102 protein-coding genes and 3 tRNA genes (1 of these 105 cut by a window edge) are annotated in these 104,566 nt (G+C 61.6%); 47 read left to right on the top strand and 58 right to left on the bottom strand.

The window, feature by feature from the left end:
• Nucleotides 1-151 precede the first annotated feature (151 nt).
• Together NKK51_RS11340 and NKK51_RS11335 are read right to left on the bottom strand one after the other, a co-directional pair.
• Complete coding sequence (locus tag NKK51_RS11340; protein WP_352552847.1) at nucleotides 152-343, bottom strand: hypothetical protein; 192 nt, start codon at nucleotides 341-343, stop codon at nucleotides 152-154.
• Nucleotides 344-540: 197 nt separating this feature from the next.
• The gene (locus NKK51_RS11335) at nucleotides 541-1,155 is read right to left on the bottom strand and encodes a hypothetical protein (RefSeq protein ID WP_352552845.1); all 615 of its coding nucleotides are present in this window, start codon (nucleotides 1,153-1,155) and stop codon (nucleotides 541-543) included.
• A 71-nt stretch (nucleotides 1,156-1,226) separates the two neighbouring features.
• Between NKK51_RS11335 and NKK51_RS32415 the strand changes: the two genes are divergently transcribed.
• Together NKK51_RS32415 and NKK51_RS11325 are read left to right on the top strand one after the other, a co-directional pair.
• Complete coding sequence (locus NKK51_RS32415) at nucleotides 1,227-1,724, top strand: helix-turn-helix domain-containing protein (protein ID WP_502902456.1); 498 nt, start codon at nucleotides 1,227-1,229, stop codon at nucleotides 1,722-1,724.
• A gap of 186 nt (nucleotides 1,725-1,910) precedes the next feature.
• Nucleotides 1,911-2,372, top strand: coding sequence for a YbaK/EbsC family protein (locus NKK51_RS11325; RefSeq protein ID WP_352552844.1), 462 nt, complete (start codon nucleotides 1,911-1,913; stop codon nucleotides 2,370-2,372).
• 20 nt (nucleotides 2,373-2,392) lie between these two features.
• Here the strand turns inward: NKK51_RS11325 and NKK51_RS11320 are convergent, their stop codons facing one another.
• The 9 genes from NKK51_RS11320 to NKK51_RS11280 all read right to left on the bottom strand — a co-directional run bounded on the left by NKK51_RS11320 (nucleotide 2,393) and on the right by NKK51_RS11280 (nucleotide 10,211).
• Entirely contained in the window at nucleotides 2,393-3,277 is an 885-nt protein-coding gene (locus NKK51_RS11320; protein ID WP_352552843.1) for a hypothetical protein, read from the bottom strand.
• A 244-nt stretch (nucleotides 3,278-3,521) separates the two neighbouring features.
• Nucleotides 3,522-4,115, bottom strand: a complete 594-nt coding sequence (locus tag NKK51_RS11315; protein ID WP_352552841.1) for a hypothetical protein — start codon at nucleotides 4,113-4,115, stop codon at nucleotides 3,522-3,524.
• A 39-nt stretch (nucleotides 4,116-4,154) separates the two neighbouring features.
• The gene (locus NKK51_RS11310; RefSeq protein WP_352552839.1) at nucleotides 4,155-4,481 is read right to left on the bottom strand and encodes a hypothetical protein; all 327 of its coding nucleotides are present in this window, start codon (nucleotides 4,479-4,481) and stop codon (nucleotides 4,155-4,157) included.
• A gap of 7 nt (nucleotides 4,482-4,488) precedes the next feature.
• The gene (locus NKK51_RS11305) at nucleotides 4,489-5,244 is read right to left on the bottom strand and encodes a TIGR04255 family protein (protein ID WP_352552837.1); all 756 of its coding nucleotides are present in this window, start codon (nucleotides 5,242-5,244) and stop codon (nucleotides 4,489-4,491) included.
• Between the two features lie 234 nt (nucleotides 5,245-5,478).
• Nucleotides 5,479-5,555 (bottom strand) — tRNA-Pro (locus NKK51_RS11300).
• Nucleotides 5,556-5,611: 56 nt separating this feature from the next.
• Complete coding sequence (locus tag NKK51_RS11295; protein ID WP_352552835.1) at nucleotides 5,612-6,880, bottom strand: O-antigen ligase family protein; 1,269 nt, start codon at nucleotides 6,878-6,880, stop codon at nucleotides 5,612-5,614.
• Nucleotides 6,877-8,412 (bottom strand): undecaprenyl-phosphate glucose phosphotransferase, encoded by a 1,536-nt coding sequence (locus NKK51_RS11290; protein ID WP_352552833.1) that lies wholly within the window; start codon nucleotides 8,410-8,412, stop codon nucleotides 6,877-6,879. The genes NKK51_RS11295 and NKK51_RS11290 overlap by 4 nt, the downstream gene beginning before the upstream one ends.
• A gap of 94 nt (nucleotides 8,413-8,506) precedes the next feature.
• The gene (locus NKK51_RS11285; protein WP_352552831.1) at nucleotides 8,507-9,637 is read right to left on the bottom strand and encodes a glycosyltransferase family 4 protein; all 1,131 of its coding nucleotides are present in this window, start codon (nucleotides 9,635-9,637) and stop codon (nucleotides 8,507-8,509) included.
• 10 nt (nucleotides 9,638-9,647) lie between these two features.
• Nucleotides 9,648-10,211, bottom strand: coding sequence for a polysaccharide biosynthesis/export family protein (locus NKK51_RS11280; RefSeq protein ID WP_013532220.1), 564 nt, complete (start codon nucleotides 10,209-10,211; stop codon nucleotides 9,648-9,650).
• Nucleotides 10,212-10,469: 258 nt separating this feature from the next.
• Between NKK51_RS11280 and NKK51_RS11275 the strand changes: the two genes are divergently transcribed.
• Entirely contained in the window at nucleotides 10,470-12,740 is a 2,271-nt protein-coding gene (locus NKK51_RS11275) for a GumC family protein (protein ID WP_352552829.1), read from the top strand.
• A 46-nt stretch (nucleotides 12,741-12,786) separates the two neighbouring features.
• On the opposite strand, the gene NKK51_RS11270 is transcribed toward NKK51_RS11275, so the two are convergent.
• Entirely contained in the window at nucleotides 12,787-13,623 is an 837-nt protein-coding gene (locus NKK51_RS11270; protein WP_023810260.1) for a GNAT family N-acetyltransferase, read from the bottom strand.
• Between the two features lie 4 nt (nucleotides 13,624-13,627).
• Nucleotides 13,628-14,851: a GNAT family N-acetyltransferase gene (locus NKK51_RS11265; RefSeq protein WP_352552827.1), complete on the bottom strand. Its 1,224-nt coding sequence runs from the start codon at nucleotides 14,849-14,851 to the stop codon at nucleotides 13,628-13,630.
• A 91-nt stretch (nucleotides 14,852-14,942) separates the two neighbouring features.
• Here NKK51_RS11265 and NKK51_RS11260 point away from each other — a divergent pair, with 91 nt between their 5' ends.
• The gene (locus NKK51_RS11260; RefSeq protein ID WP_352552825.1) at nucleotides 14,943-16,001 is read left to right on the top strand and encodes a polysaccharide deacetylase family protein; all 1,059 of its coding nucleotides are present in this window, start codon (nucleotides 14,943-14,945) and stop codon (nucleotides 15,999-16,001) included.
• A gap of 15 nt (nucleotides 16,002-16,016) precedes the next feature.
• Here NKK51_RS11260 and NKK51_RS11255 read toward each other — a convergent pair whose 3' ends face one another.
• The gene (locus NKK51_RS11255; protein WP_352552823.1) at nucleotides 16,017-16,232 is read right to left on the bottom strand and encodes a DUF2842 domain-containing protein; all 216 of its coding nucleotides are present in this window, start codon (nucleotides 16,230-16,232) and stop codon (nucleotides 16,017-16,019) included.
• A 156-nt stretch (nucleotides 16,233-16,388) separates the two neighbouring features.
• Between NKK51_RS11255 and NKK51_RS11250 the strand changes: the two genes are divergently transcribed.
• Nucleotides 16,389-17,519, top strand: coding sequence for a COX15/CtaA family protein (locus NKK51_RS11250; protein ID WP_502902455.1), 1,131 nt, complete (start codon nucleotides 16,389-16,391; stop codon nucleotides 17,517-17,519).
• Nucleotides 17,520-17,558: 39 nt separating this feature from the next.
• Here the strand turns inward: NKK51_RS11250 and NKK51_RS11245 are convergent, their stop codons facing one another.
• The 4 genes from NKK51_RS11245 to speB all read right to left on the bottom strand — a co-directional run bounded on the left by NKK51_RS11245 (nucleotide 17,559) and on the right by speB (nucleotide 20,762).
• On the bottom strand, nucleotides 17,559-17,876 hold the full coding sequence (locus NKK51_RS11245) for a hypothetical protein (RefSeq protein WP_352552821.1): 318 nt from the start codon (nucleotides 17,874-17,876) through the stop codon (nucleotides 17,559-17,561).
• Between the two features lie 82 nt (nucleotides 17,877-17,958).
• Nucleotides 17,959-18,801: an aminoglycoside phosphotransferase family protein gene (locus tag NKK51_RS11240; protein ID WP_352552859.1), complete on the bottom strand. Its 843-nt coding sequence runs from the start codon at nucleotides 18,799-18,801 to the stop codon at nucleotides 17,959-17,961.
• Nucleotides 18,798-19,724, bottom strand: a complete 927-nt coding sequence (gene argC, locus NKK51_RS11235) for an N-acetyl-gamma-glutamyl-phosphate reductase (RefSeq protein WP_352552819.1) — start codon at nucleotides 19,722-19,724, stop codon at nucleotides 18,798-18,800. Before argC ends, NKK51_RS11240 begins: the two co-directional genes overlap by 4 nt.
• 30 nt (nucleotides 19,725-19,754) lie before the next feature.
• Complete coding sequence (gene speB, locus NKK51_RS11230; RefSeq protein ID WP_352552817.1) at nucleotides 19,755-20,762, bottom strand: agmatinase; 1,008 nt, start codon at nucleotides 20,760-20,762, stop codon at nucleotides 19,755-19,757.
• Nucleotides 20,763-20,885: 123 nt separating this feature from the next.
• Between speB and NKK51_RS11225 the strand changes: the two genes are divergently transcribed.
• Together NKK51_RS11225 and NKK51_RS11220 are read left to right on the top strand one after the other, a co-directional pair.
• Nucleotides 20,886-22,094, top strand: a complete 1,209-nt coding sequence (locus NKK51_RS11225) for an acyltransferase family protein (protein WP_352552815.1) — start codon at nucleotides 20,886-20,888, stop codon at nucleotides 22,092-22,094.
• Nucleotides 22,095-22,190: 96 nt separating this feature from the next.
• Nucleotides 22,191-23,249, top strand: a complete 1,059-nt coding sequence (locus NKK51_RS11220) for a glycerophosphodiester phosphodiesterase family protein (RefSeq protein WP_352552814.1) — start codon at nucleotides 22,191-22,193, stop codon at nucleotides 23,247-23,249.
• A gap of 177 nt (nucleotides 23,250-23,426) precedes the next feature.
• On the opposite strand, the gene NKK51_RS11215 is transcribed toward NKK51_RS11220, so the two are convergent.
• The gene (locus tag NKK51_RS11215) at nucleotides 23,427-24,314 is read right to left on the bottom strand and encodes an aldo/keto reductase family oxidoreductase (protein WP_352552813.1); all 888 of its coding nucleotides are present in this window, start codon (nucleotides 24,312-24,314) and stop codon (nucleotides 23,427-23,429) included.
• Nucleotides 24,315-24,405: 91 nt separating this feature from the next.
• On the opposite strand from NKK51_RS11215, the gene NKK51_RS11210 reads away from it, so the two are divergent.
• Nucleotides 24,406-25,305 carry a LysR family transcriptional regulator gene (locus tag NKK51_RS11210; RefSeq protein WP_027038412.1) on the top strand — a complete coding sequence of 300 codons (900 nt, stop codon included), beginning with the start codon at nucleotides 24,406-24,408 and terminating at the stop codon, nucleotides 25,303-25,305.
• A gap of 199 nt (nucleotides 25,306-25,504) precedes the next feature.
• Here NKK51_RS11210 and rpsI read toward each other — a convergent pair whose 3' ends face one another.
• From rpsI to NKK51_RS11195, 3 genes are all read right to left on the bottom strand, one after another.
• Nucleotides 25,505-25,987: a 30S ribosomal protein S9 gene (rpsI, locus tag NKK51_RS11205; protein ID WP_023810272.1), complete on the bottom strand. Its 483-nt coding sequence runs from the start codon at nucleotides 25,985-25,987 to the stop codon at nucleotides 25,505-25,507.
• A gap of 1 nt (nucleotide 25,988) precedes the next feature.
• Nucleotides 25,989-26,453, bottom strand: coding sequence for a 50S ribosomal protein L13 (rplM, locus tag NKK51_RS11200; protein WP_013532205.1), 465 nt, complete (start codon nucleotides 26,451-26,453; stop codon nucleotides 25,989-25,991).
• Between the two features lie 282 nt (nucleotides 26,454-26,735).
• Complete coding sequence (locus NKK51_RS11195; protein ID WP_352552810.1) at nucleotides 26,736-27,116, bottom strand: SRPBCC family protein; 381 nt, start codon at nucleotides 27,114-27,116, stop codon at nucleotides 26,736-26,738.
• Nucleotides 27,117-27,229: 113 nt separating this feature from the next.
• Here NKK51_RS11195 and NKK51_RS11190 point away from each other — a divergent pair, with 113 nt between their 5' ends.
• Nucleotides 27,230-27,814: a TetR/AcrR family transcriptional regulator gene (locus NKK51_RS11190; protein WP_352552808.1), complete on the top strand. Its 585-nt coding sequence runs from the start codon at nucleotides 27,230-27,232 to the stop codon at nucleotides 27,812-27,814.
• Between the two features lie 18 nt (nucleotides 27,815-27,832).
• On the opposite strand, the gene NKK51_RS11185 is transcribed toward NKK51_RS11190, so the two are convergent.
• Nucleotides 27,833-28,279, bottom strand: coding sequence for a PaaI family thioesterase (locus tag NKK51_RS11185; RefSeq protein WP_352552807.1), 447 nt, complete (start codon nucleotides 28,277-28,279; stop codon nucleotides 27,833-27,835).
• Nucleotides 28,280-28,430: 151 nt separating this feature from the next.
• Between NKK51_RS11185 and NKK51_RS11180 the strand changes: the two genes are divergently transcribed.
• The 6 genes from NKK51_RS11180 to NKK51_RS11155 all read left to right on the top strand — a co-directional run bounded on the left by NKK51_RS11180 (nucleotide 28,431) and on the right by NKK51_RS11155 (nucleotide 32,930).
• Nucleotides 28,431-29,252: an enoyl-CoA hydratase gene (locus tag NKK51_RS11180; protein WP_352552805.1), complete on the top strand. Its 822-nt coding sequence runs from the start codon at nucleotides 28,431-28,433 to the stop codon at nucleotides 29,250-29,252.
• Between the two features lie 10 nt (nucleotides 29,253-29,262).
• On the top strand, nucleotides 29,263-29,685 hold the full coding sequence (locus NKK51_RS11175) for a VOC family protein (protein ID WP_027037038.1): 423 nt from the start codon (nucleotides 29,263-29,265) through the stop codon (nucleotides 29,683-29,685).
• Nucleotides 29,685-30,467, top strand: coding sequence for an AAA family ATPase (locus tag NKK51_RS11170; protein ID WP_352552803.1), 783 nt, complete (start codon nucleotides 29,685-29,687; stop codon nucleotides 30,465-30,467). Before NKK51_RS11175 ends, NKK51_RS11170 begins: the two co-directional genes overlap by 1 nt.
• A complete protein-coding gene (locus tag NKK51_RS11165; protein ID WP_352552801.1) occupies nucleotides 30,464-30,985 on the top strand; it encodes a CoA-binding protein in 522 nt (173 codons plus the stop codon). Before NKK51_RS11170 ends, NKK51_RS11165 begins: the two co-directional genes overlap by 4 nt.
• 224 nt (nucleotides 30,986-31,209) lie before the next feature.
• Nucleotides 31,210-32,490, top strand: a complete 1,281-nt coding sequence (locus tag NKK51_RS11160) for an O-acetylhomoserine aminocarboxypropyltransferase (RefSeq protein WP_024504598.1) — start codon at nucleotides 31,210-31,212, stop codon at nucleotides 32,488-32,490.
• Between the two features lie 92 nt (nucleotides 32,491-32,582).
• On the top strand, nucleotides 32,583-32,930 hold the full coding sequence (locus NKK51_RS11155) for a cupin domain-containing protein (RefSeq protein WP_352552800.1): 348 nt from the start codon (nucleotides 32,583-32,585) through the stop codon (nucleotides 32,928-32,930).
• Between the two features lie 69 nt (nucleotides 32,931-32,999).
• Here NKK51_RS11155 and NKK51_RS11150 read toward each other — a convergent pair whose 3' ends face one another.
• Together NKK51_RS11150 and NKK51_RS11145 are read right to left on the bottom strand one after the other, a co-directional pair.
• Entirely contained in the window at nucleotides 33,000-33,716 is a 717-nt protein-coding gene (locus tag NKK51_RS11150) for a transporter substrate-binding domain-containing protein (protein WP_352552858.1), read from the bottom strand.
• Between the two features lie 66 nt (nucleotides 33,717-33,782).
• Nucleotides 33,783-35,033 carry a cytochrome P450 gene (locus tag NKK51_RS11145; RefSeq protein WP_352552799.1) on the bottom strand — a complete coding sequence of 417 codons (1,251 nt, stop codon included), beginning with the start codon at nucleotides 35,031-35,033 and terminating at the stop codon, nucleotides 33,783-33,785.
• A 102-nt stretch (nucleotides 35,034-35,135) separates the two neighbouring features.
• Here NKK51_RS11145 and NKK51_RS11140 point away from each other — a divergent pair, with 102 nt between their 5' ends.
• The gene (locus NKK51_RS11140; RefSeq protein ID WP_352552797.1) at nucleotides 35,136-36,239 is read left to right on the top strand and encodes an NAD(P)/FAD-dependent oxidoreductase; all 1,104 of its coding nucleotides are present in this window, start codon (nucleotides 35,136-35,138) and stop codon (nucleotides 36,237-36,239) included.
• A gap of 23 nt (nucleotides 36,240-36,262) precedes the next feature.
• Here the strand turns inward: NKK51_RS11140 and NKK51_RS11135 are convergent, their stop codons facing one another.
• Both NKK51_RS11135 and NKK51_RS11130 read right to left on the bottom strand, forming a co-directional pair.
• Nucleotides 36,263-37,642 carry a pyridoxal phosphate-dependent decarboxylase family protein gene (locus NKK51_RS11135; RefSeq protein ID WP_352552795.1) on the bottom strand — a complete coding sequence of 460 codons (1,380 nt, stop codon included), beginning with the start codon at nucleotides 37,640-37,642 and terminating at the stop codon, nucleotides 36,263-36,265.
• Between the two features lie 49 nt (nucleotides 37,643-37,691).
• Entirely contained in the window at nucleotides 37,692-38,282 is a 591-nt protein-coding gene (locus NKK51_RS11130) for a hypothetical protein (RefSeq protein WP_023810284.1), read from the bottom strand.
• A 338-nt stretch (nucleotides 38,283-38,620) separates the two neighbouring features.
• Here NKK51_RS11130 and NKK51_RS11125 point away from each other — a divergent pair, with 338 nt between their 5' ends.
• From NKK51_RS11125 to hupB, 4 genes are all read left to right on the top strand, one after another.
• Nucleotides 38,621-39,250: an ATP-dependent Clp protease proteolytic subunit gene (locus tag NKK51_RS11125; RefSeq protein WP_023810285.1), complete on the top strand. Its 630-nt coding sequence runs from the start codon at nucleotides 38,621-38,623 to the stop codon at nucleotides 39,248-39,250.
• Nucleotides 39,251-39,547: 297 nt separating this feature from the next.
• Entirely contained in the window at nucleotides 39,548-40,822 is a 1,275-nt protein-coding gene (gene clpX / locus NKK51_RS11120) for an ATP-dependent Clp protease ATP-binding subunit ClpX (protein ID WP_013532190.1), read from the top strand.
• Between the two features lie 305 nt (nucleotides 40,823-41,127).
• Nucleotides 41,128-43,539, top strand: coding sequence for an endopeptidase La (gene lon, locus NKK51_RS11115; protein ID WP_352552793.1), 2,412 nt, complete (start codon nucleotides 41,128-41,130; stop codon nucleotides 43,537-43,539).
• 298 nt (nucleotides 43,540-43,837) lie between these two features.
• Nucleotides 43,838-44,110: a DNA-binding protein HupB gene (gene hupB / locus NKK51_RS11110; RefSeq protein WP_023810287.1), complete on the top strand. Its 273-nt coding sequence runs from the start codon at nucleotides 43,838-43,840 to the stop codon at nucleotides 44,108-44,110.
• 138 nt (nucleotides 44,111-44,248) lie between these two features.
• On the opposite strand, the gene NKK51_RS11105 is transcribed toward hupB, so the two are convergent.
• The gene (locus tag NKK51_RS11105) at nucleotides 44,249-45,271 is read right to left on the bottom strand and encodes an aldo/keto reductase (RefSeq protein WP_352552791.1); all 1,023 of its coding nucleotides are present in this window, start codon (nucleotides 45,269-45,271) and stop codon (nucleotides 44,249-44,251) included.
• A 105-nt stretch (nucleotides 45,272-45,376) separates the two neighbouring features.
• On the opposite strand from NKK51_RS11105, the gene NKK51_RS11100 reads away from it, so the two are divergent.
• Nucleotides 45,377-46,015, top strand: a complete 639-nt coding sequence (locus tag NKK51_RS11100) for an SIS domain-containing protein (protein ID WP_502902454.1) — start codon at nucleotides 45,377-45,379, stop codon at nucleotides 46,013-46,015.
• A gap of 3 nt (nucleotides 46,016-46,018) precedes the next feature.
• Nucleotides 46,019-46,762, top strand: coding sequence for a creatininase family protein (locus NKK51_RS11095; RefSeq protein ID WP_352552789.1), 744 nt, complete (start codon nucleotides 46,019-46,021; stop codon nucleotides 46,760-46,762).
• Nucleotides 46,763-47,041: 279 nt separating this feature from the next.
• On the opposite strand, the gene NKK51_RS11090 is transcribed toward NKK51_RS11095, so the two are convergent.
• The 3 genes from NKK51_RS11090 to NKK51_RS11080 form a co-directional block, all read right to left on the bottom strand.
• Nucleotides 47,042-47,959, bottom strand: coding sequence for a carbohydrate ABC transporter permease (locus NKK51_RS11090; RefSeq protein WP_126069360.1), 918 nt, complete (start codon nucleotides 47,957-47,959; stop codon nucleotides 47,042-47,044).
• 6 nt (nucleotides 47,960-47,965) lie between these two features.
• Entirely contained in the window at nucleotides 47,966-49,087 is a 1,122-nt protein-coding gene (locus NKK51_RS11085) for a carbohydrate ABC transporter permease (protein WP_127288686.1), read from the bottom strand.
• Between the two features lie 88 nt (nucleotides 49,088-49,175).
• Nucleotides 49,176-50,840 carry an ABC transporter substrate-binding protein gene (locus tag NKK51_RS11080; protein ID WP_127288684.1) on the bottom strand — a complete coding sequence of 555 codons (1,665 nt, stop codon included), beginning with the start codon at nucleotides 50,838-50,840 and terminating at the stop codon, nucleotides 49,176-49,178.
• Between the two features lie 288 nt (nucleotides 50,841-51,128).
• Here NKK51_RS11080 and NKK51_RS11075 point away from each other — a divergent pair, with 288 nt between their 5' ends.
• From NKK51_RS11075 to rbsK, 3 genes are read left to right on the top strand one after another with little or no spacing between them, the layout of a single operon-like run.
• On the top strand, nucleotides 51,129-52,187 hold the full coding sequence (locus NKK51_RS11075) for an ABC transporter ATP-binding protein (RefSeq protein ID WP_127288682.1): 1,059 nt from the start codon (nucleotides 51,129-51,131) through the stop codon (nucleotides 52,185-52,187).
• A gap of 21 nt (nucleotides 52,188-52,208) precedes the next feature.
• On the top strand, nucleotides 52,209-52,661 hold the full coding sequence (locus NKK51_RS11070) for an RbsD/FucU family protein (RefSeq protein ID WP_352552787.1): 453 nt from the start codon (nucleotides 52,209-52,211) through the stop codon (nucleotides 52,659-52,661).
• Nucleotides 52,662-52,665: 4 nt separating this feature from the next.
• A complete protein-coding gene (gene rbsK, locus NKK51_RS11065) occupies nucleotides 52,666-53,595 on the top strand; it encodes a ribokinase (protein ID WP_352552786.1) in 930 nt (309 codons plus the stop codon).
• 53 nt (nucleotides 53,596-53,648) lie between these two features.
• On the opposite strand, the gene NKK51_RS11060 is transcribed toward rbsK, so the two are convergent.
• Nucleotides 53,649-54,770, bottom strand: a complete 1,122-nt coding sequence (locus tag NKK51_RS11060) for a glycosyltransferase family 2 protein (RefSeq protein WP_352552784.1) — start codon at nucleotides 54,768-54,770, stop codon at nucleotides 53,649-53,651.
• Nucleotides 54,764-55,324 carry a polysaccharide biosynthesis C-terminal domain-containing protein gene (locus NKK51_RS11055; RefSeq protein ID WP_352552782.1) on the bottom strand — a complete coding sequence of 187 codons (561 nt, stop codon included), beginning with the start codon at nucleotides 55,322-55,324 and terminating at the stop codon, nucleotides 54,764-54,766. Before NKK51_RS11055 ends, NKK51_RS11060 begins: the two co-directional genes overlap by 7 nt.
• Between NKK51_RS11055 and NKK51_RS11050 the strand changes: the two genes are divergently transcribed.
• The gene (locus NKK51_RS11050) at nucleotides 55,323-55,520 is read left to right on the top strand and encodes a hypothetical protein (RefSeq protein ID WP_352552781.1); all 198 of its coding nucleotides are present in this window, start codon (nucleotides 55,323-55,325) and stop codon (nucleotides 55,518-55,520) included. The genes NKK51_RS11055 and NKK51_RS11050 overlap by 2 nt on opposite strands.
• 165 nt (nucleotides 55,521-55,685) lie before the next feature.
• Here the strand turns inward: NKK51_RS11050 and NKK51_RS11045 are convergent.
• Nucleotides 55,686-55,762: transfer RNA gene (locus tag NKK51_RS11045), tRNA-Asp, on the bottom strand.
• A gap of 216 nt (nucleotides 55,763-55,978) precedes the next feature.
• Here NKK51_RS11045 and NKK51_RS11040 point away from each other — a divergent pair.
• Nucleotides 55,979-56,054 (top strand) — tRNA-Val (locus NKK51_RS11040).
• 676 nt (nucleotides 56,055-56,730) lie between these two features.
• Here the strand turns inward: NKK51_RS11040 and NKK51_RS11035 are convergent.
• From NKK51_RS11035 to NKK51_RS10980, 12 genes are all read right to left on the bottom strand, one after another.
• Complete coding sequence (locus NKK51_RS11035) at nucleotides 56,731-58,665, bottom strand: hypothetical protein (protein ID WP_352552779.1); 1,935 nt, start codon at nucleotides 58,663-58,665, stop codon at nucleotides 56,731-56,733.
• Nucleotides 58,646-58,945: a hypothetical protein gene (locus NKK51_RS11030; RefSeq protein WP_352552777.1), complete on the bottom strand. Its 300-nt coding sequence runs from the start codon at nucleotides 58,943-58,945 to the stop codon at nucleotides 58,646-58,648. The genes NKK51_RS11035 and NKK51_RS11030 overlap by 20 nt, the downstream gene beginning before the upstream one ends.
• Before the next feature lie 477 nt (nucleotides 58,946-59,422).
• Complete coding sequence (locus NKK51_RS11025) at nucleotides 59,423-59,929, bottom strand: hypothetical protein (RefSeq protein ID WP_352552776.1); 507 nt, start codon at nucleotides 59,927-59,929, stop codon at nucleotides 59,423-59,425.
• On the bottom strand, nucleotides 59,929-60,219 hold the full coding sequence (locus tag NKK51_RS11020) for a hypothetical protein (protein WP_352552774.1): 291 nt from the start codon (nucleotides 60,217-60,219) through the stop codon (nucleotides 59,929-59,931). The genes NKK51_RS11025 and NKK51_RS11020 overlap by 1 nt, the downstream gene beginning before the upstream one ends.
• Before the next feature lie 52 nt (nucleotides 60,220-60,271).
• Nucleotides 60,272-60,601 carry a hypothetical protein gene (locus tag NKK51_RS11015; RefSeq protein ID WP_352552772.1) on the bottom strand — a complete coding sequence of 110 codons (330 nt, stop codon included), beginning with the start codon at nucleotides 60,599-60,601 and terminating at the stop codon, nucleotides 60,272-60,274.
• A 627-nt stretch (nucleotides 60,602-61,228) separates the two neighbouring features.
• Nucleotides 61,229-62,845, bottom strand: coding sequence for an AAA family ATPase (locus NKK51_RS11010; RefSeq protein ID WP_352552771.1), 1,617 nt, complete (start codon nucleotides 62,843-62,845; stop codon nucleotides 61,229-61,231).
• A 181-nt stretch (nucleotides 62,846-63,026) separates the two neighbouring features.
• A complete protein-coding gene (locus tag NKK51_RS11005) occupies nucleotides 63,027-64,139 on the bottom strand; it encodes a tyrosine-type recombinase/integrase (RefSeq protein WP_352552769.1) in 1,113 nt (370 codons plus the stop codon).
• 241 nt (nucleotides 64,140-64,380) lie between these two features.
• The gene (locus tag NKK51_RS11000) at nucleotides 64,381-65,151 is read right to left on the bottom strand and encodes an SDR family oxidoreductase (RefSeq protein WP_352552767.1); all 771 of its coding nucleotides are present in this window, start codon (nucleotides 65,149-65,151) and stop codon (nucleotides 64,381-64,383) included.
• Between the two features lie 13 nt (nucleotides 65,152-65,164).
• Complete coding sequence (locus NKK51_RS10995) at nucleotides 65,165-66,160, bottom strand: ABC transporter permease (protein ID WP_128305439.1); 996 nt, start codon at nucleotides 66,158-66,160, stop codon at nucleotides 65,165-65,167.
• 145 nt (nucleotides 66,161-66,305) lie between these two features.
• Nucleotides 66,306-67,346: a sugar ABC transporter substrate-binding protein gene (locus NKK51_RS10990; RefSeq protein ID WP_013532176.1), complete on the bottom strand. Its 1,041-nt coding sequence runs from the start codon at nucleotides 67,344-67,346 to the stop codon at nucleotides 66,306-66,308.
• 38 nt (nucleotides 67,347-67,384) lie between these two features.
• Entirely contained in the window at nucleotides 67,385-68,149 is a 765-nt protein-coding gene (locus NKK51_RS10985; RefSeq protein ID WP_128305438.1) for an ATP-binding cassette domain-containing protein, read from the bottom strand.
• Nucleotides 68,146-69,312 carry an ROK family transcriptional regulator gene (locus NKK51_RS10980; RefSeq protein ID WP_352552764.1) on the bottom strand — a complete coding sequence of 389 codons (1,167 nt, stop codon included), beginning with the start codon at nucleotides 69,310-69,312 and terminating at the stop codon, nucleotides 68,146-68,148. The genes NKK51_RS10985 and NKK51_RS10980 overlap by 4 nt, the downstream gene beginning before the upstream one ends.
• A gap of 225 nt (nucleotides 69,313-69,537) precedes the next feature.
• Between NKK51_RS10980 and NKK51_RS10975 the strand changes: the two genes are divergently transcribed.
• Both NKK51_RS10975 and NKK51_RS10970 read left to right on the top strand, forming a co-directional pair.
• On the top strand, nucleotides 69,538-70,716 hold the full coding sequence (locus NKK51_RS10975; RefSeq protein ID WP_352552763.1) for a M24 family metallopeptidase: 1,179 nt from the start codon (nucleotides 69,538-69,540) through the stop codon (nucleotides 70,714-70,716).
• Entirely contained in the window at nucleotides 70,703-71,932 is a 1,230-nt protein-coding gene (locus NKK51_RS10970; RefSeq protein ID WP_352552761.1) for a M20 metallopeptidase family protein, read from the top strand. Before NKK51_RS10975 ends, NKK51_RS10970 begins: the two co-directional genes overlap by 14 nt.
• A gap of 49 nt (nucleotides 71,933-71,981) precedes the next feature.
• On the opposite strand, the gene NKK51_RS10965 is transcribed toward NKK51_RS10970, so the two are convergent.
• Nucleotides 71,982-73,286, bottom strand: coding sequence for a M23 family metallopeptidase (locus NKK51_RS10965; RefSeq protein ID WP_352552760.1), 1,305 nt, complete (start codon nucleotides 73,284-73,286; stop codon nucleotides 71,982-71,984).
• A gap of 151 nt (nucleotides 73,287-73,437) precedes the next feature.
• Nucleotides 73,438-73,905, bottom strand: a complete 468-nt coding sequence (locus tag NKK51_RS10960) for a peroxiredoxin (RefSeq protein ID WP_352552758.1) — start codon at nucleotides 73,903-73,905, stop codon at nucleotides 73,438-73,440.
• A 95-nt stretch (nucleotides 73,906-74,000) separates the two neighbouring features.
• Between NKK51_RS10960 and NKK51_RS10955 the strand changes: the two genes are divergently transcribed.
• Nucleotides 74,001-77,381, top strand: a complete 3,381-nt coding sequence (locus NKK51_RS10955) for a hypothetical protein (protein WP_352552756.1) — start codon at nucleotides 74,001-74,003, stop codon at nucleotides 77,379-77,381.
• 6 nt (nucleotides 77,382-77,387) lie between these two features.
• On the opposite strand, the gene tyrS is transcribed toward NKK51_RS10955, so the two are convergent.
• A complete protein-coding gene (gene tyrS / locus NKK51_RS10950) occupies nucleotides 77,388-78,641 on the bottom strand; it encodes a tyrosine--tRNA ligase (protein ID WP_352552754.1) in 1,254 nt (417 codons plus the stop codon).
• A 230-nt stretch (nucleotides 78,642-78,871) separates the two neighbouring features.
• Here tyrS and NKK51_RS10945 point away from each other — a divergent pair, with 230 nt between their 5' ends.
• Nucleotides 78,872-80,515 carry an ArnT family glycosyltransferase gene (locus tag NKK51_RS10945; protein WP_352552752.1) on the top strand — a complete coding sequence of 548 codons (1,644 nt, stop codon included), beginning with the start codon at nucleotides 78,872-78,874 and terminating at the stop codon, nucleotides 80,513-80,515.
• A 45-nt stretch (nucleotides 80,516-80,560) separates the two neighbouring features.
• Nucleotides 80,561-81,391, top strand: coding sequence for a phosphatase PAP2 family protein (locus NKK51_RS10940; RefSeq protein ID WP_352552750.1), 831 nt, complete (start codon nucleotides 80,561-80,563; stop codon nucleotides 81,389-81,391).
• 11 nt (nucleotides 81,392-81,402) lie between these two features.
• On the opposite strand, the gene NKK51_RS10935 is transcribed toward NKK51_RS10940, so the two are convergent.
• Nucleotides 81,403-82,053 (bottom strand): FMN-binding negative transcriptional regulator, encoded by a 651-nt coding sequence (locus NKK51_RS10935; protein WP_352440138.1) that lies wholly within the window; start codon nucleotides 82,051-82,053, stop codon nucleotides 81,403-81,405.
• Nucleotides 82,054-82,074: 21 nt separating this feature from the next.
• Nucleotides 82,075-82,749 carry an alpha/beta hydrolase gene (locus NKK51_RS10930; RefSeq protein ID WP_023669128.1) on the bottom strand — a complete coding sequence of 225 codons (675 nt, stop codon included), beginning with the start codon at nucleotides 82,747-82,749 and terminating at the stop codon, nucleotides 82,075-82,077.
• A gap of 236 nt (nucleotides 82,750-82,985) precedes the next feature.
• On the opposite strand from NKK51_RS10930, the gene NKK51_RS10925 reads away from it, so the two are divergent.
• The 7 genes from NKK51_RS10925 (at nucleotide 82,986) to sufA (ending at nucleotide 90,077) form a co-directional block, all read left to right on the top strand.
• The gene (locus NKK51_RS10925; RefSeq protein WP_352552748.1) at nucleotides 82,986-84,149 is read left to right on the top strand and encodes a cysteine desulfurase family protein; all 1,164 of its coding nucleotides are present in this window, start codon (nucleotides 82,986-82,988) and stop codon (nucleotides 84,147-84,149) included.
• Nucleotides 84,150-84,335: 186 nt separating this feature from the next.
• Entirely contained in the window at nucleotides 84,336-85,853 is a 1,518-nt protein-coding gene (gene sufB, locus NKK51_RS10920) for a Fe-S cluster assembly protein SufB (protein WP_352552746.1), read from the top strand.
• Nucleotides 85,854-85,880: 27 nt separating this feature from the next.
• A complete protein-coding gene (gene sufC / locus NKK51_RS10915; protein ID WP_027037001.1) occupies nucleotides 85,881-86,636 on the top strand; it encodes a Fe-S cluster assembly ATPase SufC in 756 nt (251 codons plus the stop codon).
• 25 nt (nucleotides 86,637-86,661) lie between these two features.
• The gene (gene sufD / locus NKK51_RS10910; RefSeq protein ID WP_352552744.1) at nucleotides 86,662-87,930 is read left to right on the top strand and encodes a Fe-S cluster assembly protein SufD; all 1,269 of its coding nucleotides are present in this window, start codon (nucleotides 86,662-86,664) and stop codon (nucleotides 87,928-87,930) included.
• A 4-nt stretch (nucleotides 87,931-87,934) separates the two neighbouring features.
• Complete coding sequence (locus tag NKK51_RS10905; RefSeq protein WP_352552742.1) at nucleotides 87,935-89,179, top strand: cysteine desulfurase; 1,245 nt, start codon at nucleotides 87,935-87,937, stop codon at nucleotides 89,177-89,179.
• Nucleotides 89,180-89,200: 21 nt separating this feature from the next.
• Nucleotides 89,201-89,593, top strand: coding sequence for an SUF system Fe-S cluster assembly protein (locus tag NKK51_RS10900; RefSeq protein WP_023810315.1), 393 nt, complete (start codon nucleotides 89,201-89,203; stop codon nucleotides 89,591-89,593).
• A 103-nt stretch (nucleotides 89,594-89,696) separates the two neighbouring features.
• Complete coding sequence (sufA, locus tag NKK51_RS10895; RefSeq protein WP_023810316.1) at nucleotides 89,697-90,077, top strand: Fe-S cluster assembly scaffold SufA; 381 nt, start codon at nucleotides 89,697-89,699, stop codon at nucleotides 90,075-90,077.
• A gap of 249 nt (nucleotides 90,078-90,326) precedes the next feature.
• Here sufA and NKK51_RS10890 read toward each other — a convergent pair whose 3' ends face one another.
• Nucleotides 90,327-90,824, bottom strand: a complete 498-nt coding sequence (locus tag NKK51_RS10890) for a GFA family protein (RefSeq protein ID WP_352552740.1) — start codon at nucleotides 90,822-90,824, stop codon at nucleotides 90,327-90,329.
• A 91-nt stretch (nucleotides 90,825-90,915) separates the two neighbouring features.
• Between NKK51_RS10890 and NKK51_RS10885 the strand changes: the two genes are divergently transcribed.
• Nucleotides 90,916-91,239: a TfoX/Sxy family protein gene (locus NKK51_RS10885; RefSeq protein ID WP_128303267.1), complete on the top strand. Its 324-nt coding sequence runs from the start codon at nucleotides 90,916-90,918 to the stop codon at nucleotides 91,237-91,239.
• A 207-nt stretch (nucleotides 91,240-91,446) separates the two neighbouring features.
• Here the strand turns inward: NKK51_RS10885 and NKK51_RS10880 are convergent, their stop codons facing one another.
• Nucleotides 91,447-92,364: a pseudouridine-5'-phosphate glycosidase gene (locus NKK51_RS10880; RefSeq protein ID WP_128303268.1), complete on the bottom strand. Its 918-nt coding sequence runs from the start codon at nucleotides 92,362-92,364 to the stop codon at nucleotides 91,447-91,449.
• Between the two features lie 75 nt (nucleotides 92,365-92,439).
• Nucleotides 92,440-93,384, bottom strand: a complete 945-nt coding sequence (locus tag NKK51_RS10875; RefSeq protein ID WP_352552738.1) for a carbohydrate kinase family protein — start codon at nucleotides 93,382-93,384, stop codon at nucleotides 92,440-92,442.
• 280 nt (nucleotides 93,385-93,664) lie between these two features.
• Here NKK51_RS10875 and recA point away from each other — a divergent pair, with 280 nt between their 5' ends.
• On the top strand, nucleotides 93,665-94,765 hold the full coding sequence (gene recA / locus NKK51_RS10870) for a recombinase RecA (RefSeq protein WP_023810321.1): 1,101 nt from the start codon (nucleotides 93,665-93,667) through the stop codon (nucleotides 94,763-94,765).
• 297 nt (nucleotides 94,766-95,062) lie between these two features.
• Nucleotides 95,063-97,729 carry an alanine--tRNA ligase gene (gene alaS / locus NKK51_RS10865; RefSeq protein WP_352552736.1) on the top strand — a complete coding sequence of 889 codons (2,667 nt, stop codon included), beginning with the start codon at nucleotides 95,063-95,065 and terminating at the stop codon, nucleotides 97,727-97,729.
• A gap of 6 nt (nucleotides 97,730-97,735) precedes the next feature.
• Here the strand turns inward: alaS and NKK51_RS10860 are convergent, their stop codons facing one another.
• The 3 genes from NKK51_RS10860 to NKK51_RS10850 are packed head-to-tail and all read right to left on the bottom strand — an operon-like array spanning nucleotide 97,736 to nucleotide 100,175.
• On the bottom strand, nucleotides 97,736-98,317 hold the full coding sequence (locus tag NKK51_RS10860) for a demethoxyubiquinone hydroxylase family protein (protein WP_352552734.1): 582 nt from the start codon (nucleotides 98,315-98,317) through the stop codon (nucleotides 97,736-97,738).
• 15 nt (nucleotides 98,318-98,332) lie between these two features.
• Nucleotides 98,333-98,953, bottom strand: coding sequence for a glutathione S-transferase family protein (locus NKK51_RS10855; protein WP_352552732.1), 621 nt, complete (start codon nucleotides 98,951-98,953; stop codon nucleotides 98,333-98,335).
• Between the two features lie 10 nt (nucleotides 98,954-98,963).
• Nucleotides 98,964-100,175 carry an NADP-dependent isocitrate dehydrogenase gene (locus NKK51_RS10850; RefSeq protein WP_352552730.1) on the bottom strand — a complete coding sequence of 404 codons (1,212 nt, stop codon included), beginning with the start codon at nucleotides 100,173-100,175 and terminating at the stop codon, nucleotides 98,964-98,966.
• A 215-nt stretch (nucleotides 100,176-100,390) separates the two neighbouring features.
• Between NKK51_RS10850 and NKK51_RS10845 the strand changes: the two genes are divergently transcribed.
• From NKK51_RS10845 to NKK51_RS10835, 3 genes are all read left to right on the top strand, one after another.
• A complete protein-coding gene (locus NKK51_RS10845) occupies nucleotides 100,391-101,311 on the top strand; it encodes an RNA methyltransferase (RefSeq protein WP_352552728.1) in 921 nt (306 codons plus the stop codon).
• Nucleotides 101,304-102,104 (top strand): glutamate racemase, encoded by an 801-nt coding sequence (gene murI, locus NKK51_RS10840; protein ID WP_023810327.1) that lies wholly within the window; start codon nucleotides 101,304-101,306, stop codon nucleotides 102,102-102,104. Before NKK51_RS10845 ends, murI begins: the two co-directional genes overlap by 8 nt.
• A 64-nt stretch (nucleotides 102,105-102,168) precedes the next feature.
• Complete coding sequence (locus NKK51_RS10835; protein ID WP_023810328.1) at nucleotides 102,169-102,357, top strand: DUF3008 family protein; 189 nt, start codon at nucleotides 102,169-102,171, stop codon at nucleotides 102,355-102,357.
• Between the two features lie 84 nt (nucleotides 102,358-102,441).
• Here NKK51_RS10835 and NKK51_RS10830 read toward each other — a convergent pair whose 3' ends face one another.
• The gene (locus NKK51_RS10830) at nucleotides 102,442-102,651 is read right to left on the bottom strand and encodes a hypothetical protein (RefSeq protein ID WP_023810329.1); all 210 of its coding nucleotides are present in this window, start codon (nucleotides 102,649-102,651) and stop codon (nucleotides 102,442-102,444) included.
• A gap of 374 nt (nucleotides 102,652-103,025) precedes the next feature.
• On the opposite strand from NKK51_RS10830, the gene rpsD reads away from it, so the two are divergent.
• Both rpsD and ttcA read left to right on the top strand, forming a co-directional pair.
• Nucleotides 103,026-103,643 (top strand): 30S ribosomal protein S4, encoded by a 618-nt coding sequence (gene rpsD / locus NKK51_RS10825; protein ID WP_023759539.1) that lies wholly within the window; start codon nucleotides 103,026-103,028, stop codon nucleotides 103,641-103,643.
• A gap of 107 nt (nucleotides 103,644-103,750) precedes the next feature.
• Nucleotides 103,751-104,566: the 5' portion of a tRNA 2-thiocytidine(32) synthetase TtcA gene (gene ttcA / locus NKK51_RS10820; RefSeq protein WP_352552726.1), read on the top strand. Its footprint extends 69 nt past the window's final position; 816 of the gene's 885 nt are visible here — the first part of the coding sequence; it begins with the start codon at nucleotides 103,751-103,753; the stop codon falls past the right edge of the window.

Raw genomic sequence — 104,566 nt, 5'->3', positions numbered from 1 at the left:
CCCCCCCCCCGCGCGCCCCTCCCCCCCCCCCCCCCCCGGCGGCCGGCGCGTTAGCCCTTACCCCCCCCCCCCCCCCCCCCCGCCCCCCCCCCCCCCCCCCCCCCCCCCCCCCACCCCCCCCCCCCCTCTTCTCGGTGGCAGTCTGCGGTGCTTAGGCCTTGTTTCCGATCACATGGTGGTGGTGGCGGTGATGATGGTGGTGGCGGACATGGTGGCGATGATGATGGTGGTGGCGATGATGCTTGGCCATCGGGGCCGCATCCGCGCTCGTCGCGCCGATGACGGGCACCGTGAAAGCCATTGCAACTGCAAGCCCGAGGGCCGAGAGGAGGGACTTCTTCATGGATCGTTTCCTTTTGTTTTGCGGGCGCATATGGATCGGGGCGATAGCCCGGCCGCCGCGAATGGGATTACGCGCCTGAATTTTTTCGTCAGTATTTCCCGATTGTAGAATTTTGTTTCTGGACTGTTTCTGCCCAATCCAGCCTCCCGCCACCACGCACGGCAAGATCGAGAGGCGGCCATTGGCCGCCTGTTCGACTACATCGGCGGCACGACGCCGTTGTTTCCGACCACGACGCGGCTGGCGCTCAGCGCGCCGTCACTGCCCCGCTCGGCGGTGACAAAGACCGTCGCACCCGGCTTGAGGTCGGTTGGCGCGGCCGGCGCGAACGTCACGACAGGCGTGGTGTCGGGGATCGAAATCTTCTTGGTCTGGCCATTGTCATAGGTCAGCGTGACGGATCGCCCGCTTATATCGGTAACGTCGGCAACGGTGCCGTTGGTCATCCGGCTGTTTGGCTGCAGGTCCCAGGGGCGGTCACCCTCGCCGGTGCCTTTCAGCGCGGCCGGAAAGACCACCACCTCCAGGGCGCCGCTGCCGCCATCTGCTTTCGAAACGGAGGCAATGCCGAGGAAATCGCCCTGCTTGATGTCCCTTGCCGAGGCGTTGGCGACGCCCGAGATCTTCCAGCCGGCTTTGAGCTTGATCGCGTCGGTATCGCCCTGGCGGGTTTTCACGGTGAGCAGCGTGGGCTCGAAACTGACCACCGTGCCGCGCACACGCAGCGCGTCTGCGGCTTGGGCGGCGCCCGCGCCGGCGACGGAAAGGCTGGAAATCGTGCCGAGCACGACCATGACTGTCTTCAGGTTCATTGCAAAAAATCCTTCCGGGAACGAACTGGCTGGAACCGGATGGTTTCACGCCAGCGACCCGGAGATAACGAATGGGCGCGGCGAAACTGCCGGCAAAAGGCCGATCAGGCCTTCAAAACAACTTGATCGCGACGTGTGCGCGAGAGGGCCGCGCCAGGCACCCGGTTCACGATCCCGTGACGGCCCTTTTGGCTCTTGGCAAATCGCCGGCGAGAGGGCATCTTCCCGACCGTCTCAGGCAACACTCCTCATTTGATCAAACTCTTTCAGTCATGGAGTTGCCAATGCCCCATAATGCGAAAAGCGAACCCCACTCCGGACCGGCAACCAACGGGAGCGGGCCAGATTACAACACCCTCAGAGCGATGCGGGAGACCCGCGGTTACAGCGTGGAAGAGCTCTCCCTGACATGCGGCCTGGCGGTGGACGAGATTGAGGATATCGAAAGCGGCAGAGTGACCGACCCGTCGAAGCTGCGTCGTATTGTGTCCGCGCTTCACCTTCCCCAGGAGGCTCTGATCACCCCGGCTGCGCCGACGCCGGCGGCGCAAGGTCGATCGCTGGCGTAGATCCGCACCAGGCATTCCAGAGAACCCGCCAAGGTCTCTTGGCGGGTTTCTTTGTACCTGCCGCGGCATTCTGCTTCAGCCTGGGGCTTGCCGATTTGTATGCCGCACGTGCTTATACGCGCGGCGGCCTCGGCTGCTGGACAGCAATATGCCGTCCTTCAAGTTTTTGAACCATGGGTTTTCGACATGAGCCTGGAATCCGTTCGTGCCTTCTTCGACACCCATGCACCCGACATCGACGTCATCGTCACGGAAGCGAGCTCGGCTACGGTGGCATTGGCGGCCGAGGCGCATGGCGTGCTGCCGGCACAGATCGCCAAGACGATCTGCCTGCGCGTCGGCGACCGCACCATGCTGGTGGTGACCAGCGGCATCGCCAGGCTGGACAACCGCAAGTTCAAGGACCAGTTCGGCGGCAAGCCGCGTATGCTCGACGCCACCGAGGTTGTCGAAGCAACCAGCCATCCGGTCGGCGGCGTCTGCCCGTTCGGCCTGCCGGCGCCGCTGCCGGTCTACTGCGACGTGTCGCTGCGTGAATTCGACGAGGTGGTGCCTGCCGCCGGCGCCACCAACGCGGCCGTGCGGATCAGCCCGCAGCGCATGGTTGAGCTGATTGGGGCCGAATGGGTTGATGTGTGCCAAGGGTAGATCAGGCCCAACATAGAATTCTAGCCGACGGTAGAGGACACGTTCTGAGATTTTGCCCCGACTTCGGCCGCCACTGTCGGCGGATGGGACGGCTGATCCGGTGAAGATATTGGCTTAAACACAGGGAACTCATCGTCGGCATAGAATTTTCTCATCGCCGGTCCGACGCCATAGGTCACCTGTTCTCCCAAGGTTACCAAATCTGGAATCATCGACCTGATATTTTTTACGAGGCTTTCAAGTTCCATCTCTAGCGGCGCCAACCGCGACACCTCTTCTTTGGTTAGATCAGAGGTGATGACGCCATCTGCTGACGCGATGTGATGTGTAATATGGCCTTTAACTAGGTCCCTTTTTTCGCTGTAGACCTTAACCGCCTCGACCAAGTTTCGATGTTGCATGAAAAGCGTTACGGCAGATTGCATGAGGTCACTGTCTTTTGCTGCGATAAGGGGCGACAGCTCAGCAGCATCGACATCGTATAGCTGGTAGCTCCCCACGATCGGCAGAATGCGCTTCCAAAGAGGTAGCGAGGTCAGATGCCGATCATTCGCATCAGATAGCGATGATTCTATCGTGCGCTGAATGGCAACGACATCGCTCAAAATCAATGAGGCCTTTACCATCAGGCGAAGCGCGTAAGATTGCTGCTCGGCGTTTCTAGCGCCGATGTCCCTATCCAGAGTTTCCTTCGCTGTCTGCCTCGCGAGCACGAGCGCCACGAAGGCGCTCATACCGGATCCTAAGACGGCCCCGCCGAAGCCACTTAGTAAAGTCGCGTATTCAGCGGTTGACGCTATTCTGTCGGCTAAGAAGGCAAAGATGACCGCTCCCGACATCGCTCCGAAAACGCCGACGGAAACCAACTCAACAACAGAATTTTTGACCGTAACAAGCTTCTGCATCTTCCCCCTCCACTCGGCGGAAACTCTATCATCCCATATGAAAAAATGCCTACGTGACTACCCAGGCAATACCCTTGGTCAGATGTAGGGGTGATCAATGGTCTGAACTATCGGCCCAAGTCCTTGGTTTCTGGTCCGAGCGCCCGAAATCTAGCGGACGACTCTTTGATCGGTGCTCAGGTGCTTGGTGCTTTCGAGAGAGGGGCCTCAGAGGGCACCGATGGCTACGAACACTGCGGAGGTGTTAGCCGGCTCTATCAAGTGCCTCTCCAAAGCGGGTAAAATGAATCGAAAATTTCATGAGCAGAATGTAGAAGCCATAGTTATTGAGCCTGAAGAGACGCTCTTTCTTTGGAGCTTCCGCGAAAGCGCCCAAGGGCTGTGTCGCGACGTCGTCGAATTGCACAATAGCTTCAGGCGTCCGATTTGATTCCGGGAGATAGAATAGCTCTGTTTTCTGCTGGCTCTTTATCGCGCCCAGATGCGTCGCAATTTTCTCGTCCGAGAGCTTCCCAGAGGAACGCAACTGATCAGCGTATCTGGAAAGGGGGACAATGGGAGCGAACACAATGTTTCGCATTCGCAGAGATTTGTTTTCCTCGTCGATATCGCAGCTATTTGAAATTACGATCCCGGCCACCGGGTATCGGTTGGCAGTGGCAAAATCCAACTTTTCAAAGCCATTCCAGCCATCACCTTGGAGCGGCCCCGGTGGGCCTTCCCATTTGGTCGAATAAAAGTTTTGATTGTTCGGGTAGGCTTGGATGCGCTTCCGAAGTTCGTCCTTACTGGCGTCCGTCAGATAGCGCGGAAACACCTTTGCCAGTTCGTCAGCCAACGAACCTGAAGCCCCGGAAACGGTGGATTCCATCGCCATTTAGAGCAAGGTGTAAAAATCAGTTCGTTTGTCATAGAGGGCAGGCAAGAACTCCTCCTCAACGTCAGTCTGAGCCGCAGCGAGTCTGTTGAAAAAGGAGTGTAGGTCAGCCGCAAGAAGTTCATCCGAGTTCGTGGTGTCGCGAACGATCATCCGAGGTGCGTCGCTGGATTCACTTCTTTCGTACTTAACCAGTACCTGCCGCGGAGCAACCTGAGCATGCGCCGAGGTAAAAGGCGTTGCGCATTGAACGAGCGCTGCCAGCAGCGCCACGGCGCTTTGTGAAGTCATGGTTGAGCTGGTCTGGACAGTGTTGGCGGTGAACATCACGGAGTTACTCCCACTTTGGCCCGTAGGCCTGCAATGTCTTGTCGTTCAGCATTCCGAAAAATACGCGCTTCTCACCGGAATGGATCATCTCGATGAGATCCGGAAATTCTTGCCAAAAATTGTCTAGCGAACTCGACAAAATACAGTCCACATCCAATAAAATTCCGCTCAATTTGACATGTGAAATCGCGTCTTGGATTTCGACCATGGCCGAATTCGCGACTTGAATAATGGCGAGGATTCCATCGTCCAAAAGCGTTTCCACTCGTAGGTGGAAACCATCTTCTTTGATCTTAAAATCCCCAACCGTCCCTGACACGTTGAGCGCATCGAAGACAGAATTGCTTCCTGTGCCCTCCAAAACATTGGTGTAGCGGATGGAGCAACGCTCCACTTTCGACACCAATTCAGTGTCTCGGACGGTGCCAAGAACTTCACAAATCAGTTCCTTAAACGCCTTCCAGCCCCAATATGGGCGCACTAGCTCAACGACCAAAGAGCGCTCAGCAAAATTAATGCTCGTACGTTTGCCTACGAGGCTTTTGACGCTCTGGTATTCACTGTTGGGTAGTTGTGCTCGGAGAGCAGGCGGCATTTCCCCAGCCGGTAGAGTGATTACCCGGTCATAACGTCCGCGGAGTTTCGAGAACATCAGTCCAGGCAGAATGTCCGAAATTCCGGTTACGTCCGACGAGAACCGGATCTCAAAAACCGCATTAGCGATTGGATCTTTGTGCAGTGCAACTGGGAGCTTGGTCATTTCAATGTCTGCTCACTAAGTCGCCGATTCGTACCAATGTGCGAGCCTGCCAGAGCAAATGCGCACAACTTCAGTAGCGTCAATCCCGGAAGGCGCCAACTTCATGGAAATCTTGAAATTAGAAATCAACCAAATGAATCAGTTGGAAGTAGGCTTGTTACCCGAACAAATACCCGCGTCGCGAATCCAAGAGTTCTGTCAAAAAGGACTTTGGGGGTAAGTCCTTGATATAATTGGTCGGAGTGGCCGGATTCGAACCGACGACCCCTTGACCCCCAGTCAAGTGCGCTACCGGGCTGCGCTACACTCCGGACCGGTCGCGATGTATCGTGATAACCCGGTGCGGGTCAACCGAATTCCGCGACTTTTATCCCGCTGCGATTGCCGGTGCCGGCGAGCCCTGCAAGGCCGGCCGCAACAGCCGCCGATGGCTGTATTCCAGCGCGATGGCGCCCCAGATCAGGCCGAGCAGCAGGTAGACATGGCGCCAGTGGTCGATGTCGATGAAGGTGCCGAGCCCGATATTGCCGATGAAGGCGACATAGGCGCACAGGAGATAGGGCTGCCACGGCCGGTCGCGCAGCAGGATGCGGAATCCGGCTGCCATCGTCCAAGCGACGAGTGTGAGGAACGACACGAAGCCGAGCCAGCCATAATCCATCAGCATCTTCAGCCAGATGTCGTGGGTGTCTTCACCGAAGATCGTGCCGAAGACCAGCGGACCGATGCCGAACGGATGCTCCATCGCCATCTGGAAGCCGATGCCGTAGCGGGCGAAGCGGCCGAGGCGGGCGGTGTCGTAGCTCTGTTCGAGATGGGCACGGTTGGAGAACATCTCCGACACGCCGGGCAGCTGCAGGATGACGATCATGGCGACGACCAGCAGCGCCAGTGCTGCAATCGTCATCACCACCACGCGCAGCCGGAACTTGCCGCTGGCGCTCTGCAGGAACAGGCAGCCGGTGAGCAGGACGGCCGAGACGGCGAACATGCCCCAGGCGCCGCGCGAGAAGGAGAAGAAGATGCCGGCGGTGATGATCAGCAGCGGTACCGCCAGCAGCGGCATGCGTGTCACCGGTCCGGTCAAAAGCAGATAGAGCAGATAGATGCCGGGCAGCACTAGGAAGGGGCCGAACACGTTCGGGTCCTGGAAGGCGCCGGCGGCACGATCGTATTTGGTGAACATCTCCGCGCCTGGAAAGGCGTGGAAGTAGCCTGCAATGCCAAGCAGCGATGTGGCCACGGCCGAAACCACATAGGCAATGAAGATCAGCCGGTAGAGGTTCGGCTGTACGGCGGTGATCGATGCGAAGAACACCGCGCTGAAGGCGAGAAACAGCGACACGGCGAGGTAGAGCGGCGTGTTGGCAAGGTCCGCCATCTGCGTCATGGAGATCATGCCGCCGATGTTCATCGTCACCAGCAGCACCAGCAGCGGCGTGGCCGCGCGGGAAATCCTCAAGCCGAAAAGCGCCCAGATGGCGATCAGCCCGGCCATGTAGAGCTCATAGGGCGCCGGCTCGCTGATGACGAAGCCGGACAGCAGAATGCCGAGGAAGACCGCGCCCGAGGAAATCAGCGCGACCAGCTTGGCGTTGACCGCCGCGCGCGGCAGATCATGGCTGATCGCGCTCAATAGGCGTTTTCCGTGTTCAAGAGCCGGAGCGGCGTCAGGAACAGGATCCGCAAATCGAACAGCAGCGACCAGTTCTCGATGTAGTAGAGGTCATACTCCGTCCGCATGCGGATCTTTTCGTTGGTGTCCATCTCGCCGCGCCAGCCATTGATCTGCGCCCAGCCGGTGACGCCGGGCTTGACCTTGTGGCGGGCGAAATAGCCGTCGACCACCTCGTTGTAGAGCAGGTTATGCGACTGCGCGGCGATGGCGTGCGGACGCGGGCCGACCAGCGACAACGAACCGAGCAGCGAGTTGAAGAACTGCGGCAGCTCGTCGATCGAGGTCTTGCGGATGAAGCGGCCGACGCGGGTGACGCGAGGATCGTTCTTGGTCACCGTCTGCTTGGCGGTCGGGTCGGCCTTGTCCGTATACATCGAACGGAACTTGTAGACCTCAATGATCTCGTTGTTGAAACCGTGCCGCTTCTGATGGAACAGCACCGGACCCTTGCTGTCGAGCTTGATGGCGATGGCGGTCGCCAGCATCACCGGCGAGAACACGACGATGCCGATCAGGCTGAAGACGATGTCGAAGGCGCGTTTGGCCACAGAATCCCAGTCGTTGATCGGCTTGTCGAAGATGTCGAGCATCGGCACCGCGCCGATGTAGGAATAGGCGCGCGGGCGAAACTGCAACGCGTTGGAATGCGCCGAAAGCCGGATGTCGACCGGCAGCACCCACAGCTTCTTCAGCAGTTGCAGAACGCGCGATTCGGCGGTCAGCGGCAGCGATACGATCAGCATGTCGATGCGGGCGATGCGGGCGAACTCGATCAGTTCCGAAATGGTGCCGAGCTTGGGGTAGCCGGCGACGATGGGCGGTGAGCGCTTGTCGCCGCGATCGTCGAAGATGCCGCAGATGCGGATATCGTTGTAGGGCTGCTTTTCGACCGAGCGGATCAGGATTTCCGCCGCCTTGCCGCCGCCGACGATGACGGCGCGCCGTTCCATGCGGCCATCGCGCGCCCAGGCCCGGATCAGCCTCGACATCACCAGCCTGAGGCCGAAGATGAGAACGAAGCCGACGACGAACCAACTGCCGAACAAAAGGCGCGAATAGTCTTCCGACATCTTCATGACGAACGCCGTCAGCGCCATCAGGGCGAAAGTGCCGGCCCAGACGAGCAGCACGCGGCCGAAATTGGCGATGGGCCGCATCAGGGCGACGATCTGGTAGCAGTCGGTGACGTCGAGCAGCACCACGGCAAGGAACGAGCCCGCTGCCATCGTCACCGGATATTGCCAGGCGAGATAGTTGAAGAACCCGACATAGTGGAAATAGACGGCAAGCCCGGACAGGAACAGCAAGCCGAATTCGACCATGCGCAGGACACCGCTGACCATGATCGGCGACATCGTATCGCGCCTGTACTGCGAGGCGACCTGGCGGGCGACATCGTTCATGCCGCTTGGCGTGTCGCCATCGGCCGGGCCGTCGAATTTACGCACCGCCTCTGCTGAAAAGCGGCGCGCGGGGTCGATCTCGTTCATGAGGGCTTTCCGCAAGCTTCCCCACGGTCATAGCAAAAGAGAGCTAAGAAACCCTTGAAACAACGTATGGCTTTGGAACGGCTTGATCCTGTGCCTACCTGCCGAGCGCGGCGAAATAGGCCTTCTCGACGTCGGCGGCCATCACATCGGCGCCGAAGCGTGCCTTGAGGTTGGCGCCATCGGGCATCAGGTCGCGATAGGCGGCCGGGTCGGCCAGCGCCTGGCTCATCCTGTCGGCGAGCTCGATCGGGTCGGGTCGGATCAGGGCAGGGGAACCGGTGTCGAATATCTCCGGAATGCCGCCGACCGCGGTTGCAATCATCGGCTTTCCCGCGGCAAGCGTTTCCAGGACGATATAGGGCATGGCTTCGGCGCGCGAGGGAACGATGATAAGCGCGGCAAGGGCAAAGGCCTCCCTGGCCGGCATCGGCGGCAGGAAGCGGACATGGCGCTCGAGCCCGAGGCGTTTCACTTGCCCGTGGTAACGCGGAAGGTCGTCGCCGTCGCCGACCATCACCGCGGTCAGCGCGCGGCCGAACCGCGGGCCGGCGAGCGCCAATGCGTCGATGAAGATGTCCGGTCCCTTCAGGTCGCGCATCATGCCGATATAAAGCAGGTCGGCTGCGTCCGGCGCGGTGATCACCGGCTCGAATTCAGTGGCGCGCAGGCCGTTATAGACGAGGGTGTTGGGAATGGGCGGCTCGCCTACCTTGTGGCGATAGGTCCGCCGCTCATAGTCCGAGACAAACAGCAGATAGTCGGTGAAGCGAGCCATGAAGCGCTCGAGCGCGAAGAACAGCTTTCCGGTGGTCGTGTTCTCGTCATAGTGGAGCGAGCCGCCATGCGGCGAATAAAGGCGGGCTACGCGAGACCTTGATACCCGCAACAATGAGCCGAACAGACGGGCATAGGCGCCACCCTTGGCGCCGTGCCCATGCAGTACGTCCGGCCGCAATTCCTTGATGATCCTGTACGTGCGCCAGGCCGAGGCAAGGTCGCCGGGACCGACGTGGCGCTGCATCGGCGTGCGATGAATGCCGAGCGCCAGCAAGTCCTTCATCTGCTCGAACAGATGTTCCTCGAACGTGCCGCCTGTCGTCGAATCGCAGACGATGCCGACGGAATGCCCGGCGGCGACCTGCGCCTCGGCCAGGTCGCGCACATGCCGGAAAATTCCTCCGACGGGTGAGCGAAAGCAATGGACGATCCTGAGCCTGTCCGCCACTTGGTATCTGTCAGAACAGACGTTCGCGGACGTAGACCGTATCGCCCGGCAGCAGCGGGTCGGAGGTGACCACGCGGCCGGTCATCACCTTGCCGTTGATGTCGCGGGTGATGTCGACGCTTTCCTGGTTGGCGCGCGGCGTGAAGCCGCCGGCAATGGCGATCGCCTTCTGCACCGTCAGGCCGGGAACATAGGAATATTGGCCGGCGGCACCCACTTCGCCCATGACGAAGATCGGGCGGTAGCGGTCGATCTCGACCGAAACGTCGGGATCGCGCAGATAGCCTTGCCGCAATTTGTCGGCAATCTCCTTTTCCATTTGCTGCGCGGTGTGGCCGCGCGCTGGTATGGCGCCGACAAGCGGGAAGGAGAGATAGCCGGATTGATCGACGCTGTAGGTGTTGGTCAGCCCGTCCTGCTCGAACACGGTCACGCGGACGCGGTCGCCGGCGCCAAGACGGTAGGGCTGATCGAGCACCTCATGGAAGGCGGCCGGCGTCGGCCGGTAGCTGGAACAGCCAGCCAGCATCGATACGGCAAGCAGCGCGCGAAACAGGGAAGCAGTGCTTTTCATGGCCGGACAGGTACCTTCGACTGGTCGCTGCAACGTCGCAGCAACTCTAGGGATCGAGGTCCGTTATCATCCTGTTAGGGTTAATGGCCGGTAAAGGGAGCGGCCGACACGTGGCGCATCGGCAAGAGTTTTTGTGATTTTTGGCGGTTTTGTTTGTCACCCGCCAGTAAACCCTAACGGAAACTTACCACGATCTTAACGGCTGAGTTACCATAGTTGTTTACGGTGCGTGCTGACCCAGTATCGGAGTAGGGATGCATGTCCGTTCAGTCCGCGGCCGCAGATGTCGATGTCGATCTCAGGCAGCTCTTCGCCAGCCTGGCGAGGAACTGGCTGCGTATAGTCCTCGTCGTCCTGTTGGCAACCGGGCTGGCCTTCGCTTTCGCCTCGCTGGCAACCCGGCACTACAAAGCCGAGACGCAGGTGGAGATCGCGCCGCGCGAATCCATCTACACGCGGCCGGCCAGCAACAACAACGACACCGACAAGCCTATTCTCGACGAACAGGGCGTCGCCACCCAGGTCCAGATCATTTCCTCCAACGAAATCCTCAAGCAGGTCTCGCAAAAGCTCGGTCTGGAAAAACTGCCCGAGTTCAATGAAGCGCTCGACATGTCGGCGCTGAGCCGCGCTCTGGTCCTGGTCGGCTTGAAAAGCGACCCGATGGAAATTCCGACGGAAGAGCGCGTGCTGAAGAAAATGCACGAGAAGCTCAACGTCTATGGCGTCGAGAAGACCCGCATCATTGCCATCGAGTTCTCATCGGAAGATCCCAAGCTCGCGGCCGCCATACCAGACGCTATCGCCGCCGCCTATATAGCGGGGCAAGGGGCGGCCAAGCTCGAATCGAACAGCGCCGCGGCGGACTTCCTGGCGCCGGAAATCGCCGACCTGCAGCGGCAGGTTAAGGATGCCGAGGCGAAGGTCGCCGCTTATCGCGCCCAGTCCGATCTTCTGATGGGTGGCAACAATTCGGTGCTGGCCACCCAGCAGCTTTCAGAACTGTCGAGCGAACTGTCGAAAGTGCGCGCCAACCACGCCGCTGCGGAAGCGACCGCCGACGGTGTGCGCAGGGCGCTGCAGAATGGCGGTTCGCTGGATGCCGTGCCGGAGGTTCTGTCATCGGACCTGATCCAACGCTTGCGTGAGCGACAGGTCGAATTGCGCTCCAACATCGCCGATCTGTCGACGACACTGCTTGGCAATCATCCGCGCATTCGCGCGCTGAAATCGCAACTGTCCGATCTCGACGCGCAGATCCGCAGCGAGGCCCAGAAGATCATGAAAGGCCTGTTGATGCAGGCCGAGACGGCAAAGGCCCGCGAGAACCAGCTTGTCGCCGACGTCAACACGTTGAAGGCCGCTTCGGCGCAGGCCGGCGAACAGCAGGTCGATCTCGACGCACTGCAGCGCGACGCGACCGCCAAGCGACAGCAACTCGAGCTCTACCTGACCAACTACCGCGAAGCGGCATCGCGCCAGGATCGCAACTATCTGCCGGTCGACGCCCGGATCGCCTCGAAGGCTTCTGTTCCCTCCGAGGCCTATTTCCCGAAGGTCGGGCCGATCGTCGGCGCGGCTTTCGCCGCATCGCTGCTGATCATGGCCAGCGTGACGCTTCTGCGGGAGCTGTTTTCAGGCCGCGCGATGCGGCCGGCGAGCGGTTCCCGTTTCGAACGGATCGATGAGGTCGCAATGCCCCATGTGGCGCAGGCGCCGGTCGCCAAGCCATTTCTCCGCCAGGAGCCTGCCGTTTTGCAGGACCCCGTCGTTCGCCAGGAGCTGCCTGAACCTGCGGATGAAGCAGATGCGGAGCCCTATGCCGCCGCGATGCCGGCCATGGCCGAGGCGCCGGATGTGGTCGCAATGCCCGCAACTGCGGCGACAGAGCAAACGGCTGTCGAGCCCGAACCGGCGCGTTCCACCTTGGGCGAGATCGATATCGAGAAAGCTGCCGAAAAGCTGATCTCCAGCGGTGCGGCGCGCGCCATATTCGTCTCGCCGGAAGGCGACGAGGCGGCTGCATCCGCGATCCTGGTGGCGCGCGAGGTCGCCGACGCCGGGCTGCGCGTGCTGTTGCTGGACCTCACCGCGTCGGGGGCCGCCTCGCGGCCGATGCTGGACAGCGGCCTTTTCCCGGGCATCACCAACCTGCTCGCTTCGGAAGCGCAGTTCAGCGACGTCATCCACGCCGATCTCTACTCGGACTGTCACGTCATTCCCGTCGGAACCGCCGATCCGGTTCGTGCCATGCGTGCCGCCGACCGGCTGCCGATCATCATGCAGTCGCTGACGACAGCCTACGACCTGGTCGTGGTCGAGTGCGGACCGGCCGACGCGCAAGGCATCGGCCGCCTGACCGGCGATGCCACCGAGGTCTTTCTCTCCATGCTGGAGGCCGACGATGAGGTGACGCAGGCTGCGGTCAAGCTGATCGAGAACGGCTACCCCGACCTGACGCTGGTGACGCCGCTCGGCCACGAACCGCCCGGCAATCCGGTCCCGGGACGGCGCACTGCCGCTGCCTGAGGGAGCCGCGGATCGCTTGGCGGAACCGTTCTGCGGTTCGCCCGATCTATCCCAGTTCAAGCGTCGTTACGCCGAACACCCTTTGCAGGTCCAGTTCCGGGGCAGGACCTTTGTACATGCGCGTGGTGGTGAAGGTCGGCGCAAAGCCGGCCGCATCGAGCGCAGTTATGAAGCCGGTGTTATCGGCGGGGACGTCGATGTGCAGCTCGCCGCCCTCACAGGCACCGGCCAGTCCCTCCAGGAGTTGCAAAGCGGTTTCCATGTCGTCGGCAAACAGCGGGCCGATCTTGAAGCCGGATCGACAGCGGCGCGCCACACCAAAGCCGGTGACGCCGCGCGAACCGATCGCCGCCAGTCCATGATGCGGTTCCTGCAGCCATCCCTGCAGGAAGGCCCATCGTGACGCCGGAAAACAATGGGAGTCATAGGCGACGATGTCGGACAGGAGCTGCTTTGTAATCATCCGCAGCCCATCGTCCCTGACCGCCGGGCCTGCCTTGCGCCCGGTGAAGCGGATGGTCTCGTAGGCCGGTGCGAAGCCCTTGCGCCGGTAATTGGCCTGCTGCTCGGCGACGCCGTCAAGGCCGACGGTCCGGCCAACGAGCCTTTTCATGCCGGCGTCCCACACCGTCTTGCCGTAGCCCATGCCGCGCATGTCAGGCCGGGAGATGTAGAGGCCGATGAAACCGAATTCGCTTCCATAGGCCACGGCCGAAATTGCCGCAGCCATGTCGTCGCCGACAAAGGCGCCGATGAAGCCTTCGGGGTCCGCCGCCTGGAGCATCGCCGGGTCTTCAAGACCTGGGTTCCAGCCTTCCGCGGCCGCCCAGTCGACGAGAAGCCCCAGTTCCTGCAGGGACAGTGTGCGGATGATCGGCTTCATGGCGTCAGCTATCTTCTTCCGAGGGCGCTGCCTGACCGGCGGCTTTGCGGCGCAGCACCTTGGTCAGCTTCCAGATCATCGGGCTGTTCTTGACGAAGGCTTTCAGCCGCGCGCCTTGCCGAAGCGTCAGCGCCAGCATGCGGCCCTTCACGGTCAACGGGACCAGCACTTCGAAATGCCGCGTTTCGATATCGCACCACAGCCGCTTGTAAGGCTCATCTCCGACCGAAAAGTCATAGACCTCGAAACCAGTCTCGCAGGCTTCCTGGATGTTGTCGAAGAACAGGAAGTCGCCGGGGCTGGCGTGCCCGAGATCGTCCTCGGCGATCGCTCCGAATTCGCAGATCAGGCGTTTGCCCGAGCGGCTTGAACCGGTGATGGCGCGCAGCTTGCCGGCAACCGCGAGTCCGTGCAGCACGAACGAAGGCTTGTCCTCGGCAAGCGCCTGCATGAACAGCGCGCGGAAGAAGCCGCGTACCTGCGCGTCGCCAAAAACATTGGCGATGCCCATCTTGCGGAAGCGGAGCTCCTTCATCTCGAAGAAGGCGTCGAGCAGCGTGTCCACCTCGTCGGGGGTGCGGGCCTCAATGCGCCGATAGCTGCCTACGGCCTCGAATTTCCGGATCTGCGACCGGTGCTTCTTGCGTTTGCGTTTGCCGCTGGCGCGGGAAAGCAGCGCATCGAAGCCGCCGGCGAGATCGACGGCCAGCGACAGATTGGGGCTGGAAAAATGGTCAAGCGATGCGAGCGGATTGGCGACGCCGTCGAGATCGGGCAGCAACCGCTCGAGCGCGACCAGATCGATGTCCGGGCGTGCCTTGGCGATGGCCGCCAGCACCGATCGGAGGGCCGGTATATCCGCTTTGGCCAGCCAGTCCGGGTCCGCGGCGACGAAATTGCCGTTGGCGTGGCGCCCACCCATGAAGCGGGCGATCCGGAACGGCCCCTTGGAGGAAACTTCCAGCGCCAGCGAAAAAACCGGTTTGCCCTCGGCACTCAGCGTCGTGACGAGCAGGTCCGGTCGTGTCTCGCCCGCCCAATTCTGGACCCAGGCAGCACTCTGCGCCGGCCCAAACAGAGCCGAGCGGCAGAACTCGGCATAGGCCGCGAGGCCGTCCGTGGACGCCACTGAAATCGACAGGCCGGCATGGTCCCGTGGCAAGGCGCGCGACGATGCCTCGGTCGCCGCAAGCCGATTGCCGTCAAATGACGCAGTTGCGTCAACCATACCTCAATCCTTAGGGCGTATTGATCGCGATTTGGGGGTTCGCATAGGCGCATTCCGTGCTTGGATCAGCCTAGGCGCAAAAGGTGAATGAATGATCGACGGCGGGGAGGCAATCCGGAAACTGGCGCTGAACGTCGCCCGCTATACCGGCCTTGCACCGCTGGCCAAGCCGTTCATCGGCGGCATTGGCGCCATCCTGATGCTGCACCGTGTTACCGCGACGCCGGAAAAGCCGGACAGCGTCAACCGGCATCTGAATATCGCGCCCGGCTTCCTTGACGCCATGATCGCCGACATGAAGGCGCATGGCTATGCCTTCGTCTCCATGGACGAAGCGGTGGAGTGCATCAAGGTGGGCGGCAAAGGCGGTCAGTTTGCCACGATCACCGCCGACGATGCCTATCGCGACAACATGGTCGAGGCGCTGCCGGTGCTCGAGAAGCACGGCGCGCCGATCACCATCTATGTCGCGCCCGGGCTGATCAACGGCACAGCCGACCTGTGGTGGGACGTTGTCGAGGACATCGTCAACGCGCGCGATACCCTCACTCTGACGCGGCCGAACGGTCCCCTGACAATCGATTGCTCGACCCCCGCGAAGAAGCTGCAGGCCAATGCACGCCTGCACGCCTATCTCACCGCCGAAATCCGCGAGGAGGACCTGCAGGCTGTGTTGCGTGACCTAGCTCGCGCAAACGGCATCGACTCCGACGGCCCACGCTTGCGCACATTGATGAACTGGGATGAAATCCGCCGCATCGCCGCGCATCCGCTGGTGACGATCGGCGCCCATACGATCAACCACAGCAATCTGAAGCGGCTTTCCGAAGCCGATGCCCGGCACGAGGTCGGCGCCGTGCGCGCCATGTTGCGGGCCGAACTGGGCGAAGAGCCCCGCCATTTCGCTTATCCCTATGGCTATGCCAGCGCCGTCGGCTGCCGCGAAGTGGGCTTTGCCCGCGACGCAGGCTATACCTCCGCCGTGACGACGCGCCACGGCGTGCTGCGCGCCGAGCATGCCGGGTTCCTGCATGCCTTGCCGCGCATTTCCGTCAACGGCCGCTACCAGAGCCTCGCCCACATCCGCACCATGCTGTCGGGCGTGACGACGCCGCTCGCCAATGCCGGCAAGATGGTCGTCACCATCTGACGCTGGCGGTTTCCCCTAGCGCTTGGCCCTCGGCTCCAGCATCAGCCATTTGATGATGCCCATTGCCGGCAGCACCCAGAGCAGGCCGCTGAGCAGGAAGAAAAGGAAATGCACCCACGGACCCGACTCCGAGAGCCGGGCGACCGCGAAGATCGATGCGACCAGCGCATAGATGATGACCAGCGCCACCAGCAGAAGCATTCCGATCAGCTTTTTCAGGCGCAGGGGCATGGTTGGTCTCCTGATCGAGCATGCCGGAATTTGCACAGGCGGCTTGGCAGGCTCAAGGGGTATTGGCCTCGCATAGGCCTTGAGGCGAAACTGTGCAACCGGTGAGACGCGGCGCGACGGCGTGCCGCGCCGTATGGTCTTGCCAGCACGGGTGCGATGGTCCACCAATCCGCCAAATCAACCTGCCGGGACAAGATCATGGCTGCCTCAGCTGCCGCGCCATACGTCGCCCGCGACCGCGACCTGCATAACCGGGCGCTGCTGCGCGGCTGGCTCTATGTGGTGCTTCTGGTGCTGTTTGCGCTGGTGCTGGTCGGCGGAGCCACCAGGCTCACCGATTCCGGCCTCTCGATTACGCAGTGGAAGCCGATCCACGGCGTGATCCCGCCGCTCAACGATGCCGAGTGGCAAGAGGAATTCCAGCTCTATCAGCAGATCCCGCAATATGCCGAGCTCAACAAGGGCATGAGCATCGAGGCGTTCAAGTCGATCTTCTGGTGGGAATGGGCGCACCGCATCCTGGCGCGCAGCGTCGGCCTGGTCTTTGCCTTGCCGCTGCTGTTCTTCTGGGCGACGCGCCGCATCGAACGCGGCCTGGGACCGAAACTCCTGGGCATTCTGCTGCTTGGCGGCCTGCAGGGCGCCATCGGCTGGTGGATGGTGGCCTCCGGCCTGGTCGACCGCGTCTCCGTCAGCCAATACCGGCTGGCGACCCACCTGACGCTTGCCGCGCTGATCTTCACCGCCACCATGGTGGTCGCGCGCGGACTGGCGCCGCACTCCGAGCCCGCCGCCGATCGGTCGACGCAGAGGCTGGCCGGCTTCATCGTGCTGCTGGCGCTGATCCAGATCTATCTCGGCGGCCTGGTCGCCGGGCTCGACGCAGGCCTGAGCTACAACACCTGGCCGCTGATGGATGGCAAGATCATCCCGGGCGATCTGCTGATCCTCGAGCCGGCATGGCGCAACTTCTTCGAGAGCCCGAAGACGGTGCAGTTCGTCCATCGGCTTGGCGCTTACACGGTATTCGTCGTGGCGTTGTGGCACATGATCGCCACGCGCCGGCGGCTACCACGCTCAACGCACGCCCGCCGCGCGACGCTGCTGTTTCTACTGGTGCTGGTGCAGGCCTCGATCGGCATCGGCACGCTGCTGATGCATGTGCCGCTGCATATGGCGCTGACCCATCAGGGATTTGCGCTGATCGTCCTGGGCTTTGCAGCAGCGCACTGGCGCGGCACCAAGGGCGCCTATCCCTTGCCGCATGCAATCGCGCTCAGGGGCTGATCCCGAGCCGATCGACCAGTCACATCCAGAATTCGCCAGTTACATCCAGAATTCGTTTGAAGATGCCGTCTTGTCGCCGTCGAATTCCGCCTGCCGCAACGCAGCGGCGGATGGTGCGGACTGGCCTTGAGCGGCATTAGCTGCCTTGTCGGCGGCCTTGAGAGCATCAAGCCTGGCCTGGGCCGTGGCGATATCCTGCTGCACCTGGGCAGCCTTGACCTGATCCGTGATCGCCTTAGCCTGGTCTTCCAGGTCCTGAATCTGCTTTTCGAGTGCGGCCTCCTGGGCTGCATTGCTCGACGAGCTGGATGAGGAATACTGGGTTGCCTGGGAGGAACCCGAAATTGCGCTGACCATGACAAATCCTGAAGCGAAGCCGAGACCGGTCAGTAGCCCATTGTGGTGAACAAGCGGTTAGCACCGCACCGCAGCCCCGCGATCACAAGCTTGCCCGCACCGCCCGGATCGCCCCGGCGATCGACAATTCGCGGTTCTCCTCGACCGCATTGTCGTCCTCATGATGCCAGGACGCCGACAGGCAGCCATAGGCGATGGCATGGTCAAGGATGGCGGGCGGTGTCTGGCCCAAAGTGTTGGCAAATACTTCGGCCATATCCGCGATCCGCTCCGGATCGAGGCAAAGCTCGTCCCGGTCGAGCGGGTTGTAGAACATGTTCGCGGCGTCGAAGCCGGGGTCGCCGAGAACGCCCTTCGGATCGATCGCCAGCCAGCCGCGCGGCCCGTGCAGGATGTTTTCGTGATGCAGGTCGCCGTGCAGGGGCCTGATATCGTGCGGATTGGCCAGCAGTCGATCGGCGATGATGGCGGCCTCGACATAGAGGCTGTCATGGCCCGAATCGCGGTCGATTGTCGCCTTCTTGAACAGGCTTGAAAACCGTTCCCGGAGCGGCTGAAGCTCGGGCGGGAAGGGGTCTTTCCCCTGTGAAAAGAGTTTCGCCATCACCTCGGCCGCGATTTCGGTGGCGGCGTTGTCGCCCTGTCCGTCGAGCACCTCTGAAAGCAGGGTTTCACCGGCATATTCGAGCAGCATGCTGTGGCCGTCGCGGCCGAGCAGACGCACCGCGCCTTCGCCGCGCCGCCAGGCGAGATAATGTTCTCCGCGCAACTCGTCGGCGACGTCATCGAAAGGCTTAAGCGCCTTGACGATCGCCGGCGATCCGTCTTCGCGCAAAACCTTCCAGATGCGGCTCGAAAAGGTCTCGGCAATGAGTTCGGGCGCGCTGACGTTCCAGCGCACCGGAAAGGCGGGCGTGTCCATCAGAGGCCGAGCATCAGGTCCATGTTCTGCACGGCGGCACCCGAGGCACCCTTGCCGAGATTGTCATAGACCGCCAGCAGCAGGGCCTGCGCCCGTTTGTCATTGGCGAAGACATAGACCTTCATCCGGTTGGTGCCGTTGTAGACCTCGGGATCGATCTCCGGCATGCGCTCCGAATGCGCATAGGGCGCCACCTCGACCACGCCGCCCTTGATGGCGGCGAAATGGTCGGCAATCGCCGCATGCAGCTCCGCACCGGTCGGCACATGGTCGAGGCCGCCAAGCTGCAACGGCACGACAGTGATCATGCCTTGCGCGAAATTGCCGACCGCCGGCTGCATGATCGGATCATGCGACAGCCTGGCATAGGCCCTCAATTCCGGCACGTGCTTGTGCTGAAGGGTGAGGCCGTAGGGCAGGAATTCCGAGGCGTCCTCGCCCTTGGCGACATAGTCCTCGATCATCGGCCGTCCGCCGCCCGAATAGCCCGAAATGCCGTTGACGGTGATTGGGAAATCCGCCGGCAGCAAGCCTGATGTGACCAGCGGCCGCAGCGTGGCGATTGGTCCCTGCGGCCAGCAACCGGGATTGGCGACGCGCTTTGCCGAGGCAATCGTCTTTGACTGTGCCTTGTCCATCTCGGCGAAACCATACGCCCAGCCTTCAGCCACGCGATGCGCGGTCGACGCATCGATAACCTTGGTGGTGTCGTTGGCGATCAGCGAAACACTCTCTTTCGCCGCGTCGTCGGGCAGGCACAGGATCGCAACATCGGCGGCATTGAGGAACTCGGCGCGCGCAGCCGTTTCCTTGCGACGCTCGGTGGGAACCGAGATGATTTCCAGGTCGCCGCGCTCGGCCAGCAGCGCCCGGATCTGCAGGCCGGTGGTGCCGTGTTCGCCGTCGATGAAGATTTTCGGTTTCATGGATCGATCAAATTCCCTGATATTTCAACACTATATGCCGTGACCATGATTCACTGCGGCGCCATTGTGGTTGCCGTTGTTCAGCTCTTCAAGCCGGGCCTTCCGTTCAGCCAGCAGGCCGAGATATTGCATCGCCACCATCGAGCCGGCGATCGCCGTTATATCGGCGTGATCATAGGCCGGCGCAACCTCTACGACATCGGCGCCGACAATGTCGACCTGGTTGAGCTGGCGCAGCGTCGACAGGATCTTCGCCGAGGACGGTCCGCCGGCAACCGGCGTGCCTGTGCCGGGCGCATAGGCCGGATCGAGGCAGTCGATGTCGAAGGTGAGATAGGTCTTCTTGCCGCCGGTGCGGTCGACGATGGCGTAGGCGATGTCGGACGCCCGCATCTCCTCGATTTCATGGCCATGGAGGATCTTGATGCCGAACGTGTCGGGCGCATGGGTGCGGATGCCGATCTGGATCGAACGGTCGGGATCGATGATGCCTTCCTTGACGGCGCGGCCGACGAAGGATCCGTGGTCGATGCGCTTGCCGTCGTCCGGCCAGGTATCCTGATGCGCGTCGAACTGCACCAAAGCGAGCGGACCATGAATGGCGGCATGCGCCTTGAGCAGCGGCCAGGTGACGAAATGGTCGCCGCCGAGCGTCAGCAGGAAGGCGCCGGATTTGAGGATCTTGGCCGCTTCGCGCTCGATCGTGCCGGGTGTCTTCTGATGATTGCCCGAATCGAGCAGGCAATCGCCATAGTCGACGACCGCCAGATGCTCGAACAGATCGCGTGAAAACGGATATTGCGGGTCGTTGTCGAGGATCGCCGAGGCGCGGCGGATGGCCTGCGGCCCGAAGCGGGCGCCGGGCCGGTTGGTGACGGCGGCATCGAAGGGAATACCCCACACCACAGCATCCGCGCCCTTCACGTCCTTGGTGTATTTGCGCCGCATGAACGACAGCGCGCCGGAGTAGGTCGGCTCGAACGCGGCGCCCGTTTTGGAACGGGCGGTGAAGGCGTTGTCGATGTTGTTGTTCGCCATTACGGATCCTCGTTTTTCATCGGGTTGCAACAACTACAGAACCGGCACGGAAGATGCCAGTCACAGCTTGGCGAGACGGAATGGCGCTGCCCGAGTGCCACGGCAAGACAGGATTGTATCATCATGACGCAGACCGCGTTTCTCAACCCCACCCGTACCGCGGCGTCGACCCGCACCGGCACGGTCGCCGGCGAACGCTTCCTGGTCCTCGATTCGTGGCGTGGCATCTGCGCGCTTCTGGTGGCGCTGTTTCACTTTCCGACCGCTTCGACGATTTCGCAAAGCGCCTTCATCGGTTCGTCCTACCTGTTCGTCGATTTCTTCTTCGTCCTTTCCGGCTTCGTCATCGCCAGCAGCTACGGCGATCGGCTGAACCAGCCGGAACAGGTCGCGCGCTTCGCACTGGTCCGTTTCGGCCGCATCTATCCGCTGCATCTGTTCATGCTTGCCGCTTTTGCCGGCTTCGAATTGCTGCGGCTGATGCTGCCGCAACTGCATGGAACCGGGGCTGCCCCCTTCACCGGCGGCTTCGACCCTGCGAGCCTGCTTGCCAATCTTCTGCTGCTGCAGGGTGTCGGCTTCGAGGATCAATTGACCTGGAATGCGCCAAGCTGGAGCATTTCGGCCGAGTTCTTCGCCTATCTCCTGTTTGCCGGCGTGGTCTTCGTCGCCGGCGCGCGCGCCTGGATATGGTTCGTCGCCGCCGCCGTCACCGCGCCGCTGTTCCTGCTCGGCTTCTCGACCCATCATATGGATGTGTCCTTCGATTTCGGCTTCATCCGCTGCCTCTACGGCTTCTCGCTCGGCGCCTTGCTGGCCTGGTTTCAGCATGATTCCATTGCAGGGGCGCGACAGGCCCTGGCCAGGGGTGGTCCTCGAATGGCCTGGACCCTTGCCGAGATCGTCATGGTGGCCGTCATCGTGCTTTTCGTCTCGCTGGCGGGCGACAATGATTTTGGCATCGCGGCCCCCCTGGTGTTCGCGCTGGCGCTGTTTCTGTTCGCCCATGAAGGCGGCTGGATCAGCGCCTTGCTGAGAGCCCCGTTCATGCTGACGCTCGGCGCGCTGTCCTACTCGATCTACATGGTCCACATCTTCGTCCAGGCGCGCCTGATCAACGTCGCCGGGCTTGTCGAGCGCAAGCTCGGCCTCGGCCTGATCGGCGACTTCACGCTGCGCGGCCAGCCTGCCACCGGCTTCGATGCCGGCTGGATGGGAGCGGTGGCGATCGTCGTCATGCTCGCCGCCACCATTGCCGCCTCCTGGATCACTTGGCGCCTCATTGAGATGCCGGCCATGGCGTGGTTCCGCCGGCTCTCGAAACGCATCTGAGACACCTGCTGCGAGTATTCCGCTAGCCGGCTTCGTTCACCCAGATGTCACGGGCATCGCCTATCCGGGTGTCGATCCGGCAAGGAGCGATTCTCGATGCGGACCATCTGGCTGAGCCTTCTGTTTTCCTCGGCACTTGCGGCCTTTTCTGGCCAGTCATTGGCCGGCGAGACCCGCGCCAGGCAGATCCTCGACCGCTTCGAACATGCCAACCAGTGGCGCGACCACGTCATGGTGGCCGCGCATCGCGCCGGCAGCATGCAGGCGGGCAAGACGCTCTATGCGGAAAATTCGATCGCCGCCGTTGAAGGCTCGATCGCCATGGGCGCCGAAATCGTCGAGGTCGACATCAGGCGCTCGAAGGATGGCGAGTTTATCGTCATGCATGACAGCTGGCTCGACCGCACCACTACCTGCCAAGGCGAGGTGGTCAAGCGCACGCTGGCCGAACTGAAGGCCTGCCGGCTGGTAATCGAGGGCACCGGCGCCGTCACCAATGAGACGGTCTCGACGCTGCGCGAGATGCTGATGGCGACCAGAGACCAGATCCTTATCAACCTCGACAACAAGCTCGACGTCGGCGACCTCTCGGGCATGATTGCGGTGGCTCGCGATCTCGGCATGGCCGAGCAGGTCATCGTCAAGGAGAACCTGTGGAACCAGGACAGGATCACCACGGTCAAGGCCGCCATGGATTTCATCGGCGGCGGCTTTCAGTTCATGCCGATCATCGCCGATGACGCGGTGCGTGATGCCGGTTTCGCTGAAACCGTCGACCATGCCTTCTCGCCGCGCGCGATCGAGCTGATCAACTGGCGGGCAGGCGCCGAGAAATTGACCGAGACCGGCGGACCACTGTTCAGCACGCGCATGCGTGCGGCCGCTGTGCGGGGCAACTGGCACATCTGGGCCGACACCTACGCCATCGCCAACAAGCCGGGCGGCTTCCTGGCCGGCGGCCGCGGCGACGAACTGGCCGTACAGGCCAGCCTGCCGCGCGAAGCCTGGGGTTTCTGGGCCGATCGCGGCGCCACCATCATCCAGACCGACGAGCCGAAGGCGGCCATCGGATGGCTGGCGGCGAATGGTTTTCGCGTGCCTTATGCGAACGAGGCGCGGCCGGCTGAGCCGGCGAATACGGCGAGTATCAATTGAGGCTCGCCGCTGGAACAGCGATCTCCCCCCTTGAGGGGGAGATGGCCGGCAGGCAGAGGGGGTCGCCGCGCACAGAGCGCCAACCTTCATTTGCCGCAGGAGGTCGCGTCCGGTCGAGCCGACCCCCTCTGTCGCCTTTGGCGACATCTCCCCCTCAAGGGGGGAGATTGGCTAATCTCACGCCGCCAGCGCCACGCCGTCCAGTTCGCTGAGCGCATCCTGTGGCAATTCGAGTTCGCCAGCAGCGAGGTTCTCCCTGAGATGCCCGACCGACGATGTGCCGGGGATCAACAGGATATTGGGCGCGCGGCGAAGCAGCCAGGCGAGCGCGACCTGCATGGGCGTGGCGCCGAGTCGCGCCGCGATTTCCGACAGGGTGGAGGATTGCAGCGGGTTGAAGCCGCCGAGCGGGAAGAAGGGCACATAGGCGATACCGTCGCGGACAAGGTCGTCGATCAGCGCGTCGTCGTCGCGATGCGCCAGATTGTACTGGTTCTGCACGCAGGCGATCTCGGCGATCCCGCGTCCTTGCGCGATCTGCGCCGGCGTCACGTTGCTCAGCCCGATGTGCCTGACCAGGCCCTGTTGTTGAAGCTCGGCCAGGACGGTGAGCGGCGCTTCGATCGATCCCTCGGCGGGGCCATGGGTATCGAACATGATGCGCAGGTTGACGACGTCGAGCACATCGAGTCCGAGATTGCCGAGATTGTCGTGCACCGCCTGGGTCAGCGCTTCGGGAGAAGAAGCCGGCAGCCAGGAGCCATCGGCCCCGCGCCGCGCGCCGATCTTGGTGACGATGACGAGATCGTCGGGGTAGGGCGCCAGTGCTTCGCGGATCAGCCGGTTGGTGACGTGCGGGCCGTAGAAGTCGCTGGTATCGATATGGTCGATCCCCTGCGCAATCGCCTCGCGCAGCACGGCCAATGCCGCGTCATGGTCCTTGGGCGGCCCGAACACGCCGGGTCCGGCGAGTTGCATGGCACCGTAGCCGAGCCGCTTCACGGTGCGGCTGCCAAGCTTGAAGGTGGCGGGGGCGAAGGTGCCGGATTGTTGGATGTTGGACATGATTGATCTCCTTTGAGGAGCCAGAGATAGGCGCTGCCCAACCTCGTGATAATCCGGTACAATCCACACAGGCCGTGCGGAATGGCGAACAATGATGGACCTCAGCGATCTGAACGCCTTCGTGGCGGTGGCGCGCGCCGGCGGTTTTCGCGATGGCGCGCGTGCCAGCGGCGGCAGCGCCTCCGGCTTGAGTGAGGCGGTGCGTCGGCTGGAAGCGCAGCTCGGTGTCAGGCTGTTCAACCGCACGACGCGCAGCGTTGTCCCGACCGAGGCCGGCCTCAGCCTTCTGGAGCGGCTCGGCCCGGCGCTGTCGGAGGTGGAGGCGGCGCTGGATGTGGTGAACGGCTTTCGCGACAGGCCGGCGGGCTCGCTGCGTCTCAATGTGCCGGTCAGCGCCGCGCGGCTGATATTGCCCGATATCGTCCCGGGTTTCCTCGCCGCCTATCCCGGCATCCGGCTGGAGGTGATCGCCGATGAGAACTTCGTCGACGTGCTGGCGGCCGGCTGCGACGCTGGCATCCGCTATGACGAGCGGCTGGAACAGGACATGATCGCGGTGCCGATCGGACCGCGCGTGCAGCATTTCGCCACCGCCGCCAGCCCTGCCTATCTTGCTCGCCATGGCCGGCCGCAACACCCGAGCGACTTGCTCGGCCATTCTTGCGTGCGCGGCCGCTTTGCCAGCGGCGCGATGCTGCCGTGGGAATTCGAGCGCGACGGCGAGGTGGTGCGGGTCGATCCGACGGGGCCTCTGATCGTGCGGATCGGCGGGGCGACCGATCTTGCCGTCGACGCGGCCATCGCCGGCACCGGCATCATCGGCCTCTTCGAGGGCTGGCTTCGCCCTTACTTCGAAAGCGGCGCCCTTGAGCCCATTCTCGAACCGTGGTGGCCGAGTTTTCCCGGACCGTTCCTCTATTATCCCGGCCGGCGCCTGGTTCCGGCCCCGCTGCGGGCGTTCATCGATTTCATCAAGGGCGCCAAGGCCTAACCTGTTCATGCCGGCGCCATCACCCCACCCGGCGCTACGTGCCGACCTCCCCATCGAGGGGAGGTAGGGCGCCGCGCTTTTCTTCTACCTCCCCTTGATGGGGAGGTCGCGCCGTAGGCGCGGGTGGGGTGACTGCCGAGCCGCAAACAAAAAGGCCGCCCGGAGGCGGCCTTTTCGATTGTCTGAAGCTGCGAAGTGCTTAGCGCTTCGAGAACTGGAACGAACGACGGGCTTTCGCCTTGCCGTACTTCTTGCGCTCGACGACGCGGCTGTCGCGGGTCAGGAAGCCGCCCTTCTTGAGCACGGCGCGCAGCGTCGGCTCGTAGTAGGTCAGCGCCTTGGAGATGCCGTGACGAACGGCGCCCGCCTGGCCGGAGAGACCGCCGCCGACGACGGTCGCGACGATGTCGTACTGGCCGGCGCGGTTGGAGGCGATGATCGGCTGGTTGAGGATCATCTGCAGGACCGGACGCGCGAAATAGGTCGCGAATTCCTTGTCGTTGACGATGATCTTGCCGGAACCCGGCTTCACCCAGACACGCGCAATGGCGTTCTTGCGCTTGCCGGTGGCATAGGCGCGGCCCGACTTGTCGAGCTTCTGGACGTGGACGGGGGCCGCCGGCTGGGTATTGGTGTTGCCGGTGGCGGCGCCCAGTTCTGCGAGCGAGGAAAGCTCAGCCATCTTATGCGACCTTCTTGTTCTTGGCGTTCAGCTTGGCCACGTCGAGTACGACGGGCTGCTGGGCGACATGCGGATGCTCGGCACCTGCATAGACGCGCAGGTTCTTCATCTGGCGACGGCCGAGCGGGCCACGCGGGACCATGCGCTCAACGGCCTTCTCGACGACACGCTCGGGGAAACGACCCTCGAGCAGCTGGCGCGCGGTGCGCTCCTTAATGCCGCCTGGGTGCCCGGTGTGCCAGTAATAGACCTTGTCGGTGAACTTCTTGCCGGTGAACACCACCTTGTCGGCATTGATGACGATGACGTTGTCGCCGTCGTCGACATGCGGGGTGAAGGTCGGCTTGTGCTTGCCGCGAAGATGATTGGCGATGACAGTGGCCAGACGACCGACGACGAGACCTTCGGCGTCGATCAGGATCCACTTCTTCACCACATCCGCAGGCTTCTGCGAAAAGGTTGTCATGTTTTCTGCTCTCGGTTCTGACCTTCAATAAGAGAAGGCGTTTCTTGTTGCTTGGATTGTCGGAAGGACGCTACCCGCCGCCAATAACAAAACGGCGGCCTTTGCGGGCCGCTGCTTCGTGAAGGGCTTATAGGCGAGGGTGATGGGGCACGTCAAGGCTGAAGTTGCTAGAGTATTCCTAAAAGGTTATGCAAAAACAATTGGTTATAGGATAGGTATTATAATACCGCGAGAAAAGAACGTTCCGGAGCATGGCCGAACGTTCTTTGACCGGTCCGGTCTTCAGTTGGCTCTTTCGAGCGAGCGGCGGATCTCTGGCCCAATTTGGTCCATCGCCGCGGCAAGCCAGCCGCAGAGCTCGTCCGGTGAGGTGTCGTGAATCCACACCAACCGGCTGCGTCCATTGTTCTCTGCAAAGACCTGCATGGAGGTGTTGTCGTGCGATACCTCTTCTCCTTCCCACGCCCAGACGATGCGGCGTGCCTGTTCGTCGCGGGCTATAAGCCTCTCCCGCACGACGTTGCCGTCGGCGAAGGTCATTTGCCGCAAGTCGGGCTCGATCAACCGGCAATCCACGAAAATATCTGGCGTTGTCAGTCGCGGCCCTTCGGCGAAGTTGCCGACGGTCTGCCAGACCTTCTCAGGCGATGCGTCGACTATCATTTCCCTGATAACTGATCCCACTTTGGCACCTCTCGTTTAAGAGCAGACAGGTTTGTCTACTAGACAAGTCTGTCTGTATGGCGGAAGAGGGTCGACGTCAAAGGGTATTCGATATGGTGGACCACGCTACTGACATCGGCCGGGCGAGTGCTGCGCGCAGCCGCATACTTGATACAGCCACGAACCTGTTCTACTCCGAGGGCGTGCACGCGGTCGGCATCGACCGGATCATCGCCGAGGCAGGCGTGGCCAAGGCCACTTTCTACAAGTACTTTCCAGCCAAGGACGAACTCGTCCGCGCGTACATTCAGAACCAAAGCCGGCAAGGGAGGGCCATGATCGACAAGATCAGCGCGCGATCGGCGCGGGATTCGATCCTGGCTATTTTTGATCTTGTTGCGGACGCCGCCGCCCAGCCTGGCTACCGCGGCTGCCCGTTTCTGAACGCTGCCGCCGAATATCCCGATCCGAGCCATCCGGTACGGCAGGCGATCGATGAGCATAGGCAATGGAAGCGTGACCTGCTGCGCGGCCTGCTTGTGGCCGACGGCAGTTCGGATTCCGAAACCACCGCCGATATCCTCACTGTTGCCAGCGATGGGCTGCTCATCGCCAGTCACCTCGATAGGCCTGCCAACTTGCGGCGCCTCATTCTTGAGACGGTTCTGCAAATCTTGGGACCGCTGGCGGACAAATAGTTGGCGGCAGGAATTCGGCTAACGCTTTGGCGGGATCGAATAGGTGCCGGTGGCGTGCGCCACCGTGTGTCCGTCCGGGCCGGCGACGATGTCGATGTCGAACACCATCAGGCTCTTTCCCAGCTTCAGGATGCGGCAATGGCCGTCGATCGGTCCGGCCTCGGCCTTGCGCACGAAATTGATGTCGAGGTTGACGGTAACCGAGAGCGCATCCGGCCCGGCATGGCTGAGCACGCAGACGTAGCCGCCAATGTCGGCCAGCGTGAACAGCGACGGGCCGGACACCGTGCCGCCGGGACGCAGATGCCGCTGGCCGGCATTGAGCCGCACGGTGCAGCCGCCAGGGAACACGTCGATGGCTTCGAAATATTTGAACTGCTCGTTGAGCTGGGGGTAGACGGTTTCCATCAGCGCATTGACTTGTTGCGCGGTCAGCACCGGCTTCAAATTGGTTTGGGCGGGCATGTCGGTCTCTCGTTTTTGGCCTACCTGTATGGGCGCGGCGCGGCATTTCTGACAACCTTCGTCCCCTGGCGCAAGCGATCGGTGTTGGACGAAACCTGATACGGTATTAGATACTCTGGCAGCCCCGAGCGGAATCGCGGAGACCCTATCCATGGCCGAAATCCTTGCCATCAAGCCTGTCGCCGTTGAGGGTCCGGTTGTCGCACAACTGGACAAAGGCGTGCTGCGCCTCACACTCGCCAATCCGCCCGCCAACGCGCTGTCGCTGGCGGTGATGGCGGCGCTGACGGCCGAACTCGAGCGCGCCAAGGCCGACAAGGCCGTTCGCGTCATCGTTTTGTCGGCGGCCGGCAAGGTGTTCTGCGCCGGCCATGATCTCAAGGAAATGACGGCGCGCCGCACTGACGCCGATCATGGCAAGGCCTTCTTCGCAGAGACGTTTGCCGCTTGTGCGACGCTGATGCAGGCCATCGTGCGCCATCCCGTGCCTGTGATCGCCGAGGTTGACGGCCTTGCCACCGCCGCCGGGCTGCAACTGGTCGCCAGCTGCGATCTGGCGATCGCCTCGCACGAAGCGACTTTCTGCACGCCGGGCGTCAACATCGGCCTGTTCTGCTCGACGCCGATGGTGGCGCTGTCGCGCAACGTCTCGCGCAAGCACGCCATGGAAATGCTGCTGACCGGAGAGACGATCGATGCGGCGACCGCCAAGGAGTTCGGCCTGGTCAACCGCGTCGTGCCGCGCGAATACCTGAATCAGATCGTAACCAAATACGCGCAAACCATTGCTTCCAAGTCATCTTTGGTGGTCAAGACCGGCAAGGAGGCGTTTTACGCCCAAGCTGAAATGGGCTTTGCGGACGCCTATGCCTATACGGGCCGCATCATGGTCGAGAACATGTTGGCGCGCGACGCGGAGGAAGGCATCGGCGCCTTCATCGGCAAGCGCAAGCCGGAATGGAAGGACGAGTAAGGAGAACGTCATGGAACCGCGCATCTCCATCATCACCATCGCCACCGACGATCTCGACCGCGCCGTGCGCTTCTACGAGGCGATGGGCTTGAAGCGGCATGCCGGCATCACCGACGGGGTCGCCTTCTTCCAGATGGGCGGCGTCATCCTCGGCCTGTTCCCGCGCGCCAGCGCAGAAGAGGATTCCGGCATCGCCTTCGCCGCGGCGCCATCGGCGGTCTACCTCGCCTACAACACCCGTTCCGACGCCGAAGTCGACGACGTGCTCGCCAGGGTGGAAAAAGCCGGCGGCCGCATCGTCAAGCCGGCCGGCCGCGCCTTCTGGGGCGGCTGGTACGGCTATTTCGCCGACGCCGACGGGCATATCTGGGAAGTGGCGCATAATCCGGCCTTTCCGATCGCGGAAGACGGCACGATTTCGCTGCCTGGCTGATGGCCCATCGCAAGCAGCTGACGCGGCTCAAGGCTCCCTATCTGAAGCGCATTCTGCTCGATGCCGTGCGGGTCGAGGATTGGGAAAAATATCCATGGAACCTGCCGCTGTTTCGCGGCCATAAGTTCGAACTCGAATTCACCACGCCGATCACCATCATCGTCGGCGAGAACGGCACCGGCAAATCGACGCTGCTCGAGGCCATCGGCGCGCTGGCCGGCTACGATGAAGCCGGCGGCGGCAAGGGCTACCGGCCGGTCGACCATTCCAGCGCCATCGACAAGAGCGGTGCCGCGCTGGCCAACGCATTTCGCGGCCACTGGCTGCCGAAAGTCACCGCCGGCTGGTTCTTCCGAGCCGAATCCTTCTATTCCGTGGCGCGCTATCTCGATCAGGCGGCGCTGGAAGATCCGTTCAGGCCGCCGCCGCCGGACTTCCTGTCCTGGTCGCATGGCGAGGGTTTTATCCGGTTTTTCGAGGAGCGCTGCCGCAGGCAGGGCATCTACATCCTTGACGAACCCGAGAGTGCACTGTCTCCGACGCGACAGATCGAGCTGCTCAAGATGCTGCGGCGCATGGACCAGTCGGGCACCGCGCAGGTGATCATGGCAACGCATTCGCCGCTGCTGATGGCTTGCCCCGGTGCGCGGCTGTTCCGCATCAGCCGCTTCGGGCTGGAGCCCGCCGATTTTCGCGATACGGACCACTTCCGCATGCTGCGCGATTTCAGCAATGACCCGGATGGCTTTCTCGACGAGGCGTTGTATGAGGACGAGGCATGAACCACGATAGCTACGACAACACCTACATCGCCGGCATCCTCAATTCGGTGAAGACCGTCGCCATGGTCGGCGCATCCGCCAACGATGTGCGACCGAGCTATTTCGTGCTGAAATATCTGCTGGCCAAAGGGTTTTCTGTGTTCCCGATCAACCCTGGTCAGGCCGGCAAGGAAATCCTCGGCCGGATGACTTATTCAAGGCTCGCCGATATTCCGGAGCCGATCGATATGGTCGACATTTTTCGTGCGCCGGCGGCGGTGCCCGGCATCGTCGACGAGGCGTTGCGGCTCGATCCCTTGCCGAAAGTGATCTGGATGCAGCTTGGCGTGCGCCATGACGAGGCGGCCGCGCGCGCCGAGGCTGCCGGCATCAAGGTGGTGATGAACCGCTGCCCCAAGATCGAATATGGCAAGCTGTCCGGAGAGATCGGCTGGAGCGGCGTCAATTCCGGTGTGCTGTCGTCGAAGAAGCCGCTGATGCGCTCGGGATTCCAGAGTTTCGGCGTGCGCCAGAAGTAGGGCACGTCGCTCAAAAGTGCGCGGCGGTTTGGGATAACGACGTCCACCAAAAGCATGCCTGATGCGCGATGTGCCTTGGGCGCAAAAATATTCCTTAGGACAGCGCATTTTCTCAGGCCTCGGCCGCAGATCGTTCGCCGAAGGGCATTTTCTTCTTTGCATTCGCGCGCGGGCTTCGCCAAGAATGCCCGGCGATTTCAAGAGTTTCAAAGGGGAGGTTTTCAGTGACCCGCACGCCAGGTTTCAACACGCTCGCCGTCCATGCCGGCGCCAAGCCAGATCCGGCGACCGGCGCGCGCGCCACGCCGATCTACCAGACGACCTCCTTCGTCTTCGACGACGCCGACCATGCCGCCTCGCTGTTCGGGCTGAAGGCGTTCGGCAACATCTACACCCGCATCATGAACCCCACCCAGGCGGTGCTGGAAGAACGCATGGCAGCCCTCGAAGGCGGCACGGCGGCACTCGCGGTCGCCTCTGGTCACGCCGCGCAGGTGATCGTGTTCCACAATCTGATGCAGCCGGGCGACAATTTCGTCGCCGCCAACAAGCTTTACGGCGGTTCGATCAACCAGTTCGGCCATGCCTTCAAGAATTATGGCTGGGAGGTGCGCTGGGCCGACACCAACGACATCTCGACCTTCGAGAGCCAGATCGACGACAGGACCAAGGCGATCTTCATCGAGAGCCTGGCCAATCCGGGCGGCACCTTCGTCGATATCGAGAAGATCGGCGACATCGCGCGCAAGCATGGCCTGCCGCTGATCGTCGACAACACGCTGGCCTCGCCCTACCTGATCCGGCCGATCGAGCATGGCGCCGACATCGTCGTCCATTCGCTGACGAAATTTATCGGCGGCCACGGCAATTCGATCGGTGGCGCCATCGTCGATGGCGGCACCTTCGACTGGTCGAAGTCGGGCAAGTACCCGATGCTGTCGGAACCGCGCCCGGAATATGGCGGTCTTGTCCTGCACGAAACCTTCGGCAATTTCGCCTTCGCCATTGCCGCGCGCGTGCTCGGCCTGCGCGATCTCGGCCCGGCGATCTCGCCCTTCAACGCCTTCCTCATCTTGACCGGCCTGGAGACCTTGCCGCTTCGCATGCAGCGCCACTGCGACAACGCCGTGACGGTCGCCGCCTGGCTGTCCAATCACCCCAAGGTTGCGTCGGTGAACTATCCCGGCCTGCCCAGCGACAAGAACAACGCGCTGCAGAAGAAGTACTCGCCGCTTGGCGCCGGTGCCGTGTTCACCTTCGCGTTGAAGGGCGGCTATGACGCCGGTGTGAAATTCGTCGAGGCGCTCGAACTGTTCTCGCATCTCGCCAATGTCGGCGACACCAAGTCGCTGGTCATCCACCCGGCCTCGACCACGCACCGCCAGCTTTCCGACGAGCAGAAGGTCAAGGCCGGCGCAGGACCGGACACGGTGCGGCTGTCGATCGGCATCGAGGACGTCAACGACATCGTCGCCGACCTCGAACAGGCGCTTGCCAAAGTCTGATCTTTTTTACCCTCCTCTTGTGGGGAGGGTCGGCGCGCAGCGCCGGGGTGGGTGAGCCGACGCGAAGCCGGCTCTTTCATGGAGGCAAGTTCTTGTCCGCGCATTACCTGACAATAGCGACTGACAGCGTCGAGCCTGAATCTGGCGCGCCGGCACCGGATCGGCTGATCTCGGGCGATCCCAAATTCCGCACCTGGAATGTCGAGGAGCGTGACGGCGGCCTTTACGCCGGCATCTGGGAATCGACCCCGGGCAAATGGCGCATCGTCTATGACGAGTGGGAGTTTTGCCACATCCTGTCCGGCGTTTCGGTGATCGCGGAGGACGGCGGGCAGGCACGCACCGTCAAGGCCGGCGACAGCTTCGTGCTCAGGCCCGGCTTCAAAGGCAGCTGGGAAGTGCTTGAAACGACTCGCAAGGAATATGTGATCAAGCTGTAGACATGATCCCGAAAAGTGGAGGCCGGTTTTCCGGTAAAGATCATGGTCGAACAACAAAAGATGTGCGGATCAAACGATGCGATCGATATCGCTGTCCGAGAATCCGTATCGCGCCATCATCTGTCGGTGCCAGTCGCTGCCCACCAATTCATCGAGGCAAGCATCGATGCGCCGGAGCAGGGCTGAATTGCCTTTGGCGATCGCGAAGGCACCGGCCGACGGCTGCTTTTCAATCGAGGGAACCTCGACAAGTCCAAGCCGCATTTCGGGCCGCCGGGTCAGATAGCCTCGATGCGCCATGGCGACGCTGGCATAGGCGTGCACGACGCCGTTGGCCACTGCGTCCGCCGCATCCGCCTGCGTTGCAAACATCCTGATCTGCCCAGGCGCAATTCCGTTGTGCAGCGCCGTAAGGTGCTGAACCTGATCGTTTATGACACCAATCAACACTGTTCCGTCCTCGGCAATGGATTGGTAGCCGCGAAAGCCGCACGGATTGTCCACCGCGACCAGCAACCCATCCTGCAACGCCCATATCGGCCGAGTGAAGTCGACAAGCTGCCTGCGCTCTTCGGAGACGAACAGGCCGGTCGTCATGGTCCAACGGCCCTCGACCAACCCAGGCAGCAGCTCAGCGAATTCGGTTTCGATCAGCTTAAAGCTCGCCAATCCGAGCATGTCACCGAGCCTGCGCGCAAGCTCGACGTCACAGCCTGAGACCTCGCCCGATGCGCCGGTGAAGCAAAATGGCGGTTCTTCCAGGAAGGCGAATTTCAACTCGGTCATGTCAGGCAAAGCGTCGCCGTCCTATTTTGCCGGAAACTGGCTGAGGCAGCCCCAGGTTCGCGATCGTCAAAAGCCGACGGCGAGCGTTTCCAGCCCATGGAAGTGGTAAGTGTCGCGGAAGCTTGGGCTTTCGGCAAGATGCAGCTTCGGATGCCGTTCGAACAAGGTTTTCAGCGACACCTGCAATTCGAGCCGGGCGAGCGGCGCGCCGATGCAGAAATGGATACCGGCGCCGAAGGAGACGTTCTTCTGGTCGGCACGGTCGGGCCGGAAGGCGAGGGGGTCGGCGAAGGCGCGCGGGTCATGATTGGCCATGCCCAGCAGCAGCCCGATCGTCTCGCCCGGCTGCACGACGATGCCGGGCGCGACCTCGATCTCCTGATAGGCGTAGCGCGCGAACATGTGCAGCGGCGCGTCGAAGCGCAGGCATTCCTCGACCGTTGCCGCGGTCGTTTCGGGCGAACTGAAGAAGCGGCTGACATCGCCGCCTTGCATAAGGATCGAGCGGACGGCATTGCCGGTCTGGTGCACGGTCGCTTCATGGCCGGCATTGAGCAGCAGGATCGCCGAGGACACCATCTCGTCCTCCGACAGTTTTTGGCCGTCCTCTTGCGCCGAGATCAGCAGCGACAGCAGGTCGTCGCCGGGGTTCTTGCGTCGCTCCGTGACGTAACCGCGCAGGAAATCGGCAAATTCGCTTGCGGCGCGGTTGGCCGTCTCCTCGGTTTCGCGCATGCGGCCATGCATGTACATGGCAACCATCTGGTGCGACCAGCCGAGCAGTTGCGGCCCCATTTCGACCGGCACGCCAAGCATTTCGGCAATGATGGTGATCGGCAAGGGCGCCGCGAAATCAGGCAACAGGTCGACCGTCTTGCCTGGTTCGAAACGGTCGATCAACTCGTTGGCCAAGGCCTCGACACGCGGCCGCAGCCTTTCGACCTGGCGCGAGACGAAGGCGCGGTTGACCAGTGTTCTCAGACGCGTGTGCACCGGCGGCTCCAGTTCCAGCATCGAATTGGCTTCGATGCCGTCGAAGGCCCTGAGATGGCTGCGGTCCTGTCCAATGCCGCGGCTGTCTGGAATGCCGGCCGGGTTCTGCCGGCCGAAGCGGCGGTCGCGCAGCAGCCGGTTGACGTCGTCGAAACCGCCAAAGCACCAGAAGCCGAATTCTTCCCAGAAGAATGCATTCGATACGCCATGCAGGAAAGCATAGGCATCATAAGGGTTTTGAAAAAAGGCCGGCTCGTGCGGGTCGAGCCGCAGGCGTCGAGTGGCTGGATCAAAGGCCAGGGTGGGTGGCGTCAATTTGCTCATGCCAGACCAATAGCGCGGCTTGCCAGCCTGGTTCCAGACCCTATGTTGGCGCCGCAATCCAATGCGTTGAGCCAGCCGACCGGCTGCGGAAAGTCTGATTTGATGAATGTGATCGTTGTCGGCGCGGGCATTGCCGGTCTCTCCACGGCGTGGTCGCTGGTCAAGGCCGGCCACAGCGTGTCAATCGTCGAACAGGGGCCGATCCCCAACCCGCTGGCTGCGTCGGGCGACCACCATCGCATCATCCGCCGCGCCTACCGCGCGGGGACCGGCTATGGCCGGCTGATCACCGAAGCCTACCAGGCCTGGGACGAGATGTGGGCCGATCTCGGCGAAAGCCACCTCGATCCCAGAGGATTTGTCTGCATTTCGCGCGAGCCGGGCGACGAGGCCGAGGAATATCGCGAGGGCCTGGAAGAAGGCAATTTTCCGTTCGAATTGCTGGAGCCGGACGCAGCCGTGGAACGCTGGCCGTTTCTCGAAGCCGGCTCTTTCCGCTATGCCTATTTCTCGACCGAAGGCGGCGCCCTGCATTGCCGCAAGATAGCCTCCGGCGTGGCAAACTGGCTGCGCGCCAACGGCGCCAATGTCTACGAAAACAGCAAGGTCATCGAAGTCGACGCCGAAGCCGGCCACATCGTGCTCGAAAGCGGCGAGACGATGCAGGCCGACCGTATCGTTGTCGCCGCCGGCGCCTGGGTGCTGAAACTGTTTCCGGAACTGGACGGCGAGCTGAAGACCTATCGAACCGCACTCGCCTATGTCGAACCGCCGGCCGACCTCAAGGCCGCCTGGCGGGTGGCACCGGTTGTCCTCGATGTCGGCGGCGCGATCGACGGCTATGTGATCCCGCCCTCCGGCGGCGCCGGCATGAAATTCGGGTCCGGGCTGCACAGGGTGCCGACCAGCGACGCCGATTGGAACCGTCAGCCGGTGGCGGGCGAGGGCGAGGCGATCCGCAACCTGTTTTCGCCGCCGATCGCGCGCATCGAGGAATACAGGGTGACCGAGGTGGTCACCTGCGCCTACACCTTCACCGAAGATGAGAAGTTCTTCGCTCACGAGCGAGGAAAATGCCTGATCGTCTCGGCCTGCTCCGGCCATGGCTACAAATTCGGCGCTGCGGTCGGCCGGCGCGTTGCGGCCGCGGTGGGCGACGGCGACATCGCCGGCCTGAAGACATGGCTGCGGGCGGAAGTGGCCTGAACGCCGCCAGGTTGAAGACTCACTCAGCGATTGATTTCGTCTGCGGCGGCAATGACTTCGGACACAATCGCCTGCACGTCATCTGGGGTCGTTCGGTGATTGACGAAACACGCGCGCAGCGCGAAATGGCCGTTGATCGTCGCATTCGACAGATACACCCGGCCGCGCGCGATCACGCGGCGCAGGATCGCTTCATTGTTCTTTGAGCGGTGGCGGAAACAGACTGCGCTTAGCGATACGGGTGCAAGCTGTTCCAACTCCGGCTGCGATGCGATTGCCTGCGCCAACATCTGGGCATGGTTGAGATCGCGGGCGATGGCTTCGCGATAGGCACGGCGTCCGTGATACTGCAGCGACATCCAGAGCTTCAGCGCACGGAAGCGTCGAGAGAGTTCGATCGACTCCTCAAAGAACGCAAATGCTTCCGTAGGGTCATCGCTCAGTATCCTGACGTAGTCGTCGCTGTGCGAAAAAGTCTTTCGCGCAATGTCCGGGTGACGATAGAGCAGGCAGCCGCAATCGAGTGGCTGATAGAGCCATTTGTGCGCATCCAGTGACAGCGAATCCGCCGAAGACAACCCTTGGAACTTTTCCGGCGCCGCAAGAGCCGCCAGCCCTCCGTAGGCACCGTCGACGTGCATCCACAGCGCCTCCCTCCGGGCGATGTCTGCAATCTCGGGAAGGGGATCGATCGCACCGGAGATGATGGTGCCGACCGTGGCCACGATGGCGATGGGCATGTTTCCGGCCTCGCGGTCGACGGCGATAGCCGCCTGGAGGGCATCCGTCCGCATCCTGAATTTGTCGTCGACAGGGATCAAACGGAGATTTTTTCTACCGATCCCCAACAGCGCGACGGCCTTTGGAATGGACATGTGCACTTGCTCGGAAGCATAGATCACGCAGGGCCGTACGCCTGTTTCGTTGGCTGGCAGCTTCGCTTCCCGCGCCATCCCCAGGGCCATGAGGTTCGCCGTCGAGCCGCCGCCGCACAGGCTGCCTGTAAATCCGGGGCAACCGACAGCCTCCGCCAACCACCCGACCACGGCGCGTTCGATCGATGTCGCAGCCGGAGCCGACCGCCACGACGTCACATTCTGATTGAGCACCGCAGCCAGCAGCTCCCCCAGCGCGCCGACCGGTTCGCCGGAGCCGACGACATAACCGAAGAATCTGCCGGTTGAAGGCCGCACATGCTCCGCGATCGACTTGAAATCCTGCAAGACTTCCCGTCCGCGGCCGCTCTCCTGCCAAGGCCGCGAGAACAGTTCGGTCGTCTGTTTGCCGCTGGTCGTGGGATACGTCCGACGTTCCTCGAGGGAGGCCCAGTAACCTTTGGCAAGCGCCAAGGCTTCTTCGGCAAGGTCTGACAATTCCTGATTGGAAATTTCCAGGTCGCGCATGCCCTCAGCCCTACGGAGATCCGCTGCGACGCAGGTTACGCTATGCTCGCTAATCCTGGCAATGCCTGGGAATATGCACCCGCCGCCAGCCCGATGAACCTTCGCGAACCAGCACGCGGCGCGCGATGGTCTGGTAGGAGGCGGGAACATCGATGACGCGCCTTTGCTCGGGCTGCACCAGCACCTCCTGGGCGATCCTATCGTACTGTGCGGGGATGACCACGCGCCGCGTGCGTTCGGGCTGGATCACCACGGTTTTGGCAACACGTTCGTAGCGCGCCTTGTGCCATACCTTGCACAGCACCTTGCGGCCATGGATGACGCGCCATTCCCAGGAGTAGCCGCCGCCATCGACCCGGACCGTGCGGTAGACGGTGCGGGTGACGGCCGGCACGATCTGGTAGGTCACTTGCGCCGGAACGGTCATCACGACGCGCTCGCGCGTGCCATAGATAGGGGCGATATAGTCGACCTGCTGGCCGGGCGGACTGATCATCACGTCTTCATAGACCGTGTCGTAGACGGCCGGACTGCGGACCGGTTCATAACATTCGACGGCGCGGCCGCCGGCCGCCGTCTGCGAAATCGTGCCGAGCATGGTCAGCCCGGCGATGGTGAAGCATGCGGTTTTCCCGGGCATGACACTCCCCCTGTTGAACTCTACGCATAAGTTCAACGTTGAATTGTAGAGGAAGCCGTTTCGGAGAAAAGCGGTTTCGGCGCATTTCGTTAAGTGACGCGGTTAAGAAACTGCTACCTTGCGCGGCCGGCCATGCGGCTCCGGACCCGCGGAAGCATCCGCCGCCGCGAATCCTTGGTCAGAAAGCTTGATTCGACTTACCCAGATGGCTAGGAGGGGTCGGCCTTGCACAAGGATGAGCCGGCATCCTATTTACGGAATAACGATCCAGAACCGATTCTGCCCGATCCGCCAGCATTCCCGGCGCCGGAAACCCACCGCGAGATAAGAGACAACTGATGAAGAACCCCGTCGAAACCTACATGAACCTCGTTCCGATGGTGGTCGAACAGACCAATCGCGGCGAGCGGGCCTACGACATTTTCTCGCGTCTCCTCAAGGAGCGCATCATTTTCATCACCGGTCCGGTCGAGGACGGCATGGCGACGCTGGTCTGCGCGCAGCTTTTGTTCCTCGAAGCCGAGAATCCGAAGAAGGAAATCAACCTCTACATCAATTCGCCGGGCGGCGTCGTCACCTCCGGCATGGCGATCTACGACACCATGCAGTTCATCAAGCCGGCCGTGTCGACGCTCTGCATCGGCCAGGCGGCTTCGATGGGTTCGCTGCTGTTGACCGCCGGCCACAAGGATATGCGCTTTGCCACGCCGAACGCCCGCATCATGGTTCACCAGCCTTCCGGCGGCTTCCAGGGCCAGGCGTCCGACATCGAGCGCCATGCCCTGGATATCATCAAGCTGAAGCGTCGCCTCAACGAGGTCTACGTCAAGCACACCGGCAAGAGCTACGAAGAGATCGAGAAGACGCTCGACCGCGACCATTTCATGACCGCTGACGAAGCCAGGGATTTCGGCCTCATCGACAAGGTCATTTCGTCGCGCGAGCCGCCTGAAGGCGCTGTGGCATAAGGGCTTATTGGCAGTTGGATGGCGGCATCACGCGCTTTTGGTGTGTCTTGCGGCATTTCGGCCACAATTGGCTGTTCCCTCGGGGGACAGGATTGCCTACGTTAAGGCTATGTTGAGTTTCGGCGGCTTAGCTTTATGCGGGGTTGTCGCGAATCATTGCCACGTTTTCTGATTTGTGTTTCGTACGGAATGCGTTGCGGGAGCCGGGACACACTGGCGGCGGCGGATTCCCGCGATAGATAGAGTATGCGCCCTTTCAGCCAGACCATCGGCGGGCGGCCATGAAAGGACATGAAAATGAGCAAGGTCGGCAACAACAGCGGCGATTCCAAGAACACGCTTTACTGCTCGTTTTGCGGCAAAAGCCAGCACGAAGTGCGCAAGCTGATCGCCGGTCCGACGGTCTTCATCTGCGACGAGTGCGTCGAACTCTGCATGGACATCATCCGTGAAGAGAACAAGACCTCGATGGTGAAGTCGCGCGAAGGCGTGCCGACACCGCAGGAGATCCTCAAGGTTCTCGACGACTATGTCATCGGTCAGCCCTACGCCAAGCGCGTGCTGTCGGTGGCGGTCCACAACCACTACAAGCGCCTCGCGCATGCCGGCAAGAACAACGATGTCGAACTGGCGAAGTCCAACATCCTTTTGATCGGCCCGACCGGTTGCGGCAAGACGCTGCTCGCGCAGACGCTGGCCCGCATCATCGACGTGCCCTTCACCATGGCTGATGCGACGACGCTGACCGAAGCCGGCTATGTCGGCGAGGACGTCGAGAACATCATCCTGAAGCTGTTGCAATCGGCCGACTACAATGTCGAGCGGGCCCAGCGCGGCATCGTCTACATCGACGAGATCGACAAGATTTCGCGCAAGTCGGACAATCCCTCGATCACCCGCGACGTGTCGGGCGAGGGCGTGCAGCAGGCGCTTCTGAAGATCATGGAAGGCACCGTCGCCTCGGTGCCGCCGCAAGGCGGCAGGAAGCACCCGCAGCAGGAGTTTCTGCAGGTCGATACGGCCAACATCCTGTTCATCTGCGGCGGCGCCTTCGCCGGGCTGGACAAGATCATCTCGGATCGCGGCCGGAAGACCTCGATCGGCTTCGGCGCGGTCGTCGCTTCGCCGGAGGATCGCCGCACTGGCGATGTCTTCCGCCTGGTCGAGCCCGAGGATCTGTTGAAGTTCGGTCTTATCCCCGAATTTGTCGGCCGTCTGCCGGTTCTGGCGACGCTGGAAGACCTCGACGAACCGGCGCTGATCCAGATCCTGACCGAGCCGAAGAACGCGCTGGTCAAGCAGTATCAGCGGCTGTTCGAGATGGAGAATGTCGACCTGACCTTCCACGAGAACGCTCTTTCGGCGATCGCCAAGCGCGCCATCGAGCGCAAGACCGGCGCGCGCGGCCTGCGTTCGATCATGGAGGCGATCCTGCTCGACACGATGTTCGAGCTTCCCGCGCTCGAAGGCGTGCGCGAAGTGGTGATTTCGGAGGAGGTGGTGACCGGCAGTGCCCGGCCGCTCTACATCTACTCCGAGCAGAAGGAAAAGAAGGGCAATGTCAGCGCCTGACATGAGCCCGCAGCGAAAATCTGGAACGGCGCCGCAAGGCGCCGTTTTGCTGTCGCGCAGGGGTTTTGCGCGGCGTACGGCTTGGCGTCGCAAATGTGTCACTCGCGGACGGGTTGGAAGTGCGGATTTGGACGCGCCCCTTGATCTTTGGGGGTCGCGCATCCAACTAACTGGAGAAGGCCGAGGTGCCCGATTTCTGTGCTGTAAAACTCCCGTCATAAACGGTGGTAGGCGGAACGATCCCCGGTCGTTAATATAAGATTCGCGGTTGGCTGATTGGCGGCCGCGACATGAAAGGTTGGACAATGGCCAAAGTATCCAAGGCACCCAGCGACGGCGTCTTCGCAGTTCTCCCACTGCGCGACATCGTGGTGTTCCCGCACATGATCGTGCCGCTCTTCGTCGGGCGTGAGAAGTCGATCAAGGCGCTGGAAGAGGTGATGGGTCAGGAAAAGCAGATCCTGCTTGCCACCCAGATGAATGCCGCCGACGACGATCCCGAGCCCGATGCCATCTTCGACATCGGCACGCTCGCCAATGTGCTGCAATTGCTCAAGCTGCCCGACGGCACCGTCAAGGTTCTGGTCGAAGGCGCTTCGCGTGCGAAAATCGTCTCGTTCACCGACCGTCCCGACTTCCACGAGGCCCGCGCCGCGGCGCTGGTCGAGCCGGAAGAGGAAGAGGTCGAGGTTGAGGCGCTGGCGCGTTCGGTCGTCACCGACTTCGAGAACTACGTCAAGCTGAACAAGAAGATCTCGCCTGAAGTGGTGGGTGCTGCCAGCCAGATCGACGACTATTCCAAGCTCGCCGACACTGTTGCCTCGCATCTCGCCATCAAGATCCCTGAGAAGCAGGAAATGCTGGCCACGCTCTCGGTCAAGGAGCGGCTGGAAAAGGCTATGGGCTTCATGGAAGCCGAAATCTCCGTCCTGCAGGTGGAGAAGCGCATCCGCTCGCGCGTCAAGCGCCAGATGGAGAAGACGCAGCGCGAATACTACCTCAACGAGCAGATGAAGGCGATCCAGAAGGAACTCGGCGAAGGTGAGGACGGCCGCGACGAGGCCGCCGAGATCGAGGCGCGCATCAAGAAGACCAAGCTCTCCAAGGAGGCCCGCGAAAAGGCGGAAGCCGAGTTGAAGAAGCTCCGGACGATGTCGCCGATGTCGGCTGAATCGACCGTCGTGCGCAACTATCTCGACTGGATCCTGTCGATTCCCTGGGGCAAGAACTCCAAGGTCAAGCAGGACTTGGCTTTTGCGCAGAACGTGCTCGACACCGATCATTTCGGCCTCGACAAGGTCAAGGAGCGCATTGTCGAGTATCTCGCCGTGCAAAGCCGCCAGAAGAAGCTGAAGGGGCCGATCCTGTGCCTCGTCGGCCCTCCCGGCGTCGGCAAGACCTCGCTCGGCAAGTCGATCGCCAAGGCGACCGGTCGCGAATTCATCCGCATGGCGCTTGGCGGCGTGCGTGACGAGGCCGAGATCCGTGGTCACCGGCGCACCTATATCGGCTCGATGCCCGGCAAGGTCATCCAGTCGATGAAGAAGGCCAAGAAGTCCAACCCGCTCTTCCTGCTCGACGAGATCGACAAGATGGGCCTGGACTTCCGTGGCGATCCGTCATCGGCGTTGCTCGAGGTCCTCGATCCGGAACAGAACTCGACGTTCATGGACCATTACCTCGAGGTCGAATACGATCTGTCGAGCGTCATGTTCGTGACGACGGCGAACACGCTGAACATCCCGGCGCCCTTGATGGACCGCATGGAGATCATCCGTATCGCCGGCTACACCGAGGACGAGAAGATCGAGATCGCCAAGCGGCACCTGATGCCGAAGGTGATCCGCGATCATGCGCTGCAGCCGAAGGAGTTTTCCGTCGGTGAGGACGCGATCCGCGCCATCGTCCAGACCTACACCCGTGAAGCGGGCGTCAGGAGCCTGGAGCGTGAGCTGATGAAGCTCGGGCGCAAGGCGGTGACCGAAATCCTGAAGACGAAGAAGAAGACGGTGAGCATCACGGCGGAGAACCTCTCCGATTACCTTGGTGTGCAGCGGTACCGCTTCGGCCAGGTCGAGGCTGACGATCAGGTCGGTGTCGTCACAGGTCTTGCCTGGACGGAAGTCGGCGGCGAACTGCTGACGGTCGAAGGCGTCATGATGCCCGGCAAAGGCCGCATGACGGTGACCGGCAACCTGCGCGACGTGATGAAGGAATCGATTTCGGCGGCGGCCTCCTATGTCCGCTCGCGCGCCGTCGATTTCGGCATCGAGCCGCCGCTGTTCGACAAGCGCGACATCCACGTGCACTTGCCGGAAGGCGCCACGCCGAAGGACGGCCCGTCGGCAGGTGCTGCCATGGCGACAGCCATTGTGTCGGTACTGACGGGTATTCCGGTCCGGGCGGATGTGGCGATGACCGGCGAGATAACGCTTCGCGGCCGCATCTTGCCGATCGGCGGGCTCAAGGAGAAGCTGCTCGCCGCACTGCGCGGCGGCATCAAGAAGGTGCTGATCCCGGAAGACAATGCCAAGGATCTGGCGGAGATTCCGGACAATGTGAAGAACGGCATGGAGATCATTCCGGTCTCACGTGTCGGCGAGGTGTTGCGGCACGCGCTGGTGCGTATGCCGGAGCCGATCGAATGGGTCGAACCGGTCAATCCGCCGGCCGCGACAGACAGTGCCGACGACGCTGGAAAATCCCTGGCGCATTAGAGCTCCGGGCGTCCATCTGGACGCACAAAGGACGCTCTAACGCTCAGACTTGTGCATGGCCCCTGCCGAAAACCGGCTACGGTTTTCAGGGCCATGCATTGGTTTTCGTCAAGGTTGCAGCGCACAAACGGAGAGCCGGGCCTAGCGCCCGGCTTTTTCATGTGAAAAACCCAGCATTTCCGGGCTTTTTCCGTTTTTTTCCTGCCTTTTCGGCTTGGTTGCGGCAACGCTTCTTTCTACAGTCCGTTTCCTGCCGGATGAGTCGTTAGTTCCGGTGTTCTCATGGAAGGGAATTTTTATGAACAAGAACGAACTGGTGTCCGCTGTCGCCGACGCCGCGAGCATTTCGAAGGGTGACGCGCAGTCGGCGGTCGATGCGGTATTTTCCACCATCACCGGCGAACTGAAGAAGGGCGGCGATGTCCGGCTTGTCGGCTTTGGCAATTTCACCGTGTCAAAGCGTGCCGCCTCGACCGGCCGCAATCCTCAGACCGGCGCCGAAGTGAAGATCCCGGCGCGTACCGTGCCGAAGTTCTCGGCCGGCAAAGGCCTCAAGGACGCAGTCAACTAAGCGTTTTTTCTTTTCAGAGACCAGAAAAGCCGGGCTTGCCCGGCTTTTCATTTTTTACGCCCTGCGCGGGTACACGAGACCAGAAAAGCCGCCCGGCTTTTCATTTTTGTGCCAGACGCTGACGCGACGGCGGCCGGCTTATGCGGTTGGCGCCTCGGCGCGCATCAGACCTTCCTTCTTGAGATCGGCCCAAAGCGCCACGGGCAGTTTCGCATCGAGCAGCGAGCGATTGCTCTCGACTTCGCTCGGCCGCTGCCCACCGGGGATCACCGAAACGACTGAAGGATGCAGCAGCGGGAATTGCAGGGCGGCCTCGATCAGCCGCACGCCATGGCGCTTGCAGACGCTCTCGATACCGCCGACGCGGTCGAGGATGTCCTTCGGCGCTTCGGAGTAGTTGTAGTAGGCGCCGGGCTTCGGTCCAGTTGCCAGGATGCCGGAGTTGTAGGGGCCGCCGAGAACGATGCCGATGCCGCGTGCCTGGCAGAGCGGCAGGAAGGACGTCAGCGCCTCCTGTTCCAAGAGCGTATAGCGACCGGCCAGCAGGAACAGGTCGAAGTCGCCGCGCTCGGCCAGCGTCTGCGCGACCTGCCACTCATTGATGCCGCCACCGAACGCCTTGATCACGCCCTGGTCGCGCAGCGACAGCAAGCCGTAATAGCCCGAGCGCATGAACTCTTCGAGGCGCCGGTCGGAGGCTTCCTTGCTGCCATGGGTGAAGATGTCGACATCGTGCACGAAGAGGATGTCGATCCGGTCGACGCCGAGGCGCTCAAGCGAGGCTTCGAATGAGCGCATGACACCGTCATAGCTGTAGTCGTACACCTCGCGGCGCGACGGCGTGTCGAAGAATTTGCCGATGCCGGTGCGCTCTTCGGGCGGGCAGGCACGCATGATGCGGCCGACCTTGCTCGACAGCACATAGTCGTCGCGCTTCTTGCCGCGCAGGAACGGGTTGAGCCGCGTTTCCGAGAGGCCGAGCCCATAGAGCGGCGCGGTGTCGTAGTAGCGGCAGCCGGTCGCCCACGCGGCCTCCAGCGTGGCGTTGGCGTCCTCGTCGGAGACGGCACGGTAGAGGTTGCCGAGCGGCGCCGTGCCGAAGCCGAGCTCGGTGAAAGTGATGCCGCCATTGCCGATGCGGTCGAAATGCCGTGTCTTCATATGCTGCCGTTTGCCTCGCTTGATTTGTCTGACATGACACTATCATGCCTGTGGTCAGGCAAAAGCATCGCTGCGCGTTGGACACGCATTTTCACGGTTGCTAGCATGAACGAAATCAAGCCGTTCATGGCAGCAAGAGCGGCAAATACCAGGGTAATTTTCAATGGCAGGTTTGCGGTGAGCAACAAGAGCAAAAGCCTGTTCGAGACCGCGCTTGAGGAGCTCGGCGGCGTGCTGGCACGCATCGACGAAAGCCCGATCGACGCCGCCTGCAAAATGCTGGCCGGCGCCCGCCAGATCGTCGTCTATGGCTGCGGCCGCGAGGCCTTGCAGGTCAAGGGTTTTGCCATGCGGCTCTACCATTTGGGCCTGCCGGTTTCCGTGGTCGGCGACATGAACACACCGCCGCTGGGGCAGGGCGATGTCTTCCTGGTCAGTTCCGGGCCGGGAGAGACCTCGACCGTGCTGACCTTGATGCAGGTCGCGCGCCAAGCAGGTGCAACCAATCTCCTGTTGACCGCCCAGGCCGAAGCCAGCGCGGCAAGGCTTGCCGACTTCACCCTGCTCATTCCCGCGCAGACCATGGCCAACGATCAGGGGGCGCAAAAAACATCGGTCCTGCCGATGGGCTCGGTGTTCGAAGGCGCACTGTTCCTGCTGTTCGAGGTGATGGTGCTGAAGCTCAGGGAATTGATTGGCGCGTCGCCTGAAGCAATGCGCGCCCGCCACACCAACATGGAATAGATCATGCGCTACGAACTGATGCTGCCACACCAGATCCGCAGGGCGATCGCCGAGAATTGGCCGGTCGCTCTGCCGCTCGGCGTGCTCGAATACCATGGCGAGCACATGGCCGTCGGCATGGACACGCTGGCCGTCATCAAGACGCTGGAGCTGCTCGAAAAGGAGAGGGACGTCGTCATCCTGCCGCCCTTCTACTACGGTGCTGCGAGCTACGCTGTGGCGCCGCCTGAGGGCAGCGGCTCGGTGCAGGTTGGCGGCAACGCGCTGGCGCCGTTCGGGGAGGAGCTGTTCTACAGCCTGCTGCGCATCGGCTTTCGCAACATCCACGCCATCATCCATCACCAGACCGAGAACTTTGCTGCCGGCATGCCGACCGATCTGGCGTTCAAGACCGCCGGCCGCCAGGCGATCTTCCGCTTCCTCGAGAAGGAACGTGGCGAGGGTTGGTGGGGCTCCGAGGCGATGGCGGACTATTACTCCGGGCACGCCGCGGGTGAAAATTTCTTCAACTGGGTGCAGGTTCATCCGCTGATGCCGGCTGACATGAACGGCAAGTACCCGTTCGATCATGCCGGCATCGGCGAGACATCGCTGATGCTGGCGCTATGCCCGGAGGCTGTCGATGCCGGTCACTTCGAGGACAACAAGAGCTGGTACACGGCGAGCGCCAAGGATGCTTCGGCCGAGCTTGGGCAGAAGGGTGTGGCTATGATCCTCGATCACCTGCGGATGATTCTGAGGAGCTAGCTACGAGATTGTCGGGCGGCTTTGGTAGTTCGTCATCCTAGGGCGAAGCAGGAGCGAAGCGACCTCGCGGAGACCCTAGGATCCATGCCGTGACCGCAGCCAACGAACGCTGCGGCGCAGGATAGAAGCGGTTCGCAGCGGCCTTTCCTCGCGTCAAAAGTTTCTTCACCGTGGCGGAGCGCCGATGTCACGGCATGGATCCTAGGGTCTGCGCCGCGTCGCTTCGCTCCTTGCTCCGCCCTAGGATGACGAAGTGATGGAGCCTGGCGCCGATCGCTGCTACTTCACCGCTCCCGCGGTCATGCCCATGATCAGATAACGTTCCAACGCGATGCCGATCACCGCCAGAGGCGCAATGGCCGCCGTGGCGAGCGCTGCCATCGACCACCAGTTGATGCCTTGCGAGCCTGTCTGGCTCGCCACCATGACCGGGATGGTCTTGGCGTCGGTCGAGGTCAAAAGGGCGGCGAAGAAATACTCGTTCCAGCACAGCACCATCGCCAGGATGAAGGCGGCGACCATGCCCGGCAAGGCGATCGGCATGACGATGCGGAAGAAGGCGCCCCAGATCGACAGCCCGTCGACAAGTGCGGCTTCCTCGAGCTCGACCGGGATCGAGTTGAACTGGTCGCGCATGATCCAGATGACGATCGGCAGCACCATCAGCGTGTAGAGCAGGATCAGCCCGATGCGCGTGTCGAGCAGGCCGACCTCCCGGTAGAGCACCAGGAAGGGCAGCGCCAGCACCACCGGCGGCAGGATCAGCTGCGACAGGAAGAAGAACGAGATGTCCTCGTTCTTGAACCAGGCGAAATGATAGCGATAGCGGGTGAGCCCGTAGGCGGCGAGGCTGCCGATGACGATGGCGAGGCTCGACGCGCCGACCGAGGTGATCACCGAATTCATGAAGCGCTTGAGGAATTCCTCGCGCACCGTCGAGGTCTGGAAGATCGAGTCCGGCGACAGGCCAAGCGAGCGCCAGCCTTTCCAATCCGGCTGGAAGTCGACGAAGGGAATGAGATGGCCTTGCGTGACATCGACCGCCGTTTTGAATGAGGTCGTGATCGTCCAGTAGATCGGGAACAGGCAGATGAACGCCCAGAAGGCCAGCGCCCCATAGATGAAGACGCGGCTGGCGAGGAAGCTCGCCGGCGAGCGGATCTCCGAGGCGACATATTCGGTAGTCTGAACGCTCATCTCAGCTCAATTCACATTTCGGACAAAACGATTGGCGAATTTCAACAGCCACGTGACGAACACGACGATGATCACCAGATAGGCCATCGCCAGCATGGTTCCGTAGCCGACATTCGAACGGTCGCGATATTCGCGGTAGATGAAGCTCGACACGGAATCGGTGGCGCCGCCCGGGCCGCCCGACGTCACCGTGATGATGATGTCGGCAAGCTTCAGCTTGAAGATGATGCGCAGGATCACCGCCGTCACCGACACCGGCAGCATCAGCGGAAAAGTGACCTGCCAGAAGGTCTGCCACGCACTGGCGCCGTCGACGCGTGCGGCTTCGAGCACCTCGCGCGACATCGCCTGCAGCCCGGCCAGCAGCATGATCATCATGAACGGAATGAAGGTCCAGGCATCCAGTATCATGATTGATATGCGCGCGATGATCGGGTCCGAGAAGAAGGCCGGATTTTCCCAGCCGAGATGGCGGGCCAGCGTTGCGGCCGGTCCGAACCGGTATTCCATCAGCGACTTGCCGATCATCCACGACACCGCGACCGGCGACAGCATCAGCGGCATCAGGAAGACGACGCGGAAGAATTTTCGCGCCCGGATCTGTGCGTTGAGGAGCAGCGCCAGGCCGAAGGCAATGACATATTCGACCGCCACCGCCAGCACATAGAGCACCATGTTGAACAGCGCGTTGCGGTAGTAGGGATCGGCCAGCATCTGCCAGAAATTGTCGAGCCCGTTGAACTTGCGGCCACTGAAGGAACTGAGGTTCCAGTCGGTGAGAGCGATGTAGAATCCGAACAGCGTCGGGAAGATCACCATGGCGATGGTGAACAGCAGCGCCGGCAGCAGGAACAGGGCACGTTGGCCGTCCTCACCGCGCGTCAGCACCTGGCCGACGCCGATCGCCACGCCCCACAGAACATAGGCATAGACGACAGGGCGCCAGGTCTCGAAGCCGATCGTATCGGCGCTGCCCTTGTAGAGGATCTCCAGCACGATCGTCGCCAGCAGGCCAAGCGTCGCAACGGCCATCAGCGCCCAGCCGAACCGTTTGCGGCCTGGAGAGATCAGATCGGAAGGGCCGGCATCTGCCGGCCACTGGTTCGCGGTCGAAGTCTGGTCAGCCACAAATCTCGCCCGTTTGAAGGCTCTCGAGGAGCCGGAGCCGGTCTAAAGTGGTCCGGCGTTGCAGCCGGACCACGGTTCATAGGCCAGCCTACATGCCGAGCGAAGCTTTGTAGAGCTTGATCTGGTTGTCGCGGCCGATCTGGTCGGTCAGCTTCTCCCAGGCCGCCGCAATGGCGTCGGCGCCTTCCTGCGCCTTCATCTTGCCGGCGAAAGTGTTGGCCAGGATGTCCTCGGCGGCGCTGTAGTACTGGAAGATCCCGGGGATGCGTGGCTCGATCGCCGCGTTCGGATGGTTGTAGCTGTCGGATTCCGACTTGAGGTAGGAGGTGATGAACGCCTCGTCGTAGCCGGCCGCCACCCATTCCGGAATGTCGAAATGCGAGTTGCGGTAAGGCTGGAAGCCCGATGGATACATCGCCGTCCAGATCGACAGGTCCTTGCCGCCGAGATGAGCGGCGGCGGACCATGCCGCCTTCTTCTTCTTTTCGTCGGCATCGACGCGGGCCATGACATAGACGCCCCAGCCGAGATAGGCGCAGTTGGGCGCATAGTTCGGGCCGCTGGCGAGCTTGTCCCAGGCGCCGGTCTTCGCATTGTAGACATCGTCCGAGCCCGGCAGGATCGAGAAGCCGGTGACGTCGCCGACGACGGAAGAGTCGTTGGTCTTGACGTTGGAGCCGACATCGCCCCACCAGGTGACCATCGAGCCGGTGCCGGCCAGGAACTGCTGGAAGGCGGTCGTGTTCGGATCGGCGTTGATCTGGTCGGCGGGTTCGGACGGCAGCGCGTCGATGACGTCCTGGATGGCGCGCACCCAGGCCGGATTGTTGACGCGCGGCTTCATCGTGTCGGCGTCGAACAGCCAGGCCTTGTCGTCGGGGTGCTTGGCATAAGCGGTAGCGCGGCTGCCAAGGAAATAGAAGCCGAAGCCGCCCCAGGGCTTTGGCGCGTCGAGATAGCCATAGACGTCCTGGTCCTTGAGCTTCTTGCCCTTGAGGAACTTGGTCGCCGCCTGAACCTGCTGCCAGGTCTTCGGTACGCCCCATTCACCTTCGCCGCCGCCGTCTTTCCAGGCCTTGGCGAGGTCGGCATCGGCGAACACGTCGGTGCGGTAGTTGAAGTTGTGCGCGTCCCCGTCGACGGTCACGCGGTATTGCTTGCCGTCCCAGGTGCCGACCGGCGGCTTCAGATAGCTGACCAGATCGTCGAAATCGATCTGGGTCTTGACCCAGTCGGGCATTTCCGACGTCAGGCCCTTGCCGCAGACATCGCCTTCGAACGGCGCGCCCATTTCGATGATGTCGAAGTCGACGGTGCCGGTCGCGATCGACTGCTGCAGGCGGGCGTTGTAATCGGCCTGCGCCAGGTCGATCCAGTTGATCTTGGCGCCGGTGTAGGTCTCCCATGGCTTCAGGAAGCCGCGGAACAGCACATTGTGCAGGTTCTGGTTGTTGAGACCCATGAAGGTCAGCTCGACGCCGGCGAATTCGCCTTCCTTGACATTGGCCTTGGTCGCCTCGAGGCAGAGTTCACCGACCTTCTGGAAATCGGCGTCCGTCGGCTGGCCTTTGCCGACGCCGGGGATCTGCAGGATTTTTGTGCGCAATTCGCTTGCCGCGGAGGCCGGGCGCGTCAAGGCGCCAAGTCCGGCGCCGGATGCGGCTGCGATCGCGGCCATGCTGGCCGCACCCTTCAATATATCGCGCCTTGTGGCGCCGGCTCGAACCAGTTTGTCGTAAAGACCCGTTCTCATCGCCTATTCCTCCCAGAACATCAGTGTGAATAAATCGGCCAACTGTCGGACGCTGGAGCGCCAACGATGCTCCCCGGTTCGGAAACGAATTAGGCAGGACCCCACCCTGCGTCGATTGAAATTCCCTGCGGATCGGGTACCGACATTTTGACCAGCGCCTGCCACTATTCTCACAACCAAACGCCGTGTCAACGAGAGCGGGTTTTTATCTATAAGAGACCGACTTGCCCTGGCAGGTCGCGTTGGTTAGCTTCTGCGCCTACGGCTAATGGAGCCGATGGGGGAGATATGGCGCAAGTCGCGATCAGCAAGGTGGCCAAGGCCTTTGGAACGGTCAAGGTTCTGCACGAAGTCAGCGTCGATATCGCAGACGGACAGTTCGTGGTGCTGGTTGGCCCTTCGGGTTGCGGCAAGTCCACTTTGCTCAGGATGGTGGCCGGGCTGGAGACCGTCTCCGCCGGCACGATCGCCATCGGCGACCGCGTCGTCAATCATCTGCCGCCGGCCAAGCGCGACATCGCCATGGTGTTCCAGAACTATGCGCTCTATCCGCACAAGACGGTCGAGCAGAACATGGCCTTTGCGCTCAAGCTCAGGAAAACCGATCCGGCCGTGGTCGCCGAGCGGGTCAAGCGCGCCGCCGACATCCTCGACCTCAATCCCTATCTGAAGCGCTATCCCCGCCAGCTTTCCGGCGGCCAGCGCCAGCGCGTGGCCATGGGCCGCGCCATCGTGCGCAATCCGCAGGTCTTCCTGTTCGACGAGCCGCTGTCCAATCTCGACGCCAAGCTGCGTGTGCAGATGCGCACCGAGATCAAGGAACTGCACCAGCGGCTGAAGACCACCACCATCTATGTCACCCACGACCAGATCGAGGCCATGACCATGGCCGACAAGATCGTCGTCATGCGCGACGGCCGCATCGAGCAGGTCGGCGCGCCGTTGGAGCTGTTCGACAGACCGGCCAATCTGTTTGTTGCCGGCTTCATCGGTTCGCCTTCGATGAATCTGCTCAAAGGAGTGATGCGCAAGGGCGACAAGCCTGGTGTCGACATCGCTGGCACGCTGTTCCCGATTGCACCAGGCAATGCCGCGCAGGACGGCCAGGCGGTCGTCTATGGCGTGCGCCCGGAGCATCTCGAGATCCATCCCGATGGCGTGCCGGCGAAGATTTCGGTGGTCGAGCCGACCGGCTCGGAAACGCTGGTGTTCCTGCGCTTCGGCGAAGGCGAGATGGTGGCGCTGTTTCGCGAGCGCCACGACTTCAAGCCGGGCGACACGCTCAAGCTGAAGCCAAGGCTCGACCAGATCCATCTTTTCGACGCAGAGACCGGCAAGCGTCTCTGATCCCAACTCACGAGGAATACCATGCTCAAAGGCATCAACCCGCTGCTCAATGCCGACGTGCTGCAGGCATTGCGGGCAATGGGGCATGGCGATGATCTGATCATCGCCGACACCAATTTTCCGTCCGATTCGGTGGCGCGCCAGACGGCGCTCGGCCGCGTGCTGCGCATCGATGCCTCGGCGGCGCAAGTGGTCAAGGCGGTGCTGTCGCTCTACCCGCTGGACACGTTCGTTGATGACTCCGCCGCGCGCATGGAGATTGTCGGCAAGCCTGACGAGATTCCCGCCGTGCAGAAGGAAGTGCAGAAGGAAATCGACGCGGCCGAGGGCAAGTCGTGGCCGATGATAGCGGTCGAGCGCTACGCCTTCTACGAGCGGGCCAAGCAGGCCTATTGTGTCATCCAGACCGGCGAGCGCCGCTTCTATGGCTGCTTCGCCTTCCGCAAGGGCGTCGTGCCGCCGGATGCGGAGTAGCGGCATGGCTTTGGGCAAGCCGGTCGTCATCCTGGGTGTGTTCGTCGCCGACACGGCCTACAGGGCGCAGCGGCAGCCGCGCATGGGTGAGACGATCCTCGGCACATCCTTCACGCTGGGGCCGGGCGGCAAGGGTTCCAACCAGGCCATTGCCGCCGGCAAGCTCGGCGCCGACGTCACCTTCCTCACCCGCCTCGGCGTCGATCCCTTCGCCGACATGGCCAGGCAGACCTGGGCGCAGGCGGGCGTCAAGAATGCCGTCATCGACACGCCGGAAAGCTACACCGGTGCCGCCTACATCTTCGTCGAGGAGACCACCGGCAACAACGCCATCATCGTCAGCCCCGGTGCCGCCATGCTGATCTCGTCAGCCGATATCGAAGCCAATGCCGGGCTGATCGGCGGTGCCGGCGTCTTTGTCACCCAACTCGAACAGCCGATCGAAGCAGCCATGCGGGCGCTGGAGATCGCGCGTGGGGCAGGGGTGACGACGATCCTCAATCCGGCCCCCGCGGCAAAGCTTCCCGACCGCATCTACACGCTGTGCCACTACCTCACACCCAACGAGACCGAGACGGAGGAACTGACCGGAATGAAGGTGTCCACGGTCGACGATGCGCGGCGCGCCGCGGACAGCCTGCTCGAAAAGGGGGTCGGCACGGTCATCGTCACGCTCGGCGACAAGGGCGCGCTTTTGCACTCGAAGACCCGCTCCGACCATGTTCCAGCCGTCAGTGCCGGGCCGGTGGCCGAAACCACGGGGGCAGGCGATGCCTTCAATGGCGGCCTGGCCGCAGCACTGTCGCGAGGCGTGGAGCCGCTGCAGGCGGTGCGCTTCGCCTGCGCCGTCGCTGGCATTTCGGTGACCCGGCCAGGGACCGCGCCGTCAATGCCGACGCTTCGGGAGGTCGAGGCGCTGCTGGCTGGGGGATAAGATCGGCTTGGCTGACTGGCCGCTGACGCCGCCTCCGGCCAGTTCTTGAGGCCCTATGGTTTTTTCGAACGCAAGCTTGTGGAGATATTGCGCAGCGGGCCTGTGAAGCGCCAGCTTCTGGACTGATGCAAGGCCGCGACTTGCAGCTGGCAAGCCTGCAACGTTTGTTCGATCTCGTCCTTCTCGTTCCTGGCATCCGAAGCGGCGCTCTGCAGCCCGACGCTGCTTTGGTGAGCCGCCTCAAGCTCACTGCGCAACCTTGAGATTTCAGAATGCAATGTCGTCTTCTCGGCTTCAGCGCATGCAAGCATCGGTCGGATCGTCTGCACATCCTCCCAGGCAAGGCGCGCTACCAGATCCCCGACGGCACGGCGCATCTGCTCGCTCCAGGCCCTGGGATCAACACGCATGAGGCGCGAGTACTCGGATTGTTCCTTGCTGGCGTTCGGTATCCAGACGCGCAAGGCCGAAGGCCACCAGCCGGCTCTGTCGGCGATATCAAGCAGTGTGGCGAGTTGGGATACTGCGGAGTGCCGTGATTTTTTCCATGCGGCGCTGAAATGCAGGACGGTTGGAACGCGGCAATAGGTGAAGGGGTTTCGCGGATTCTCGCGCATGATTCGCCGCCACAATTGCCAGTCCCCGGCCGATGCGACGTCTTCGGGCCAGACATCTCGCGACGGCAGGCAATCGGCCCGATACAGGAAGCAACTGGCGGGTATCGTGTTGCCGACCTCAGTGAACACCCTGAACTCATCGGCCAGGTCCAGATTGGTCAGGAAGGGGGCTGCGATGCCATCGGTGGAAACCCACAGCGCCTGACTGTACGCGATGGCAGCTCCAGTTTTGAGGCCATCCGCCAGGATCTCAAAATGATCCGGAAACAGGAGGTCGTCATCGGCGGCAAAGCCAATCAACTCGCCGCGTGCCTCACGCAGCACGATGTTGCGGTTAGCGTAGCCGAAGTTCGGCGCCTTGGGGAGATCGAAGAAGCGAATGCGGCTGTCATGGAAGGCTCCGACCACCTCGGCCGTGCCGGCCGCGCAGCCGTCGCCGACGACCAGCAGTTCAAAATCCTCGACGGTCTGGTCCAGCACCGATTGAATGGCCACACCGATGACATCCACGCGCGAGTGCGTCGGCATGAGGATGGAAAAGCGGGGCTTGCTCACCATCCCTTGGCGCTGCCGAAATCATGGGGGATGAGATCGGTATCGATCGGCAGGCGGTACTTATCGGGATTTGCGTGATCGTATTGTATCGTTGGGAAATTGATGGCAACTAGGTCGGATGTTCCGATGTTTCTGTCGGCATGCCAGACAAATTTCGGAATGTTGACCAGGCGTGGACGATTGCCGGAGAGGTAAACCTTCGAAACCTTGCCATATGTGCTGGATTCGGGGCGGGGGTCATAAAGGACCAGTTCCATCTCGCCGCTGATCACAAAATAGCGGTCCTCGTGCAGCTTGTGCAGGCCCCACCCCTTCACCACGCCAGGGCGAATTGTGAACATGTAGGAAAAGACCAGCGGGTCGGCATGCCAACCCCAGCGCGGGTCATAGATCTCCGTGACGCTACCGCGGTCGTCACTGTGTCGGATGCTGTCGAAAAAAGACATGCCGTCCACAAGGGGCGTAGTGCTTTGCCGCTGCTCGTCCAGAGTCCGTTGATCCTGCTTGGCGGCGGCAAGTGTTGTCTCCAGAAGATTCAGGCTGGTGTGATCGCTCATGTACAAAGCCTCCGCTTTTGACCGTCTTAGCCCGACCTTCTTCTCACAATTTTCGATGGATGTCCTGATCGGGCTGACAGGTCGTGCAGCCATGATGACTTTTTCGGGCACGGTTGTAGCTTCGATGGGAGCGGAGGCAGGCGCGCAGCGGGGGGCCACCGACAAGATTGGGCGGCGCCTTGCTTTGCGCCGGTGAACGCGACCAGAGCGTGACGTCGTCAATGCCGAGGCGTTCTTGCGTCCATGCTTGGGAGATTCAACTCAGATACGAGACAATCCGAGTTGCCTCATCCAAGGAGATTTTTTGACAATTAATGTCGACATTTCTCCGAAGCCAAGGGCTTGATACCCTTGGGAGAAATGGCGCGAGTGACGGGGCTCGAACCCGCGACCTCCGGCGTGACAGGCCGGCACTCTAACCAACTGAGCTACACCCGCGCATGGCGAACACGTGTCAGCCGTGTTCGTCGTTGGGGCGCTGGATAAGGGGTTCGCCACCGGGTGTCAAGCGCGACAGGACAGCATAACAGCAAACAGGAGAAGGTTTTTTGACAGCCGGCGTTTTGTTGGCAAAACCGGCATGCAACCAAGCCGTCCCGCACTCATTTGGCCTTGCGAAGCCGGTCCCGACCGCTTAAAGGTCCGGCCCGGAGCGGGCGATTAGCTCAGTTGGTAGAGCGCTTCGTTTACACCGAAGATGTCGGCGGTTCGAGCCCGTCATCGCCCACCATTCCAATCAAAGAGAGTAGCGCTCTCCTTCTCCCAAAAACGCTGATAAATCAGCTGCTTACGCAATCTACGACGTTTTAGGTCGGACGTCAAACAAGTTGACTACTGAGCTAATCGCCCGTCTTGAACCGGGCCGACTCGCTGTCGGTTGTGACACCAGTGTGACAGGCGGCCACCCCTACCGGGGTACAAGGGGGACGCCCCCGGCCCGTACCATTAGGTATCTCGACAAAGAAAAATCTCCAAAAAATTACTGGCTTCGGGCATTCTTCCAGCAGCTTCGCCTGAGGGTCCGAAGGGCATCAGCGCTCGCTAGGTGCCTCCGGCTTGCGACAAAGAGGAGGAGACAAGAGGAGGCTCGATGGCTTCTTTCTCCACTGGGTCCATTCGATCAGGCTGAATTCGCCAGATAGCGGCCCGAACTCCCCCCGTTGTGTCCCTCCTGCTCTCATATGGAGCAAAGCGGGAGAGAACCGGGCCGGCATACCCTACCCGACAAGAAAACAACCCTAGTGAACTCAATCCAAATCCCAATGTCGGATACCAATAGATAGGGTATGAACCTTAGGTGTACTGATCGATTCGTAAAGAGGAATCCCTATACAAATGACTTCAGTACACCCCTCTCAAATTAGTTTGTCAAATCACCGAAAGGTAATTCTTGAGGTCCGTTCCGATCAGTACGGAACCAACCTTAAAAAGACACCGGGCTTCCCCCGTTCTTGTCTGAGAGCTATCCCCCCCAGCGCTATCGCCGACTTGAAGTCTGGATGATCCATTACGTCACTCTTGAAGTTGGACCGAGACATCCCGAGAAACTCCCTAGCCTCGGCTGTCGTTATGGTCATTCCCGACAAGACGTTCGCAACGACAAACTCGACAGCGTGTCCGACCTTACCAGTCAATCTCTTTTGGACATCAGCACCGTCAGGTTGCCAGTCCAAAATTTCAGCATCCGGAAAGATCACCTTCAGTTGCTCGACCGGGAAGCCTGTACCCCCACGAGACGAGAACACCGCATAAAGATTGCACCCCTCAGGACAACCGCCATTGACCGTCTTTCGTATCGATCCGCGCCCGGCAGCCTGAAAGATGTGGTGGCTGATCTCGCCAATTCTGGTTTCAGCGAAATCCCGCTCTGAGAACTCATCGTCGACAGCAGCCTTCTTCGCGCCCCGCCCCATCGCCTCGTATGACGCAGGGTCGTACTGAAGAGTGCCAGCAAGGATGACGTATCGAACGTCTTTAAACTCGTTCGTCGCGGTGTGCCGCCCCCAGTTTACGAAGTGGACCATGCCAGGACGGCGAGGAAGCTTGCCGCCAATCGCTTTCACGATATCAGGCTGGTTCTTTCCCGATACAAGCTTGTGATGGACGATCAGGACAGGCTCATCATCTGGTATCTCGGCAACCATCTTGACGACACCATCCGCTATTTCCGCGACGGCCTTGAAAGCACGTTGCTTCCTCTTTCCTGCCCCCTTGTTCCAATGATGGATTTTCAGCCCTGCATAGGATTTCTCAGGCGAGTGAAGGCGATAGAGTTCGCCCCTGTCGTCTTCCCAAAAGCGATATGTCTTCCTAAGCCCACCCGACGCGTCGAGGATCAGCATAGGTGCCAGATCGGGAGGTAGGATATCCTCGTAACCGAGTGTGATGGTGCCGCTGTAGGCGTCTTTGCGCACCCGAACAACATGTCCCGATAGGTACCAAAATTGTTCCGCTATGTCCTTGTCGGGAGAGTGGGCGAAATGAGATCGGAAGCTATCGAGGTCGGTCCCGGCCTTATCGATGTCGGGCATAGTGATCCGGTCGCCTTCGTGGTTTTCCAGCGAAAGGGCGAAGCGCTTCAACTCCGAACTCAGTTCGGGATTCACTTGCTGCAACTCCTTAAGCAGCCGGAGAAGATCGAATTCGCCGAGCCTTAATGCCATCGACGGAAGGATAGCCTCGTCCCATATCCGGACCTGTCGCGGCTTGCCCCTGAAGCGGAGTTCCTTCATGTCCGCGAAAGGCGTTCCGTTCTTGGAGTATGCCTCCAATCGCTGTTGCGTCGTGAACAGGACCCTAGCTCGCTCCGGGATCGGATTGCCTAGAGCATTTATGTCCTCGTCTGAGGTGATCGCCGCGAACTCATCCTTCGGCAAATCCATGAGCTTCGCCAGCGCCCTGATCTCTTCAAGCCGGGAGAGAAAGTAGATCACTCCGACACCCTCGAATTCAGGGTCGGCAATCAGAGCTTTGGTGCCTTGGACGGCGACTGTCGTTTTGCCCATGCCAGGAGGCAATGACGACATGTACCGATAGTTCTTCTGTACGCCGCCAAACCGCCCGGTCGCCATGCTTTCATAGACGGCGGCAATCTGACCTAATCCCGTCCAGTGGTCGAAAGATGGGCCATGCCCCCACTCCTCGAAAAGCTCATACGTCATATCGAGGATTCGATGGCGAAGCGGGTATCCTTCGATAAGCCCGGCTGTCAGCGACACAGGGAGCGGGCCTGTGTTTGATGCCTCTGTGGCGCGAGCCTCCTGCTTGACCCTGCTAGGGGCGTCTTTCACCTCGGATGCGTCTAAGAGCGCCGCAAGGTCGTCAAATTTGTGTAGTGCCAAGTTCGTGTCTCTCCTTTCCGTTGGGCAGTTGTTCGGGGTGAAGCCAGTAGCCTAGCTTCGGCTTATCGATGTGTTTCTCGCTCCGGGCGTATCGATCCTCCCGCATCAGGTCGTGAAGGGCTTTGATGACCTCACTAGGCACCCTTCCGCTCCTGAGAGCGACGGAATCGACATATTCGTTGACTGACTGGAATTCCCTGACGACGCCCCGTCGCAAGACCACGATTTTTCCGCCCCGGATCGTTGCGGTAGTATCAACTCCGATATTGATTGGAGTCATGGCGGTGAAACCATCGGGACGGATGCTAACTCAGTCTCGGCAACATTCCGCAAAAGGTTCAAATCGAGGCTGGTACGGGTCCTCTTGCCGCCTATTAGATCAACAGGCCAAAGACGCCCTGAATCGGCACTGTTCGACCTCGATTCTGCACCTCGTAATCCGTTGCTTTCGTTATATAATTTACACTGATTGCACGGCTTCCCGGTATAGGGGTAGCGGGTAGCTCCTTTTATCGCTTCTTGGGCTTCCCTGACAGCAGGTGATTCCGGTAAGTTGGCCGATTGGAGACGCCTCAAACGTCCCCGTTTCGCAACATGCCGTGGATTGTCCGAGACGCGTCCCGCACGCTTCGCCCTAGCCCTGTTTCCACATTCCTCAGAGCAAAACCTTTGGCCGTGCCTACGCTTGGTGAATTCCCTCCCACAGTGACAAACACACAGACCGAATTTGATCTGACTCCTTGTCGGGACCGAGAGGTCAAGCATGGGACACCGGGAGATTCCGGGCCTTGAAGACGACCTGACCCTTACGCCGCGACTTCCCCACCTTGTCAGGACGGAAGATCAAAGGCTTTCGAAATGCCGGGTGATAGGAACCGGCTTCGATCCTCTCGGCCTTCTCCGCTTCCAGCCGTTCCTTTGCCTCAATCAGGAGGGCACAGTCATGCTTGGTTGAGAAGCCGTCTCGGATCGACAGGTTATCGCGACGGAGGTTCAGCGGATCGCCGTCTAGGTACTCTACGATCTGACCGGCCTTGGCATCAGCCAGGACACGGGCGACGATCAGCCGGAGGCCGTATGGCCCCCTTGCGGAGACGGAACCTCCAAGGATCGACCAGTTCGGGTAGAGTTTAAGGGCGACGAGTTCGTTATAGTCGGGAAGGTCTAGCACCGCTTCGCCTTCACCAAACCGAGACAGCGGGACATGTACAAGAAAGGCCCCCTTGCGAGAGCCCTCCAAGATTCGAACAGGACGGGCCTGCATCAGTCGGCCTTCCTGCCCGCGCTCATTTGAGCGAAAACTGACGACCTCTTGGGACCCTTGTCGGCCACAGGGACGCGGCGGATTGCATCCTCCATGCTCCCCTTGGCGAGTCCTCGCTTTTCTAGCAAAGCCATTGCGACAAGCTCCCCAAACTCTGGAGAGGCCACACCATCGAGGGCTTCGGCGGCTTGATGAACACGAATACGAAGCATCTCCCGTTCTGCCTCGCCCATTTCGGCGAGTTTCTTGGAGATCATGGAGCGGTCGGATACGGAAAGTGAAACAGACATAAAACTGCCTTTCTAAATTGAGTTTGAAAATTGGATTGGAATGAAGGTGAGGTCAGATCGCGGAGAGATTGACGTCGAGGCGTGCGCCTGTCTGGGATGAGACATGAGCCATCTCGATCTTCCAGCCGTTCTTCTCTGACCAGTCGCGGAGTGCCCGGACAAGCCCGTTCCGGCTCGTAAAGGTTCCTAACGCCGCATCATCAATGCCAATGAATTCGGATCGATAGAGGTTATGCTCAGTCTTGAGCAGCTTTACGTGCCCGGAGTTGCGGCCCTTTTCTAATTTGATCAGGGTTACGTCAAACGGCTCCGGGAAATTGCCGATGTAATTTAATTCTGGTGTTCCAATGGATGCGATATCGGTAGGCGTATCTTTGTTCATTGATTCCTTCATAGAAAACCGTCCAAGTCCCAGAAGGGACAAGGTTGAACAGGTTTTGTGGTTGTTGGTGTTTCTTAGTTCTTAGGCGTTAATCGCTCAGGCCGTTAGAAGGCTGCAGAGCTTTGGAAGGCGGCTGTTAAATTGCCAGCCTCATCTTAGAGTATAACATAAATATACGTGAAAGTCAATAGCAAACGCAGGACTACAAGAAATATAACGGAGTCTATTCTTGCAACTCGCTGGATAGTTTAGATTTTATCCCCTCTCCATCTCCCTCTGTATGAGCCTATCAAGTTCGACAATACGGATTTTCAGCCTTCGGCTTTCGCCGACGAGTTGAGCCAACTTCCAATCTGGATCGTCGGACGGAAGCATCTTCGATTGCGAGATGGAGCGTGAGCCTCTGTAAAAGTCTATGACGGTACCCATTCGAATAAGTCCTTCCTGTCGCCAAGTCCGTTGGCGGGTTGTTGCGTCGCAAAACTGTGAAGGTGCGGTATCCGGCTGGCTCGTCTAATCCGCTCGCGTGGGGGACGTCATTGACGTATGTGCCAGTGGTGGCCGTCAGTAGTTAGACGACTCGATTGCGGCAATCCTTGGGCCTGAGTTAGTGCCCCAAATGAAAAATCAACTTGCGGTCATGTCCGCATAGACCGATCCGAACAATGACCTGACGAATTCAAGGGCTTCCGGATCGTCGATCAAAAGCTTCCTCACTGCATCTTCGTATTGGGTCTCGCCCTGGAATCCAAGCTTCTGAGCTATTTGTCGTAGGGCGGGCGTTTCCCTGACAGGATAACGAGCGACGATATGTGATAGGTCCGCCTGTCCACATGCCTCTTTAAGGCGATTGTGTTCGCGATCCACCACTGTCGGCACGTCGATGGTGATATGGATAGGTTGTGCACCAGCAATATCTTGGCGTTTAGGGAGTTTGCCCATTAGCTCTTCCCGTAGCGAGGCTTCTACAGCTCGCTCACTAAGTCTAGCAGTGTGGGGCAATATAGCAGCGATTGCGGCTTGCCGAGCCTCTTCTAATAAACTGTCGGGGTCGGCACCAGTTAACGCGCTTTGTCGCTGGGCCAGCCAGTGCTGGATAGTCGGATGATAGTAAATCGACTCGACTGAAAATGCCCCCAACGCATGAACGCCCTTGCGCGCTAGCGCCAAAATATTATCGGCAGTTCGCCGATCGTTGTCGACAATTCCAAAAGCCTGAACCCAGTGCAGTTCCGAGGCATCTCGAATGCCTGATACTGCATGCTCTACGTCTCGACATGTTCGCTTCGTAATGACGGAAACCTGAGGAAAGACGAGGCTATAAAGCGGCTTGTCGAGGCTGGTATCGTCGTCACCCTCGACGAAAAGCAGTTTCCTGCGGCCTCCCAAGATGTCGCGTTTCAAATCGTCATCAATTGCAGCATGCGAAGGGAGGAAATCGGCATCCCATCCGGTGACCTTCGACCCGGAATAGCTGCAACTCCGAACCAGCAGGGTTCTTGCCGTCGGGTTGTCGAGAGGAAGCGAAACATCATGTGTGGAAATGACAAATGCGCAGTCAGGGCGTTCAGCGGATAGGAGGGTCAAAAGCGGAGATATGATAGATCGATGAAGATGGCGTTCCGGCTCGTCAATGAAAAATACGATTCCCGCGCCAGCAGTGAGAACATTAGCCGAAATTAGAAGCGCGTTTCGTTCACCATCTGATAATTCAGCTATGCTATAGCTCGCTCCAGAATTCTTACTAGCCACTATCTGATCACTAGATTTGGCCGAAATATCGATGGGGATATTAGACAATTTAAGAAGATAATTTATCCTCTTCAGAGGGGCATCGTTTTTAGACAATAATGTAGCCAACTCAATGTTTTTTGCGTCCACCGCTGCGGCAATAGCCCTAGCTCTAATATTTTCTGCATCAAGAAGGTCATATATGGTTATAGTTGAAAGACTTGCACCATAATCGTCCTTCCATCTCGACTGTTCTTGGAGGTCATATTGCAATATACTTGATTGTGTCTCATTTTTATTGTGAGATGATATAGTATTTGAATTCGAGCTGAACCAAGTCTGTCTATGGGCGGAAAGTCTGAGGGCATGGCCAAAATTTGTCTTATATAGCCGCTGCATCATGCTAGATTTTCCAACACCGTTTGCGCCTAGTACGAACAGAACTTCGCCGACCTCAATAGTGATAGGAAGCTCGCTACCGTCCGTCCGAGGGATCGTCAGATCAAAGCTCATAGTTGGACCTTCGGTATCAGAATCATTCTCTGAGTCGTAGTAAGGCTGCGCAGGAATTCATGATAGGTGCGCTCAGTATTCCCAACAGAAGAATTCAAAACGGCCCAAAAGAAAAGGCCCAAGACGGGTGCAAGGGCCTAGCTAAGTCGGATAGCATGTATGGGGCATTAACGTAGTTATTTCAGTTGATTAGTTCCACTGTAGGTTCCGACACGCTTGTCGTCTCAACCATCAGGGTTTGCGGATGCCTGACCCCAATGAGCTTGTCTGGCGACTGCGCGGCGTAGAGCTTCGCTCGGACGACCTCCTGACTGGCATGGGAGTACCTCATCAATTGGGCAAGAGTCCTGTGGCCCGATATCGAGGCGACTTCCGGGACCGTCAGGCCTAGCTCGAACAGCCTAGAAATTGCTTCATGTCGAAGGTCGTGGAAATTCAGACCGTCTATCCCTGCTCTTGCCGTCAGCCTGTCCCATTGGAGCCTCAGAGCAATCGCCGTGATAGGATAGGCTAGATCGGTAGGCTTGGTGTCGTCTGACCGCAAAACCTCCAAGATCGCAATCGCCCTTGCTGTCAGCGGGATCACCCTCGAATAGCCTGACTTTGACTCAGGGATGACCAAGGAGAGGCGTCCGAAATCGACGTGGCGGAACTGGATCGATAATATCTCGCCGCGCCTCATGGCCGTCTCTAGAGCGAACAGAATGATAGGAGCGACCAGCTTGTTTCTCCCCTTCTTCGTCGCCTCTAAGAGCCTGTCGAGTTCACCAGCCAAGAGACGCCTTTCCCGCTTGTTGTCTGTCACCTTGAGCTTCAATCCGTCGAGGGGGTTCCTGACAGGGATTTCCCATTCGACTACGGCATGACGGAACATATGGGAGAGGGGTGATAGCTCACGCTTCAAGGATTTTGGAGTGACCGGCTTGTCAGATCGGTGTTTCGGTTCGCTCAACCGCTGATCTCTGTAGGCTACGAAGTCAGCCGTGGTTATATCGTTTAGCGTCTTCTGACAGATCGGATAGCGAAGGAATCGGCTCAGGAGGATCGTCTCGACTGCCGAACCACGCTTTTTGGGGACGACTTCATCCCTGTATCGGGTGACGAGATCAGCCAGGGTGATTGTCTTGAGTGTCTTTCTGTCGGGACCAAGCTCTTGTCTGTCGTGCTGTCGTTCAATCAGTCTCGCCCATTCGTTGGCATCTGCCTTTGAGACAAATGAACGTGATTGGATGGGAAAGCCTTGGCGTCTGACCTGGACCTGCCATCTGCCGTTACGCTTGCGAAGAGTAGCCATTTTTAGCTCCGGTGTGACTGTGCTGTGACAGCAACCGATCCGTCAGCTTTTGGCTACAAAGGGGTAGAGCTATGTCTTTGATTTCACAAGGGGAATATCGCTAGGCGATAAGACCTCTAGGGAATGAGCGCTTCGTTTACACCGAAGATGTCGGCGGTTCGAGCCCGTCATCGCCCACCATTCCATAGTCCATTCAAACTGTTCCCAGACACGGAACCGAGTCGTCTGGTTCGTGCTGCACTCACGGTGGCAACAGTCGAAAATCATTGCCCTCCGGCAGCAACTGCCCGCCATCGACGACAATGGTCGTGCCGGTGATGTAGCTGGCATCGTCGGAGGCGAGGAACAGGAAGGCGTTGGCGACGTCGCGCGGGCTGCCGAGGCGGCCGAGCGGAATGGAGTCCTCCATGTTCTTGATGTAAGCCGCGCCGCGATGCAGCTCGATGGCTTCGGTCAGGATGTTGCCGGGCTCGACGCCGTTGACGGTGATGCCGTAGCCGGAGAATTCCAGTGCGGCGGCGCGGATGAAGCCGTTGATGCCGGCCTTGCTGGCCGAATAGTGGCCATGGCCCGGGCTGGTGACATGCGGGCCGGTAATGGAGGAGGTGTAGAGCATGCGGCCGAAGCGTTGCGCCTTCATCGGTACCAGGGCCGCGCGGCTGGCATTGAAGGTGCCGCGCAGATTGACCGCCATGACGCGGTCCCAGTCCTCGGCCCTGGTGTTCTCGATCAGCTGCCAGGGATAGATGCCGGCATTCTGCACGATGACGTCGAGGCGGCCATGGAGTTTGAGCGCCAGCGCCACGGCGGCCTCGGCGTCGCTCATTTGCGAGATGTCGGTGCGGATGAAGGGGACGCCCAACTCGCCAGCGGTGGCTTGCCCGGCCTCGACCTCGGTGTCGGCGAGCACCAGCCTCGCGCCTTCCTCGGCAAAGCGTAGCGCGATGCCCTTGCCGATGCCGCGGGCGCTGCCGATGATCAGCGCTACCTTGTCTTGTAACCGATTGGTCATGCGAGCCGTCCTGTCATGCGAGTCTTTGGCGAATGGTTTGCTTGAAGGCGTCGAGCAGCACGGCCGCCAGCACCAGCAGGCCGTGGATCACCTGGGTGAAATTGGCCGGCAGGCCCATCAAATTGATCGCCGTGTTGATGGCCGAGAGCAAAAGCACGCCGGCATAGACGCCGGGGAGGGTGCCGACACCGCCTTTCAGGCTGACCCCGCCGATGACGACGGCGGCGAACGCGTTGAACAGCAGGCCGACGCCGAGATTGGCGGTGGCGCCCGACGTGCGGATCGCCAGCAGCCAGCCGGCAAGGCCGGCAATGGCGCCGGCAAGCACGAAGGCGATGATGAGATTGCGGTTCACCCGGATGCCGGCGCGGAAGGTCGCCGTCTCGTTGCCGCCGATCATCACCAGATGCCGGCCGAACGGCGTCTTGGCCATGATCAGCGAAAAGACCACGAAGCAGCCAACCGCGATCCAGGCGGTCAGCGGCAAGCCGATCAGGCGCTGGATGCCGAACCAGCGGATGGCCGGCGCCAGGTCCTGTGCCGAGCGGCCGCCCGAAATCACCAGCACGAGGCCACGCACCCAGATGTAGGACGCCAGCGTGATGATGAAGGCGCTCATCTTCACCTTGACCACCAGATAGCCGTTGAAGGCGCCGATGAGGCCACCGACGGCCAGCGCCAGCAGCAGCGAAACCGGAACCATCAGCCATTCGGGATGCAGCTGCACGCCCATTCCGATGCCAGACGAGCAGAACAGGATGCCGACCGCCATGGCGCTGAGCGCTGCGACGGATTCGACCGACAGATCCATGTGGCCGGCGATGATCACCAGCGCCAGGCCGATCGACATGACGCCCAGCACGCTGGAAGCCTCGATGATGTTGGCGAAAATGCCGAGCTGAAAGTAGTTCGGGACAAAGATGGAGAAGACCACCAGCACGAACAGCAGCATGAACCACACGAGGTTGTCGAGTACGAACTCCAGGGCTTTGCGTGTGCGCGGGTTCATGGGCTGATCCGGTTGGCGCCCCCGCGAAATCAAATCGATTTCGTCGGGTTAAGGCGCGGATTCAAATTCGCCACGGCATCCTTTCGGACGCGGCGTTGTGAAAGGGCAGGCTCCGGGCCGCTATGGCCCGGAGCGCTTTCAATGACTATTCGACCGACTTGACGGTGTCCGTCGGTGGCTTCTGGTTGCCCCAGAAGGCCGGATTGTCGACGTTTTCCTTGGTGATGGCGGCACCGGGGATCTTGATGTTCGGACCCCAGGCTTCCTTGGTCACGGTCGATTTCAGGCCGAGCACGTCGTATTCGCCGGGCTTGATCTCCTGTTTCTTGACGATCTTGTCCATGAACATGGCAACAGCCGCGGCCTGCGCGTAAAGCGGCTGCTCGATTTCGGCGTTGAGCCAACCCTTGCGGATCAGGTCGAGGCCGACCGGAGCGCCGTTCGAGCTCATCAGCATGACGTCGCCCGGCTTCTTGCCGGCTGCCTCGAGCGAGGCGACGGCGGCGACCGAAAGGTGCGCGGCATGGCTGAAGATCAGGTCGATGTCGGGGTTCGCCAGCATCTGGTCGGCAACGATTGTGCCGGCATTGCTGGCTTCCCATTGCATGGCCGGAAGCGAGATGATCTTGACGTCCGGAAACGCCTTCATCTTCTCCTCGAAGCCCTTCTGGATGTCGAGCGTATAGGGATCGCCGGGATCGCCGAGCACCTGCAGAACCTTGCCCTTCACCGAGCCGTTCTTGGCTTTTAGCAGCTTCTCGGCCTGGTCGGCGGCGACGTAGCCGATCTCGACCGTTCCGGCGACAGAGGTGAAGTCGGATGGCGTTGAGGTGATCTGGCGGTCGAACTCGACCACTGGGATGCCGGCGGCGCGGGCTGCCTCGATCGACGGTTTCAGTGCATTGAAGTCAACTGCCGCCAGGATGATGGCCGCCGGCTTCAGCGCGATGACATCGTTCATCTGCGATTGCTGGGCGTCGGTCTTGTTGTCGGCGTTCAGCGTCTTCATCTCGTAGCCGGTCTGCTTCAGGAAGAGTTCCAGCGCGCTCACCGAGCCGGTCTGAAACTCGTCCAGCAGGGTCGGCACCATATAGTAGACGATACCCTTGGACTGGGCGAATGCCGGCGTGAGCGTGGCAAAGGCCAGTGCAAGGATACCGAAGACAGCAAGAAGTATTCGCTTCATGTCGTTCGCTCCTCTTAAGCCGGACCCCTCTTTGTCCCTCAGCCTGTCGGTCCGGCACCGGCAAGCGTCTCACCGGTGATCATGTTGATCACCGCATCGGGACTTGTTTTATTGCGTGCGACATCGCCGGCCACGACGCCTTGGCGGATCACCACGATCCGGTCGGCGACCTGAAAAGCCTGCTGCATGATATGGGTGATGATGACGACGCCGATGCCCTGGTTCGCCACCTGGCGGATCATGTCGAGGCCGCGCCGCGTCTGTTCGACCCCGAGCGCTGCGAACGGTTCGTCGAGCAGCACCAGCTTGCCGCCCCAATGCACGAACCGGTTGAGCTCGATGGCTTGCCGCTGGCCGCCCGAAAGGTGCTCGACATTGGCGCGCAGCGAGGGAATGCGGGTGCCGGCACTGGCCAGCGCCTTTCCGACGACGGCTTCCATGGCGCGCTCGTCGAGCACGGGAATGCCGAAAACCTGTCTGGTGATTTCGCGGCCCATGAAGAAATTGGCGACCACGTCGACATTGGTGCACAGCGACAGGTCCTGGTAGACGGTCTCGATGCCGGCTGCCTTGGCCTCTGCGGGCGACCGGGCAAGGAACTCCTTGCCCTCGAACAGCATTCGGCCGGAGGTCGGCTCCAGTCCGCCGGCGATAATCTTGACCAGTGTCGATTTGCCGGCGCCGTTGTCGCCCAGCAGCGCCACGACCTCGCCCTTGCCGATCGAGAAGCTGATGCCCTTGAGCGCTTCGATCGCGCCATAGTTCTTGGTGACGTTGTCGAGCACCAGCAGGGGTTCACTCATGCCGCAATCTCCCTGCCTTTGAGAAGGTCGCGCTCGCGTTCGCGTTCGGCCGCGAACATCTGCCCGAAGCGAGGTGACAGCACCCCGGAAACCGCAAGGGCGGCGGCGCCGCGCAGCACGGAATGCTGCCCGCCGCGTGCGACCACAACCCTGGGCGTCGTGCGGTCCTTGCGAGCCGAGACGGAGTTGTGCAGGCCTCCGGCCGAACCAGCCAGCATTTCGAGCAGGTCGGCGGACGCCAGCCCGCCGAGGATGACCGTCTCCGGGTCGAACAGGTTCTCGATGACGGCGACGGCGTTGTGAAAGATCGGTGCGACTTCGGCGACCCAATCCGCCTCGCTGCCGTTCCAGCGCCGGAGCGCCTCGAGCGACAAATATCTTTCGAGACAGCCGCTGTTGCCGCACGGGCAAGCCTCGCCGCCCGGAATAACGGGAATGTGCCCGATCTCGCCGGCATTTCCCCAGGCGCCGCGCAAGGCGCTGCCATCATGAACCATGACGCCGCCAAGGCCGACGCCGAAATAGAGATAGTAATATTCGGAAAACTGGGCGCCGAGGCCGTAGAGGCGCTCGCCCATGGCGGCTGCTGCCATATCGGTTTCAAAGAAGGCCGGCAATCCGGTGGAGGCCGCCAGCCGTTCGCGCAGCGCTACATCCTTCCAGCCGGTCATGGTGGTCGGCCCCACGAAACTCATGGACTCCACGTCGAATGGGCCGGGCAGGGCCATGCCGACGCCTAGCACCCGTCCGCCAGCCCGTAGTCTGGTCAATTCCACCACCATCGCCCCGATCAGCTCGAAGGCGTGGTCCGGCGTCGCATTTGGCGCCTCGCGGTAGATGCTCTCGATCACGTCGCCGCTCAGATTGATCAAGGCGGCACTGATACCAAGCGGAGTGATGTGGATGCCGACGGCATAGCCGCCCTCGGGGTTGATCCGGAGCGTCGCTGGCGGCAGGCCGCGTCCCTTCGGCTCTTCGCGCAGCGAAAGGATGTAGTCCTGATCTTCCAGTTCGCGAACGATGGTCGACACGGTCTGGACGGTGAGGCCGACGCGCCGGGCGATCTCGCCGCGCGCGATCGGCCCATGAAGGCGGATGGACTCAAGCACGATGCGCCGGTTGTACGGCCGCCCGAACTCCTGATTGGTCCCCCGCAGTGCCATGCCTTTGCGCCCCTTAGGAGAGAGTAGCTTCGCATTGCTTATTTATTCAGTCAAATGGAATTCAAAAATGAATTTACCACGAAGCTTTCCAGGAGGAAGGCCGTGGAGGGCGTATTCGGTCCAGGACCTGCCCACGCGTCGTCCTGGCCGATTGCCGCCATGGTGAAACCTCTTCAATGGTGAGCGAACCCCGCGACCGTTGATCTGACAAAGCATGGAGCAAAGATGATCGAATTGCCGTTTGCCCGCGACGAGTACCAACAGCGGCTTCGCAAGATCCGCACCGAGATGGCGAAGCGCGATCTCGAGCTCCTTGTCGTCAACGACGTTGCCAACCAGCATTACATCACCGGCTATGACGGCTGGTCGTTCTACACGCCGCAGGTGGTGCTGGTTCCAATCGAGGAGGTCGAGCCGGTCTGGATCGGGCGCGCCATGGATGCGGCCGGCGGTCTTCTGACCGCCTGGATGAAACCGGAAAACGTGGTCGGCTTTCCGGAAGATCATGTTCAGCGCGTCGATCGCCATCCCATGGACTGGATCGCGAGCTGGATCGTCGCCAAGGGCTGGGGGAGCAGACATATCGGCATCGAACTTGAAGCCTATTATTTCTCCCCCAAGGCGCACGCCCGGCTTGTCGCCGGACTTCCCAATGCAAAATGGCATGATGCCGACCTGCTGGTGAACTGGATCCGCGCAGTCAAATCAGCGCCCGAGATCGCCTATTTGCGCAAGGCATCGACCCTGGCCGAAGCGGCCGTCACGGGGGCCTTCGAGGTGATCGCGCCAGGTGTTCGCGAGTGCGATGCCATCGCCGCCATCCAGGCGGCGCAGATCGCGGGCAGCCCGGATTTTGCCGGCGACATCACCGCGCTTCCGCCGACAATCCTCGGTGGCGAGAATGCCTCGGCGCCGCACATCATGTGGAGCGACAGGCGGTTCGGAGAAAACGAGACGATTGCGCTGGAACTTGCTGGGGTCTGCCGCCGCTATGCCGCAGGCCTCGCCAGGACCATGCAGCTTGGCAAGACGCCGACGAATGTTTCCGACACGGCAAAAGCGGTGATCGAGGGCATGGACGCGGTCCTTGACGCGGTCAGGCCGGGAACGACTGCCGAAGCCGTCGAAGCCGCCTGGCGCAAGGTCATCCAGCGCCACGGACTGAAGAAGGAATCGCGCATCGGTTATTCCATCGGCGTCGCCTATCCGCCGGATTGGGGCGAACACACGATCAGCCTCAGGCCGGGCGACAAGACTGTGCTTGAATCGGGCAACGTCGTGCATTCCATCCTCGGCATGTGGATGGACGGCTGGGGCATCGAGATCAGCGAGACCATCCTGGTCACCGAAACCGGCAATGAGACGCTGACGAAGTTCCCGCGAGAGATCCATGTCAAATCCTGAGGGTTCGGCCATGGCAAGCGGCTCTGCGATTCCCGGCACGATCGATATCGATGCCGGAATTCTCGACCGGATGATCGAGATCCGCCGCCATCTGCACCGCAATCCGGAGCTCTCGAACCAAGAGGCCGGCACGCAGAGTTATCTCAGGCAGATGCTGGCCGGTCAGGGAATTGCCGACATCCGCGACGTGGCGGGCTTTGGCCTGGCGGTCGACATTGTCGGCACCGGCAAGCCGTCAAATCGAAAGGTGGCTATCCGGGTCGACATCGATGCCTTGCCGATCGACGAGGAATCCGGCGTCGACTATGCCTCGATAAATCCCGGCGTGATGCATGCCTGCGGCCACGATGCGCACGCATCGATGGGTTTTGCGGTCGCCGCGCACCTTCACCAATCAAGGGACAGTTTTGGCGGTACCGTTCGCCTGATCTTCCAGCCGGCGGAGGAAGACGAACCGTCGGGCGGCAAGCGCGTGGTGGAAGAGGGGCTTCTCGACGACATCGATGCCGCGATCTGCGTCCACGTCGATCCGTACACGCCGACCGGCAAGATCGCCGTGAGTTCCGGCCCCTATACTCTGGCCTGCGATACATTTGACGTTGTCGTCACAGGCTCGGCCGCGCATGCGGCGAAGCCCTATGAGGGCATCGATGCGATCGCCGTGGCCTGCTCCATGGTGGGCGAATTGCAGAAGATCGTCTCGCGCGAGATCGACCCCTACGATCCGCTGGTCATTTCCGTCACCGGCATCAACGGCGGCAACGCCTACAATGTGATCGCCGGCAAGGTCACGCTGAAAGGGACGATCCGCAGCGGCAGCGACGCCACCCGCGAGCGGGCATGGCGGCGCGTTCATGCGATATTGGAGGCAATAGCGACGGCCCATGGCGCGAGTGTGCAGGTCGACATCCACAAGGGCGAACCCGGCGTCGTCAACGACGTCGAGATGACCGAGCTGATTGTCGCCAGTGCCAAGGCCTGCATCGGACCCGACAATGTCCTTAACACGCCCGGATGGACCGTCGCGGACGACTTTGGCTACTACAGCGAGAAACGCCCTTCGGTCTATTTTCGCCTCGGAATCCGCAACGAAGCGGCTGGATCGGTCTTTCCGCTCCATCACGCCCGGTTTCGTGTCGACGAGGCCGCGTTGAAGGTCGGCGCAGCCACCCTGGTTTCGGCAGCGACGGCGTTTCTGTCGGCGGGAGCGCCTTAGTCAGCCATCATGATGATCATCGGCGCATGGGGCAGGAGCCCAGGATCGCTTACAGATACTGGGCGACCTTCTTGCCGACCGTGAGGAAGCGCAAGGGATCGATCGCTTCGCCATTGTGACGGACTTCGTAGTGCAGATGCGGGCCGGTCGAGCGGCCGCTGCTGCCGGTCTTGCCGATGACGGCGCCGGCGTCCAGTTTCTCGCCGACGGTGACGTCGATCTCGCTGAGATGCCCGTAACGTGTCGCAAAGCCATTGCCGTGGTCGACTTCCACCATGCGGCCATAGCCGCCGTTCCAGCCGGCCTTGGTGACGGTGCCGGGCGCGGTGACCTTGGCGGCCATGCCGATCGGCGCCCTGAAATCCATGCCGGAATGCAGTGCCGCGGTGCCGAGGATCGGGTCGGTGCGCACGCCGAACGGGCTGGTGACGGAGTGGCCCGGCGCGGGGTTGGTCAGCGGCAGTTGGCGCGCTTCCTTCTTGAGATGGTCGAGCGCGTCAAGCGCTTCGTCCAACTCCTTGACCTTGCTGTCGAACATCATCGAACTGTCGACCGGGATGAGCGGTCCGCCGACATCGCTGTCGCCCTTGCCGAAGTCGCTGTCGACGGGCAGTCCGGCCGCCTCGAGCGCCTGGGTGATGGCATCGGCGCTCTTGTAGGCATTGTCGGCAAGCGTGCTTATGCGGGTCAGTTGATCGCTCTCGATGGATCTCAGCGATTGGTTGATCGAGACGAAGAGCTTGTCGGCACGATCGGCGGCTGAATCGTTGGGCAGCGGATCGGAGCGGGTCGACCACAGCGAGAACGGCCTTGTGTCGCCGGCCCCGGGATCGGCGCTCAGGCTGGCGACCGCATAGTTCCGCGCGGGCTCCTTGATGCTGCCGGTCACTTCGGCGCGTTTGTCCGACTTCGCAACCGCTGCCGGATATTCGGCCGGCGCTGCACCGACTTCGCTCTCGGCGCGTTCGAGCAGCGGGCCAAGGCGACCGTGACGCTGGCTCAGCTGGCTCTGCCGTTCAAGCAGTTCGCTGACCTTGGTTTCCATCAGCTGCTGGTCGAGCAACTGCCGGCTGGTGATGCGGTCGACCTGCGCGCGAAGCGCCGAAATGCGATCTTCATAGGCTTGCTGCATGCGCGCCTGACGCGCCGTGGTGGCGCCGATCAAATCGTCGCGCAGCACGAGATAGGAGGTGGCCATGAGGTAGCCTATGGCAATGGCGGCGAGCGCCGAGCCGATAAAGGCCGCCAGCCACGGCCGGATCGTGAAATGCCTGATCTCGTTGCCCCGGGCGATGATGACCGTATGGGGCTCCTTACGCCTGCCGAATACTGCGGACTGACCGGTTGCGTTCACGGGACCAAGCTTTCGTTTACGACACCACGACAGCTTGACTACACATTATTAAGGTTAACAAAGGCTTGCAGCGCCGACTTGTCCGCAGCGGTTGCCCGCCAGGCGTGCGCAAGGTTGTAAGGGAAACCGGGCCGGCCTCGCCGGTAAAATCTCAAAGCGCACGAACGGCCTCAAGCACCTCTTCCGCATGGCCCTTGACGCGGACCTTGCGCCAAATCCCAGCGATCCGCCCGTCGCGGCCGATCAGGAACGTCGCGCGCTCGACCCCCATATACTTGCGGCCATACATCGATTTCTCGACCCACAGATGGTAGGCCTCGATCACCTTGCGCTCCTCGTCGGCGGCGAGGTCGATGGTGAGATTGTATTTCGACTTGAACTTGTCGTGCTTCTTGACGGGGTCGGGCGACAGGCCGATCACCACGGCGCCGGCCTTCTCGAACTCCGGCTTCAGCTGCGAGAAGCTGATCGCCTCCTGCGTGCAGCTTGTTGTGTCGTCCTGCGGATAGAAATAGAGCACGATGGGCTTGCCGGACGATGCGGCAAGGCTGACTGATCCGCCGCCGTCCCGCGGCAGGTCGAATTGCGGCGCGAGATCGCCTACGTCGAGGTCAGCCATACCGATGCCCTTGTTTGAGGTTACGCGCGAAGCCACACCGATATAGTGTCGGACGGGGATTCGTCCACGATCGAGTTCGTACAACGGAAAATTGCGTGGATCAGGAGCGACCGCAGCACGAGAAGATCCGGTTCAGGCGTGATGAGATCACCGACCTGGGGACCTTTCCGTCCGCCTGCCGTGTGCCGCCGCTCGGTCAGGCGTCGATCGGACGCGGTTTTCGCATCCTGTCGCGACTGTTCGCAGGTCTGGTCGCTTTCGTGCTGCTGGCCGCCATGCTCGTTTATCTGGTTGGCGCCTCCGGCATCGGAGCCGACCGGCTTCGCACCGAGGCGGAAACGGCGCTCGAGAAACTGGCGGGCGTCGATGTCAATGTCGCGGTCGGGCCTGCCCGCATCACGCTCGACGGTTCGAGTTTCATCGCGCTTCAGGTCAGCGACGTCAGCTTGAAGACATCAGACGGCAAGCCGATGGCCGATGCCGGCCGCGTGCGCTTCGGCGTGCGTCTGTTCCCGCTGCTGTGGGGGGATGTGCGGCTGACCAGCGCCAGGATCTCGGATGCCCGCATCGTCGTGGCTGCGATGCCGTCCGGCGGCGACTGGACCGCCGGCCTGCGCAATGCGGACGGCCTCATCGATCCGGAGAAGCTGTCCGCCGCGGTGTTCGGAAACATCAACCACGCACTCGATGCCGTGCGGGAGGATTCGCTGCGCCGGATCGACCTTCGCAATGTCGAATTCGTGCTGCCCGAAACCGGAGCGATCAAGCTCGTCAAGCTCACCGACGCCACCGTCGTGCAGTCAGGCCCGGGCGGCATGCAGTTCTCGTCCACGGCGGACATCGACGGCAGGACGGCTACCGTTGCCGCTTCCGCATCCCGCGATATCGCGGCGCACCGCGTCACGGCACTGGATGCGAGCGTCGATGTGGCCGATACCGGCGACATGGCGGCCGCTACCGGCAAGCTGGGAACCGTCGCGCTGAAGCTGACGGGATCGGAAGGGTTCGGCGCGAACGCATCGCGGCTGACGGCCGCTTTGTCGTCGACGGGTTCAGTCCTAGATCTCGGCACGCGAGGACTGCTGCCGGCGGACGTCGATATCAATGCGACGCTGGTTGCGGGCAGCAACAAGATCCAGGTCGACAGATTGCTGCTGAAGACCGGCCGCTCGACATTCGATTTCGCCGGGTCGATCGGGCCGAAGCCGGCAAGCGGAGCGGTGGGTGAAGAACCCTCCTATCGCTACGACCTGACCAGCGACGGGTCGTCGCTTGCGCCTTCGGACTCGCCCGAGCCGGCGCTCACCTTCCTCGCCCGGATTGCCGGCGTCTATAACACGGTGAGCCACAAACTGGTCGCCGAGCAGATCGCGCTTCGGTCCGCCGGCTCCGGCGAGGTGCTTGGCACCGCTGCCGTGGCGTTCGTCGACGGCAAAGTGCCGGGGATCAATCTGGCGTTCAACATCCACGACATGCAGGTCTCTCACGTCAAGCAGCTGTGGCCGTGGTTTTCGGCGCGCAATGCCCGGCTCTGGGTGCTGGCCAATCTGTTCGGCGGCCGTGTCGTCGACGCCAACCTTCAGTTCCAGGTGGTGCCGGGCCGGCTCGGCAACGGCGTGCCGCTTTCGGCCGATGAGGTGTTCGGCCGCTTCCAGATCGAGGGATCGCGATTCGACACCGCCGGCCGCATCCCGCCGATACGCGACGCGGTCGGCGTCGTCGGTTTCCGCGGCAACGATGTCGATATCTCCCTATCCTCGGGCACCGTCTACATGCCCAACGGCCGCACCGTGGCGGCCAGCAACGGCACGCTGACGGTCAAGGCGGCCAACCGCCCGCCGGTCGTCGGCGCGCTCGATATCGATGTCGACGGCGACGCATCCGCCGTTGCCGAACTCGCATCCTACGAGCCGATCAACGCCATGCGCCATGTCGGCATCCTGCCGGAAGAGTTGTCGGGCAGCGTCACCGGCCACGTCAAGGCGGATATTCCGCTGCAGTCCGGTGTCGACTCCTCGAAGCTCGATTGGCTGGTGTCGCTCGACTACAGCGGCATGTCCTTGGCCAAGCCCTTCGAGGGCCAGATCGTGACGGATGCCGACGGTTCGATCACGGTCGATCCCGAGAAGGCGGTGATCTCCGCCAAGGCGTTGCTGAACGGCATTCCGGCCGAACTCGATCTGGTAGAGCCGCTTAGGGATGACGGGCCGGCGCGCAGCCGCAAGGTGGCCCTGGTGCTCGACGACAAGATCCGCGCCGCCGCCATGCCCGGCCTGAAGCCGCTGCTTGCCGGAACGGTGAAGGTGGCGATCGACAAGAACGGCAGCGGCGATCAGAACGTCTCGGCCGATCTGACCAATGCCAGGCTGGACATTCCCTGGGCGGGCTGGAGCAAGGGGGCAGGGGTTCCCGCCAAGGTCACCTTCGTCATGACCAGGTCCGGCGAGACCATGACGCTGTCCGATTTCGACCTCGACGGAAAGACGTTCTCCGTCGACGGCAGCATCGTGCTGGTCAACGGCGCCTTGTCGTCGGCGCGGTTCAGCAAGGTCACCTTGAACAGGGGCGACGACGTTGCCGTGTCGGTGAAGCGATCCGGCAAGGGCTATGCGGTCGACATATCGGGCAACGCGCTCGATGCCCGCTCGCTCATCAAGCAGTTCACCTCGGACGTCGACACGGCGACCAAGACCACCGGTTCCGACGCCATTTCCGTCAGCGCCGATGTCGACCGGCTGACCGGTTTCCACGACGAGCAATTGTCCAATCTGAAGCTCGGCTACAGCGCGGCCGGCTCGCGGGTGAACGGGCTGAAGGTCAGCGCCACGGCCAGTTCAGGTGCGGCCATATCAATCAGCAACACCACCGGCGCCGGCCGGCGCACGCTCAACATGCAGTCCGCGGACGCCGGCGCCATTCTGAGATTCCTCAACATCTACGAACATATGGAAGGCGGCGTGATCACGCTCGCACTGGCCGGGCCGAGCGACGGATCGCTCAAGGGCAAGGTCGACACCAGCAACTTTTTCGTCGTCAACGAACCGAAACTCGCCTCCATCGTCTCGACCACGCCGGCCGGTGACAACCGCAGCCTCAACCAGGCGGTCAAGGGCAAGCTGGACACGTCGCGGGTGAAGTTCGAACGCGGTTACGCCGAGATCGACAAGGGCAGCGGCTATCTGAAACTGGCCAATGGCGTGCTGCGCGGTCCGCGCATCGGCACGACGTTCCAGGGCACGCTCTACGACCAGAACAACAACATGGACATGACCGGCACGTTCATGCCGGTCTATGGCCTCAATCGCATCTTCGGGGAATTGCCCATCGTTGGCGCGCTGCTCGGCAATGGCCGCGACCGTGGCCTGATCGGTGTCACCTACCGGCTCAAGGGCAATGCCAACAAGCCGCTGCTGGACATCAATCCGCTGTCGGTGATCGCGCCTGGAATATTCAGGTCGATCTTCGAGTACCGGTGATCGAGTTCAGACTGGCCGCACCAGAATGTGTTTTTTCTTTCCCAAAGACAGCTTTACGATGTTTTCCGGACTCAAATCCTTTGATGTCACCAGGCGGCGCTCGTCGCTCACCGGCTCGTCGTTCAGGCGCACGGCACCGCCCTGCACATGCCGCCGCGCTTCGCCGTTCGATGCCGCCAGTCCGGCAGTGACCAGCAGCGACAGGATGCCGACGCCGGTTTCGAGCGCTGTCTTGTCGACCTTGACGGTCGGCAGCGACTCCGCGAGCGCGCCTTCCTCGAAGGTCTTGCGCGCCGTATCGCTGGCCTGCTCGGCGGCTGCACGGCCGTGCAGCAAGGCGGTGATCTCGGTGGCGAGGATCTTCTTGGCCTCATTGATCTCAAATCCGCCGAGCCGCTCGAGCCGCGCCACCTCGTCCAGCGGCAGCGTCGTGTAGAGCTTCAGGAAGCGGGCGACGTCGGCATCCTCGGTGTTGCGCCAATACTGCCAGAATTCGTAGGGGCTCAGCATCTCCGCATCGAGCCAGACCGCGCCCGAGGCGGACTTGCCCATCTTGGCGCCAGACGAGGTGGTGAGCAGAGGCGTGGTCAGCGCATAGAGCTGCGCGTCCTCCATGCGGCGGCCGAGATCGATGCCGTTGATGATGTTGCCCCATTGGTCGGAGCCGCCCATCTGCAGGCGGCAGCCGAGACGCTTGTAAAGCTCGACGAAATCATAGGCCTGCAGGATCATGTAGTTGAATTCGAGGAACGACAGCGACTGCTCGCGATCGAGCCGCAGCTTGACGGAATCGAACGCCAGCATGCGGTTGACGGAAAAGTGACGGCCGACATCGCGCAGGAAATTGACGTAGTTGATCTCCATCAGCCAGTCGGCGTTGTTGACCATGATGGCGTCGTTCGGACCGCTGCCGAATTTGAGGTAGGGCATGAAGTTGCGGCGGATGCCGGCTAGATTGTCTTCGATGTCCTGCGGGGTCAAAAGCTTGCGCGCCTCGTCCTTGAAGGACGGGTCGCCGATCATCGAGGTGCCGCCGCCCATCAACGCGATCGGCCGATGACCGGTCTGCTGCAGCCAGTGCAGCATCATGATCTGGATCAGCGAGCCGGCGTGCAGGCTCTTGGCGGTGGCGTCGAAGCCGATATAGGCCGTCACCGTCTCCTTGGCGAAGATATTGTCGAGGCCGGCATCATCCGAAGTCTGGTGGATGAAACCGCGCTCGCTCATCGTGCGCAGGAAATCGGATTTGAAGGCGGACATTGTTTCTTTCCCGAAAGCGCCCGGCCGCTGTGGCTCGGATGTGCATGAACGCGGGCGTTTAGCATCCAAGCGCGATCAGCAAAAGTGGTTTCCGGTTTTGCGGCCCGCGCGGATGGCGTTTGCGAATCCTTGCTTCGTCGTTTGGGCTGGCGTATTCAGGCGCCGCGCAGGGCAGGGCCTGAGGCGCCGCGACGGGGCCATCCCGCAGATCAGATCCGGAAAGCTCCGCGATGAACAGGAACTATCTCTTTCTCTTTCTGTTCAGCGTGCTGATGACGTTCAGCGGACTGGCGAGCCTTCCACCCATCGACCGCGACGAATCCCGTTTTGTCCAGGCCACGAAGCAGATGGTCGAAACCTCCGACTATGTCGACATCCGTTTTCAGGATGCCTCGCGCTACAAGAAGCCGATCGGCATCTACTGGCTGCAATCGGCGGCCGTGGCGCTGAGCGGCGAGGGGGCGGCGGCGCCGATCTGGGTCTACCGCCTCGTCTCCATGCTTGGCATTGCCTTGGCCGTCGTCGGCATTGCCTGGACAGGCACCAAGCTGTTCGGGGCCAATGCCGGTCTCGCCGCCGGCCTGATGATGGCGGCTATCTTCGCCACAGCCTTCGAGGGCCGTGACGCCAAGACCGACGCCATGCTGCTGGCCTGCTGCGTGGCGGCGCAAGGCGCGCTCGCCCAGATCTATCTGGCATCGCGCCGCAACGAACCGGTGGCCGCCCATCTGCCGTGGATATTCTGGGCCGCTCAAGGCCTTGGAATCCTTATCAAGGGGCCGGTAGCTCCGCTCCTGTCGGTGCTGACGGTCGCCGCCCTGTTTGCCTTCGAGCGCGACTGGCGCTGGCTCCTGAAGCTGAAGCTCGTGCGCGGTGTCGCTCTGGTGCTGCTCATCGTGCTGCCCTGGGTGGCCCTCATCACCTGGAAGAGCGGCGGCGCCTTTCTCAGTGATGCCGTCGGCAAGGACATGATGGCCAAGGTCGCCTCGGGCGAGGAATCGCACGGCCTGCCGCCGGGCTTCTACATGCTGACCTATTCCTTGTTCATGTGGCCGTTCGGTCTGATCGCGGTCGGCGCCGGGCTGCAGGCCCTCAACCGTCTGCGCGACGATCCGCGGTTGCGTTTCTGCCTGGCCTGGTACATTCCGTTCTGGCTGGTGTTCGAGCTGATCCCGACCAAGCTGCCGCACTATGTCCTGCCGGCCTATCCCGGCATGGCGCTGCTGATCGGCTGGCTGCTGACCTTGCCGCCGCAGGAGCCGAATGCGCCGCTCAGGCGCTGGCAGGATTGGTTGTGGTGGTCGACCGCATTCGGTCTTGCCGTGGTCAGCCTTGGCCTGGCGGCGGTCTGCGTCGGAGCGCCGATCTACCTCACCGGCACCTTCTCCTGGTGGAGCATTCCGGCCGCCGCGGCAGCACTGGGGGCGGGCTACCTTGCCTTCTCGCGGGAGTTGCAGGTTCCGCTTCCTCGCATCGGCGCCGTCGCGGCTTGCGCGGGCATCACCTATGGGCTGTTGTTCGGCGTCATCGCGCCTTCGCTGAAGCCGATCTGGCTGAGCCCGGCGATCGAGGCGGCGTTCCAGGCCAACAGGCCTTGCGACACCACGGTGCTCGCTTCGGCGGAATATCACGAGCCGAGCCTGGTGTTCCTGGTCGGCACCAAGACCGTCCTGACCGATGTCGATGGCGTCGCCAAGCATCTGCTCGGCGATCCTGCCTGCGCCCTGGCGCTGGCGCAGGTCGGCGACGAGCAGAAACTGAATGGGCTGCTGGCGGCGCAAGGCAAGTCGGCGAACCGCGTTGCCGAGGTCGACGGCCTCAACTATTCATCGGGAGACAAGCTGTCGCTCGGCCTCTATCGTGTAACCCAGTGACGGCTCGCCGATGCCCATGACGGCAACAATGGGGTCGAATTTCCTATGCTGGTGAAATCACGCCCGCCCGTTTCGAGCCTGCTCCTTGGGGTAGGGCGCCGGTCGCTCGACAATTTTCGCGATACGATGCAGATCGCCAAAAGCCGCCTTGCCACCCGTCCGGCCAGATACCCGAACGTTTTGTGGTCGGTCTGGGTGCTGGTCTGGATTTTGCTGACGGCGGCAGCGTTTGTTCGTCTCGACACTCCGGCCGGAATGCTTCACGGCAAGTGGTCGGCGGGATTTGCCCGGACTGCCGACTTTTTCACCCAGTTCGGCCTGGGTGGCTGGTATCTCATTCCGGCGGCGCTTCTGCTTGTCGCCGCGAACCTGACGGATTGGCGAAGCCTCTCCCGGCGCTCGCTGATGCTCCTCTACAACTGGACCTGCCTGGCTTTTCTGGTGCTGTGCGCCACCGGCCTGTCGGGAATCGCCGTCAATGTGCTGAAATATGCGATTGGCCGGGCTCGCCCGCTCTATTACGAGGACTTTGGCGTGCTTACCCTGCACCCCTTCGCTTTCGATGCGCGCTTCGCCGGCTTTCCATCCGGCCATGGTACGACGATGGGCGCGGTGTTCGGGGTCGCTTTGCTGTTGTTTCCGCGGCGCTGGTACATCGCCCTGGCGATCACTGCCTGCATCGCCTCGACCCGTATCTTCGTTGGCGCGCACTATCCCAGCGACACCGTCGCCGGCTTCGGCCTTGGCTGCGGTTTCGCGCTGGCCTGCGGGCTGGTCTTTGCCCGGCTCGGCTTCATCTTCCGGCCGATGCCTTCGGGACTGCCGGTCCGCAAGACAACGTTTCGGCTGATTGGGCGGAGAAGGAAGGCTTCCTGAGCATTCGAAGTTCAGTTGCCGTCCAGCCCGCCATAGGATCTGACCAGGCCGGCCATGCCGGGCGACTGGTGGTCTTCGCTTTCCAGCCCCTGTGCAACGCCGACGCGATCGGCGACCGGCCGGTTCTGGCTGACCTTCCACTTGCCGTGGATTTCGCTGATCTCGATTTCCAGCCCGATAATGCCTTTGATCTGCGACTGGATGAACGGCTCCGGCGCGTCGGTCACTGCCCAGGGCGCTTGGCGAGCGCCTTCCTGCGACGCCGTCAGATCGGCGATCTGCTGCGCCAGCCAGTCCTGGTCATCCATCACCTTGACTGTGCCGCGAACCTGCACGATGGCATAATTCCAGGTCGGCACCACCTTGCCGGTCTCGCGCTTGGTCTCGTACCAGGACGGCGTCACATAGGCATCGCTGCCCTGGAAGACGATCAATACCGGTGAAGCCGGATTGTCGGCCAGCAGGCGCCATTGCGGGTTGGCCCGCGCCAGATGGGCGCGCAGCCTGCCGTTAGGCCCGATTTCCGCGTCGAGCAGGAACGGGACAGCGTTGGCGACCGGCCCATCGGACCCGTTGGAAATCAACAGGCCCAGCGGATGCGTTCGGATCAGCCCGTGCAGGATTTCCGGCCGCGTTTCCCTGAAATGAGGAGGCTCGTACATCGCCGTCCGTTCTTTTCTTGTTTATCTCAGCCGCTTCGGACGCGGATCCGACAATTCGCCGGCCAGCCGGCGGTCGAGATAGTCGGCGCATTCCTCGAGCAGCAGGTCGGCATCGTTGGCGAAGAAATGGTTGGCGCCGGGCAACGTCTTTTGCGTGATGGTGATGCCCTTCTGCGTGTGCAGCTTGTCGACCAGGCCCTGCACATCCTTCGGCGGCGCCACCTTGTCGGCATCGCCATGGATGATCAGGCCCGATGACGGGCAGGGCGCCAGGAACGAGAAATCATAGGTGTTGGGCTGCGGCGCGATCGAGATGAAGCCTTCGATCTCCGGCCGGCGCATCAGAAGCTGCATCCCGATCCAGGAGCCGAAGGAGTAGCCGGCGACCCAGCAGCTCTTGGAATCGGGATGCAGCGACTGCACCCAATCCAGCGCCGCGGCGGCATCCGACAACTCGCCGGTGCCGTGGTCGAATTCGCCCTGACTGCGGCCGATGCCGCGGAAATTGAAGCGCAGCGTGGTGAAATCCCGCTTCTGGAACATGTAGAAGAGGTCGTAGACGATCTTGTTGTTCATCGTGCCGCCGAATTGCGGATGCGGGTGCAGGACGATGGCAATCGGCGCGCTTTTTTCCTTGGAAGGCTGATAGCGACCCTCCAGGCGGCCGGCAGGACCGGTGAAAATGACCTCAGGCATAAAATACTCCACTTGGTAATACGAACGCGCGGTGCCTGGAACGTTTCCTCTGGCCTTGACGCAAGGCGAGCGTCTTCTTAGAAGCTAGTTTAGAATTGTTCAAAACTGGGTGGCAAGACATCGAGCCCGGCCACCCGCGCCGCAAGCCGCGTAAATAGGACGGCTCGCCTTGGAATTTCAAGGAAATAACGCCATACGACATCGGAATGGCTTCTGACGGGACTTGACGGACGAAAATGGCCGCAAAACGCGCCTATCTCGATTATAATGCCAGTGCGCCGCTGCTTGCCGCGGCCCGCGAGGCTATGGTCGCGGCGCTTGACGTCGCCGCCAATCCGTCATCGGTTCACGCCGAGGGGCGTGCGGCCCGCCGCCTGATCGAGACCGCCAGGCGTGACGTGGCGGCGCTCGTCAACGCCAAGGCGGAGCATATCGTGTTCACCTCCGGTGCCACGGAAGCCGCCTCGACGCTGCTGTCACCAGACTGGCGGATGGGGCGCGGCACCGTGCGCATGAGCCGGCTTTACGTGTCCGAGGCCGATCATCCCTGCCTGTTGAATGGCGGACACTTCCCGGCAGCGCAGGTTACCCGGATCGGTGTCGACGCCAACGGCATCGCCGATCTCGGCGCCTTGGCATCGGTGCTCGGCGGTCATGACAAGAGCGAAGGCCTGCCGCTGGTCGCTATCCATGCCGCCAACAACGAAACCGGCGTCATCCAGCCGATCGATCGCATCGCCGGGATCGTCAAGGCGGCGGGCGGTATCCTCATTGTCGACGCTGTGCAGGCTGCGGGGCGTGTTCCGATCGATCTATCAACGGGTTACGCCGATTATCTGATTCTGTCCTCGCACAAGATCGGTGGCCCCAAGGGCGTCGGCGCCATCGTCGCAGCTTCGGATTTGATGATGCCGAAGCCGTTGATCAATGGCGGCGGCCAGGAAAAGGGCCATCGCGGCGGCACTGAAAACCTCGCCGCCATATCAGGTTTTGGCGCGGCCGCCCGCGAGGCGCTTGCCGGACTACAAAGCATGGATGCGGTGCGCCGGCGCCGCGACGAGATCGAAGCCATCGTGAAAACGCTGGTGCCGGACGCGGAAATCTTCGGAACCGGTGCGCCAAGGCTTGCCAATACGGCATTCTTCGCTATTGCGGGCGTCAAAGCCGAAACCGCGCAGATCGCCTTCGATCTGGCCGGTGTAGCGCTGTCGGCCGGCTCTGCCTGTTCGTCTGGCAAGGTCGGACCGAGCCATGTGCTGAAAGCCATGGGATACGGCGACAGTCTCGGCGCCTTGCGGGTGTCCATCGGACCGGCGACCGGCGCGGAAGACGTTGAGCTTTTCCGCACCGCGCTTGCGGGTATTGCCGCCCGTAGGGCGGATAGAGAACGGGCCGCGTAGCGGTTGGACGAATTTGGGCCTTTCGGCCTGGTAGAGCCGTGCGTTTCATGCTGGCCGGGTGAATTCCCGGTCGAAGCGCACTATATTAAACTTACGCTGCCGCGAGCACCTCTTGGGGTTCGGTTTTGGCGGTGCCATAGTTTGAAAACTGTCGGGCCTTGACCCCGGCGTGGATGGAGAACGCATATGCCTGCTGTGCAGGACACGATCGATCGGGTCCGAAAGATCGACGTCGACCAATACAAATACGGATTCCAGACCGAAATCGCGATGGACAAGGCCCCCAAGGGCCTCAGCGAAGACATCATCCGTTTCATTTCGGCCAAGAAGGACGAGCCGTCCTGGATGCTGGAATGGCGTCTGGAAGCGTATCGCCGCTGGCTGACGCTTGACGAGCCGACCTGGGCGCGCGTCCACTATCCGAAGATCGATTTCCAGGACATCTACTTCTACGCGGCGCCGAAGAGCACGCCCGGCCCGACCTCGCTCAGCGATGTCGATCCCGAGCTGCTGAAGGTCTACGAGAAGCTGGGGATTCCGCTGCGGGAGCAGGAAATCCTCGCCGGCGTGCAGAAGACCGACGCCTCCGAGCTCGAGGAAGTCAGCGACAATGTCTATAAATCAGGCCGCGTCGCCGTCGACGCCGTGTTCGATTCCGTCTCCGTCGTCACCACCTTCAAGAAGGAGTTGGCGCAGGCCGGCGTCATCTTCTGTTCGATCTCGGAAGCCATCCGCGAGCATCCGGAGCTGGTGCAGAAGTATCTCGGTTCGGTCGTGCCGACCTCCGACAATTACTACGCGACGCTGAACTCCGCCGTGTTCACCGACGGCTCCTTCGTCTTCGTGCCCAAGGGCGTGCGCTGCCCGATGGAGCTGTCGACTTATTTCCGCATGAACGAGAAGAACACCGGCCAGTTCGAGCGCACATTGATCATCGCCGAGGAGGGGGCTTACGTCTCTTATCTCGAGGGCTGCACGGCCCCGCAACGCGACGAGAACGAGCTGCATGCCGCGGTGGTCGAGCTGGTGGCGCTCGACGATGCCGAGATCAAGTACTCGACAGTGCAGAACTGGTACCCCGGCGATGCCGAGGGCAAGGGCGGCATCTACAATTTCGTCACCAAGCGCGGCGACTGCCGCGGTGACCGCTCGAAGATCTCGTGGACGCAGGTGGAGACCGGCTCGGCCATCACCTGGAAATATCCGAGCTGCATCCTGCGTGGCGACGATTCCCAAGGCGAATTCTATTCGATCGCCGTGTCGAACGGTTATCAGCAGGTCGATAGCGGCACCAAGATGATCCATCTTGGCAAGAACACGTCGAGCCGCATCATCTCCAAGGGTATCGCCGCCGGCTACTCGCAGAACACCTATCGCGGCCAGGTCTCGGCGCATCGCAAGGCGACCAACGCCCGCAACTTCACCAACTGCGACTCGCTGCTGATCGGCGACCAGTGCGGCGCGCACACCGTGCCCTACATGGAAGCCAAGAATTCGACGGCGCAGTTCGAGCACGAAGCGACGACGTCGAAGATTTCCGAGGACCAGAAATTCTACGTCATGCAGCGCGGCATTCCCGAAGAGGAAGCGATCGCGCTGATCGTCAACGGCTTCGTCAAGGACGTCATCCAGCAACTGCCGATGGAATTCGCGGTCGAGGCGCAGAAGCTGATCGGGATTAGCCTTGAGGGCTCGGTCGGCTGACCGGATATATATTCAGGAAACGAAAAAATGCTTGAGATCAAAAACCTGCACGCCCGCATCGTCGATGACGGCACCGAAATCATCCGCGGCCTGAACCTGACGGTGAAAGCCGGCGAGGTCGCCGCGATCATGGGTCCGAACGGCTCGGGCAAATCGACGCTGTCCTACATCCTCGCCGGCCGCGAGGACTATGAAGTGACCGAAGGCGACATCCTCTACAACGGCCAGTCGATCCTCGAAATGGATCCGGCCGAGCGCGCCACGTCAGGCATTTTCCTCGCCTTCCAGTATCCGATGGAGATACCGGGCGTCGCGACCATGGAATTCCTGAAGGTGGCGATGAACGAGCAGCGCAAGGCGCGTGGCGAGGAGCCGCTGAAGATCCCGGAATTCCTGAAGCGGGTGAAGGAAGCCGCCGCCTCGCTCAGCATGGACATGGCGATGCTCAAGCGGCCGCTCAATGTCGGCTTCTCCGGCGGGGAGAAGAAGCGCGCCGAGATCCTGCAGATGAAGCTGCTGGAGCCGAAATTGTGCGTGCTCGACGAGACCGATTCCGGCCTCGACATCGATGCGCTGAAGATCGTGTCCGACGGCGTCAACGCGCTGCGGGCGCCGGACCGGGCGTTCCTGGTCATCACCCATTACCAGCGCCTGCTTGAGCACATCGTGCCCGACACCGTGCACGTGCTCTACAAGGGCCAGGTCATCAAGTCAGGCGACAAGTCGCTGGCGCTCGATTTGGAAGCCAATGGCTATGCCGGCGTGATCGGCGAAGCCGCGTGAGATGCCAGAGGGCAAGGTCAAACTAATGAATATGCACACACAGCCCCAGCGGACACCGGCCGAGACAGCGTTGATCGACGCGTTCGGCGACCGATTGTCGCTGCTGCCGGGCGACGGCGCGGTGATGCTGAAGCGCGACGACGCCATCGAGACGATCAAGCACGGCCTGCCGACGCGGCGCGTCGAATCCTGGCACTATACCGACCTGCGCCGGTTGCTGAATACCGTGCCGGACTTCGACCCGGCCGCCATGGCCAAAGCCATCGCACCGATCGTCGAAGGTTCCGCCGTGGTGTCGATCCTGAACGGCAAGTCCGACGCCAAGGTGCCTGTCCTTGAAGGCGTCACCTTCCAGCGCCTTTCGGAAAAGCTGATCGACGGCAGCATCGCACCGGGGCTCGATCCCTATGGCAGCGACGATGCCATCGGCGCGCTGAACACGGCTTTCGTTGCCGATGGTTATTTCATCGATATTGCCGATGGGACGAAGCTGGAAAAGCCGATCGAACTGCAGAACCTGCAGGCTGGCGGCCAGACGCATGTGCGCCTGCCCGTGCGCGTCGGCGCCAGCGCCAAGGCCGTCATCGTCGAACGGCAGACGGGTGATGGCGCTGCCTTGAGCAGCTCGGTAAGTCAGATCGTGCTCGACGAGGGCGCCGAGGTAACGTGGCTGGTCGTCCAGGAGCAGCCGGAAACGGCGACGCATCTGGCGCAGTTCAAGGCCCATATCGGCAAGAATGCGAAACTGACGCTGTTCGTCATGAACGCCGGCGGCAAGCTCGTGCGCCAGGAGATCATGGTCAGGACGACTGGCGAAGGCGCCGATTTCAAGCTTCGCGGCATCAACCTGCTGGCCGGCGACACCCACACCGACGTGACCATGGTGCTCGACCACGCCGTGCCGCACACGACCTCTACGGAAGTGATCCGCAATGTGGTGACGGGCAAGGCGCGCGGTGTGTTCCAGGGCCGCATCAACGTCCATCAATATGCGCAGAAGACCAACGCCAAGATGGCCTGCAACACGCTGCTTTTGTCGGACGATGGCGAGTTCTCGACCAAGCCGGAGCTTGAAATCTTCGCCGACGACGTGATTTGCGGCCACGGCGCGACGGTCACCGAAATCGACCACGACCATCTGTTCTACCTGATGGCGCGCGGCGTCGACGAGAAAAGCGCGCGGGGGCTGCTCGTGAAGGCCTTCGTCGCGGAGGTGATCGAGGAACTGGAGGACGAGGCGATCGTCGAGGCGCTGGAAGCGCGGCTCGACGGCTGGTTCGTGGCACACGGGTGATCTGATGAACGCACCGGGCAAGAGCGGAGATTTCTACGACGTCGAAGCGATTCGCCGCGATTTCCCGATCCTGTCGCGGGAAGTCTACGGCAAGCCGCTGGTCTATCTCGACAATGGCGCCTCGGCACAGAAGCCGCAGGTGGTGCTGGACACAATCCAGCATGCCTATTCCCAGGAATACGCCAACGTCCATCGCGGCCTGCATTTTCTCTCGAACGCCGCGACCGACGCCTACGAAAAGGCCCGTGAGACGGTGCGCCGCTTCCTCAACGCGCCAAGCACCGACAACATCGTCTTCACCTCGAACACGACTTCGGCCATCAACACGGTCGCCTATGGCTATGGCATGCCCAACATCGGCGAGGGCGACGAGATCGTGCTGTCGATCATGGAGCACCACTCCAATATCGTGCCGTGGCATTTCATCCGCGAGCGGCAGGGCGCCAAACTGGTCTGGGTGCCGGTCGACGATCTCGGCGTATTCCACATCGACGAATTCGAGAAGCGGCTGACCGACCGCACCAAGCTGGTCGCCATCACGCAGATGTCGAATGCGCTGGGCACGGTGACGCCGATCAAGGAGATCGTGCGCATTGCGCATGCGCGTGGAATTCCCGTCCTTGTAGACGGCAGCCAGAGCGCCGTGCATATGCCGATCGATGTGCAGGATCTCGACTGCGACTTCTTCGTCTTCACCGGCCACAAGGTCTACGGCCCGTCGGGCATCGGCGTGCTCTACGGCAAGAAGGACATTCTCGCTGGCATGCGGCCCTTCATGGGCGGCGGCGAGATGATCGAGGAGGTGACGGAAGACATCGTCACCTACAACGAGCCGCCCCACCGTTTCGAAGCCGGCACGCCGCCGATCGTCCAGGCGATCGGGCTGGGTGCTGCGCTCGACTATATGGAAAAAATCGGCCGCGAGCGCATCGCCGCGCATGAGGAAGATCTCAAGAATTACGCGCATGAGCGGCTGCGCGCCATCAATTCGCTGCGCATCTTCGGCGATGCGCCTGGCAAGGGCGCCATCATCTCGTTTGAACTGCAAGGCATTCATGCGCATGACGTGTCGATGGTGATCGACAGGCAGGGCGTTGCTGTCCGCGCCGGCACCCATTGCGCCCAGCCGCTGTTGAAACGGTTCGGCGTAACCTCCACATGCAGGGCATCGTTCGGCATGTATAATACCAGGGCCGAAGTCGACGCTTTGGCCGAGGCGCTTGAAAAAGCGCGCAAATTCTTTGGATGACGATTTTTTTGGGTGACGACCATGGATGATGCAAGCATCGCAGCCGAGACCATTCCGGAAACAGCGCCCAATGCGCTGGTTTCGGGATCGGCCATTCCAGCCGACGAGCTGGCGCGGCTGACCGACGACATCGTCTCGGCGCTGAAGACCGTCTACGATCCGGAAATCCCAGCCGATATCTACGAGCTCGGCCTGATCTATAAGATCGACATCGAGGACAATCGCTCGGTCAAGATCGACATGACGCTGACCGCTCCGGGCTGCCCTGTCGCCGGCGAAATGCCCGGCTGGGTGGAGAATGCCGTCGGCGCCGTCGAAGGCGTGTCCGGCGTCGAGGTCAACATGACTTTCGACCCGCCATGGTCGGCCGACCGCATGTCGGAAGAGGCGCAGGTGGCGGTGGGTTGGTACTAGCCCGACAGAGGCTGGTGCACTTGCACCAGGGATAAAACTTCACCATTTTAGGTGAGGAATCATTCGGCAGGCCTTGAACCTGCATGGAATGGAAGGAAAAAGAATGGGACGCTTCGCCGTCATCACGATGACCGAAAAGGCCGCCGACCGGGTGCGCGAGATTGTCGCCACCCGCGACAACGCGCATGGCATCCGCCTCGGCATCAAGAAGGGCGGCTGCGCCGGGATGGAATATACGGTCGATCTGGTGACCGAGCCCAACACCAAGGACGACCATATCGAGCGCGATGGCGCGCATGTCTATGTGGCGCCCGAGGCAGCGCTATTCCTGTTCGGCACCGAGATGGATTTCGAGCAGACGACGCTTCGCACCGGCTTCACATTCCGCAACCCGAACCAGAGTTCGGCTTGCGGTTGCGGCGAATCCGTCGAACTCAAGCCGGCCGACCTGAAGGCGCTGGCAGAAGCACGCGCCTCGGCCTGATCTTCCAGCCCCGTAAGCGGCAGGGGTGATCGCATATGACTGGCTTGCGCTCTACGAATACCCCCTTAATCCCTCCCCACAAGGGGGAGGGAGACTTGGTAGGCGCTGATTCCGCAAATCCCCGAGGTTTCGACGCCAAAAGGATGGCGCGCGGCAGCGTTCCCTCCCCCTTGTGGGGAGGGTTAGGGTGGGGGTCCTCTTCGTAAAAACCCATATGCAATCGCCCCGCCGTAAACGGGGTGAAGGACGCTAATCCACCCACATGCCCGTCCGCTTGTGCCAGTCGGCGATCGATTCCTCGGGATAGACGTCGAAGACCTTGTCATGCTTGCCAACCTCCGGCTCCACCCAGTTCGCCTTGTATTTCAGCATCAGGTGCACCTTGCTTGGCGGAATGGGTAAATCGCTGTCGATCGCCGAGGCGAAGGGATGCACCAGTTCCGGCCATGTCGGATCGTAGAGCCAAAGGGCCGCCCCGCATTTCTTGCAGAAATTGCGCTCGCCGGTCGAGATTTCGCAATGCGGATGCTCGTCGTCCTCGATCTCCGCCCGAAAGACGCCGAGGCTGCGCTTGCCCCTGATGTTCAGTGTTTCGTTGTCCGCACCGAGATTGATGGCAAACCCGCCGCCGCCCTGCTGCTTGCGGCAGATCGAACAGTAGCACAGCATGAATGGCGCCGGCGTGTGGCTCTCCACCTCGAAACGCACGGCATTGCAGCGGCAGGACCCTTTGAGCAGGACGGGCATGGCGGGAAACTCCGATCGACCTCACACAACCTGTCAGCATGATTTTGGTTGCGGCGATGACAAGGCCAAACGCCGGTGACATGATCGCGGCATGGACAATGAACGCATCGCCGAACTGTTCGAGGGCCTCGGCCCTGTCAGCATCCGCAAACTGTTCGGCGGCAAGGGCATCTATTTCGACGGTGTCATCGTCGCCATCGTGCTGCGCGGTGAGTTGATGCTGAAGGCCGACGAGCAAAGCGCGCCCGAGTTCGAGGCCGCCGGCTGCACGCAATGGACCTATACCGGCTCGCGCCACGGCAAGCTGGTCGCCATGCCCTACTGGGGCGTTCCCGACAGCGCTTTCGATGATCCCGACGAGATGGCGGCCTGGGTACGGCGGGCGTATGCGGCTGGACGGCGGGCGGGGAAGTGATGCCAGCCTTGGGACGGTCGAGGGACACCACCCCCCTCTGGCCTGCCGGCCATCTCCCCCGCAAGGGGGGAGATTGGCGGTTTCACCGTCTGCCTGCTTTTTTCAACGTTGAAGATTGGCAGAGGCGTTGACGACATTCGATCTCCCCCCTTGCGGGGGAGATGTCCGGCAGGACAGAGGGGGGTGCTGTGTCCCGCCGACGTTGGCCTACAACGCCTTCGCAATCCGTGCCGCCAGCCGCGCGTTGTTTTCCACCAGCGCGATGTTGGTCTTGAGGCTCCTGCCGCCGGTCAGTTCGAGGATTTTCGACAGCAGGAAGGGTGTCACCGCCTTGCCGGTCACGTTGAGCGCTTCTGCGGCCTTCTGCGCGGCGTCGATATAGCCCGCCATCTCCTCAGCCGGGATTTCATGGTTTTCCGGCACAGGATTGGCGATCAGCATGCCGCCGGCGAGCCCCAGCGCTGCCCTCGTCTGGTAGAAATGCGCGATCTCTTCCGGCTCGTGCAAGGTCAGCGGCGCGCGGAATGGCGAATGTCGCGACCAGAAGGCTGGCATCGTCTCGCAGCCATGGCCGATCACCGGCACGCCGCGCGTCTCCAGCACCTCCAGCGTCTTTTCGATGTCGAGGATCGCCTTGGCGCCGGCCGAGACGACGATGACCGGGGTGCGCGCCAGCTCGTCGAGATCGGCGGAAATGTCAAAACTCTTTTCGGCGCCCTTGTGCACGCCGCCAATGCCGCCGGTGGCGAACACTTTTATGCCGACCATATGCGCCGCGATCATCGTGGCGGCGACCGTGGTGCCACCGGTGCGCCCTTGCGCCACGGCAAAACCGAGATCGGCGCGCGACAGCTTCATGGCGTCGCCCGTCATCGCCAGCGATTCGCGCTCGCCGTCCGAAAGCCCGATCTTGATGCGGCCGCCAACCACGGCGATGGTCGCCGGCACGGCGCCGCCATCGGTGATGATCTTTTCGACATCGGCCGCCATGGCGCCATTGTCGGGGTAGGGCATGCCATGGGTGATGATGGTGCTTTCCAGCGCCACCACCGGCCGGCCGGCCGCCAGGGCCTGCGCCACCGGCGCGTGGATGTCGATGAAGGGGCGGGCGGTCTCAGGGGTCATCAGGGTCTCCAATCCGGAATGCAGCGCGTCCGTCGGGACATCAGGCAACATCGTGGCACTATGAATTTGCCGGTCTCATGCCACTTCCCTGGCATCCGGCACAAGAGCCAATGCCTCAGTGAAATCAGCCGCGGTGAACTCCGGAACGGCGTTGGCGCTTTCGATGGCAAGCGTCGCCCCGGCAATGCCTTCGCGCAGTGCTGACCGCAGGGGCAGTCCGCGCAGCAAAGCAGCGACCGTTGCGCCCGCCAGGGCATCGCCGGCCCCGGTGACGTCAGCGACCTTTCTTGGCGGCGGCGGCAGGATCGAGAAGGCGCCGGCTTCATCGAAGCCCAGCATGGGCTCGCTGCCCGCCGTCACCACGCCGCTGACGAGGCCGCTGCATCGCAACCCGTCGACGACCTCGCGCTCCGTGGCAGTCGCGGCGACGCCGGCCAGCACCATGGCCTCGCGCCGGTTCATGAAGACGAGCGAGAGCTCCTTCAGCACCGGTATCAGCCGCGTTACCTTGGCAGGCGAAATTGCAATGGCGAAAACCGGCTTGCCCGTGGCGAGCGCGACCAGCCGTTCCAGCGCCGAAGAGGGCAGGTTGGCGTCGCACAGGATCGCATCGGCGGCAGCGATCACCTCCCGCACCTTGGAGCGCCTGATCTGCTTGGGAAACGCCAAATCATAGAGCGCCATATCGGCAAAGCCGACGATCAGCTCGCCTTCGCTGTCGATCAGCGCCGTGTAGCTCGGCGTCGTGCGGTCGAGGAAGACCGCCGACAGGTCGGTAATGCCTGCCTCGGCAATGGCTCGCGAAACGGTGTCGGCAGCGGCATCGCCGCCGCGAACCGATATGAGCGACGCGGAGACGCCGCGCCGCACGGCACTGCGCAAAGCGTTGAAGACGCCGCCGCCGACATCCTCGCGCATCGTGCCGGGATTGGAGGCAGCCGGCACGTAAGCGCCGGACACCTGGCCGCGCCGGTCGATATGGGCGCCGCCTACGGCCAGTATGTTCGCGGATTTCAGCATGCCGGCGATATGACCTTTGTTATTCCAGCCGCACAAGCGCTAGGCTGCGCGACGGAGCTTCGCATGCAAGGCGGCGATTCGGCAGATCGAAACAGCCGAGCCGTCTGGCCCAACGTGTGGCGCATCCCTGATCGAATCCTTGGACAAAAAAAGAACAAATCCGGATATCGTTTGTTTTTCAGATATTTGACCCCTCTTGCCAAATGAGAACAAAAAAGGTACAAATAGGCAGGGATTACGGATTGTCCGGCCTTCATTGACGACCAAGGGGTGATGTATCATGGCTCAGAATTCTTTGCGGCTGGTAGAGGACAAGGCAGTGGACAAATCAAAGGCTCTGGATGCGGCGCTGTCGCAGATCGAGCGGGCTTTCGGCAAGGGCTCGATCATGCGGCTCGGCGCCAACGATCAGGTCGTCGAGATTGAAACGGTGCCGACCGGCTCGCTTGGCCTCGACATCGCGCTTGGTGTCGGTGGCTTGCCGCGCGGTCGCATCATCGAGATCTACGGGCCGGAAAGCTCGGGCAAGACGACGCTGGCGCTGCACACGGTGGCGGAAGCCCAGAAGAAGGGCGGCATCTGCGCCTTCGTCGATGCCGAGCACGCGCTTGACCCGGTCTATGCCCGCAAGCTTGGCGTCGATCTCGAAAACCTTCTGATCTCGCAGCCTGACACGGGTGAGCAGGCGCTGGAAATCTGCGACACGCTGGTGCGCTCCGGCGCCATCGACGTGCTGGTGGTCGATTCGGTCGCGGCGCTGACGCCACGCGCCGAAATTGAAGGTGAGATGGGCGATTCGCTGCCCGGCCTGCAGGCCCGCTTGATGAGCCAGGCGCTGCGCAAGCTGACCGCTTCGATCTCGCGCTCCAACACCATGGTCATCTTCATCAACCAGATCCGCATGAAGATCGGCGTCATGTTTGGTTCGCCCGAGACCACGACGGGCGGCAACGCGCTGAAATTCTACGCTTCGGTGCGTCTTGACATCCGCCGCATCGGCTCGATCAAGGACCGCGACGAGGTTGTCGGCAACCAGACCCGCGTCAAGGTGGTCAAGAACAAGCTGGCGCCGCCCTTCAAGGTGGTGGAATTCGACATCATGTTTGGTGAGGGCGTGTCCAAAACCGGCGAACTGGTCGATCTCGGGGTCAAGGCCGGTATTGTCGAGAAGTCTGGCGCCTGGTTTTCTTATAATTCGCAGCGTCTCGGCCAGGGCCGCGAAAATGCCAAGCTGTTCCTGCGTGACAATCCCGACACGGCACGCGAGATCGAGTTGTCGATCAGGCAGAATGCCGGGCTGATCGCCGAGAAATTCCTCGAGAATGGCGGCCCTGAGCGCGGCGAAGACGACGGTTTCGAGGAAGAATCCGGCGCCATGTAACAGCCTCGTGCGCGATGCCGGCCGGAGTTCGGCCATAATCGCGTTCTATTATCTCAGGCTTATGTAATTGAGTTCCGCGTTATTGCGTTTCGAAACCGCCGGCCCAGTGCCGGCGGTTTTGCGTTTGGCGGCGAAAACAGGCCCGGTTCGAATGGCCGCAAAGGCCGTGGATTGGACCAATTCCGTGTTTCTGGACAGGGTGAGGCGCGGCGGCTAAAAGGCCAAGTCCTAATCTTCTAAAAACGCAGAGCCCATTTCCGCCGGTTTGCCGGCGGCTCTTCCGAAAAGGCAGCATTCATGAGTGGCGTGAACGAGATCCGGTCGACATTTCTCGACTACTTCCGCAAGGAGGGTCACGAGATCGTCGCGTCGAGCCCGCTGGTGCCGCGCAACGATCCGACACTGATGTTCACCAACGCCGGCATGGTGCAGTTCAAGAATGTCTTCACCGGTTTGGAGAAGCGGCCCTATTCGCGCGCTTCGACCGCCCAGAAGAGCGTGCGCGCCGGCGGCAAGCACAACGACCTCGACAATGTCGGCTACACCGCGCGCCATCTGACCTTCTTCGAGATGCTCGGCAATTTTTCCTTTGGCGACTACTTCAAGGAGCGCGCCATCGAGCTTGCCTGGAACCTGATCACCAGGGAGTTCGGGCTGAACAAGGACAAGCTGCTGGTCACCGTCTATCATACGGACGACGAGGCGGCCGGTTTCTGGAAGAAGATCGCCGGGTTTTCCGACGACCGCATCATTCGCATCGCGACATCGGACAATTTCTGGGCGATGGGCGACACCGGCCCGTGCGGTCCGTGTTCGGAGATCTTCATCGACCGCGGCGAACACATCTGGGGCGGCCCTCCCGGCAGCCCGGAGGAGGATGGCGACCGTTTCCTGGAATTCTGGAACCTGGTGTTCATGCAGTATGAACAGGTGACGAAGGAGGAGCGGATCGACCTGCCGCGCCCCTCGATCGACACCGGCATGGGCCTGGAGCGCATGGCGTCCATCCTGCAAGGGGTGGAAAGCGTCTTCGAGACCGATCTGTTCCGTCACCTGATCGACGCGGCCTCGTCCGCGATCGGGCATGGTCCCGACAAGGAGACTGTCGCGTCCTACCGGGTCATTGCCGATCATCTGCGCTCGTCCTCCTTCCTGGTCGCCGATGGCGTGCTGCCTTCGAACGAAGGCCGTGGCTATGTCCTGCGCCGCATCATGCGCCGCGCCATGCGTCATGCGCAGTTGCTCGGTGCCAACGAACCGCTGATGTGGAAGCTGGTGCCGGCGCTGGTGCGCGAAATGGGTCAGGCCTATCCGGAACTGCTGCGCGGCGAACAGTTGATCACCGAGACGCTGAAGCTCGAGGAGACCAGGTTTCGCAAGACGCTGGTGCGCGGCCTCGGCCTGCTTTCGGAGGCGACGGAAACGCTGCATGCCGGCGACATGCTGGACGGCGAAACGGCCTTCAAGCTTTACGACACCTACGGCTTCCCGCTCGATCTGACGCAGGACGCACTGCGCCAGCGCAACATCTCGGTCGATCTTGCCGGCTTCACCAATGCTATGGAGCAGCAGAAAACCGAGGCGCGCAAGCATTGGGCTGGGTCCGGCGACGCGGCCACCGAGACCATCTGGTTCTCCCTGCGCGAGAAGGCAGGCGCCACCGAGTTTCTCGGCTACGAGACGGAGCAGGCGGAAGGCATCATCCAGGCGCTTGTCCGGGACGGCAAGACCGTCGACAGCGCCGGCAAGGGCGATGCGGTGGCGATCGTCGTCAACCAGACGCCGTTCTATGCAGAGTCCGGCGGCCAGGTGGGCGACACCGGCATCATTTCAGGCGAGGGGTTCTCGATCGAGGTTTCCGATACGCAGAAGAAGGCTGATGGGCTGTTCGTGCATATCGGCAAGGTAGCCGGCGGCACGGTCAAGACCGGTGCCGCCGTCGAGCTGAAGGTCGATCACGCGCGCCGCACCAGGCTGCGCGCCAACCATTCCGCGACGCACCTGATCCATGAGGCGCTGCGCGAGGTGCTGGGCAGCCATGTCGCGCAGAAGGGCTCGCTGGTGGCGCCGGAGCGCCTGCGCTTCGACATCTCGCACAACAAGCCCATATCGGCCGAGGATCTCGAAGAGGTCGAGCGGATGGCCAACGAGATCGTCGTGCAGAACAGCCCGGTGTCCACGCGCCTGATGTCGGTCGACGATGCCATCGCCGAAGGCGCCATGGCGCTGTTTGGCGAGAAGTATGGTGACGAAGTGCGCGTCGTGTCGATGGGCACTGGCGTGCATGGCGCCAAGGCCAACCGGCCCTATTCGGTCGAGCTCTGCGGCGGCACCCATGTCAGGGCCACCGGCGACATCGGTCTGGTGCGTGTCGTGTCGGACAGCGCGGTCGCTGCAGGTGTGCGCCGCATAGAGGCGTTGACCGGCGAAGCCGCGCGCAAGCATCTCGACGAACAGGACCGGCGTCTGAAATCGGTCGCAGCAGTGCTGAAGATCTCGCCGGCCGACGTGCAGGCGCGTGTCGAGGCGCTGCTCGATGAGCGCAAGAAGCTCGAAAAGGAGCTGACCGAAGCGCGCAAGAAGCTGGCGCTGGGCGGCGGTGCCGGGGCAGGTGCGCCGTCGGAGAACGAGACCGTGGCGGGCGTCGGCTTCCTTGGCAAGGCGGTCTCCGGCGTCTCGCCGAAGGATTTGAAGCCGCTGGCCGATGCCGGCAAGACCTCGCTCGGTTCCGGCGTCGTCGTCTTCGTCGGTGCCGGCGAGGACAACAAGGCAAGCGTCGTCGTCGCTGTCACTGATGATCTCGTCGGCCGCTTCAGCGCCGTCGATCTGGTGCGCGTGGCCTCCGCCGCATTGGGCGGGCAGGGCGGCGGCGGTCGGCCCGATATGGCGCAGGCCGGCGGCCCGGATGCCTCCAAGGCTGCCGATGCCATTGCCGCGGTAAGGGCTGCGCTGGAGGCAGCATAGCGCCCATCAGGGCTGCTTCGCAGCCTTCAGCGCGCGCGTCATTCTGCTGGAGTCGCCCCAGGTGGACAGCCAGATCAGGCAGTCCGTGGCGACTGAAATCATCGCTCGTAGAAGGTTCAGCAATGGGCCGGGCGACTTCAGCTGCTCTTCGGCGTGATGGAGATGGGCAAGCTCTTCCTCGCGGATCGCCAGGATGATGCCGTGCAGTTCGCCATCGCGTTCGGCGAGGAAAAACAGCTGATCGTCGAGATGGCGATGCACCGCCGCTTCGACCGCTGCGGTGCAGGCCCAGATGCCTTGCGGTCCGAGCAGGGCGGTCAGAAAACCCAGCAGCCAGCCGCCCCAGCTCCAGAATTGCATCACCCGGCACGGTCGCGACTGCCGCAACGGCATGGCGGCACGGAAGGCGGCACAGTGATTGCGCTCGTGCCCAAGCATCTCCGACAAGGACGGCACGCAATCTGGCCAAAAGCGCTTGGCGACAAGAATCTGCGCCGAATAGATTCGGATCGCCCCGAACTCGCCGGCGTGGTTCACTCGGACTATTCTGGCGACCGTGAGTGCGTCCTGGTGAGAAAGATCATCCATGGACGCGCCCAAGCCTTATGTCAGCCGGTTGGCAAAGCGTGGGAGCTTTGCAACGCGATCCCACCAGGCCTGGATCTCGGCAAACTCGGCCAGCAGCTTTTGCCCCTCGGCGGCCTTGACGAAATAGCCGATGATCGGTGCTGCATGCAGGTCGGCCAGTGTCAGCCGATCGCCCAGCAACCACGAGCCCGGCGCTTTCAGCGAAGAGAGCGTCTGCAGCGCTTTGCTCGCCTGCGAAATGCCATTGGCGATCAGGGTCTCGTCGGGCGCATCCTTCTCCAGCCGCTCGACGGCGACATCCCAGACCATCGACCTGTAGGCGTAGGCGTCGAGCATGCCGATGATCTGGTTCATCCGTGCGCGGCCGCGAGCCTCCGTCGGCTGAAGGCTCGGCCCGTCGAATACTTCGTCGACATATCTGGCAATCGCGCTCGTCTCGAAGAGCCGAAACCCGTCATGCTCGAACGCCGGGATGCGGCCGAACGGATGGTGCTCGAAATAACAGGCGGGAATGCCGCCAGTGGCGAAGACATCGACCGGCACAAGCTCGTAGTCGAGGGCTTTTTCCTCGAGCGCAAGGCGGACGATGCGCACATAGACGCTGTAATCCGCCCCGTAGACGACCGGCTTGGCCATAGGCCCAAGCTTACGCCATCGCCTTCTGCAGGTTCTCGTCGATCTTGTCGAGGAAGCCGGTGGTCGAAAGCCATGGCTGGTCGGGACCGATCAGCAGCGACAGGTCCTTGGTCATGAAACCGGACTCCACCGTCTGGATGCAGACCCTTTCCAGCGTCTCGGCGAAGCGCCTCAGTTCGGCATTGTCGTCGAGCTTGGCACGGTGGGCGAGGCCACGCGTCCAGGCGAAGATCGAGGCGATCGAATTGGTCGAGGTCTCCTCGCCCTTCTGGTGCTGGCGATAGTGGCGGGTGACGGTGCCGTGCGCGGCTTCCGCTTCCACTGTCTTGCCGTCCGGCGTCATCAGCACGGAGGTCATCAGGCCGAGCGACCCAAAACCTTGCGCCACCGTGTCGGACTGGACGTCGCCGTCATAGTTCTTGCAGGCCCAGACATAGCCACCCGACCATTTCAGGCTGGAGGCCACCATGTCGTCGATCAGGCGGTGCTCGTACCACAGCTTCTTCGACTTGAACTCGGCCTCGAATTCCGCCTCGTAGACTTCCTGGAAGATGTCCTTGAAGCGGCCGTCATAGGCCTTGAGGATGGTGTTCTTGGTCGACAGATAGACCGGATAGTTGCGCAGCAGGCCGTAGTTCAGCGAGGCGCGGGCGAATTCGCGGATCGAGTCGTCGAGATTGTACATGGCCATGGCGACACCGGCGCCCGGCGCGTCGTACACGTCATGCTCGATCACCTTGCCGTCCTCGCCGACGAACTTGATCGTCAGCTTGCCCTTGCCGGGAAAGCGGAAATCGGTGGCGCGGTACTGGTCGCCGAACGCATGACGGCCGACGATGATCGGCTTGGTCCAGCCGGGCACCAGCCGCGGCACATTCTTCATGATGATCGGTTCACGGAAGATCGTGCCGCCGAGGATGTTGCGGATGGTGCCGTTCGGCGACTTCCACATCTTCTTCAGCTTGAATTCCTCGACGCGCTGCTCGTCGGGGGTGATCGTCGCGCATTTCACGCCGACGCCGTGTTTCTTGATGGCGTTGGCCGAATCGATGGTCACCTGGTCGTTGGTGGCGTCGCGGTGCTCGATGCCGAGGTCGTAATATTCAAGCTTGAGGTCGAGATAAGGATGGATCAGCTTGTCCTTGATGAACTGCCAGATGATGCGGGTCATCTCGTCGCCGTCGAGTTCGACGACCGGGTTCGCCACCTTGATCTTCGCCATGGAAAGAATGCCTCGTTGCTGGGATATGGGACGGCCTTGCCCGCGTGGCGTTGGGCCGGGAGATGTCGCCCGTATATCAAAGCGCTTTTGGCCACGCAAACGGCGATCGGTCACGAATTGGAGGCCAGAGCCGTCGTCATTTGCGAATGCTTCATTTTCCCGGCCGAATGTGGCAGGGACGCTGAAATGCCGCAAACAGCAGTTCATTGACAATCATGCCCGTCATCAAAGATCCCGATAGCATTGCAGTCGCCGGCCCGGCGATCATCCTCGTTGAGCCTCAGCTTGGCGAGAACATTGGCATGGTCGCGCGCGCCATGGCCAATTTCGGTCTGTCGGAGCTGCGCCTGGTCAACCCGCGTGATGGTTGGCCGAGCGAGAAGGCGCGCGCGGCGGCCAGCCGCGCCGATCATGTCATCGACGCTGTCACCGTCTTCGACGATTTGGCCTCGGCGCTCGCCGACCTGAACTTTGTCTTCGCCACCACGGCCAGGCAGCGCGACGGCTTCAAATCCGTGCGCGGGCCGGTGGAGGCGGGCAGGCTGCTGCGGGCGCGCCACACAATGGGCCAGCGCACCGGCATCCTGTTCGGACGCGAACGCTTCGGCCTCTACAATGACGAGGTCGGCCTGGCCGACGAGATCGTCACTTTCCCGGTCGATCCCGATTTCTCTTCGCTCAACATCGCCCAGGCCGCGCTGCTGATGTCCTATGAATGGATGAAGTCCGGCCTGGAAGACGAGACCAAGACCAATTTTTCCGGCCCGGACATGAAGCCGGCAAGCAAGGAAGAATTGCACGGCCTGTTTGCGTATCTGGAAGGCGCATTGGAAGCGCGCGGCTATTTCCGGCCGGCACCGAAGAAGCCGAAAATGATCGACAATCTGCGTGCGGTGCTGACACGCCCTGGCTTTGCCGAACCGGAGCTCAAGGTGCTGCGCGGCATCATCTCGTCGCTCGACAGGTTTTCGCCGGCGATCCCGCGCGGCGATGGTTCCCCTGGCGACGACCCGCGGCGCTTGCCCGCGGCCGCCGCGCGTGCCCGCAAAGCGGAAGCGGGGCGCCAACCGCCCGACGCCAATGGTGACGACAATGACATACCGCCGTTGGGCGGCAAGGGCACCGACAATGACTGAGCGGCCGATCCTGATGTTCGATTCGGGCATCGGCGGGCTTACCGTGCTGCGCGAGGCGCGCGTGCTGATGCCCGACCGCCGCTTCATCTATGTCGCCGACGACGCTGCGTTTCCCTACGGCGCTTGGGAAGAGCCGGCGCTGAGGGCGCATATACTCGAATTGTTCGGCAAACTGCTTGAGCGCTTTGCGCCGGCCATTTCCGTCATCGCCTGCAACACCGCCTCGACGTTGGTGATCGATGCGCTGCGTGATAGATTTCCCGAGCATCCTTTCGTCGGCATGGTGCCTGCGATCAAGCCGGCGGCGGAACGCACGCGCTCAGGGCTGGTTTCGGTGCTGGCGACGCCTGGCACCGTCAAGCGCCAATACACGCGCGACCTGATCAGCAAATGGGCGCAGAAATGCCATGTCCGCCTGGTCGGCAGCGACAGGCTGGCGGGACTGGCTGAGATCTACATGCGTGAGGGCTTCGTCGATGAAGAAGCCGTGCGCACCGAGATTACGCCGTGCTTCGTCGAACATGATGCGCTGCGTACGGATATCGTCGTGCTCGCCTGCACACACTACCCCTTTCTGGCCAATCGCATGCGCAAGACGGCGCCCTGGCCGGTCGATTGGCTCGACCCCGCTGAAGCGATCGCGCGCCGGGCGCTGTCGCTTCTCGCCGACATCGATCCGAGCGGTCGTGGCGAGATGCTGCCTGAAGGCCCCGACCTTGCCGTCTTCACATCGAAAAGAGCCGATTTTCCGACCCGTCGCCTAATACAGGGCTTCGGGCTGGCGATGTCGTGATTCCGAAGCGGAACATCACGGCAGTCGTTGCGTTTTTCTCCAGATTCTAACGGGAGAAAGAGCCATGCCAGCCACCTCGAAAGCCCAGCAGAAAGCCGCCGGCGCGGCTCTGTCGGCCAAGCGCGGCGAGACCAAGAAGAGCGAACTCCAGGGCGCTTCCAAGGGAATGTACGAATCGATGAGCGAAAAGCAGCTCGAGGAATTCGCCGAGACGAAGCGCAAGGGCCTGCCGGAGAAGAAGTCGAAAGACTAAGGGTTAAGCATCCGGAATCAAAGAGCCCGCGGCCAAGACCGCGGGCTTTGAAATGATATCGGCCGCCTGAGACCGGATAGGAGCCTACCAGCGCCCGCTGCAGCGCTTGATCTTGTAGCGTATGACCTTCTTGTGGCCGTGCCGCCAGATAACCTTCTTCTTGATCACGATGCGGCAAGCCTGGTGATGCCGGTGTCCTTGCCAATGCCTGGCCTCCGCCGGCTCCGGTGTCAGGACCGCCATGGATCCCGCCAACACAGCGGCTCCTGTCAGGGTAAGGAAGAATTTCTTCATGCGAATGTAGCTCCTCTGCTCCGGTCCCTTCCTGATGCCGCTGGCGCAACCTCCCGCCACATCCGGCACTGCACTCAACCCAGAGACGCTATATCGTCGCCATGGCCTACGCCAGCCACAAGCTTGACACCGGTTAAATCTCCGTTTAATCAGCGCCCCAACACCGGGCCGCAATGCCCGGTGGTTTTCTTTATGTGCGCAAGATGCGTGGAAATCCAATTCTACTATCTTGTTTGAACTGACGTGTCCCGTGGGTTTTCCGCCGCGTTGCGTGGGAAAACCCTGTCAGGTCTCGAAAACGGAGGCCAGAGGAGGGCGCGTTTCCTTCACCCGGACCATGAGGTTCCGGGTGTATTGTTTTGAAAGGGAATGCGATGAGCAAGCGCGAATCCGCGAAGTACAAGATCGACCGCCGTCTCGGCGAAAATATCTGGGGCCGCCCGAAGTCCCCGGTCAACAAGCGTGAATACGGTCCTGGCCAGCATGGCCAGCGCCGCAAGGGCAAGCTTTCCGATTTCGGCCTGCAGCTGCGCGCCAAGCAGAAGCTGAAGGGTCACTATGGCGATGTTTCGGAAAAGCAGTTCCGCAAGGTCTATGAAGAGGCTGACCGCCGCAAGGGCGACACCTCGGAGAACCTGATCGGCCTGCTCGAATCGCGTCTCGACGCGGTCGTCTACCGCGCCAAGTTCGTGCCGACCATTTTCGCCGCCCGTCAGTTCGTCAACCACGGCCACGTCAACGTCAACGGCAAGCGTGTCAATATCGGCTCGTATCGCTGCAAGCCGGGCGATGTCGTCGAAGTGCGCGAAAAGTCCAAGCAGCTGGTCATCGTTCTGGAAGCGGTCGGTCTCGCCGAGCGCGACGTGCCGGACTACATCGAAGCCGATCACAACAAGATGGTCGCGACCTTCTCGCGCATCCCTGGCCTTGCGGACGTTCCGTTCGCCGTGCAGATGGAACCGAACCTGGTCGTCGAATTCTATTCGCGCTAAACGAGCGCGTTCTGCGATACCAAGCAAAGGCCGCCTGTCGAGGCGGCCTTTTCTTTGTCGGTCATGTCCGCTAATCCGGCGCTCTGGGCCACTGAAAGCGACATGCCATGAACATGCTTCCAGACATCGAACCGATCGCCGACAGCGAAGGCGGCTTCCATCCGCTGTTCGCCGACGTGCCGTCCTCGGTCGAATTCAACAAATTGCGCAAGCGGCTGCTGCGGCTGACCCGGCAGGCGATCGAGGATTTCTCGATGGTCACGCCCGGCCAGCGCTGGCTCGTTGCCCTGTCTGGCGGCAAGGATTCCTACGGCCTGCTCGCGGTGCTGCTCGACCTTAAATGGCGCGGGCTCTTGCCGGTCGATCTTCTGGCCTGCAATCTCGATCAGGGCCAGCCCAATTTCCCCAAACATATCCTGCCGGACTATCTCGACAGCCACGGCATTGCCCACCGGATCGAGTATCAGGACACCTATTCCGTCGTCACCGACAAGCTTCCTGCGGGCAGCACCTATTGCTCGCTCTGCTCGCGCCTCAGGCGCGGCCATCTCTACCGCATAGCGCGCGAGGAGGGGTGCTCGGCGCTGGTGCTCGGCCACCATCGTGAGGACATTCTCGAAACCTTCTTCATGAACCTCTTCCATGGCGGCCGTCTCGCCGCCATGCCGCCAAAACTGCTCAACGACGAAGGCGACGTCATGGTGCTGCGGCCATTGAGCTACTGCGCCGAGGCCGATCTGGAAAAATTCGCTGCCGCCATGCAATTTCCGATCATTCCCTGCGATCTCTGCGGCAGCCAGGAAGGTCTTCAGCGCAACGCCATGAAGGCGATGCTCGAGGACCTGGAAAAGCGCATGCCAGGCCGCAAGGATACGATGCTGCGCGCGCTGTCGAACAGCAGGCCATCGCATCTGCTCGACAGA

The sequence above is a fragment of the Mesorhizobium sp. M0011 genome, assembly GCF_040324155.1.
Classification (GTDB): domain Bacteria; phylum Pseudomonadota; class Alphaproteobacteria; order Rhizobiales; family Rhizobiaceae; genus Mesorhizobium.
The sequence above is the reverse complement of the archived record's forward strand: the minus strand, read 5'-3'. Positions and strand labels throughout refer to the sequence as shown.

Bases quoted from the DNA above. Each gene is read 5' to 3' on its own strand.
- argC (WP_352552819.1), bottom strand. From the start codon at position 19,724: ATGAAACCGAAAATCTTCATCGACGGCGAACACGGCACCACCGGCCTG.
- NKK51_RS11105 (WP_352552791.1), bottom strand. From the start codon at position 45,271: ATGAAGACACGGCATTTCGACCGCATCGGCAATGGCGGCATCACTTTC.
- NKK51_RS11075 (WP_127288682.1), top strand. From the start codon at position 51,129: ATGGCGCAAGTCGCGATCAGCAAGGTGGCCAAGGCCTTTGGAACGGTC.
- NKK51_RS10835 (WP_023810328.1), top strand. From the start codon at position 102,169: ATGCCAGCCACCTCGAAAGCCCAGCAGAAAGCCGCCGGCGCGGCTCTG.
- NKK51_RS10850 (WP_352552730.1), bottom strand. From the start codon at position 100,175: ATGGCGAAGATCAAGGTGGCGAACCCGGTCGTCGAACTCGACGGCGAC.
- NKK51_RS11050 (WP_352552781.1), top strand. From the start codon at position 55,323: ATGTACAAAGCCTCCGCTTTTGACCGTCTTAGCCCGACCTTCTTCTCA.
- NKK51_RS10875 (WP_352552738.1), bottom strand. From the start codon at position 93,384: ATGCTGAAATCCGCGAACATACTGGCCGTAGGCGGCGCCCATATCGAC.
- NKK51_RS11280 (WP_013532220.1), bottom strand. From the start codon at position 10,211: ATGAAAAGCACTGCTTCCCTGTTTCGCGCGCTGCTTGCCGTATCGATG.
- NKK51_RS32415 (WP_502902456.1), top strand. From the start codon at position 1,227: ATGGGCGCGGCGAAACTGCCGGCAAAAGGCCGATCAGGCCTTCAAAAC.
- NKK51_RS11305 (WP_352552837.1), bottom strand. From the start codon at position 5,244: ATGACCAAGCTCCCAGTTGCACTGCACAAAGATCCAATCGCTAATGCG.
- NKK51_RS11270 (WP_023810260.1), bottom strand. From the start codon at position 13,623: ATGAAGCCGATCATCCGCACACTGTCCCTGCAGGAACTGGGGCTTCTC.
- NKK51_RS10995 (WP_128305439.1), bottom strand. From the start codon at position 66,160: ATGAACCCGCGCACACGCAAAGCCCTGGAGTTCGTACTCGACAACCTC.
- lon (WP_352552793.1), top strand. From the start codon at position 41,128: ATGGCCAAAGTATCCAAGGCACCCAGCGACGGCGTCTTCGCAGTTCTC.
- NKK51_RS11220 (WP_352552814.1), top strand. From the start codon at position 22,191: ATGCGGACCATCTGGCTGAGCCTTCTGTTTTCCTCGGCACTTGCGGCC.
- NKK51_RS11095 (WP_352552789.1), top strand. From the start codon at position 46,019: ATGCGCTACGAACTGATGCTGCCACACCAGATCCGCAGGGCGATCGCC.
- NKK51_RS10975 (WP_352552763.1), top strand. From the start codon at position 69,538: ATGATCGAATTGCCGTTTGCCCGCGACGAGTACCAACAGCGGCTTCGC.
- NKK51_RS11210 (WP_027038412.1), top strand. From the start codon at position 24,406: ATGATGGACCTCAGCGATCTGAACGCCTTCGTGGCGGTGGCGCGCGCC.
- NKK51_RS11325 (WP_352552844.1), top strand. From the start codon at position 1,911: ATGAGCCTGGAATCCGTTCGTGCCTTCTTCGACACCCATGCACCCGAC.
- alaS (WP_352552736.1), top strand. From the start codon at position 95,063: ATGAGTGGCGTGAACGAGATCCGGTCGACATTTCTCGACTACTTCCGC.
- NKK51_RS11060 (WP_352552784.1), bottom strand. From the start codon at position 54,770: ATGGTGAGCAAGCCCCGCTTTTCCATCCTCATGCCGACGCACTCGCGC.
- clpX (WP_013532190.1), top strand. From the start codon at position 39,548: ATGAGCAAGGTCGGCAACAACAGCGGCGATTCCAAGAACACGCTTTAC.
- speB (WP_352552817.1), bottom strand. From the start codon at position 20,762: ATGGCGAACAACAACATCGACAACGCCTTCACCGCCCGTTCCAAAACG.
- NKK51_RS10880 (WP_128303268.1), bottom strand. From the start codon at position 92,364: ATGACCCCTGAGACCGCCCGCCCCTTCATCGACATCCACGCGCCGGTG.
- NKK51_RS11255 (WP_352552823.1), bottom strand. From the start codon at position 16,232: ATGCCCCTGCGCCTGAAAAAGCTGATCGGAATGCTTCTGCTGGTGGCG.
- NKK51_RS10945 (WP_352552752.1), top strand. From the start codon at position 78,872: ATGAACAGGAACTATCTCTTTCTCTTTCTGTTCAGCGTGCTGATGACG.
- NKK51_RS11190 (WP_352552808.1), top strand. From the start codon at position 27,230: ATGGTGGACCACGCTACTGACATCGGCCGGGCGAGTGCTGCGCGCAGC.
- NKK51_RS11005 (WP_352552769.1), bottom strand. From the start codon at position 64,139: ATGGCTACTCTTCGCAAGCGTAACGGCAGATGGCAGGTCCAGGTCAGA.
- NKK51_RS11180 (WP_352552805.1), top strand. From the start codon at position 28,431: ATGGCCGAAATCCTTGCCATCAAGCCTGTCGCCGTTGAGGGTCCGGTT.
- NKK51_RS10980 (WP_352552764.1), bottom strand. From the start codon at position 69,312: ATGGCACTGCGGGGGACCAATCAGGAGTTCGGGCGGCCGTACAACCGG.
- NKK51_RS11195 (WP_352552810.1), bottom strand. From the start codon at position 27,116: ATGATAGTCGACGCATCGCCTGAGAAGGTCTGGCAGACCGTCGGCAAC.
- NKK51_RS10905 (WP_352552742.1), top strand. From the start codon at position 87,935: ATGAACGCACCGGGCAAGAGCGGAGATTTCTACGACGTCGAAGCGATT.
- NKK51_RS11165 (WP_352552801.1), top strand. From the start codon at position 30,464: ATGAACCACGATAGCTACGACAACACCTACATCGCCGGCATCCTCAAT.
- NKK51_RS11150 (WP_352552858.1), bottom strand. From the start codon at position 33,716: ATGACCGAGTTGAAATTCGCCTTCCTGGAAGAACCGCCATTTTGCTTC.
- sufB (WP_352552746.1), top strand. From the start codon at position 84,336: ATGCCTGCTGTGCAGGACACGATCGATCGGGTCCGAAAGATCGACGTC.
- rpsI (WP_023810272.1), bottom strand. From the start codon at position 25,987: ATGGCTGAGCTTTCCTCGCTCGCAGAACTGGGCGCCGCCACCGGCAAC.
- NKK51_RS11135 (WP_352552795.1), bottom strand. From the start codon at position 37,642: ATGCGCGACCTGGAAATTTCCAATCAGGAATTGTCAGACCTTGCCGAA.
- NKK51_RS11260 (WP_352552825.1), top strand. From the start codon at position 14,943: ATGATCGACGGCGGGGAGGCAATCCGGAAACTGGCGCTGAACGTCGCC.
- NKK51_RS11320 (WP_352552843.1), bottom strand. From the start codon at position 3,277: ATGCAGAAGCTTGTTACGGTCAAAAATTCTGTTGTTGAGTTGGTTTCC.
- rpsD (WP_023759539.1), top strand. From the start codon at position 103,026: ATGAGCAAGCGCGAATCCGCGAAGTACAAGATCGACCGCCGTCTCGGC.
- NKK51_RS10885 (WP_128303267.1), top strand. From the start codon at position 90,916: ATGGACAATGAACGCATCGCCGAACTGTTCGAGGGCCTCGGCCCTGTC.
- NKK51_RS11000 (WP_352552767.1), bottom strand. From the start codon at position 65,151: ATGACCAATCGGTTACAAGACAAGGTAGCGCTGATCATCGGCAGCGCC.
- NKK51_RS11140 (WP_352552797.1), top strand. From the start codon at position 35,136: ATGAATGTGATCGTTGTCGGCGCGGGCATTGCCGGTCTCTCCACGGCG.
- NKK51_RS11100 (WP_502902454.1), top strand. From the start codon at position 45,377: ATGAACGAAATCAAGCCGTTCATGGCAGCAAGAGCGGCAAATACCAGG.
- NKK51_RS11275 (WP_352552829.1), top strand. From the start codon at position 10,470: ATGTCCGTTCAGTCCGCGGCCGCAGATGTCGATGTCGATCTCAGGCAG.
- hupB (WP_023810287.1), top strand. From the start codon at position 43,838: ATGAACAAGAACGAACTGGTGTCCGCTGTCGCCGACGCCGCGAGCATT.
- NKK51_RS10925 (WP_352552748.1), top strand. From the start codon at position 82,986: ATGGCCGCAAAACGCGCCTATCTCGATTATAATGCCAGTGCGCCGCTG.
- NKK51_RS11170 (WP_352552803.1), top strand. From the start codon at position 29,685: ATGGCCCATCGCAAGCAGCTGACGCGGCTCAAGGCTCCCTATCTGAAG.
- NKK51_RS11015 (WP_352552772.1), bottom strand. From the start codon at position 60,601: ATGAACAAAGATACGCCTACCGATATCGCATCCATTGGAACACCAGAA.
- NKK51_RS11010 (WP_352552771.1), bottom strand. From the start codon at position 62,845: ATGAGCTTTGATCTGACGATCCCTCGGACGGACGGTAGCGAGCTTCCT.
- NKK51_RS11215 (WP_352552813.1), bottom strand. From the start codon at position 24,314: ATGTCCAACATCCAACAATCCGGCACCTTCGCCCCCGCCACCTTCAAG.
- NKK51_RS11340 (WP_352552847.1), bottom strand. From the start codon at position 343: ATGAAGAAGTCCCTCCTCTCGGCCCTCGGGCTTGCAGTTGCAATGGCT.
- NKK51_RS10855 (WP_352552732.1), bottom strand. From the start codon at position 98,953: ATGGCCAAGCCGGTCGTCTACGGGGCGGATTACAGCGTCTATGTGCGC.
- NKK51_RS11125 (WP_023810285.1), top strand. From the start codon at position 38,621: ATGAAGAACCCCGTCGAAACCTACATGAACCTCGTTCCGATGGTGGTC.
- murI (WP_023810327.1), top strand. From the start codon at position 101,304: ATGACTGAGCGGCCGATCCTGATGTTCGATTCGGGCATCGGCGGGCTT.
- NKK51_RS11080 (WP_127288684.1), bottom strand. From the start codon at position 50,840: ATGAGAACGGGTCTTTACGACAAACTGGTTCGAGCCGGCGCCACAAGG.
- NKK51_RS11090 (WP_126069360.1), bottom strand. From the start codon at position 47,959: ATGAGCGTTCAGACTACCGAATATGTCGCCTCGGAGATCCGCTCGCCG.
- NKK51_RS11185 (WP_352552807.1), bottom strand. From the start codon at position 28,279: ATGCCCGCCCAAACCAATTTGAAGCCGGTGCTGACCGCGCAACAAGTC.
- NKK51_RS11020 (WP_352552774.1), bottom strand. From the start codon at position 60,219: ATGTCTGTTTCACTTTCCGTATCCGACCGCTCCATGATCTCCAAGAAA.
- NKK51_RS10890 (WP_352552740.1), bottom strand. From the start codon at position 90,824: ATGCCCGTCCTGCTCAAAGGGTCCTGCCGCTGCAATGCCGTGCGTTTC.
- sufC (WP_027037001.1), top strand. From the start codon at position 85,881: ATGCTTGAGATCAAAAACCTGCACGCCCGCATCGTCGATGACGGCACC.
- NKK51_RS10985 (WP_128305438.1), bottom strand. From the start codon at position 68,149: ATGAGTGAACCCCTGCTGGTGCTCGACAACGTCACCAAGAACTATGGC.
- NKK51_RS10900 (WP_023810315.1), top strand. From the start codon at position 89,201: ATGGATGATGCAAGCATCGCAGCCGAGACCATTCCGGAAACAGCGCCC.
- NKK51_RS11145 (WP_352552799.1), bottom strand. From the start codon at position 35,033: ATGAGCAAATTGACGCCACCCACCCTGGCCTTTGATCCAGCCACTCGA.
- NKK51_RS10845 (WP_352552728.1), top strand. From the start codon at position 100,391: ATGCCCGTCATCAAAGATCCCGATAGCATTGCAGTCGCCGGCCCGGCG.
- NKK51_RS10970 (WP_352552761.1), top strand. From the start codon at position 70,703: ATGTCAAATCCTGAGGGTTCGGCCATGGCAAGCGGCTCTGCGATTCCC.
- NKK51_RS10960 (WP_352552758.1), bottom strand. From the start codon at position 73,905: ATGGCTGACCTCGACGTAGGCGATCTCGCGCCGCAATTCGACCTGCCG.
- NKK51_RS11310 (WP_352552839.1), bottom strand. From the start codon at position 4,481: ATGTTCACCGCCAACACTGTCCAGACCAGCTCAACCATGACTTCACAA.
- NKK51_RS11265 (WP_352552827.1), bottom strand. From the start codon at position 14,851: ATGGTTGACGCAACTGCGTCATTTGACGGCAATCGGCTTGCGGCGACC.
- NKK51_RS10860 (WP_352552734.1), bottom strand. From the start codon at position 98,317: ATGGATGATCTTTCTCACCAGGACGCACTCACGGTCGCCAGAATAGTC.
- NKK51_RS11030 (WP_352552777.1), bottom strand. From the start codon at position 58,945: ATGACTCCAATCAATATCGGAGTTGATACTACCGCAACGATCCGGGGC.
- NKK51_RS10940 (WP_352552750.1), top strand. From the start codon at position 80,561: ATGCTGGTGAAATCACGCCCGCCCGTTTCGAGCCTGCTCCTTGGGGTA.
- recA (WP_023810321.1), top strand. From the start codon at position 93,665: ATGGCTCAGAATTCTTTGCGGCTGGTAGAGGACAAGGCAGTGGACAAA.
- NKK51_RS11250 (WP_502902455.1), top strand. From the start codon at position 16,389: ATGGTCCACCAATCCGCCAAATCAACCTGCCGGGACAAGATCATGGCT.
- rbsK (WP_352552786.1), top strand. From the start codon at position 52,666: ATGGCTTTGGGCAAGCCGGTCGTCATCCTGGGTGTGTTCGTCGCCGAC.
- NKK51_RS10830 (WP_023810329.1), bottom strand. From the start codon at position 102,651: ATGAAGAAATTCTTCCTTACCCTGACAGGAGCCGCTGTGTTGGCGGGA.
- NKK51_RS11130 (WP_023810284.1), bottom strand. From the start codon at position 38,282: ATGCCCGGGAAAACCGCATGCTTCACCATCGCCGGGCTGACCATGCTC.
- NKK51_RS11290 (WP_352552833.1), bottom strand. From the start codon at position 8,412: ATGAACGAGATCGACCCCGCGCGCCGCTTTTCAGCAGAGGCGGTGCGT.
- NKK51_RS10935 (WP_352440138.1), bottom strand. From the start codon at position 82,053: ATGTACGAGCCTCCTCATTTCAGGGAAACGCGGCCGGAAATCCTGCAC.
- tyrS (WP_352552754.1), bottom strand. From the start codon at position 78,641: ATGTCCGCCTTCAAATCCGATTTCCTGCGCACGATGAGCGAGCGCGGT.
- NKK51_RS11070 (WP_352552787.1), top strand. From the start codon at position 52,209: ATGCTCAAAGGCATCAACCCGCTGCTCAATGCCGACGTGCTGCAGGCA.
- NKK51_RS11025 (WP_352552776.1), bottom strand. From the start codon at position 59,929: ATGCAGGCCCGTCCTGTTCGAATCTTGGAGGGCTCTCGCAAGGGGGCC.
- NKK51_RS11175 (WP_027037038.1), top strand. From the start codon at position 29,263: ATGGAACCGCGCATCTCCATCATCACCATCGCCACCGACGATCTCGAC.
- NKK51_RS11055 (WP_352552782.1), bottom strand. From the start codon at position 55,324: ATGAGCGATCACACCAGCCTGAATCTTCTGGAGACAACACTTGCCGCC.
- rplM (WP_013532205.1), bottom strand. From the start codon at position 26,453: ATGACAACCTTTTCGCAGAAGCCTGCGGATGTGGTGAAGAAGTGGATC.
- NKK51_RS10930 (WP_023669128.1), bottom strand. From the start codon at position 82,749: ATGCCTGAGGTCATTTTCACCGGTCCTGCCGGCCGCCTGGAGGGTCGC.
- NKK51_RS11225 (WP_352552815.1), top strand. From the start codon at position 20,886: ATGACGCAGACCGCGTTTCTCAACCCCACCCGTACCGCGGCGTCGACC.
- NKK51_RS10990 (WP_013532176.1), bottom strand. From the start codon at position 67,346: ATGAAGCGAATACTTCTTGCTGTCTTCGGTATCCTTGCACTGGCCTTT.
- NKK51_RS11335 (WP_352552845.1), bottom strand. From the start codon at position 1,155: ATGAACCTGAAGACAGTCATGGTCGTGCTCGGCACGATTTCCAGCCTT.
- sufA (WP_023810316.1), top strand. From the start codon at position 89,697: ATGGGACGCTTCGCCGTCATCACGATGACCGAAAAGGCCGCCGACCGG.
- sufD (WP_352552744.1), top strand. From the start codon at position 86,662: ATGAATATGCACACACAGCCCCAGCGGACACCGGCCGAGACAGCGTTG.
- NKK51_RS11245 (WP_352552821.1), bottom strand. From the start codon at position 17,876: ATGGTCAGCGCAATTTCGGGTTCCTCCCAGGCAACCCAGTATTCCTCA.